The 114,629-nt window shown below is 66.1% G+C and carries 105 protein-coding genes and 2 tRNA genes (1 of these 107 only partly in view); 59 read left to right on the forward strand and 48 right to left on the reverse strand.

All coding sequences use genetic code 11. The annotated features are described in order from the left end of the window. The first annotated feature begins 12 nt into the window (after positions 1-12). From RH91_RS14140 to RH91_RS14235, 20 genes are all read left to right on the forward strand, one after another. Positions 13-825, forward strand: a complete 813-nt coding sequence (locus tag RH91_RS14140; protein WP_010216638.1) for an inositol monophosphatase family protein — start codon at positions 13-15, stop codon at positions 823-825. Positions 826-1,102: 277 nt separating this feature from the next. After that, positions 1,103-1,477, forward strand: coding sequence for an NADH-quinone oxidoreductase subunit A (gene ndhC, locus RH91_RS14145; RefSeq protein WP_010163508.1), 375 nt, complete (start codon positions 1,103-1,105; stop codon positions 1,475-1,477). Beyond that, positions 1,468-2,022 (forward strand): NuoB/complex I 20 kDa subunit family protein, encoded by a 555-nt coding sequence (locus RH91_RS14150; protein ID WP_010163510.1) that lies wholly within the window; start codon positions 1,468-1,470, stop codon positions 2,020-2,022. Before ndhC ends, RH91_RS14150 begins: the two co-directional genes overlap by 10 nt. Positions 2,023-2,032: 10 nt before the next feature. Beyond that, positions 2,033-2,857, forward strand: a complete 825-nt coding sequence (locus tag RH91_RS14155) for an NADH-quinone oxidoreductase subunit C (protein ID WP_029623881.1) — start codon at positions 2,033-2,035, stop codon at positions 2,855-2,857. Continuing rightward, entirely contained in the window at positions 2,854-4,089 is a 1,236-nt protein-coding gene (locus tag RH91_RS14160) for an NADH-quinone oxidoreductase subunit D (protein ID WP_010163515.1), read from the forward strand. The genes RH91_RS14155 and RH91_RS14160 overlap by 4 nt, the downstream gene beginning before the upstream one ends. Next, complete coding sequence (locus RH91_RS14165) at positions 4,089-4,757, forward strand: complex I 24 kDa subunit family protein (protein WP_010163516.1); 669 nt, start codon at positions 4,089-4,091, stop codon at positions 4,755-4,757. The genes RH91_RS14160 and RH91_RS14165 overlap by 1 nt, the downstream gene beginning before the upstream one ends. A gap of 40 nt (positions 4,758-4,797) precedes the next feature. Continuing rightward, entirely contained in the window at positions 4,798-5,025 is a 228-nt protein-coding gene (locus RH91_RS14170) for a hypothetical protein (protein WP_010163518.1), read from the forward strand. Then, positions 5,025-6,329, forward strand: coding sequence for an NADH-quinone oxidoreductase subunit NuoF (nuoF, locus tag RH91_RS14175; protein WP_010163520.1), 1,305 nt, complete (start codon positions 5,025-5,027; stop codon positions 6,327-6,329). Before RH91_RS14170 ends, nuoF begins: the two co-directional genes overlap by 1 nt. Further along, positions 6,329-8,329 carry an NADH-quinone oxidoreductase subunit NuoG gene (gene nuoG, locus RH91_RS14180; protein ID WP_010163521.1) on the forward strand — a complete coding sequence of 667 codons (2,001 nt, stop codon included), beginning with the start codon at positions 6,329-6,331 and terminating at the stop codon, positions 8,327-8,329. The genes nuoF and nuoG overlap by 1 nt, the downstream gene beginning before the upstream one ends. Beyond that, entirely contained in the window at positions 8,326-9,495 is a 1,170-nt protein-coding gene (gene nuoH, locus RH91_RS14185) for an NADH-quinone oxidoreductase subunit NuoH (protein ID WP_010163522.1), read from the forward strand. Before nuoG ends, nuoH begins: the two co-directional genes overlap by 4 nt. Next, positions 9,492-9,977: an NADH-quinone oxidoreductase subunit NuoI gene (gene nuoI / locus RH91_RS14190; RefSeq protein ID WP_010163523.1), complete on the forward strand. Its 486-nt coding sequence runs from the start codon at positions 9,492-9,494 to the stop codon at positions 9,975-9,977. Before nuoH ends, nuoI begins: the two co-directional genes overlap by 4 nt. Positions 9,978-10,011: 34 nt before the next feature. Further along, positions 10,012-10,623 (forward strand): NADH-quinone oxidoreductase subunit J, encoded by a 612-nt coding sequence (locus tag RH91_RS14195; protein ID WP_010163524.1) that lies wholly within the window; start codon positions 10,012-10,014, stop codon positions 10,621-10,623. Beyond that, positions 10,620-10,928, forward strand: a complete 309-nt coding sequence (gene nuoK / locus RH91_RS14200) for an NADH-quinone oxidoreductase subunit NuoK (protein ID WP_010163525.1) — start codon at positions 10,620-10,622, stop codon at positions 10,926-10,928. Before RH91_RS14195 ends, nuoK begins: the two co-directional genes overlap by 4 nt. Before the next feature lie 5 nt (positions 10,929-10,933). Continuing rightward, positions 10,934-13,117: an NADH-quinone oxidoreductase subunit L gene (gene nuoL / locus RH91_RS14205; RefSeq protein ID WP_010163526.1), complete on the forward strand. Its 2,184-nt coding sequence runs from the start codon at positions 10,934-10,936 to the stop codon at positions 13,115-13,117. Further along, positions 13,114-14,643: an NADH-quinone oxidoreductase subunit M gene (locus tag RH91_RS14210; RefSeq protein WP_029623882.1), complete on the forward strand. Its 1,530-nt coding sequence runs from the start codon at positions 13,114-13,116 to the stop codon at positions 14,641-14,643. Before nuoL ends, RH91_RS14210 begins: the two co-directional genes overlap by 4 nt. After that, positions 14,640-16,094, forward strand: coding sequence for an NADH-quinone oxidoreductase subunit NuoN (nuoN, locus tag RH91_RS14215; protein ID WP_010163530.1), 1,455 nt, complete (start codon positions 14,640-14,642; stop codon positions 16,092-16,094). The genes RH91_RS14210 and nuoN overlap by 4 nt, the downstream gene beginning before the upstream one ends. Positions 16,095-16,141: 47 nt before the next feature. Beyond that, the gene (locus RH91_RS23200; RefSeq protein ID WP_029623883.1) at positions 16,142-16,948 is read left to right on the forward strand and encodes a biotin--[acetyl-CoA-carboxylase] ligase; all 807 of its coding nucleotides are present in this window, start codon (positions 16,142-16,144) and stop codon (positions 16,946-16,948) included. An 18-nt stretch (positions 16,949-16,966) separates the two neighbouring features. Beyond that, the gene (locus RH91_RS14225) at positions 16,967-17,749 is read left to right on the forward strand and encodes a type III pantothenate kinase (protein WP_010163532.1); all 783 of its coding nucleotides are present in this window, start codon (positions 16,967-16,969) and stop codon (positions 17,747-17,749) included. A gap of 192 nt (positions 17,750-17,941) precedes the next feature. Next, on the forward strand, positions 17,942-19,519 hold the full coding sequence (locus tag RH91_RS14230) for a ribonuclease J (RefSeq protein ID WP_051007259.1): 1,578 nt from the start codon (positions 17,942-17,944) through the stop codon (positions 19,517-19,519). 31 nt (positions 19,520-19,550) lie between these two features. After that, entirely contained in the window at positions 19,551-19,829 is a 279-nt protein-coding gene (locus RH91_RS14235) for a DUF1467 family protein (RefSeq protein WP_010163534.1), read from the forward strand. A 496-nt stretch (positions 19,830-20,325) separates the two neighbouring features. Here RH91_RS14235 and purL read toward each other — a convergent pair whose 3' ends face one another. From purL to aroQ, 5 genes are all read right to left on the reverse strand, one after another. After that, a complete protein-coding gene (gene purL, locus RH91_RS14240; RefSeq protein WP_010163535.1) occupies positions 20,326-22,566 on the reverse strand; it encodes a phosphoribosylformylglycinamidine synthase subunit PurL in 2,241 nt (746 codons plus the stop codon). 159 nt (positions 22,567-22,725) lie between these two features. Then, positions 22,726-23,709 carry an alpha/beta fold hydrolase gene (locus RH91_RS14245; RefSeq protein ID WP_010163536.1) on the reverse strand — a complete coding sequence of 328 codons (984 nt, stop codon included), beginning with the start codon at positions 23,707-23,709 and terminating at the stop codon, positions 22,726-22,728. A gap of 367 nt (positions 23,710-24,076) precedes the next feature. Next, complete coding sequence (accC, locus tag RH91_RS14250) at positions 24,077-25,429, reverse strand: acetyl-CoA carboxylase biotin carboxylase subunit (RefSeq protein WP_010163537.1); 1,353 nt, start codon at positions 25,427-25,429, stop codon at positions 24,077-24,079. Positions 25,430-25,431: 2 nt separating this feature from the next. Next, positions 25,432-25,908, reverse strand: coding sequence for an acetyl-CoA carboxylase biotin carboxyl carrier protein (gene accB, locus RH91_RS14255; protein WP_010163539.1), 477 nt, complete (start codon positions 25,906-25,908; stop codon positions 25,432-25,434). Positions 25,909-25,947: 39 nt separating this feature from the next. Next, positions 25,948-26,394: a type II 3-dehydroquinate dehydratase gene (gene aroQ / locus RH91_RS14260; RefSeq protein WP_010163541.1), complete on the reverse strand. Its 447-nt coding sequence runs from the start codon at positions 26,392-26,394 to the stop codon at positions 25,948-25,950. A gap of 132 nt (positions 26,395-26,526) precedes the next feature. Here aroQ and thiS point away from each other — a divergent pair, with 132 nt between their 5' ends. Further along, complete coding sequence (thiS, locus tag RH91_RS14265; RefSeq protein WP_010163543.1) at positions 26,527-27,531, forward strand: sulfur carrier protein ThiS; 1,005 nt, start codon at positions 26,527-26,529, stop codon at positions 27,529-27,531. Between the two features lie 261 nt (positions 27,532-27,792). On the opposite strand, the gene truA is transcribed toward thiS, so the two are convergent. Beyond that, positions 27,793-28,533 (reverse strand): tRNA pseudouridine(38-40) synthase TruA, encoded by a 741-nt coding sequence (gene truA / locus RH91_RS14270; RefSeq protein ID WP_010163544.1) that lies wholly within the window; start codon positions 28,531-28,533, stop codon positions 27,793-27,795. Then, positions 28,530-29,465, reverse strand: a complete 936-nt coding sequence (gene fmt, locus RH91_RS14275) for a methionyl-tRNA formyltransferase (protein ID WP_010163545.1) — start codon at positions 29,463-29,465, stop codon at positions 28,530-28,532. Before fmt ends, truA begins: the two co-directional genes overlap by 4 nt. A gap of 117 nt (positions 29,466-29,582) precedes the next feature. Here fmt and recR point away from each other — a divergent pair, with 117 nt between their 5' ends. Together recR and def are read left to right on the forward strand one after the other, a co-directional pair. Further along, positions 29,583-30,179 carry a recombination mediator RecR gene (gene recR, locus RH91_RS14280; protein WP_010163546.1) on the forward strand — a complete coding sequence of 199 codons (597 nt, stop codon included), beginning with the start codon at positions 29,583-29,585 and terminating at the stop codon, positions 30,177-30,179. 144 nt (positions 30,180-30,323) lie between these two features. Further along, positions 30,324-30,854, forward strand: coding sequence for a peptide deformylase (def, locus tag RH91_RS14285; RefSeq protein ID WP_010163547.1), 531 nt, complete (start codon positions 30,324-30,326; stop codon positions 30,852-30,854). A gap of 113 nt (positions 30,855-30,967) precedes the next feature. Here the strand turns inward: def and RH91_RS14290 are convergent, their stop codons facing one another. Continuing rightward, a complete protein-coding gene (locus tag RH91_RS14290; protein ID WP_010163549.1) occupies positions 30,968-32,632 on the reverse strand; it encodes a formate--tetrahydrofolate ligase in 1,665 nt (554 codons plus the stop codon). A gap of 131 nt (positions 32,633-32,763) precedes the next feature. On the opposite strand from RH91_RS14290, the gene rmuC reads away from it, so the two are divergent. Together rmuC and RH91_RS14300 are read left to right on the forward strand one after the other, a co-directional pair. Further along, positions 32,764-34,248, forward strand: coding sequence for a DNA recombination protein RmuC (gene rmuC, locus RH91_RS14295; protein WP_010163550.1), 1,485 nt, complete (start codon positions 32,764-32,766; stop codon positions 34,246-34,248). A gap of 176 nt (positions 34,249-34,424) precedes the next feature. Continuing rightward, the gene (locus tag RH91_RS14300; protein WP_010163551.1) at positions 34,425-34,835 is read left to right on the forward strand and encodes a PilZ domain-containing protein; all 411 of its coding nucleotides are present in this window, start codon (positions 34,425-34,427) and stop codon (positions 34,833-34,835) included. 191 nt (positions 34,836-35,026) lie between these two features. Here the strand turns inward: RH91_RS14300 and RH91_RS14305 are convergent, their stop codons facing one another. The 7 genes from RH91_RS14305 to RH91_RS14335 are packed head-to-tail and all read right to left on the reverse strand — an operon-like array spanning position 35,027 to position 40,194. Beyond that, complete coding sequence (locus RH91_RS14305; RefSeq protein WP_010163552.1) at positions 35,027-35,830, reverse strand: TrmH family RNA methyltransferase; 804 nt, start codon at positions 35,828-35,830, stop codon at positions 35,027-35,029. An 8-nt stretch (positions 35,831-35,838) separates the two neighbouring features. Beyond that, a complete protein-coding gene (locus RH91_RS14310; protein WP_010163553.1) occupies positions 35,839-36,111 on the reverse strand; it encodes an HPr family phosphocarrier protein in 273 nt (90 codons plus the stop codon). Further along, a complete protein-coding gene (locus RH91_RS14315) occupies positions 36,111-36,518 on the reverse strand; it encodes a PTS sugar transporter subunit IIA (RefSeq protein WP_010163554.1) in 408 nt (135 codons plus the stop codon). Before RH91_RS14315 ends, RH91_RS14310 begins: the two co-directional genes overlap by 1 nt. Positions 36,519-36,565: 47 nt before the next feature. Next, positions 36,566-37,507, reverse strand: a complete 942-nt coding sequence (gene rapZ, locus RH91_RS14320) for an RNase adapter RapZ (protein ID WP_010163555.1) — start codon at positions 37,505-37,507, stop codon at positions 36,566-36,568. Then, positions 37,504-37,926: an HPr kinase/phosphorylase gene (locus RH91_RS14325; protein ID WP_010163557.1), complete on the reverse strand. Its 423-nt coding sequence runs from the start codon at positions 37,924-37,926 to the stop codon at positions 37,504-37,506. The genes rapZ and RH91_RS14325 overlap by 4 nt, the downstream gene beginning before the upstream one ends. Beyond that, positions 37,923-39,518: a sensor histidine kinase gene (locus RH91_RS14330; RefSeq protein ID WP_010163558.1), complete on the reverse strand. Its 1,596-nt coding sequence runs from the start codon at positions 39,516-39,518 to the stop codon at positions 37,923-37,925. Before RH91_RS14330 ends, RH91_RS14325 begins: the two co-directional genes overlap by 4 nt. After that, positions 39,487-40,194, reverse strand: a complete 708-nt coding sequence (locus RH91_RS14335) for a response regulator transcription factor (RefSeq protein ID WP_010163559.1) — start codon at positions 40,192-40,194, stop codon at positions 39,487-39,489. The genes RH91_RS14330 and RH91_RS14335 overlap by 32 nt, the downstream gene beginning before the upstream one ends. Before the next feature lie 222 nt (positions 40,195-40,416). Between RH91_RS14335 and RH91_RS14340 the strand changes: the two genes are divergently transcribed. The 5 genes from RH91_RS14340 to RH91_RS14360 all read left to right on the forward strand — a co-directional run bounded on the left by RH91_RS14340 (position 40,417) and on the right by RH91_RS14360 (position 45,974). Beyond that, positions 40,417-42,024 carry a phosphoenolpyruvate carboxykinase gene (locus tag RH91_RS14340; RefSeq protein WP_010163560.1) on the forward strand — a complete coding sequence of 536 codons (1,608 nt, stop codon included), beginning with the start codon at positions 40,417-40,419 and terminating at the stop codon, positions 42,022-42,024. 127 nt (positions 42,025-42,151) lie between these two features. Beyond that, complete coding sequence (locus RH91_RS14345; RefSeq protein WP_010163561.1) at positions 42,152-42,466, forward strand: hypothetical protein; 315 nt, start codon at positions 42,152-42,154, stop codon at positions 42,464-42,466. A gap of 95 nt (positions 42,467-42,561) precedes the next feature. Beyond that, positions 42,562-44,019, forward strand: a complete 1,458-nt coding sequence (gene guaB, locus RH91_RS14350) for an IMP dehydrogenase (RefSeq protein WP_010163562.1) — start codon at positions 42,562-42,564, stop codon at positions 44,017-44,019. A gap of 226 nt (positions 44,020-44,245) precedes the next feature. After that, positions 44,246-45,418: an RsmB/NOP family class I SAM-dependent RNA methyltransferase gene (locus RH91_RS14355; protein ID WP_010163564.1), complete on the forward strand. Its 1,173-nt coding sequence runs from the start codon at positions 44,246-44,248 to the stop codon at positions 45,416-45,418. A 34-nt stretch (positions 45,419-45,452) separates the two neighbouring features. Beyond that, positions 45,453-45,974: a tetratricopeptide repeat protein gene (locus RH91_RS14360; RefSeq protein WP_198283267.1), complete on the forward strand. Its 522-nt coding sequence runs from the start codon at positions 45,453-45,455 to the stop codon at positions 45,972-45,974. Between the two features lie 65 nt (positions 45,975-46,039). Here the strand turns inward: RH91_RS14360 and rsmA are convergent, their stop codons facing one another. From rsmA to RH91_RS14380, 4 genes are all read right to left on the reverse strand, one after another. Next, the gene (gene rsmA, locus RH91_RS14365) at positions 46,040-46,882 is read right to left on the reverse strand and encodes a 16S rRNA (adenine(1518)-N(6)/adenine(1519)-N(6))-dimethyltransferase RsmA (protein ID WP_010163567.1); all 843 of its coding nucleotides are present in this window, start codon (positions 46,880-46,882) and stop codon (positions 46,040-46,042) included. Then, positions 46,879-47,913, reverse strand: coding sequence for a 4-hydroxythreonine-4-phosphate dehydrogenase PdxA (gene pdxA / locus RH91_RS14370; protein WP_081469553.1), 1,035 nt, complete (start codon positions 47,911-47,913; stop codon positions 46,879-46,881). Before pdxA ends, rsmA begins: the two co-directional genes overlap by 4 nt. Then, complete coding sequence (locus tag RH91_RS14375; protein WP_010163569.1) at positions 47,891-49,309, reverse strand: peptidylprolyl isomerase; 1,419 nt, start codon at positions 49,307-49,309, stop codon at positions 47,891-47,893. Before RH91_RS14375 ends, pdxA begins: the two co-directional genes overlap by 23 nt. Before the next feature lie 98 nt (positions 49,310-49,407). Then, positions 49,408-51,645 carry an LPS-assembly protein LptD gene (locus RH91_RS14380; RefSeq protein WP_010163570.1) on the reverse strand — a complete coding sequence of 746 codons (2,238 nt, stop codon included), beginning with the start codon at positions 51,643-51,645 and terminating at the stop codon, positions 49,408-49,410. Positions 51,646-51,813: 168 nt separating this feature from the next. Between RH91_RS14380 and RH91_RS14385 the strand changes: the two genes are divergently transcribed. The 4 genes from RH91_RS14385 to RH91_RS14400 all read left to right on the forward strand — a co-directional run bounded on the left by RH91_RS14385 (position 51,814) and on the right by RH91_RS14400 (position 54,890). After that, positions 51,814-53,286: a leucyl aminopeptidase gene (locus RH91_RS14385; RefSeq protein ID WP_010163571.1), complete on the forward strand. Its 1,473-nt coding sequence runs from the start codon at positions 51,814-51,816 to the stop codon at positions 53,284-53,286. Positions 53,287-53,415: 129 nt separating this feature from the next. Next, positions 53,416-53,859, forward strand: a complete 444-nt coding sequence (locus RH91_RS14390; protein WP_010163572.1) for a DNA polymerase III subunit chi — start codon at positions 53,416-53,418, stop codon at positions 53,857-53,859. 85 nt (positions 53,860-53,944) lie between these two features. Further along, the gene (ndk, locus tag RH91_RS14395; protein WP_010163573.1) at positions 53,945-54,367 is read left to right on the forward strand and encodes a nucleoside-diphosphate kinase; all 423 of its coding nucleotides are present in this window, start codon (positions 53,945-53,947) and stop codon (positions 54,365-54,367) included. Then, positions 54,360-54,890 (forward strand): GNAT family N-acetyltransferase, encoded by a 531-nt coding sequence (locus RH91_RS14400; RefSeq protein WP_010163575.1) that lies wholly within the window; start codon positions 54,360-54,362, stop codon positions 54,888-54,890. Before ndk ends, RH91_RS14400 begins: the two co-directional genes overlap by 8 nt. Before the next feature lie 27 nt (positions 54,891-54,917). On the opposite strand, the gene RH91_RS14405 is transcribed toward RH91_RS14400, so the two are convergent. Further along, a complete protein-coding gene (locus RH91_RS14405; RefSeq protein WP_010163576.1) occupies positions 54,918-55,697 on the reverse strand; it encodes an NAD kinase in 780 nt (259 codons plus the stop codon). After that, positions 55,694-56,704 carry a GTP 3',8-cyclase MoaA gene (gene moaA / locus RH91_RS14410; RefSeq protein WP_029623885.1) on the reverse strand — a complete coding sequence of 337 codons (1,011 nt, stop codon included), beginning with the start codon at positions 56,702-56,704 and terminating at the stop codon, positions 55,694-55,696. Before moaA ends, RH91_RS14405 begins: the two co-directional genes overlap by 4 nt. A 148-nt stretch (positions 56,705-56,852) precedes the next feature. On the opposite strand from moaA, the gene RH91_RS14415 reads away from it, so the two are divergent. After that, positions 56,853-58,817, forward strand: coding sequence for a putative bifunctional diguanylate cyclase/phosphodiesterase (locus RH91_RS14415; RefSeq protein WP_010163578.1), 1,965 nt, complete (start codon positions 56,853-56,855; stop codon positions 58,815-58,817). A gap of 165 nt (positions 58,818-58,982) precedes the next feature. Here the strand turns inward: RH91_RS14415 and mfd are convergent, their stop codons facing one another. Both mfd and RH91_RS14425 read right to left on the reverse strand, forming a co-directional pair. Further along, positions 58,983-62,435, reverse strand: coding sequence for a transcription-repair coupling factor (gene mfd, locus RH91_RS14420; protein ID WP_010163579.1), 3,453 nt, complete (start codon positions 62,433-62,435; stop codon positions 58,983-58,985). 111 nt (positions 62,436-62,546) lie between these two features. Next, complete coding sequence (locus RH91_RS14425; RefSeq protein ID WP_010163580.1) at positions 62,547-62,813, reverse strand: FAD assembly factor SdhE; 267 nt, start codon at positions 62,811-62,813, stop codon at positions 62,547-62,549. An 85-nt stretch (positions 62,814-62,898) separates the two neighbouring features. Between RH91_RS14425 and recG the strand changes: the two genes are divergently transcribed. Next, on the forward strand, positions 62,899-64,956 hold the full coding sequence (recG, locus tag RH91_RS14430) for an ATP-dependent DNA helicase RecG (RefSeq protein ID WP_010163581.1): 2,058 nt from the start codon (positions 62,899-62,901) through the stop codon (positions 64,954-64,956). A gap of 31 nt (positions 64,957-64,987) precedes the next feature. Here recG and RH91_RS14435 read toward each other — a convergent pair whose 3' ends face one another. The 6 genes from RH91_RS14435 to RH91_RS14460 all read right to left on the reverse strand — a co-directional run bounded on the left by RH91_RS14435 (position 64,988) and on the right by RH91_RS14460 (position 70,927). Beyond that, a complete protein-coding gene (locus RH91_RS14435) occupies positions 64,988-65,299 on the reverse strand; it encodes a pilus assembly protein PilZ (protein ID WP_010163582.1) in 312 nt (103 codons plus the stop codon). A 137-nt stretch (positions 65,300-65,436) separates the two neighbouring features. After that, positions 65,437-66,663 (reverse strand): tyrosine--tRNA ligase, encoded by a 1,227-nt coding sequence (gene tyrS / locus RH91_RS14440; protein WP_010163584.1) that lies wholly within the window; start codon positions 66,661-66,663, stop codon positions 65,437-65,439. 54 nt (positions 66,664-66,717) lie between these two features. Further along, positions 66,718-67,872, reverse strand: coding sequence for a M23 family metallopeptidase (locus RH91_RS14445; protein ID WP_010163585.1), 1,155 nt, complete (start codon positions 67,870-67,872; stop codon positions 66,718-66,720). Positions 67,873-68,024: 152 nt separating this feature from the next. Continuing rightward, positions 68,025-68,795, reverse strand: a complete 771-nt coding sequence (gene surE / locus RH91_RS14450; RefSeq protein WP_010163586.1) for a 5'/3'-nucleotidase SurE — start codon at positions 68,793-68,795, stop codon at positions 68,025-68,027. Continuing rightward, positions 68,795-70,075: a serine--tRNA ligase gene (gene serS / locus RH91_RS14455; protein WP_010163587.1), complete on the reverse strand. Its 1,281-nt coding sequence runs from the start codon at positions 70,073-70,075 to the stop codon at positions 68,795-68,797. Before serS ends, surE begins: the two co-directional genes overlap by 1 nt. Positions 70,076-70,144: 69 nt before the next feature. Then, positions 70,145-70,927: a hypothetical protein gene (locus RH91_RS14460; RefSeq protein ID WP_232283516.1), complete on the reverse strand. Its 783-nt coding sequence runs from the start codon at positions 70,925-70,927 to the stop codon at positions 70,145-70,147. Positions 70,928-71,321: 394 nt separating this feature from the next. Here RH91_RS14460 and dksA point away from each other — a divergent pair, with 394 nt between their 5' ends. Both dksA and RH91_RS14470 read left to right on the forward strand, forming a co-directional pair. Then, a complete protein-coding gene (dksA, locus tag RH91_RS14465) occupies positions 71,322-71,783 on the forward strand; it encodes an RNA polymerase-binding protein DksA (protein ID WP_010163589.1) in 462 nt (153 codons plus the stop codon). Between the two features lie 61 nt (positions 71,784-71,844). Further along, positions 71,845-72,252 carry a PilZ domain-containing protein gene (locus RH91_RS14470; protein ID WP_010163590.1) on the forward strand — a complete coding sequence of 136 codons (408 nt, stop codon included), beginning with the start codon at positions 71,845-71,847 and terminating at the stop codon, positions 72,250-72,252. A 46-nt stretch (positions 72,253-72,298) separates the two neighbouring features. Here the strand turns inward: RH91_RS14470 and RH91_RS21735 are convergent, their stop codons facing one another. Beyond that, positions 72,299-72,457, reverse strand: coding sequence for a YdcH family protein (locus RH91_RS21735; protein WP_010163592.1), 159 nt, complete (start codon positions 72,455-72,457; stop codon positions 72,299-72,301). Positions 72,458-72,633: 176 nt separating this feature from the next. Between RH91_RS21735 and RH91_RS14475 the strand changes: the two genes are divergently transcribed. After that, positions 72,634-72,831 (forward strand): YdcH family protein, encoded by a 198-nt coding sequence (locus tag RH91_RS14475; protein ID WP_010163594.1) that lies wholly within the window; start codon positions 72,634-72,636, stop codon positions 72,829-72,831. A 91-nt stretch (positions 72,832-72,922) separates the two neighbouring features. Next, positions 72,923-73,396, forward strand: a complete 474-nt coding sequence (locus tag RH91_RS14480) for a DUF1465 family protein (protein WP_010163596.1) — start codon at positions 72,923-72,925, stop codon at positions 73,394-73,396. Positions 73,397-73,505: 109 nt separating this feature from the next. Here the strand turns inward: RH91_RS14480 and RH91_RS14485 are convergent, their stop codons facing one another. Next, complete coding sequence (locus RH91_RS14485; protein WP_010163598.1) at positions 73,506-74,465, reverse strand: NAD(P)H-dependent flavin oxidoreductase; 960 nt, start codon at positions 74,463-74,465, stop codon at positions 73,506-73,508. A 109-nt stretch (positions 74,466-74,574) separates the two neighbouring features. Between RH91_RS14485 and RH91_RS14490 the strand changes: the two genes are divergently transcribed. Next, entirely contained in the window at positions 74,575-77,166 is a 2,592-nt protein-coding gene (locus tag RH91_RS14490) for a M1 family metallopeptidase (protein ID WP_029623888.1), read from the forward strand. Positions 77,167-77,295: 129 nt separating this feature from the next. On the opposite strand, the gene RH91_RS14495 is transcribed toward RH91_RS14490, so the two are convergent. Next, positions 77,296-77,820: a gamma carbonic anhydrase family protein gene (locus tag RH91_RS14495; protein ID WP_010163600.1), complete on the reverse strand. Its 525-nt coding sequence runs from the start codon at positions 77,818-77,820 to the stop codon at positions 77,296-77,298. 80 nt (positions 77,821-77,900) lie between these two features. On the opposite strand from RH91_RS14495, the gene RH91_RS14500 reads away from it, so the two are divergent. The 6 genes from RH91_RS14500 (at position 77,901) to RH91_RS14525 (ending at position 84,273) form a co-directional block, all read left to right on the forward strand. Continuing rightward, positions 77,901-78,359 (forward strand): YaiI/YqxD family protein, encoded by a 459-nt coding sequence (locus RH91_RS14500; RefSeq protein ID WP_010163601.1) that lies wholly within the window; start codon positions 77,901-77,903, stop codon positions 78,357-78,359. Between the two features lie 334 nt (positions 78,360-78,693). Continuing rightward, on the forward strand, positions 78,694-79,485 hold the full coding sequence (locus tag RH91_RS14505) for a glycosyltransferase (protein ID WP_010163602.1): 792 nt from the start codon (positions 78,694-78,696) through the stop codon (positions 79,483-79,485). 69 nt (positions 79,486-79,554) lie between these two features. Next, positions 79,555-80,133: an RNA polymerase sigma factor gene (locus RH91_RS14510; protein ID WP_010163603.1), complete on the forward strand. Its 579-nt coding sequence runs from the start codon at positions 79,555-79,557 to the stop codon at positions 80,131-80,133. Continuing rightward, positions 80,123-81,076, forward strand: a complete 954-nt coding sequence (locus RH91_RS14515) for a FecR family protein (RefSeq protein ID WP_010163604.1) — start codon at positions 80,123-80,125, stop codon at positions 81,074-81,076. Before RH91_RS14510 ends, RH91_RS14515 begins: the two co-directional genes overlap by 11 nt. A 7-nt stretch (positions 81,077-81,083) precedes the next feature. After that, on the forward strand, positions 81,084-83,426 hold the full coding sequence (locus RH91_RS14520; protein WP_232283517.1) for a TonB-dependent receptor domain-containing protein: 2,343 nt from the start codon (positions 81,084-81,086) through the stop codon (positions 83,424-83,426). Positions 83,427-83,664: 238 nt separating this feature from the next. Next, complete coding sequence (locus RH91_RS14525; RefSeq protein WP_232283518.1) at positions 83,665-84,273, forward strand: class I SAM-dependent methyltransferase; 609 nt, start codon at positions 83,665-83,667, stop codon at positions 84,271-84,273. Positions 84,274-84,389: 116 nt separating this feature from the next. On the opposite strand, the gene RH91_RS14530 is transcribed toward RH91_RS14525, so the two are convergent. The 3 genes from RH91_RS14530 to RH91_RS14540 form a co-directional block, all read right to left on the reverse strand. Next, a complete protein-coding gene (locus RH91_RS14530) occupies positions 84,390-85,712 on the reverse strand; it encodes a cell wall hydrolase (protein WP_010163610.1) in 1,323 nt (440 codons plus the stop codon). Between the two features lie 179 nt (positions 85,713-85,891). Next, a complete protein-coding gene (cysK, locus tag RH91_RS14535) occupies positions 85,892-86,812 on the reverse strand; it encodes a cysteine synthase A (protein WP_010163611.1) in 921 nt (306 codons plus the stop codon). Beyond that, positions 86,809-88,089 carry an MFS transporter gene (locus tag RH91_RS14540; protein WP_010163612.1) on the reverse strand — a complete coding sequence of 427 codons (1,281 nt, stop codon included), beginning with the start codon at positions 88,087-88,089 and terminating at the stop codon, positions 86,809-86,811. The genes cysK and RH91_RS14540 overlap by 4 nt, the downstream gene beginning before the upstream one ends. 172 nt (positions 88,090-88,261) lie before the next feature. Between RH91_RS14540 and pdhA the strand changes: the two genes are divergently transcribed. Together pdhA and RH91_RS14550 are read left to right on the forward strand one after the other, a co-directional pair. Continuing rightward, positions 88,262-89,305 carry a pyruvate dehydrogenase (acetyl-transferring) E1 component subunit alpha gene (pdhA, locus tag RH91_RS14545; protein ID WP_010163613.1) on the forward strand — a complete coding sequence of 348 codons (1,044 nt, stop codon included), beginning with the start codon at positions 88,262-88,264 and terminating at the stop codon, positions 89,303-89,305. Next, positions 89,305-90,726, forward strand: coding sequence for a pyruvate dehydrogenase complex E1 component subunit beta (locus RH91_RS14550; protein ID WP_010163614.1), 1,422 nt, complete (start codon positions 89,305-89,307; stop codon positions 90,724-90,726). The genes pdhA and RH91_RS14550 overlap by 1 nt, the downstream gene beginning before the upstream one ends. 24 nt (positions 90,727-90,750) lie before the next feature. Here the strand turns inward: RH91_RS14550 and RH91_RS14555 are convergent, their stop codons facing one another. Genes RH91_RS14555 through RH91_RS14565 form a run of 3 tightly spaced genes read right to left on the reverse strand, consistent with a single transcriptional unit; the run spans position 90,751 to position 94,144 of the window. After that, positions 90,751-91,515, reverse strand: coding sequence for a TadE/TadG family type IV pilus assembly protein (locus RH91_RS14555; RefSeq protein WP_010163616.1), 765 nt, complete (start codon positions 91,513-91,515; stop codon positions 90,751-90,753). Further along, entirely contained in the window at positions 91,512-92,135 is a 624-nt protein-coding gene (locus tag RH91_RS14560) for a TadE/TadG family type IV pilus assembly protein (RefSeq protein WP_010163618.1), read from the reverse strand. Before RH91_RS14560 ends, RH91_RS14555 begins: the two co-directional genes overlap by 4 nt. Continuing rightward, positions 92,132-94,144 carry a TadE/TadG family type IV pilus assembly protein gene (locus RH91_RS14565; protein ID WP_010163620.1) on the reverse strand — a complete coding sequence of 671 codons (2,013 nt, stop codon included), beginning with the start codon at positions 94,142-94,144 and terminating at the stop codon, positions 92,132-92,134. The genes RH91_RS14560 and RH91_RS14565 overlap by 4 nt, the downstream gene beginning before the upstream one ends. 123 nt (positions 94,145-94,267) lie before the next feature. Between RH91_RS14565 and RH91_RS14570 the strand changes: the two genes are divergently transcribed. Continuing rightward, positions 94,268-94,939: a squalene/phytoene synthase family protein gene (locus tag RH91_RS14570; protein WP_010163621.1), complete on the forward strand. Its 672-nt coding sequence runs from the start codon at positions 94,268-94,270 to the stop codon at positions 94,937-94,939. 60 nt (positions 94,940-94,999) lie between these two features. After that, positions 95,000-95,473, forward strand: a complete 474-nt coding sequence (locus RH91_RS14575; protein WP_010163622.1) for an EF-hand domain-containing protein — start codon at positions 95,000-95,002, stop codon at positions 95,471-95,473. A gap of 99 nt (positions 95,474-95,572) precedes the next feature. On the opposite strand, the gene trmFO is transcribed toward RH91_RS14575, so the two are convergent. Next, positions 95,573-96,904, reverse strand: a complete 1,332-nt coding sequence (trmFO, locus tag RH91_RS14580) for a methylenetetrahydrofolate--tRNA-(uracil(54)-C(5))-methyltransferase (FADH(2)-oxidizing) TrmFO (RefSeq protein ID WP_029623891.1) — start codon at positions 96,902-96,904, stop codon at positions 95,573-95,575. A gap of 174 nt (positions 96,905-97,078) precedes the next feature. Here trmFO and RH91_RS14585 point away from each other — a divergent pair, with 174 nt between their 5' ends. From RH91_RS14585 to RH91_RS14595, 3 genes are all read left to right on the forward strand, one after another. Next, on the forward strand, positions 97,079-97,567 hold the full coding sequence (locus tag RH91_RS14585; protein ID WP_010163624.1) for a DUF4142 domain-containing protein: 489 nt from the start codon (positions 97,079-97,081) through the stop codon (positions 97,565-97,567). A gap of 52 nt (positions 97,568-97,619) precedes the next feature. Beyond that, on the forward strand, positions 97,620-98,051 hold the full coding sequence (locus tag RH91_RS14590; protein ID WP_026046578.1) for a DUF488 domain-containing protein: 432 nt from the start codon (positions 97,620-97,622) through the stop codon (positions 98,049-98,051). Positions 98,052-98,200: 149 nt separating this feature from the next. Next, positions 98,201-98,494, forward strand: a complete 294-nt coding sequence (locus tag RH91_RS14595) for a hypothetical protein (RefSeq protein WP_010163626.1) — start codon at positions 98,201-98,203, stop codon at positions 98,492-98,494. Between the two features lie 73 nt (positions 98,495-98,567). Here the strand turns inward: RH91_RS14595 and RH91_RS14600 are convergent, their stop codons facing one another. From RH91_RS14600 to yaaA, 5 genes are all read right to left on the reverse strand, one after another. Then, the gene (locus RH91_RS14600; RefSeq protein ID WP_010163627.1) at positions 98,568-98,924 is read right to left on the reverse strand and encodes a DUF952 domain-containing protein; all 357 of its coding nucleotides are present in this window, start codon (positions 98,922-98,924) and stop codon (positions 98,568-98,570) included. Continuing rightward, a complete protein-coding gene (gyrA, locus tag RH91_RS14605; RefSeq protein ID WP_010163628.1) occupies positions 98,921-101,692 on the reverse strand; it encodes a DNA gyrase subunit A in 2,772 nt (923 codons plus the stop codon). The genes RH91_RS14600 and gyrA overlap by 4 nt, the downstream gene beginning before the upstream one ends. Before the next feature lie 163 nt (positions 101,693-101,855). Beyond that, complete coding sequence (locus RH91_RS14610) at positions 101,856-102,362, reverse strand: PEPxxWA-CTERM sorting domain-containing protein (RefSeq protein WP_010163629.1); 507 nt, start codon at positions 102,360-102,362, stop codon at positions 101,856-101,858. Positions 102,363-102,544: 182 nt separating this feature from the next. Further along, on the reverse strand, positions 102,545-103,246 hold the full coding sequence (locus tag RH91_RS14615) for an SDR family NAD(P)-dependent oxidoreductase (protein WP_010163631.1): 702 nt from the start codon (positions 103,244-103,246) through the stop codon (positions 102,545-102,547). 18 nt (positions 103,247-103,264) lie between these two features. Next, positions 103,265-104,017 carry a peroxide stress protein YaaA gene (yaaA, locus tag RH91_RS14620; protein ID WP_029623894.1) on the reverse strand — a complete coding sequence of 251 codons (753 nt, stop codon included), beginning with the start codon at positions 104,015-104,017 and terminating at the stop codon, positions 103,265-103,267. 199 nt (positions 104,018-104,216) lie between these two features. On the opposite strand from yaaA, the gene RH91_RS14625 reads away from it, so the two are divergent. Beyond that, the gene (locus RH91_RS14625) at positions 104,217-105,497 is read left to right on the forward strand and encodes a hypothetical protein (protein WP_010163633.1); all 1,281 of its coding nucleotides are present in this window, start codon (positions 104,217-104,219) and stop codon (positions 105,495-105,497) included. Positions 105,498-105,559: 62 nt separating this feature from the next. On the opposite strand, the gene RH91_RS14630 is transcribed toward RH91_RS14625, so the two are convergent. Continuing rightward, positions 105,560-106,027, reverse strand: coding sequence for an Lrp/AsnC family transcriptional regulator (locus RH91_RS14630; protein WP_010163634.1), 468 nt, complete (start codon positions 106,025-106,027; stop codon positions 105,560-105,562). Between the two features lie 185 nt (positions 106,028-106,212). On the opposite strand from RH91_RS14630, the gene RH91_RS14635 reads away from it, so the two are divergent. From RH91_RS14635 to RH91_RS14650, 4 genes are all read left to right on the forward strand, one after another. Then, positions 106,213-107,955, forward strand: coding sequence for a histidine kinase dimerization/phospho-acceptor domain-containing protein (locus tag RH91_RS14635; RefSeq protein WP_029623895.1), 1,743 nt, complete (start codon positions 106,213-106,215; stop codon positions 107,953-107,955). Between the two features lie 28 nt (positions 107,956-107,983). Then, positions 107,984-109,012, forward strand: coding sequence for a polysaccharide deacetylase family protein (locus RH91_RS14640; RefSeq protein ID WP_010163636.1), 1,029 nt, complete (start codon positions 107,984-107,986; stop codon positions 109,010-109,012). A 13-nt stretch (positions 109,013-109,025) separates the two neighbouring features. After that, positions 109,026-109,102 (forward strand) — tRNA-Ile (locus RH91_RS14645). Positions 109,103-109,251: 149 nt separating this feature from the next. Continuing rightward, positions 109,252-109,328 (forward strand) — tRNA-Pro (locus tag RH91_RS14650). 20 nt (positions 109,329-109,348) lie between these two features. Here RH91_RS14650 and RH91_RS14655 read toward each other — a convergent pair. The 3 genes from RH91_RS14655 to RH91_RS14665 all read right to left on the reverse strand — a co-directional run. Continuing rightward, the gene (locus tag RH91_RS14655; RefSeq protein WP_157136948.1) at positions 109,349-111,853 is read right to left on the reverse strand and encodes a putative bifunctional diguanylate cyclase/phosphodiesterase; all 2,505 of its coding nucleotides are present in this window, start codon (positions 111,851-111,853) and stop codon (positions 109,349-109,351) included. A gap of 341 nt (positions 111,854-112,194) precedes the next feature. Then, complete coding sequence (locus tag RH91_RS14660) at positions 112,195-114,225, reverse strand: L-dopachrome tautomerase-related protein (protein WP_010163639.1); 2,031 nt, start codon at positions 114,223-114,225, stop codon at positions 112,195-112,197. A gap of 62 nt (positions 114,226-114,287) precedes the next feature. Then, positions 114,288-114,629: the 3' portion of an alpha/beta hydrolase gene (locus RH91_RS14665; RefSeq protein WP_232283520.1), read on the reverse strand. It continues 768 nt past the right edge of the window; only the last 342 of its 1,110 coding nucleotides appear in the window; its start codon lies off the right edge, out of view; it ends in the stop codon at positions 114,288-114,290.

The following is a 114,629-nucleotide window of genomic DNA, read 5'->3' on the forward strand; positions in this document are numbered from 1 at the left end:
AAAGAAAAAGATATGCCCTCCCATTCCGGTCTGATGACCGTCATCGATCGCGCCGCGCGCAAGGCCGGTCCGCGCCTGCGTCGTGACTTCAACGAGGTCCAGCAGCTCCAGGTCAGCCGCAAGGGCCCGGCCGACTTCGTGACGATCGCCGACCAGCGCGCCGAGCAGACGCTGTACGAGGAACTGTCGCGCGCACGCCCCGATTGGGGCTTCCTGATGGAAGAGCGCGGCGAGGTCCCGGGCGACCCCAGCAAGCCGCGCTTCATCGTCGATCCGCTCGATGGCACGACCAATTTCCTCCACGGCATCCCGCACTTCGCGATCTCGATCGCGGTCGAGGAGCCGATGCCCAACGGCAAGCGCGAGATTACCTCGGCGATGGTCTATCAGCCGATCACCGACGAAGCGTTCTGGGCCGAGAAGGGCCGGGGTGCGTGGGTGCAGGAGCAGCGGCTGCGCGTTTCGGCGCGGCGTGACCTGGCCGACTCGCTGATCGCGACGGGCATCCCGTTCCTGGGACACGGCAATTTCGCGGAATGGTCGCGCATCTTCGGTGCGATCGCACCCGAGGTCGCCGGGATCCGGCGGATGGGATCGGCGGCGCTCGATCTCGCCTGGGTCGCGGCGGGGCGGTACGACGGCTATTGGGAATCGGGTCTCAAGCCGTGGGACGTCGCCGCTGGCTTGCTTCTGGTGAAAGAAGCGGGCGGGTTCGTCACCGACTTCCGGGGCGGCGAGAAGATGATGGAACGCAGCGAGTTCCTCGCCGCGAACGACGGGTTGCAGTCGCGACTCCACAAATTGTTGGCAGGCGCGCTGCGTTAAGTAGGTGGGGGAGGGGCTGCGCTCCTCCCGACTCCGTCATCCTCGCGAAGGCGGGGATCCATACTGGCTGGCCTTGGTCGCCCTTGCTGCCGCTGCGCCAATGGATTCCCGCCTTCGCGGGAATTACGGACGGGGCGGGCGGTGAGCGCGCAGCACTCGCCTACTAGCAACGCCCTCCAACCCGCTGTTGCGATTCATTCTCACGCCCGCAACCCTTGCCCCTAAAAGCCTGTGGTCCTAAAGCCCTCAGCATCCCTTCGCACATGCGAGAACACCCTTGGTTGACCTGTCACAATATCTTCCGATCCTGCTGTTCCTCGGCGTCGCGCTCGTGCTGTCTAGCGTGTTCGTGTTCCTGCCGATGCTCGTCGCGCGCCTGACTGGTGCGCACAAGCCGACCGCGGAAAAACTCTCCGAATATGAGTGCGGCTTCCCCGCGTTCGAGGATCCGCGCAGCCAGTTCGACGTGCGCTTCTACCTCGTCGCGATCCTGTTCATCATCTTCGATCTCGAAGCAGCTTTCCTATATCCATGGGCGGTCAGCGTGTTCCAGCTCGGCTGGGTCGCGTGGGGATCGATGATGCTGTTTATCGCCGAACTCGCGCTCGGCCTTGTTTATGCGTGGAAGAAGGGAGCTCTCGAATGGGAGTAGAACTGACGCACCCGACCACTGGCCTGCCGGGCCAGGATGTGGTTCAACCCGACGCCGCGTTCTTCAACGATCTGAACGGCGAGCTTGGCGACAAGGGTTTCCTCGTCACCTCGACCGAAGACCTGTTTCACTGGGCGCGCACCGGCTCGCTGTGGTGGATGACCTTCGGGCTCGCGTGTTGCGCGGTCGAGATGATCCACGTTAACATGCCGCGCTACGATCTCGAGCGTTTCGGCGCCGCGCCGCGCGCGTCCCCGCGCCAGTCGGATGTGATGATCGTCGCGGGCACGCTGTGCAACAAGATGGCTCCGGCGCTCCGCAAGGTCTACGACCAGATGTCGGAGCCGAAGTACGTCATCTCGATGGGCTCGTGCGCCAATGGCGGCGGTTATTACCATTACAGCTACTCGGTCGTGCGCGGCTGTGACCGGATCGTGCCCGTGGACATCTATGTCCCCGGTTGCCCGCCGACCGCGGAAGCGTTGCTGTACGGGATCATGCAGCTCCAGCGGAAGATCCGTCGCGTCGGGACTATTGAGAGATGAGGGGCGAACGATGAGGGCACCAGCTCCAGCCTATGTCGCCAATGACGGCGTGATCGACGCGGCAACCGCTGCGCTCGGTGGTCGTCTGCTGCATTCGCTCGACGCGGTCGGCGAAGTTGCGCTGCATGTCGACCGTGCCTCGCTGGTCGAGACGATGGTCGCTTTGCGCGATACGCCGGGTCTCGAATATCAGCAGCTGATGGAAATCGCGGGCGTCGATTATCCGGATCGCGGGATCGACCGGTTCGAGGTCGTCTATTGCCTGTTGTCGCTGACCCGCAATCACCGTCTCCGCGTTCACGTGCAGACGGATGACGAGAAGCCGGTGCCGTCGGTGACGGGGATCTGGCCGGTTGCCGGCTGGCTCGAGCGCGAAGTGTACGATATGTACGGCGTGCTGTTCTCGGGCAATTCGGACCTGCGCCGTATCCTGACCGACTACGGTTTCCGTGGCCATCCGCAGCGCAAGGACTTCCCGCTGACGGGTTATGTCGAGCTGCGCTATTCGGAAGAAGCCAAGCGCGTGGTCTATGAGCCCGTCGCACTGGCGCAGGATTTCCGCACGTTCGATTTCATGAGCCCGTGGGAAGGCGCCGAATACGTCCTCCCGGGTGACGAGAAGGCGAAAGTTCCCGAAGCCAAGGGAGCGCCCACGCCGCTCAAGGCGGACGAGATCGTCAAGGCGGATGCCGCGAAGAGCCCTGTCTCGGGTGCGACCGAGCCCAAGACGACCGAGAACACCACCCAATCGGGTGCCGGCAAGCCAGGCCCCGGCGCGGGCGAGAAGCCGGCGAATCCCGATGTCGTTCCCTCCAACAAGGGGCAGAACCAGTGACCGCGTATCTCGAGCAGCTCGAGGATCGTTTCGACGGCGAAGACCAGACGGTCGGCGACGTCGAGATCCAGAATTACACGATCAACTTCGGCCCGCAGCATCCCGCCGCGCACGGGGTGTTGCGGCTGGTGATGGAGCTTGACGGCGAGATCGTCGAGCGGGTCGATCCGCACGTCGGGCTTCTGCATCGCGGCACCGAGAAGCTGATCGAATACAAGACCTACATGCAGGCGCTGCCGTATTTCGACCGGCTCGATTATTGCTCGCCGCTGTGCATGGAGCATACCTATGTGCTCGCGGTCGAGAAGCTGCTCGATCTGGAAGTGCCGCTCCGCGCGCAGTACCTCCGCGTGCTGTTCGCCGAACTGACGCGCATTTCGAACCACATGCTCAACCTCGGGTCGCACGTGATGGACGTCGGCGCGATGACGCCGAACCTGTGGCTGTTCGAGATCCGCGAAGATTGCATGAACTTCTTCGAGCGAGTCTCGGGTGCACGGATGCACAGCGCGTATTTCCGTCCGGGTGGCGTGCATCAGGATGCGCCGCTCAAGCTGCTCGCCGATCTGGCGGACTGGCTCGATACGCGGTTGCCGCGGCTGTTCGAAGATGCGATCTCGCTGGTCGCGGACAACCGCATCTTCAAGCAGCGCAACGTCGACATCGCGACGGTCAGCCGTGACGATGCGATCAAGTGGGGCTTTTCGGGTCCGATGATCCGCGGCTCGGGCATTGCGTGGGATCTGCGCAAGTCGCAGCCGTATGACGTGTACGACCGGATGGAATTCGACGTGCCGGTCGGTACGCGCGGCGATTGTTATGACCGGTTCATGGTGCGCGTCGAGGAAGTCCGCCAGTCCGCGAAGATCATGAAACAGTGCCTGCGCGACATGCCCGAGGGGCCGATCGCGTCGCTCGACCGCAAGGTCGTGCCGCCCAAGCGCGCCGAGATGAAGCGGTCGATGGAAGCACTCATCCATCACTTCAAGCTGTACACCGAGGGCTTCCACGTGCCCGCAGGCGACGTCTATGTCGCGACCGAAAGCCCTAAGGGCGAGTTCGGCGTGTACCTGGTCGCCGATGGCACGAACAAGCCGTACCGCTGCAAGATCCGCCCGACGGCGTTCTCGCATCTGCAGGCGATGGACTTCATGTCGAAGGGCCACATGCTTGCGGATACGACCGCGATCCTGGGCGCGATGGATATCGTTTTTGGTGAATGTGACCGATAATGGCTGAAGCCCCCAAGATCCCCGACGAAGCCGAGACCCGCGCCCGCTGGGGTGCGTTCGCGTGGAACGACGAAAACCAGAAGAAAGCGAACGAGATCCTCGGTCGCTATCCCAAGGGCCGCGAACAATCCGCGTCGATCCCGTTCCTCGATCTGGCGCAACGCCAGGTCGGCGCGGAAACGCAGACGCAGGGCTGGTTGCCGGTCCCGGTGATCGAGTTCGTCGCGCGCCAGATCGGCGTGCCGTACATGCGCGTCTATGAGGTCGCGACCTTCTACACGATGTTCAACATGGCGCCGGTCGGCCGCTTCCACGTCCAGGTCTGCGGCACGACGCCGTGCCTGCTTGGCGGCAGCGACGACGTTCTCGCCGCCTGCAAGAACAAGGGTCTGATCAAGGGCCGCACGACCCCGGACGGCATGTTCACGCTGACCGAGGTCGAATGCCTCGGGGCCTGCGCGAACGCGCCGATGGTCCAGATCAACGACGACAATTTCGAAGATCTGGACTATGACAAGACCAGCGCGCTGCTCGAGGCTCTGGCCAACGGCACGCCCGTCACGCCGGGATCGCAGACCGGGCGGCGTGACAGCTGCGCGGCAGGCGGTCCGACGAACCTCGTCGCGATGGTCGACGAAAACCACGACTATCGGGAGGAGTGGGCATGAACCGGCGCCTCCTCGGTGTCACCCGTGGCGGAGGAGTGGCATGACTGCCCAGACCGAAAACCTCATCCTTGAGATTCTCAAGCGGATGCAGGGGGATATGTCCGAGATGAAAGCCGACATTGGCGACCTTCGTTTGCGAATGACCGCGACCGAGGAACATCTCGCAACGCTGGTGATGTCGACCGCGGGAATCAATCATCGACTGGATCGCGTGAGCGATCGCGTCGAACGCATCGAGCGCCGCCTCGAATTAACGGATGCACGCTAATGCTCGCCGACAAGGACCGCATTTTCACCAACGTCTACGGCTTCCAGCCGTGGAACCTCGAGGCCGCGATCAAGCGTGGCGATTGGGACGACACCAAGGGCCTGATGGCACGCGGGCAGGATGCGCTGATCGACGCGGTCAAGGCGTCGGGCTTGCGCGGCCGTGGCGGTGCTGGTTTCCCGACCGGCACCAAATGGTCGTTCATGCCGAAGGAACCCAAGCCGGACCGGCCGAACTTCCTCGTCATCAACGCCGACGAATCCGAGCCGGGCTCGTGCAAGGATCGCGAGATCATCCGCCACGATCCGCACAAGCTGATCGAAGGCGCGCTGATCGCGGGCTATGCGATGCGCGCGCGCGCTGCGTACATCTACATCCGTGGCGAATATATCCGCGAGGCCGAAGTCCTCTTTGCCGCAGTCGCTGAGGCATATGACAAGGGCCTGATCGGCAAGAACGCCAGTGGCTCGGGCTATGACTTCGACGTCTTCGTCCACCGTGGCGCGGGCGCGTACATCTGCGGCGAAGAGACCGCGATGCTCGAGAGCCTCGAAGGCAAGAAGGGCCAGCCGCGCCTCAAGCCGCCGTTCCCGGCGGGGGCAGGGCTCTATGGCTGCCCGACGACGGTCAACAACGTTGAGTCGATCGCGGTCGTCCCGACGATCCTGCGGCGCTCGCCCGAGTGGTTCGCCAGCTTCGGTGCCGAGGGCAACCGAGGCACCAAGCTGTTCCAGATCAGCGGTCATGTGAACAAGCCGTGCGTGGTCGAGGAGGCGATGAGCATCACCTTCCGCGAACTGATCGAAACGCATTGCGGCGGGATCCGCGGCGGGTGGGACAATCTGCTCGCAGTCATCCCGGGCGGATCTTCGGTGCCGCTGGTGCCGGCTGCCGAGATCATGGACTGCCCGATGGACTTCGACGGCCTCAAGAAGGTCGGCTCGGGTCTGGGCACCGCCGCGATCATCGTCATGGACAAGTCGACCGACATCGTCCGTGCGATCAGCCGTCTCTCCTACTTCTACAAGCATGAGAGCTGCGGCCAGTGCACGCCGTGCCGCGAGGGCACCGGCTGGATGTGGCGCGTGATGGAGCGGATGCGCACCGGCGACGCGGACATTTCCGAGATCGATACGCTGTATCAGGTGACCAAGCAGGTCGAGGGTCACACGATCTGTGCGCTCGGAGATGCTGCGGCATGGCCGATCCAGGGCCTGATCAAGCACTTCCGCCCCGAGATGGAGCGGCGGATCACTGAAAAGCGTGGCGGCGGGCTGAACCCGATGATGGAAGCGGCTGAATAATGCCTATTGTCAAAGTCGACGGCGTCGAAGTCGAAGTGCCCGCTGGTGCCACCGTGCTCCAGGCGTGCGAGATCGCGGGCAAGGAAATCCCGCGCTTCTGCTATCACGAGCGCCTGAGCATTGCGGGCAATTGCCGCATGTGCCTGGTCGAGGTGAAGCCCGGACCGCCGAAGCCGCAGGCATCGTGCGCGTTGCCGGCTGCGGACAAGCAGGAAATCTTCACCAACTCGCCGATGGTCAAGAACGCGCGCGAAGGGGTGATGGAGTTCCTCCTGATCAACCATCCGCTCGATTGCCCGATCTGCGACCAGGGTGGTGAATGCGACCTGCAGGACCAGAGCCTCGCCTACGGGCGTGGCCAGTCGCGTTACGACGAGAACAAGCGCGCGGTCACCGAGAAGTACATGGGGCCGATCGTCAAGACCGTGATGACGCGGTGCATCCAGTGCACGCGCTGCATCCGCTTTGCCGAGGAAGTCGCCGGGATCGAGGAAATTGGCGCGATCGGTCGCGGCGAGGACATGCAGATCGTGTCCTATCTCGAACATGCCGTGACGAGCGAGCTGTCGGGCAACGTCGTCGATCTCTGCCCGGTCGGTGCGCTGACCTCCAAGCCTTACGCGTTCGAGGCGCGTCCGTGGGAACTCCGCAAGACGCTGACGATCGACGTGATGGACGCGGTCGGCACCAACATCCGGCTCGACAGCCGTGGTCGCCAGGTGCTGCGCGCCGTGCCGCGGATCAACGAGGACGTGAACGAGGAATGGGCGAGCGACAAGACGCGCCACGCGATTGACGGACTTGTCCGTCGCCGTCTCGACAAGCCGTATATCCGCAAGGGTGGGCGCCTGACCGAAGCCTCTTGGGATGCCGCATTCCTCGCGATCTCGCAGGTCGATGCCGGGTCGAGCATCGCTGCAGTCGCGGGCGATCTGGTCGATTGCGAGACGATGTATGCCGCCAAGGCGTTGCTCGGCAGCATGGGCTCGACCCTGCTCGAAGGCCGCCAGACGGGGATGGATTACGACACGACCAATCTGGCCGCGGTCAATTTCAACACGACGATCGCGGGCACCGAAAAGGCCGACGTGATCCTGATCGTGGGCAGCAACGTGCGCTGGGAAGCGCCGCTGGTGAACACGCGGATCCGCAAGGCGATCAAGCGCGGTGCGAAGGTCTTCGCGATCGGGCCGGAAACCGAGCTGACCTATAAGGTCGATTGGCTCGGCGAGGATCTCGGCGTGCTCGGCAATCTTCCGGAGGCCGTCACCGAAGCGTTCGCCAAGGCCGAGCGTCCGATGATGATCGTCGGCGGGGCAGCGCTCAAGTCGCTCGGCGCGGCGCTGGCGCTGGTGTCGCCTTTGGGTCTGGTCAAGGATGGCTGGAACGGTTTCAACGTGCTGCACATGGCCGCGAGCCGCATGGGTGGGTTGATGCTCGGTTATGCGCAGAAGGGCGGCATCGCGGATGTCGTCGCGGCCAAGCCGAAGCTCGCGTTCTTCCTGGGCGCGGACGAGGTCGACTTCGGTGCGTTCGAAGGCACGTTCAAGGTGTACATCGGGCATCATGGCGACAAGGGCGCGGCTTCTGCCGACGTCGTTTTGCCGGGTGCGAGCTATGCCGAGAAGTCTGGGACGTACGTCAACCTCGAGGGCCGCGTTCAGCGTGGCGAGCGTGCGGTGTTCCCGCCGGGCGACGCGCGCGAGGACTGGACGATCCTGCGCGCACTGTCGGGAATGATGGGCAAGACGCTGCCGTTCGACACGATCGAGGAATTGCGCGCGAACATGGCGACCGACACGCCAGCACTCGCAACCCTAGGGCTGGCGACGTTCGACTGGGCCCCGCCGGCGCTCAACGCAGCGGCTTCGGGCGAAATGACCGGCTATCCGATTCAAGATTTCTATCTGACCAACGCGATTTGCCGAGCCAGCCCGACGATGCAGCGGTGCTCGGCTGAACTTGTCCACGGCGAAGATTTCGCGGAGGCAGCGGAATGACGTCGTTCTTCACTTACCGTTTCGGCATGCCCTATGGCTGGGCGTGGTTCCTCGCCACGCTGATGGACATCCTGCTGATCGCGCTGCCGGTGATGCTGGCGGTCGCAATGCTCATTTACGCCGATCGCAAGATCTGGGCGTCGATGGCGCTGCGGCGTGGTCCCAACGTGGTCGGCCCGTTCGGGTTGCTCCAATCGTTCGCGGACGGCCTGAAGGTGTTCCTGCAGGAAACGATCATTCCCTCGGCGGCGAACAAGACGCTGTTCATCATCGCGCCGATCATCACCTTCACGGTCGCATTGATCGTCTGGGCGGTGGTCCCGTTCGATGCCCGCGCCGCGCTTGCCGACATCAACGTCGGGTTGCTCTACGTTCTCGCCGCCTCGTCGATCGGCGTGTACGGCGTGATCCTCGCGGGCTGGTCGTCCAACTCGAAGTACCCGTTCTTCTCCGCGATCCGCGCCGCGGCGCAGATGGTGTCGTATGAAGTCGCGATCGGCTTCGTGCTCATCTCGATCGTGTTGTGGAGCGGCAGCTTCAACCTGACCAACATCGTCGAGGCGCAGAAGAGCGTGATGGGGACGCCGGTCAACGGCTTCTTCCTCAATCCGCTGCTGTTCCCGATGGCGGTGGTGTTCTTCATCTCGTCGCTTGCGGAAACGCAGCGTGCGCCGTTCGATCTGGCCGAGGCGGAGAGCGAGCTCGTCGCCGGCTACCAGACCGAATATTCGTCCATGTCGTTCGCGCTCTACTGGCTCGGCGAATATGCCAACGTGATCCTGATGTGCGCGCTCAACGCGACGCTGTTCTGGGGCGGGTATCTGCCGCCGTTCGACTGGGCACCGCTGTATGCCGTGCCGGGAATCATCTGGCTGTTCATCAAGATCCTGATGTTCTTCTTCGTGTTCAGCTGGGTCAAGGCGACGGTGCCACGCTACCGCTATGACCAGCTGATGCGGCTGGGCTGGAAGATCTTCCTCCCGCTGTCGCTGTTCTGGGTGTTCCTCGTCTCGGGTGTCCTGATGGTCACGCGCGTCGGCACCGAGTGCGCCCCCGAGAACCGGGTCTATACCAAGCAATATCTCTACGACGACGGTCGTCCGCGCTATCCCACCGATGGCGTGTGCCAGGCTGCTCCCGTGAACCAGTTGGAGAAGCGCTCGTGAGCGTCGCCCAGATCATCAAGTCCTATACGCTTTGGGAATTCCTCAAGGCGCACGCGCTGACCCTGAAGTATTTCTTCAAGGCCAAGGCGACGATCAACTATCCGTTCGAGAAGAACCCGATCAGCCCGCGCTTCCGTGGCGAGCATGTGCTGCGGCGCTATCCCAACGGCGAGGAACGCTGCATCGCGTGCAAGCTGTGTGAAGCAGTATGCCCGGCGCAGGCGATCACGATCGAAGCCGAGCCGCGCGACGACGGCTCGCGCCGTACGACGCGCTACGACATCGACATGACCAAGTGCATCTTCTGTGGCCTGTGCCAGGAAGCCTGCCCGGTCGACGCGGTGGTCGAGGGTCCGAACTTTGAATATGCGACCGAGACGCGCGAAGAACTGATCTACGACAAGACCAAGCTGCTGGCGAATGGCGACCGTTGGGAAAGCGCGATCGCCGCGAACCTTGCCGCCGACGCGCCTTACCGTTAAGCGCCGCACCGACTCTGAGGGGCCCCAGAAAACCGTGATCCAGGCACTCGCCTTTTATCTTTTCGCAGCGATCGTGATTGCGTCAGCCGCGCTGACCATCACCTCGCGCAACCCGGTGCATGCCGTGTTGTGGCTGATTCTGGCCTTCTTCAACGCAGCGGGCCTGATGGTCCTCGTCGGTGCCGAGTTCATCGCGATGCTGCTCGTCATCGTGTACGTGGGCGCCGTCGCCGTGCTGTTCCTGTTCGTCGTGATGATGCTCAACATCGATTTCGCCGAACTGCGCGCCGGCTTCGCGCGCTACGCCGCGATCGGCGCGGTGTTCGCGGTCGGGCTCGCGGCCGAGATCATGCTCGCCTTCGGAGCCTGGAGCGCGGGCAAGATCGAGCTCGCCCGCCGGGCGGCACCGACGCCCGAGACGATCTCGAACATCCAGGCGCTCGGGATGGTGCTCTATACGCGCTATCTGTTCGTCTTCGAAGGCGCAGGGCTCGTGTTGCTCGTCGCGATGATCGGCGCGATCGTGCTGACACACCGCGAACGCTCGGGGTCGCGCAAGCAGAACATTTCGCGGCAGAACGCGCGCCGTCCGCAGGACGCGACGCGCAATACGCAGCCGACGGTCGGCGCAGGGGTGGAGCTATGACGATCGGTTTGGGCCATTATCTCGTCGTGGGCGCGATCCTGTTCGCGCTCGGCGTGCTCGGCATTATCGCCAACCGCAAGAACCTCATCGTCATGCTGATGGCGGTCGAGCTGATCCTGCTCGCGGTGAACCTCAACTTCGTCGCCTTCTCGGGCTATCTTCACGATCTCGTCGGACAGGTGTTCGCAATGTTCGTGCTGACGGTCGCGGCGGGTGAGGCGGCCATCGGGCTCGCCATCCTCGTCATCTATTTCCGTAGCCGCGGGACGATCTCGGTCGACGACGCCAACCGGATGCAGGGGTAAGTTACGTGCATTCGATTCTTCTCATCGTCTTCCTGCCGCTGCTCGCGTCACTGATCGCAGGGTTCGCGAACAAGGGCTTCGGCTCCGCGCTGCCCAAGATCGTGACGACCGGCGCGCTGTTCGCATCGTGCCTGCTCAGCTGGCCGATCTTCATTCATTACCTCGGTGGTGGCGAAGCGACGGTCGTGCCGGTGCTCGACTGGATCCATTCCGGCGACATGGTGATCGACTGGTCGCTGCGCGTCGACGCGCTGACCGCGGTCATGCTCGTCGTCATCACCAGCGTCTCGGCGCTCGTTCATCTGTATAGCTGGGGCTATATGGAGGAGGACCCCGACCAGCCGCGTTTCTTCGCGTATCTGTCGCTGTTCACCTTCGCGATGCTGATGCTGGTGACCGCGGACAACCTCGTCCAGATGTTCTTCGGCTGGGAAGGCGTGGGTCTCGCATCCTACCTCCTGATCGGTTTCTGGTTCCGCAAGCCCAGCGCCAATGCCGCGGCGATCAAGGCGTTCGTCGTCAACCGCGTCGGCGATCTCGGCTTCATGCTCGGCATTTTCGGCACCTATCTGGTGTTCCACACCGTCTCGATCCCCGAGATCCTGCGGCTCGCGCCGGGGATGATGGGCTCGACGATCGGCTTCTGGGGCTACCGCGTCGATACGATGACGCTGCTGTGCCTACTGCTGTTCGTCGGTGCGATGGGCAAGTCGGCGCAGCTCGGGCTCCACACCTGGTTGCCGGACGCGATGGAAGGTCCGACCCCGGTGTCGGCGCTAATCCACGCGGCGACGATGGTCACCGCGGGCGTGTTCATGGTGTGCCGCCTGTCGCCGATGTTCGAGACGTCGCCGTTCGCGCTGACGGTCGTGATGACGGTCGGGGCCGCGACGTGCCTGTTCGCGGCAACGGTCGGGCTGGTGCAGACCGATATCAAGCGCGTCATCGCTTATTCGACCTGCTCGCAGCTCGGTTATATGTTCTTCGCCGCCGGGTGCGGGGCGTATGGCGCCGCGATGTTCCATCTGTTCACGCACGCGTTCTTCAAGGCGCTGCTGTTCCTTGGTGCGGGCTCGGTGATCCATTCGATGCATCACGAGCAGGACATGCGCTATTATGGCGGCCTGCGGAAAAGCATCCCGATCACTTTCTGGGGGATGATGATGGGGACGCTGGCGATCACCGGCGTCGGGATCCCCGCCGTGTTCGGCAACCCGCTCGCGATCGGGTTCGCAGGGTTCCACTCGAAGGACGCAATCATCGAGGCGGCATGGGCTTCGGGCCAGCATGGCGCATCGATCGTCGGGATCATTGTCGCGCTGCTGACGAGCTTCTACTCGTGGCGGCTGATGTTCCTCACCTTCTGGGGCAAGCCGCGCTGGGAGCAGTCCGAGCATATCCAGCATGCGATCCACGACGCGCACGGCCACGGCCATGACGACCATGCGCACGCTGGCCATGACGATCACGGCACCACCGCGGCGCACGCGCATCATGGGGAAGCCGCCGAAGAAGGGCAGGGCAGCGAGCCGCACGGCGATCACGCCCATGGCGCGCACGGTCACGCCGTCCCGCTGCACCCGGTCTTCACGACCAAGGGCGACGGCACGGGTGGCTATCACCCGCACGAAAGCCCGTTCCCGATCCTGATCCCGCTGATCATCCTGTCGATCGGTGCGATTGCGGCCGGGTTCGTGTTCCACGGCTACTTCATCGAGCCGACCGCGGGCGAAGAGTATTGGCACGGCGCTATCGCGTTCCGCGAGCATCTGATGCACGCGATGCACGAGGTTCCGTTGCTGGTGAAGCTGTCGGCGACGATTGCGATGCTGACCGGTCTAGTCGGCGCGTACGTCTTCTACATCCGCGCGCCGGGTGTGTCGCAGAAGCTTTCCGAGACGTTTGCGCCGGTTTACGACTTCCTGCTCCACAAGTGGTATTTCGACGAATTGTACGATCTGCTGTTCGTGAAGCCGGCGTTCGCCATCGGCCGCTTCTTCTGGCACCGCGGGGACGAGAAGACGATCGATCGTTTCGGGCCGAACGGTTCGGCCTGGATCGTCGAGCGTAGCTCGCGCGTCGCCGGCCGGATCCAGTCGGGTTATGTCTACACTTACGCGTTCGTCATGCTGCTCGGTCTCACCGGAGCCGTGACCTGGGCGATCAACATCTGGGCGACGAGCAAGTGAGCGGCATTCCAATCCTTTCGATCATGCTCGCGATCCCTGCGATCGCGGCCGTGGCCTGCCTCTTTTCCAGCGCGCAGGGTGCACGCTGGATCGCGCTGATCGCGACGCTGGTCGATCTTGTGCTCGGGATCGGCCTGTGGACCAGCTATGATATCGGCGGAGCGCAGTGGCAGTTCGTCGAGGACGCCGGCAACCTTGGCATCTTCAGCTGGAAGCTCGGGCTCGACGGGTTCGCGCTGCTGCTGGTGATGCTCAGCGTGTTCCTGATGCCGGTGTGCATCGGGGCGAGCTGGGTCGCGGTGACCAATCGCGTTCAGGAATATATGGCGGCATTCCTCGTCACCGAAGTGCTGATGATCGGCACGTTCGCGGCGCAGGACCTGTTCCTGTTCTACATCTTCTTCGAAGCCGGCCTGATCCCGATGTATCTCATCATCGGCATCTGGGGTGGCGTGAACCGCATCTACGCCTCGTATAAATTCTTCCTCTACACGCTGCTCGGCTCGGTGCTGATGCTGGTGGCGATGCTGTGGATGGCGAATTTCGCAGGCACCAGCGACATCCCGACGCTGCTGCGGACCGACTTCCCGGTGCAGGCGCAGACCTTCCTGTGGCTGGCGTTCTTCGCGTCGTTCGCGGTCAAGATGCCGATGTGGCCGTTCCACACCTGGCTTCCCGACGCGCACGTCCAGGCGCCGACCGCTGGCTCGGTGATCCTCGCGGGCGTTCTGCTCAAGCTTGGCGGATACGGCTTCCTGCGCTTTTCGCTGCCGATGTTCCCCGAGGCGTCGGCGCAGCTGACGTGGCTGGTGCTCGGCCTGTCGGCGATCGCGGTGATCTATACCTCGCTGGTGGCCCTCGTGCAGTCGGACATGAAGAAGCTGATCGCGTATTCGTCGGTCGCGCATATGGCGATCGTGACGATCGGCCTGTTCGCGTTCAACCGGCAGGGGATCGAGGGCGCGATGATCGTCATGCTCAGCCATGGCCTCGTCTCGGCAGCGTTGTTCCTGTGTGTCGGCGTGATCTACGACCGGCTCCATACCCGCGAGATCTCGCGTTATGGGGGTCTCGCGATAAACATGCCGCGATACGCCGTGCTGTTCCTGTTCTTCACGATGGCATCGATCGGCCTGCCGGGCACGAGCGGGTTCGTCGGCGAGTTCCTCAGCCTGGCAGGGACGTACCGCGTCTCGACCGTCATCACGCTGTTGTGCACCACCGGGATCATCCTCGGGGCTGCCTATATGCTCTACCTCTACCGCCGTGTCGTATTCGGCGATCTGACCAAGGACGATGTGCGCGCAATGCCCGATCTTTCGCTGCGTGAAATTGCGCTGTTGGCCCCGATTGCAGCGGTAGCGCTGTGGATGGGCGTGTATCCCGAGAGCTTCCTTGCGCCGATGCGCAAGGACGTCGCGACGCTGCAGGCGCGGATCGCACGCGCTACTCCGGCGGGTGACTCGCTGCCGACCGCGGGCAAGGCCATGGCACTGCCCGTTACGCATGCGGAGGCACGGCCATGAACATGTCGCTTCTGATGGTTCTCCCCGAGGAAATCCTCGCGCTCGGGGCGATTGCGCTGATGCTGGTGTCGGCCTGGGGCGGCCAGGCGTCGACCCGGATGGTGTCCGTTGCCGCGGTTGCGGTGCTGGCCGGCGCGATGATCGCGCTGACCGGGCCTGCGTCTTATGGCGGTGCCGCGTTCGGCGGGCTGTTCCGTGCGGATGCGTTCGCGACCTTTGCCAAGGTCCTGATCTTCGGCGCGTCAGCGGTTGCGATCATCGTCGCGCCGCGCTTTTTCGCGGCGGGCCGTGGCGACGATCTGCGGCCCGAATATCCCGTGCTGATCCTGCTGTCCGCAGCGGGCATGAGCATGATGGTGTCCGCGGGTGACCTGCTGACGTTGTACGTCGGTCTCGAACTCCAGAGCCTCGCGGCCTACGTGCTGGCGAGCTTCATGCGCCGCGACACGCGGTCGGCGGAAGCTGGCCTCAAGTATTTCGTGCTGGGCGCGCTGGCGAGCGGGATCCTGCTGTACGGCATATCGCTGGTGTACGGCTTCAGCGGTACCACGCTGTTCTCGTCGATCGCGACCGCGTACGGCGCTGGCCGTTCGCTCGGGCTGACCTTTGGCCTCGTCTTCGTCTTCGCTGGCCTCGCGTTCAAGATGAGCGTCGTTCCGTTCCACATGTGGACCCCGGACGTATACGAGGGCGCGCCGACGCCGGTGACGACCTTCTTCGCTTCCGCCCCCAAGGTGGCAGCCGTCGCCTTGTCGGTCCGCGTCGCGGTCGAGGCGATGGGTCCGGCGACGGACCAGTGGCGTCAGATCGTGATCTTCGCGGCGCTCGCGTCGATCATCTTCGGTGCGGTCGCGGCGATCGGGCAAACCAACATCAAGCGGCTGCTCGCGTATTCGTCGATCAACAACGTCGGCTTCGTGCTGATCGGTCTTGCGGCCGGCACGCAGGCGGGTGTTGCGGCGGTGCTGTTCTACCTGACCGTCTATGTCGTGATGACGCTGGGCAGCTTCCTGATCGTCCTTCAGATGAAGGATGCCGCCGGGCAGCCGGTCGAGAGCATCACCGCGCTTGCCGGCCTGTCGCGGACGCGGCCGGGTCTGGCGCTGGCGATGGCGATCTTCATGTTCTCGCTCGCAGGCATCCCGCCGATGCTCGGCTTCAACGCCAAGGTCGCGGTGTTCCAAGCGGCGATCGTTGCCGGGCTGTACCCGCTCGCGGTGGTCGGCTTCGTCGCCTCGGTGATTGGTGCCTTCTATTACCTGCGCGTCGTCAAGGTGATGTACATCGATGCCCCCGCCGAGACGGTCGAGGGCGCGCCGCTCGCGGTGCGGACTGACCCGGTCGAGGGCGGGCTGATTGCGGTGATGGCGGCAGCGATCTCGCCGATTGGCTGGCTTGGGCTTGCGAGCCTCGGTGGCGCGACGATGGTTGCGGCGAAGGCGCTGTTCTGAGCGAGCGGGTTCGTACCGTCGCCGAGACGGGGTCTACGAATGCCGACATGCTCGAACTGGCGCGCAGCGGGATCTTCGAGGGAATCTGGCTGCGCGCCGAGCGGCAGACCGGGGGGCGCGGACGGCAGGGGCGGCTCTGGGTTTCGCCGGTCGGGAATTTCTATGGGTCCAGTGTGGTGCGGGTGCGGGGCGGGGATCCTGCGCCGGCCACCCTCGCATTGGTGGCTGCGGTTGCACTTGAAGAAGTGGTGCGGGCGTATCTCGGCTCACACCACCCCGGCGAAGGCCGGGGCCCAATAGCGCGGGTTGACGTTGTCGGGCGCAGCGTTGCAACACCTGCCGTTCCACTCTTGGGCCCCGGCCTTCGCCGGGGTGGTGCCAAGGATGGTGGTGCAATTGGTGGTGGTGGCGACCCAGCAGGCTTGGTCCTGAAATGGCCCAATGACCTCCTCATCGACGGCGCCAAGATCTCCGGCATCCTGCTCGAACGCACCGGCGACGCGATCGTCGTCGGGATCGGCGTCAACCTCGCGCATCACCCAAGCGACACGGACCGCCGCGCGACCAGCTTGACGGCACACGGCGCAACCCCAGACCCGGCCGACTTCGCCGAAACGCTCGCCGAAACCTTCGCCCGCTGGCTGAGCATCTGGCGCGGGCAGGGCCTCGCGCCAATACGCACCCGCTGGCTCGAGCGCGCGCACCCGATCGGCACCGCGCTCAGCGCGCGGCTCCCGGATGGCAGCGCGACCGACGGGCTGTTCAACGGGCTCGACAGCGACGGCGCGCTCATCCTCCGCTTGGCGGATGGCACTGCGCGTGTCATTCACGCGGGCGACGTGTTCCTCCTCTGACAAGGCCTTCTCCCCGCCATGCTGCTCGCGATCGACGCCGGGAATACCAACATCGTCTTCGCGCTGCTCGAAGGGCAGGCGATCAAGGCACGCTGGCGTATCGCAACCGACCCGCGGCGCACCGCGGACGAATATGCGGTATGGCTGAGCCAGTTGCTCAACCTCGAGGGCTATGATCGCAAGCAGGTGACGGGCGTCATCATCGCGACCGTCGTCCCGCGCGCGCTCCACAACCTCCAGACGCTTGCGCGCAAGTATTTCGACAGCGAGCCGCTGATCGCGGGGCAGGCTCCGGTCGAATGGGGCATGCAGCTCGACGTGCTCGAACCCAAGAGCGTCGGCGCGGACCGTGCCGTCACGATGATCGCGGCGCATGCCCGGCATCCGGGCGATCTCATCGTGATCGACTTCGGGACGGCAGCGACCTTCGACGTCGTCGACTACACCGGCGCGTACAAGGGCGGGATCATCGCGCCTGGTATCAACCTGTCGCTCGACGCGCTTGTCACCGCCGCCGCCAAGCTGCCGCGGATCGCGATCGAGGCGCCCGGCGACACCAGCGTCATCGGGCGCGACACCGTCACGCAGATGCATATCGGCATCTATTGGGGCTATGTCGCGATGATCGAAGGACTGGTTGCGCGGATGAAGGCGGAGGTCGGGCGGCCCTGTACGGTGGTCGCAACCGGAGGGCTCGCGGTGCTGTTCGAACAGCATACCGACGCTTTCGACGCGATCGAACCCGATCTTACCATTCAGGGGCTGGCGATTTTGTGGGATCGCGCCCATATGCAGGCCTAGAGTCCATGCGTGCGTGCGCTGACCCCGGTGCCCCGCTTCCCCGATCTCTACGAAATTCATCGCGCCTAACCCGCGCACCCTCCCTGCGCCGCTGGCTAAGCTGGCGGCGATAAGCTGAAAGACAAAGACTTAGTGACTACCCCAAAGAAAGAACTGCTGTTCCTGGCCCTCGGTGGGTCGGGCGAGATTGGCATGAACGTCAATCTGTACGGCTGCAACGGCAAGTGGTTGATGGTCGATTGCGGCATCACCTTCGCCGATCCGCAATATCCGGGCATCGACGTGATCCTGCCCGACCTGCAGTTCATCGAGGAACGCCTCGACGATCTCATCGGCATCGTGCTGACGCATGGTCATGAGGATCATATCGGCGCGCTCCCGTATCTCGCCGAGGATCTCGGCGTGCCGCTGTATGCCACCCCGTTCACCGCTGGCCTGATCCGCGGCAAGCTCGAGGAAGAGGGCAACGCCAGCCGCGTCAAGCTGCGCGTGATCCAGCCGGACGCGCCGTTCGACCTCGGGCCGTTCGGCATCACCTTCGTGCCGATGTCGCATTCGATCCCCGAAGCGAGCGCGTTGCTGATCGATACGCCCTACGGCCGTATCTTCCACACCGGCGACTGGAAGCTCGATGCGCGGCCGGTCATCGGCAGCCCTGCCACGCCGGACCAGCTCGCGGCGATCGGCAAGGACGGCATTCTCGCGCTCGTCTGCGATTCGACCAACGTCTTCAACAACGACGCGTCGGGTTCCGAGAGCGACGTGCTTTCCGGGCTGATGGACGTGATCGGCAAGGCCAAGGGCCGCGTGCTGGTGACGTCGTTTGCTTCCAACGCCGCGCGTCTCCACACGCTCGGCAAGGTCGCGATCGAGACCGGGCGGCAATTGTCGGTCCAGGGGCGGTCGCTCGACCGCATTCTCAAGGTCGCGCGCGCGACCGGCTATCTCAAGGACTTCCCCGAGACGATCGACGCCGAGGCGGCAATGCGACTGCCGCGCGACAAGGTGCTGGTCATCGCGACCGGCGGGCAGGGCGAGGACCGCGCGGCGCTCGCGCGGGTCGCGAACGGCCAGCATCCGATCTCGCTCGACCAGGGCGATACGGTCGTCTTCTCGTCGAAGCAGATCCCGGGCAATGAAGTTGCGATCGGGCGGATCCAGAACCAGCTCGCCGCCAAGGGCGTGATCATGATCACCGATCGCCAGGCGCACGTCCATGTGTCGGGCCATCCGGGTCGCCCCGAGCTGCTCCAGATGTACAAGTGGATGAAGCCCGAGATCCTGATGCCGGTGCATGGCGAAATGCGGCACCTGATGGAGCAGGCGCGCTTTGCCCTGTCCGAGGGCGTGCCGCGTGCGGTGGTGCAGACCAACGGCGACATCATCCGCCTCGCGCCGGGCAACCCGACCAAGATCGGCAATGCTGCCGTGGGTCGTCTCGTGCTCGACGGCGACGTGATCCTGCCGGGCGATGGCTCGACGATCAACGAGCGTCGCAAGCTCGGCCTGTTCGGGCAGATCTCGGTCGCGGTCGCGATCGGGCAGCGCGGGATGATCGGCCAGCCGCAGGTTCGCATCCAGGGGATCCCGGTCGAGGAAGACCGCGAGCCGTTCCTCGACGAGACGATCGGCGCGGTGATCGCGGCGGTCAAGCAGGGCGGGCGTGACCGCGACAAGATGCGCGAGCAGATCCGTCTTGCGACCCGCAAGGTTGCGACGCGCTGGACCGGCAAGAAGCCGATCGTCGATGTGTTGCTGATCGAAGCTTGAATTCAGGCTCTGGAACGGGAAGGAGAACGGCATGCGGTGGACTTCGGCGCTGGCGATCTACTTCCTGTTCTGGGCGTTTTCGGTGTTCTTCGTCCTGCCGTTCGGAGTGAAGACCGCCGACGAGGCAGGCGTCGAGCGCGTGCCGGGGCAGGCGGACAGCGCGCCGCACGAGTTTCGCGCGGGGCGGATTGCGCTGCGGGTGACGATCGTCGCGACGGTGCTGTGGGGGCTGTATATGCTCAACTTCAGCTATGGTTGGCTGACGCCCAAGATGCTCGACTTCTGGGGGGCATGGAAGGACGTGGAGTAGGGGGGGCTTTTGGGACACTCCCTCACGCACTTCTGCTACCTTCCACTTCCCCGGCGTAGGCCGGGGCCCAGTAGCGACGCAGGTGTTGCTGCCGGCTGCGCTTCGTTACTTCGACCTTAGCTACTGGGCCCCGGCCTTCGCCGGGGAAGAAGACGAGGTGAAGAGGGGCGGAAATAGCGCGCGACCTCTACCATCTTCCACTTCCCCGGCGAAGGGCGGGGCCCAGTAGTGAGGCAGGCGTTGCTGCCGCGAGCGCTTCGTTACCTCGACCCTCACTACTAGGCCCCGGCCTTCGCCGGGGAAGAAGATGGGGTGAACTGGGGCGGAAATAGCGCGCGACTTCTACCATCTTCCACTTTCCCGGCGTAGGCCGGGGCCCAGTAGCGACGCAGGTGTTGCTGCCGCGTGCGCTTCGTTACCTCGACCTTCGCTACTGGGCCCCGGCCTTCGCCGGGGAAGTAGGGGGGGTGAAGTGGGGGGTGAAGCCTCCGCCCCCTCAATTCTCGACCGGCGCGATATCTCCCATCAGCTTGGGGAAGAACCCCTCGTGCGCTGCCCGCAATGCGTCCAGCGTAACGACGTGATCGTCATCGGGCAGCTCGAAGATCAGCCGGTTGGCGATCGTCCGCCCGATCCGCTCGATCTCGACCCCGGCGGCATCGGCTGCGGTCAGCGTCTCGAGCAGCAGGTGATCCGCGACGGTCGCGACATACAACCCCTGGTCCTCGCCGAACAACGCGCAGGCGATTCCGCATGGCAGCGGCGCGTGCAGCATCGCGCCGACATTCCCGGCTAGCGCCATCTCGGCGATCGTCACTGCAATTCCGCCGTCGGACACGTCATGCACCGCGGTCAGCGCGCCGGTCGCGATATGCGCGCGGACGAACTCGCTGTTGCGACGCTCGGCTTCGAGATCGACCGGGGGCGGGGCGCCTTCCTCGCGGCCATGGACTTCGCGCAGCCACAGCGATTGGCCGAGATGCCCCGAGCGTTCGCCGATCAGCACGATCACGTCGCCAGTGCCCTTGAACGCGATCGTCGCGGACTTGGACCAGTCGGCGAGCAAGCCGATCGCGCCGATCGCCGGCGTCGGCAGGATCGCCGAACCGCCACCGGTCGCCTTGCTCTCGTTATAGAGCGAGACGTTGCCCGACACGATCGGGAAGTCGAGCGCGCGGCAGGCATCGCCCATGCCATCGAGGCAGCCCACGAACTGCGCCATGATCTCGGGTCGCTGGGGGTTGGCGAAGTTGAGGCAGTTGGTCACCGCAAGCGGGGTCGCGCCGACGGCCGACAGGTTGCGATAGCATTCCGCGATCGCCTGTTTGCCGCCTTCATAGGGGTCGGCATAGCAATAGCGCGGGGTGCAATCGGTGCTCATCGCGAGCCCCTTTTGCGTGCCGTGGACGCGGACGACCGCGGCATCGCCACCGGGGCGCTGGACCGTGTCCGCGCCGACCTGCGTGTCGTACTGCTCCCAGATCCAGCGGCGCGAGGCGACATCGGGGGAGGCCATCAGCGTGAGCAGATCGGCGGCGACGTTCGGCGTCTGCGGGATCTCGCCGAGCGGCGCGACCTTGGCCCAGGCCTGATAGTCTTCCTTCGTCGCAGCCGGACGGTCGTACAAAGGCGCTTCGTCGGCGAGCGGCGCGAGCGGGATGTCGCACACCGTTTCGCCGTGGAACTTGAGCACCATGTGGCCGGTGTCGGTCACCTGGCCGATCACCGCGAAATCGAGCTCCCATTTGTGGAAGATCGCCTCGGCGAAATCCTCGCGGCCGGGCTTGAGCACCATGAGCATACGTTCCTGGCTTTCGCTCAGCATCATCTCATAGGGGGTCATGCCGGTTTCGCGTTGCGGCACCGCATTCATGTTGAGCTCGATCCCGACCCCGCCCTTGGACGCCATCTCGACCGCGGAGGACGTGAGACCAGCCGCGCCCATGTCCTGGATCGCGACGATCGCGTCCGATGCCATCAGCTCGAGGCACGCCTCGATCAGCAACTTCTCGGTGAAGGGATCGCCGACCTGGACGGTCGGGCGCTTGGACTCCGAATCCTCGCCGAAATCAGCCGAGGCCATTGTCGCGCCGTGGATCCCGTCGCGGCCGGTCTTTGAGCCGACATAGACGATCGAATTGCCGATACCGGAGGCGGCGGAATAGAAGATCTTGTCGGTCTCGGCGACGCCGACCGTCATCGCGTTGACGAGGATGTTGCCGTCATAGGCCGGGTGGAAGTTCACTTCGCCGCCGACCGTCGGCACCCCGACGCAATTGCCATAGCCGCCGATCCCGTGGACGACGCCCGAGATTAGGTGGCGCATCTTTGGATGATCGGGCCGCCCAAAGCGGAGCGCGTTGAGGTTGGCGATCGGGCGCGCGCCCATCGTGAACACGTCACGCAGGATCCCGCCGACGCCGGTCGCGGCCCCCTGATAGGGTTCGATGTAGGAGGGGTGGTTGTGGCTCTCCATCTTGAAGATCGCCGCCTGACCGTCGCCGATGTCGACGACGCCCGCATTCTCGCCGGGGCCGCAGATGACCTGCGGGCCGGTGGTCGGGAGCTTCTTGAGATGGATGCGCGAGGATTTGTACGAGCAATGCTCGGACCACATCACCGAGAAGATGCCGAGCTCGGTCAGATTGGGCTCGCGGCCCAGCGCGTGGAGGACGCGGTCATATTCTTCGGTGGAAAGCCCGTGCTGGGCGACGATCTCGGGGGTGATGTCGGTCATGGCCTGAGCCTTTAACGCGGTGGTGCGGGTCCGTCACCTCATCGCGTGGCTGGGGGACGCGCCGGACGCATTTTTCGTAGACCCGTTCGGGCTGAGTGAAGTCGAAGCCCCGCTTTCACTTCAGTGGTTCGGCGATGTGCGAGGGCCCTTCGATTTCACTCAGGGCGAACGGTTGCTCCGGAGGATGCTCCCATCGCGCAACCCCTGCACGAACCGCTCCACGTCACGCGCGCTTTCGTCGGGGCGTTCCTCCATCGGCAGGTGGCCGGTGCCGGGATAGACGATCAGCTTGCTCCCCGGAATGCGCGCGTGGAGCCAGTCGCCTGAGGCGCGCGGGATGAGTTGGTCCTTCGCGCCCCACAGGATCAACACCGGCAGCCTGAGCGCCGCCAGTTGCGCCGTGGTGGCGCTGTCGGGCGCGAGTGCGAACCGGTCGAGCGTCGCCTTTCGGTTGCCCGGATAGCGCAGCAATTCCCAATAGCGATCGATCATCGCGGCATCCGCAAGCTTCGGATCGCCGAACACGCCGGGGAGGCTGTCCGCGATCAGGCTGCGCGGGGTGATCGCCGCGGCGATCTCGCGGAGGACTGGCAGGCGCGCGATGCGGAAGGCGAGCGGCGGCTTGGCGTTGCCCGGCTCGGGCTGTCCGACCGAGTCGATCAGGACCAGACCGCGAAGAAGCTCGGGGTGCGCGAGCGCATAATGCCACGCGACCCCGCCGCCCATCGAGTTACCCGCGAGCACGATATGGTCGACGCAGAGTTTCGTGCGGATGCGCTCGACCACGTCGACATAGGCGGCGGGGGTGTAGTCGCGCGTCGGGCTGGCGCCGGTAAGGCCGTGGCCGGGCAGGTCCATGCGGATGATGCGATAGCGCTGGGCGAGCCGCTCCGCCCATGGCTCCCACGTCTGGAGCGAGGCGTTCGATCCGTGGATCAGCATGAGCACGGGGGCGTCGCGCGGGCCGGTGTCGCGGAGGTGGACGGTCAGGCCGTTGCCGAGGTCGACGAACTGCGAGGGCGGCGCGCCGTATTTGGCGCGCATAGCGGCGGGGTCGGTATCGGGGGTGCGGTAATAGAGGAAGGCGATGATCAGGAGCGCGACCAATGCCGCCACGCCATACCCCACGATTGGCCACCGCATTGCTGTCCCCCCCACCGCCGTTCCGTTCTGGCGGAGCGATTATCCGGGGAACGTCGCGCGTTTGAGGCGCGCTGGCAAGTCGCCGCGCCGCGGGTCCGTAGAACTGTCTAGTTCACAACGAGGCGAGGGTCGCTCAAACCCGTCCGTCATCCTGAAATTGTTTCAGGATCCAGCCCTCCGCGAGTCCGGACTTTGCCTGTTGCACGGTGGATGCTGAAACGAGTTCAGCATGACGGCAGCTTTTGGGGCGAGGTGGAACGATCAAACCCTGGATCGCCTTAATGCGTGGCTCTCGGACAGTAAGGAGTCCAGGGTTACGGGAGCAAGCCCCCGTAACCCTCGGCTCCGGCCTTCGCCAGAAACCAAATCACGCAGGCTCGCGCACCAGCCATTCCTCGAGCCACTTGATCGTATAGTCGCCCGCCTGAAACTCGGGATCTTCGATCAGCGCCTGATGCAGCGGGATCGTCGTCGTCGGCCCGTCGATTACGAACTCTTCCAACGCCCGCCGCAACCGGCGGATCGCGCCCGCGCGCGTCGTGCCGTAGACGATCAGCTTGGCGATCATCGAGTCGTAATAAGGCGGCACGCGGTAGCCCGCATACAGACCGCTATCGACGCGGACGTTCATGCCCCCCGGCGCGTGGAACTGCTTGATCAGCCCCGGCGACGGCGCGAAGGTGCGCGGGTCTTCGGCGTTGATCCGGCATTCGATCGCGTGGCCGCGGAACTGCACGTCTTCCTGCCGCAGCGTCAAGCCGTGGCCCTCGGCAATGCGGATCTGTTCGCGCACCAGATCGAGCCCGGTGATCGCCTCGGTCACGGGATGTTCGACCTGCAGCCGCGTGTTCATTTCGATGAAATAGAACTCGCCGTTTTCCCACAGGAATTCGATCGTGCCCGCGCCGCGATAGCCCATGTCGGCCATCGCCTTGGCGCAGATCCCGCCCATCCGCGCGCGGTCCTCTTCGCCGAGCACGGGCGAGGGGGCTTCCTCAAGCACCTTCTGGTGACGGCGCTGGAGCGAGCAGTCGCGCTCGCCCAGATGGATCGCATTGCCCTCGCCGTCGCCGAACACCTGGAACTCGATGTGGCGCGGGTTTCCGAGGTACTTTTCGAGATAGACCGTCGCATCGCCGAACGCGGCCTTCGCCTCGCTGCCGGCCTGCTGCATCAGCGTCTCGAGCTGGTCCTCGGAGGTGCAGACCTTCATGCCGCGACCACCGCCGCCCGATGCCGCCTTGATGATGACGGGATAGCCCGCAGCCGCCGCGATCTCCTTGGCTTCCGCCAGATCGCTGATCGGCCCGGCCGACCCTGGCACCAGCGGCAGGCCGAGCGCGCCAGCGGTGCGCTTGGCCTCGATCTTGTCGCCCATCGTGCGGATGTGCTCGGGTTTCGGCCCGACGAAGATGATGTCGTGCGCCTCGACGATCTCGGCGAACTTGGCATTTTCCGAGAGGAAGCCGTAGCCCGGATGAATCGCGTCGGCGCCCGAGATTTCGGCCGCCGAGATGATGTTCGGGATGTTGAGATAGCTCTCGGTCGCCGACGGCGGGCCGATGCAGATCGCCTGGTCGGCGAGCCGCACGTGCATCGCGTCCGCATCCGCGGTCGAATGGACCGCGACCGTCTGGATGCCCATTTCGTGGCACGCGCGGTGGATGCGCAGCGCGATCTCGCCGCGGTTCGCAATCAACAGCTTCTTGATTTCGGCCATGATTATTCGACGACCACCAGGGGTTGGTCGAATTCGACCGGCTGCCCGCTCGTCACCAGCACCGCCGTCACGCGGCCTGCGCTCGGCGCGAGAATCGGGTTCATCACCTTCATCGCCTCGACGATCAGCAGCGTATCCCCCGCCGCAACCGTATCGCCGACGCTGACGAACGCCTTCGCTTCGGGGTTGGGCGACAGATAGGCGGTGCCGACCATCGGCGACTTGACCGCGTTGACCATCGACGGCGGGGCCGCGACGATTTCCGCCGCCGGTGCGCCATTGGGGACGACCGACATCGGGGGGGCTGCGTATTGCACCGGTGCGGGTGCAGCGGCAGCCGCCTTGCGCGCGATGCGAATCTTGCGCCCGCCGTCCTCGACCTCGATTTCGGTCAGCGACGTGTCGTCGAGCAATTGTGCGAGCTGACGCACCAGATCGACATCGATCCGCATGGCGTCGGCAGTGGTGTCCTCGGGCATAAATTCCCTATGCTCCCTGTTTTTCGAGGGTGCGTCCTGTCAGAGTCGCGCCGCCGCTTCAAGCGCCAGCAGATAGGATAACGCGCCGAACCCGCTGATCGTGCCTTTTACGGCAGGGGAGATACGGCTGACGTGGCGAAAGGCTTCGCGCGCGTGCGGGTTCGACAGATGGACTTCGATCACCGGGGTGCGCACCGCCTTGATCGCATCGAGGATCGCGACCGAGGTATGCGTGAAGGCGGCGGCGTTGAGAATCACCGCCTTGGCGGGAAGCGCCTGCGCCTCGTGGATCCAGTCGACCAGATGGCCTTCGTGGTTCGATTGCCGCAGGTCGATCGCAAGCCCAAGTTCCCGCGCACGGTCTTCCAGCTGCCCCGCAATGTCGTCGAGCGTGTCCGCACCATAGATCTCGGGCTCGCGCATGCCGAGCAGGTTGAGGTTGGGGCCGTTGAGGACGAAGATCGTTTCGGCTTTGCTGACGGGCATCTGGCGAGGCTTTCGGTTGCGGGCCGTGCGGCCCCGCGTATATCGCGCTATCACCCCTCCTTACCCGGTCGTGTCGCGCGAAGTCGAGACGCAGACGGGGCGAAGGCCTGGCGGAACGGAAGGTCAACGATCGTGCATACCGATGGAACTGTCAGCATTCAGGTCAATGGCGAGCATCGCCGGGTTCGCAGCGGGTTGAGCCTCGCCGATCTCGCCGCCGATCTCGGGCTGATGCCCGAAAAGGTCGCGGTCGAACGCAATCTGGCGGTGGTGCCGCGTTCCACGCTCGGCGAGGTGATGGTCGAGGACGGCGACGAGCTGGAGATCGTCCATTTCGTCGGCGGCGGGGATCATGCGCCAGCGGTCAAGGCGGATAGCTGGACCGTTGCGGGGCGGACGTTCCGCTCACGGCTGATCGTCGGCACGGGAAAGTACAAGGATTTCGCGCAGAATGCCGCCGCGCTCGAAGCCTCGGGCGCGGAGATCGTCACTGTCGCGGTGCGGCGGGTGAACGTCAGCGATCCGAACGCGCCGATGCTGACCGACTTCATCGATCCCAAGAAGGTCACCTATCTGCCCAATACCGCGGGCTGCTTCGATGCCGACTCGGCGATCCGCACGCTGCGGCTGGCGCGCGAGGCGGGTGGCTGGGACCTGGTCAAGCTCGAGGTGCTCGGAGAGGCGCGCACGCTGTATCCCGACATGGTCGAAACGCTCCGCGCGACCGAAGTGCTCGCGAACGAGGGGTTCCTGCCGATGGTCTATTGCGTCGATGATCCGATCGCGGCGAAGCGGCTCGAGAATGCAGGCGCAGTCGCGATCATGCCGCTCGGCGCGCCGATCGGATCGGGGCTGGGGATCCAGAACCGCGTGACGATCCGGCTGATCGTCGAGGGGGCGAGCGTGCCGGTGCTGGTCGATGCGGGCGTGGGTTCGGCGTCGGATGCCGCGGTCGCGATGGAGCTCGGGTGCGCCGGGGTGCTGATGAACACCGCGATCGCCGAAGCGAAGGACCCGATAATGATGGCGGCGGCGATGAAGGCCGGGGTCGAGGCGGGACGGCTGTCGTATCTCGCGGGGCGGATGGGCATGCGGCGCTACGCCGATCCGTCGAGCCCGCTGGCGGGGCTGATTTGAGCTGAGGGGGGGGCGGGGGCGTTGACCGAGTCGATTGCGCCGCCGCTGCCGACATCACGCCACCGTCCCACACAAAGCGGCGTCATGCTGAACTTGTTTCAGCATCCACCGTTCAACTATCGCGGACCGGACTCGCGGCGCGGTGGACCCTGAAACAAGTTCAGGGTGACGCTGGGGAGGTGATAAGGGCCGCTGAAAGCCCATCGGCGGGCGCGGAATGCCACGATAACGCGATTGAGGCGCCCATCGCGCGCCACAGCGTCAGCGATAATCCGCCCGCAAGAAATACAGCCCGTCAGGCGGCGCATTGAACCCGAGCGCAGTCCGGTCGCGCGCCTCGAGCGCGGTCGTCATGTCGGCGGGCGTCCATTTCCCCTCGCCGACCAGCGCAAGGCAGCCGACCATCGAGCGCACCTGATGATGCAGGAACGACCGCGCCGAGGCGAACACGCTGATCCGTTCCCCCTCCGCTACGACCTCGAGCCGGTCGAGCGTGCGCAAGGGGCTGTCCGCCTGGCAGTGCGCCGAGCGGAAGGTGGTGAAGTCGTGCCGCCCGACCAGCCGCGCCGCACCGTCCGCCATTGCGGCGACATCGAGCGCCGCGGGGATCCGCCACGCGAGGCCCCGTTCGAACGTCAGCGGCGCGCGGCGGGTGACGATACGGAACTCGTAATGCCGCCCGATGCAGGAGAAACGCGCGTGCCAGTCGTCCGGCACGATCTCGCACCCCGTGATCGCGACAGGATCGGGCCGCAGCTTGGCGTTGAGCGCCTCCTGCAGCCGGAAGGGGGCGATGTCGCGCGCGAGATCGATATGCGCGCGCATCGCGATCCCGTGGACCCCCGCGTCGGTCCGCCCGGCGGCGTGGACCGCGACCGTTTCGCCGGTGATCGCGTGTGCCGCGCGCTCGATCGAGGCCTGGACGGTCGGGCCGTGGTGTTGCCGCTGCCAACCCATGAACGGGCGGCCGTCATATTCGACCGTCAGCGCGAACCGCGTCAAAGTTGGGTTCCGACGGGGATCGCGAAGCCGCGGAGCAGTTCGGGCGCGGTCATGACGCCACGTCCCGCGCGCTGGAGCAAGGTTGGGCGGATCGCGCCGGTTGAGCAGGCGATGGTGAGGTCGGCGTCGAGCACGATTCCGCCAGCGCTGTCGGTTCCGTCCTGTGGCGCGGGCGTGGGCGCGCCGGGTGATCGGACGATCTCGGCCGCCAGAACGCGAACGCGCTCACCGCCGATTTCGAACCACGCCCCTGGAGGGTTGAACGCGCGGGTCTGGCGCTCGATCGCGGCCGCATCCTGCGCGAAGTCGAGCCGTGTCTCGGCCTTGTCGATCTTGGCGGCGTAGGTGACGCCGTCCTCGGGCTGCACGATCGGGGGATAAGCCGGCAGGTCAGCGAGCGTCGTGATCATCAGTCGCGCTCCCATCGCGCTGAGTTCGTCGGTCATCATCCCCGCGGTCTTTGCGGCAATCGGCGTTTCGTCGCGCAACAGCACCGGGCCGGTATCGAGTCCCGCTTCCATCTGCATGATGCACACGCCGGTCGCGGCATCCCCGGCCAGGATCGCGCGCTGGATCGGCGCCGCGCCACGCCAGCGCGGGAGCAGCGAGGCGTGGACGTTGAGGCACCCGTGCGCCGGCGCATCGAGGATCGCGCGCGGCAGGATGAGGCCATAAGCGGCGACCACCGCAAGATCGGCGGCGAACCCGGCGAATTCGGCCTGCGCCGCGGGGTCGCGCAGCGTGACGGGGGTGCGGACGGGGATCCCGAGTGCCTCCGCGCGCGCGTGGACCGGGGTGGGGGTCAACGTCTTGCCGCGTCCGGCGCGACGCGGCGGCTGGCTGTACGACGCGACGACGTTATGCCCCGCATCGACCAGCGCCTGCAGGATCGGGACCGAGAAGTCGGGCGTGCCCATGAAGATGATACGCATGTCACGGCTCTTGCGAGGGCGTGCGGGCAAACACAAGGCTTCGCATCCGCCCCGTGGCGTGGCGACCCCGACCGACGCCGGGGTGACGAACGCGTATCGCGGCCCTATCTGTTCTGGATGGCGTCTCCCGAAATCGAAGCCCTTACGCAGGCGCTCAGCAAGCTTCCCGGGCTCGGGCCGCGATCGGCAAGGCGGGCGGTGCTGCACCTTCTCAAGAAGCGCGAGGCGGCGCTGGGCCCGCTGCTCAATGCTCTCATGGCCGTCGATGAAAACCTCGCAACCTGTTCGATTTGCGGGAATGTCGACACGACCAACCCGTGCGGCGTGTGCAGCGATCAACGCCGCGACGCGCGCGCCTTATGTGTCGTCGAGGAGGTCGCCGACCTTTGGGCGCTCGATCGCTCGCGTCTGTTTCCGGGGCGCTTCCATGTGCTTGGCGGGCGGCTGTCCGCGCTCGAGGGCGTTCGCCCCGAAGATCTCGCGATCGATTCGCTGGTCCGGCGGATTGCGGAAGGCGGGATCGACGAGGTCGTGCTCGCGATGAACGCGACGCTCGAGGGGCAGACCACCGCGCATTACATCGCCGAGCGGATCGAACGCTTCCCGGTCCGGATCACCCAGCTTGCACACGGTTTGCCGGTCGGCGGCGAGCTCGATTATCTCGATGAAGGAACGCTGGCGCAGGCCCTGCGCGCGCGGCGGCCTGTCGCCTAGGGACCGAAACTTACTCTAACCTCCTCTTATCTTTGCGCCTTTGTGGCTTCGTGCGAAAAAGACTTTCTTGCACAAAGCCACAAACGCACGAAGAAGCGGGGCAGCAACCTTGACGCGCTGCGCGGGCTTTCCTAGCTCGCGGGCATGGCAATCCTCGAAATCCTAGAAGTTCCGCATCCCGGCCTCCGCGCCGTCGCGAAGCCCGTCGCAACCGTCGATGATTCGGTGCGCAAGATCGTCTCCGACATGTTCGACACGATGTACGATGCGCGGGGGATCGGCCTCGCCGCGACCCAGGTCGCGATCGAGCAGCGGATCGTCGTGATCGACCTGCAGGAAACCGAAGGCGAGGGCGAAGACGCCAAGCCGGTTAAGAACCCGCTGGTGTTCATCAACCCGGAGCTGCTCTCGGTCAGCGAGGAAACCTCTTTCTACGCCGAGGGATGCCTCTCGATCCCCGAGCAATATGCCGATGTCGAGCGCCCCGCGCGGTGCCGCGCGGCGTGGCTCGACGAGCAGGGCACGCGGCAAGAGGGCGACATGGACGGCCTGCTGGCGACCGCGCTCCAGCATGAGATCGACCACCTCAACGGCGTGCTGTTCATCGATCACATCTCGAAGCTCAAGCGCGACATGCTGATGAAAAAGCTGAACAAGATGCGGAAGGCCGGTTAAAACCAACGTCCTGTGGGCTCCTGCGAAGGCAGGAGCCCCGGGTTGCGACCGCAGTTCCTTGTAAGCCTAGACTCCTGCTTTCGCAGGAGAACGGTGGCTGATCCCCGGCTTTTTCAGAACAACCCCTCGATTTCGCCCTCAACCCCGAACCGGATTCCCTCCGCCGCCGGAATGCGCGGCAGGCCCGGCATCGTCATGATCTCCCCGCAGATCGCGACCACGAACCCCGCACCCGCGCTGAGCCGTACCTCGCGGACCGGCACGACATGCCCGGTCGGCGCGCCAAGCTTCGCGGGGTCGGTCGAAAAGCTGTACTGCGTCTTCGCCATGCACACCGGCAGATGCCCGAAGCCGGCTGCTTCCCAGCGCGCGAGCTGCGCCAGCACCGACGGATCGGCGACCGCTTCCTCGGCGCGGTAAATGCGGGTCGCGACGGCGTTGATCTTGTCGAACAGCGACAGGTCGTCTGCATAGAGCGGTGCAAACTGCCCCGCACCGTGATCGCACAGGGCGACCACCGCCTCCGCCAGAGCCTCCGCGCCTGCACCGCCGTCTGCCCAATGCGTGCACAGGATCGCCTCGCACCCCTGTGCCGCCGCGATGCCGCGGATCGCTTCGAATTCCTCGGGCGTGTCGCTGTCGAAGCGGTTGACCGCGACCACCACCGGAACCCCGAACGCGCGGACATTCTCGATATGCCGTGCGAGGTTGACGCCACCGCGCCTAACCGCCGCGACGTCGGGGGCGGACAGGTCCGCCTTGGCGACCCCGCCGTTCATTTTCAGCGCGCGGACGGTCGCGACGATCACGGTCGCGGCGGGTTTCAGCCCCGCCTGGCGGCATTTGATGTCGAAGAACTTCTCCGCGCCGAGGTCCGCGCCGAAGCCCGCCTCGGTCACGACGTAATCGGCCAGCCCGAGCGCGGTGCGCGTCGCGATCACCGAATTGCAGCCATGCGCGATATTGGCGAACGGCCCGCCGTGGATCAGCGCGGGCGTGCCCTCGAGCGTCTGGACGAGGTTGGGCTTGATCGCCTGCGCGAGCAGCACCGCCATCGCGCCGTCGGCCTTGAGGTCGCGCGCGGTCACTGGCTGGCGGTCGCGCGTATAGGCGACGACGATTCGCCCGAGCCGCGCCTCGAGATCGTGCAGGTCGGTGGCGAGACACAGGATCGCCATCACTTCGGAGGCGACGGTGATGTCGAACCCGCTCTCGCGCGGGAAGCCGTTGGCCGGGCCGCCCAGCGACTGCGCGATGTCGCGCAAAGCGCGGTCGTTCATGTCGAGCACGCGCCGCCACACGATCCGCCGCACGTCGATGTCGAGCGCATTGCCCCAGTGGACGTGGTTGTCGATCATCGCCGCGAGCAGATTGTGCGCCGAAGTGATCGCGTGGAAATCCCCGGTGAAATGAAGGTTGATGTCTTCCATCGGCACGACCTGCGCATAACCGCCCCCGGTCGCACCGCCCTTGGTGCCGAAGCACGGGCCGAGCGAAGGCTCGCGCAGCGCGAGCATCGTCTTGCGCCCGGTCCGCACCAGCGCATCCGCAAGCCCGACCGAAGTGGTCGACTTGCCTTCGCCCGCCGGCGTCGGGTTGATCGCGGTGACGAGGATCAGCTTGCCCGTCGCGGTCGCGGCGGGGAGCCGCGAAAGATCGAGCTTCGCCTTGTAATGCCCATAGGGCTCGACCGCTTCGGCCGGGATTCCGGCGGTGGCGGCGATCGTCCCGATCGGGAGCAGGGTGGCGGCGCGCGAGATCGCGATATCGGAGAGCATGCGACCGCCTTATCGCGTGTCTTGCCGAAGGGGGAGGGGGAACGTAACCCGCGCGGGATTTGCGACCGCCCGTGCTTGTCCGCCTACGCCCCCGCGGGTACAGTTGCCAAAATGTTCCAGAAAGACTTTGCATGACCGGCCTGACGATTTCCCTGCTCGCGATCGGTGCCTTGCTCGTCGGGCTCGCGTTCGGCTGGCTGCTCGGCAATCGCCCGCTCGCCGCCGCGCGCGCCGATGCCGCTGCGCGCGACGCCGATTTCCGCCGCGCGATCGTCGATCTCGCTAGCGCCGAACAGCGCGCGCGCGAGGCGGAGCAATTGAAAGTCGACCTGGCGGCGCTGCGCGACGAGCGCGACGTCGCGCGACTCGAGAGCACTGCGCTCAAGACGCACGCCTCGGCGTTCGAGAATCGGCTCGCCGAGATGCGCGATGCGGACGAGGCGCGGTTGAAGATGGTGCGTGAGACGCATGAGACGCGGATCGCCGAACTGCTCCACGCCAAGGACCTGCTCGCAACGCAATTCGCCGAGGTGTCGAACAAGCTGCTCAACGATGCGCAGGAAGTCTTCCTCAAGCGCGCCGACGAACGCTTCCGCCAGTCCGAGGAGACCGCGGGGCAGAACCTCAAGTCGATGCTCCAGCCGGTCAGCGATCGCCTGCTGCGCTACGAGGAGGCGGTGACCAAGGTCGAGGTCGACCGCGTCAGCGCGTTCGACCAGTTGAAGGGGCAGCTCGAGGGGCTTCGGGTTGGTCAGGAAAAGGTTTCGAGCGAAGCGGCGAAACTCGTCAATTCGCTCCGCAACGCGCCCAAGTCGCGCGGGCGGTGGGGCGAGCAGCAGCTCAAGAATGTGTTGGAAACCTGTGGCTTGTCGGAACATACCGATTTCCAGACCGAAGTTTCGGTCGCGGGTGGCGACGAGGGCGGTCGGCTGCGGCCGGATGCGATCGTGACCGTGCCGGGCGGGCGCAGCCTGGTGATCGACGCCAAGGTCTCGCTCAACGCCTATCAGGACGCGTTCGGCGCGGTCGACGAGGCGGAGCGGACGAAGGGGCTGGCAATGCACGCCGCGGCGATGCGTGCGCACGTCAACGGGCTGGGCAACAAGGCCTATTGGAGCCAGTTCGCCGATGCGCCGGATTACGTCATCATGTTCGTTCCGGGCGAGCATTTCCTCACGGCGGCGCTCGAGCAGGATCCGACCTTGTGGGACTTCGCGTTCGACAAGCGCGTGCTGCTCGCAACGCCGACCAACCTGATCGCAATCGCGCGGACGGTGGCGGCGGTGTGGCGACAGGAGCGACTCGCCAAGGAAGCCGCGGAGATCGGGCGTCTCGGCAAGGAATTGTACGAGCGGCTCGCCAAGGCGGCGGGGGACATGCGCAAGGTCGGCAGCGGGCTGACGAGCGCGGTCAACAATTACAACACGTTCGTCTCCAGCTTCGAAAGCCGCGTGCTGGTGACGGGGCGCAAGTTCCGCGACCTCAACATCGAGACGACCGCGCGCGAGATCGAGGACGTGCCTCCGGTCGAGGCGCTCGCGCGCTATGGCGAACCTGCTGCGCTTCCGACCCCCGAAGAGTCGGCCAAGGACGCAGAGGCGTTGACCGCTTCTTAACGTTCCGCGCGATAGCCTGACGCCGAAAGGACGGTGTATGTCGCGTATCAGTCAGGACGAGAGGCAGGAACGCCGGGACGGCGATCGCCGTGTCGCGGCGTCGCCATCCTATCGCGGGGAGGAGCGGCGCAGGCACGACCGCCGCGCGATGCCGGACCAAACGCCGTCCGCCTGACATGATCCGTCTGCACGCAGCGCCGCCCGAAAGCGCGTCCACAGAACCAACGACGCCCGCGCTAACCGGCGTCGTCCCCGAAGTCGCACCCGATGGAACCTCCGACGACGCCGACGCGGAACGCCGGCTCGGCGACCGGGTCGCGTTGACCGTCGGCATCACGCTGCGCGAGCGCAACTGGAAGGCGCAACCTGCCGGGCTGATCGACCTGTCGCGCACCGGGTGCCGCGTCAACAACCTGACGATCGCGGCGGGCACGGTCGTGTGGGTGAAGCTCCCCGGGCTCGAGCCGTTCGAGGCGAAGGTGAGCTGGTGTCAGGGGTGGCAGTGCGGGATCCGCTTCCAGCAACCGATGCACCCCGCGGTGTTCGACCATTTCATTGCGCGCAACGCCGGCGTGGTCGTGCGCTGACATTCGCCCTGCCTCGCACGGGCGGGGAGGGGGAGACACGCTTCCGTCTGTTTCAGAACGGAACTAACTCCAGACGCGCTTACCTGGCGAAACCCGGGGCTGAGTAGGGACGTGCGAGGTACGGGCGCGCTTCCCCCAGGTACCATCGCCCTCACGCCCGGGTCCCGGCGTTCGCCGCAGAAGCGATCAGGTCAGTTACGCTTGACCGCGTCCAGAACCTGATATGCCATTACCGCGGTCGCAACCGCCGCATTGAGGCTGTCGGCCTTCCCGAGCATCGGAATCTTGACCAGCGTGTCGCACGCGGCGGCATAGTCCGCGGGCATCCCCTGCGCCTCATTCCCCGTCAGCAGGAAGGTCGGCGCGGCATAGGTCGCCCCGCGGTAATCCGTCGTGGTATCGAGGCTCAGCCCGACGAGCTGCCCCGGCCCACCCCGCAACCACGGCAGGAACGCGTCCCACTCGCACTGGACGACCGGCACGGTGAACAGCGCGCCCATGCTCGCGCGGACCGCCTCGACCGAGAAGGGGTCGACACATTCGCCGATCAGGATCAGCCCGCCCGCGCCGACCGCATCGCCGGTGCGCAGGATCGTCCCGAGATTCCCCGGATCGCGCAACCGTTCCGCGACCAGCCAGATCGGCGAGGTGCTGCGGTCAAGCGCGTCGAGCGTCCGTGTGAATTCGGCGAAGACGCCGACCACCGCCTGCGGGTTATCCTTGCCCGACAGTTTCGACAGGATATCGGGCACGGTCTCGATCGCCTCGCCCCCCGCCGCCTCGACCGCCTCGACCAGCACCTGCACCAGCGGATGCGCGGCGCTGTCACGCGCGAAGAACAGATAGTGCGGGATCCGCCCCGCCTCGCGCGCCTCGGTCAGGATGCGCAAACCCTCGGCGAGAAACAGCCCTTCCTCGCGGCGGTGCCGCTTTTCGCGCAAGGACCGGACGCGCTTGATCAGCGGGTTCGAATAGGCCGTGATTTCGCGGGGCATTGAAGCGCTCAGTCCTCGCCGAACTTGGCCTCGACCAGGGCGCACAGCGCCCCGACCGCCGTCTCGGCATGCTCGCCCTCGGCGGAGATGACGATCGTGTCCCCCATCGCCGCGCCGAGCATCATCAGCCCCATGATCGAGGTGCCCGTCACCGATCCGGCGCCGTCCTTCTCGACATGGAGCTCGCACGGCTGGGTGGCGGCAAGCGTGACGAACTTGGCGCTGGCGCGCGCATGCAGCCCGCGCCGGTTGGTGATCTGGACGCTGCGGCTCGCCGACATCAGGCGGCAGCCTCGCCCAGGACTTCGGACGCGACCGAAATATACTTCCGCCCCGCTTCGCGCGCGGCGGCGACCGCATCGACGATCTTCATCGCCTTGCGTGCGGATTCGAGCCGGATCAGCATCGGCAGGTTGATCCCCGCGATCACCTCGATCCGCCCGCGTTCGAGCAGCGAGATCGCGAGATTGGACGGCGTTCCGCCGAACAGGTCGGTCAGCAGGATGACCCCGCGTCCGGCATCGACTCGCGCGATCGCGGCGGCGATGTCGTTGCGGCGTTCCTCCATATCGTCCTCGGGGCCGATACAGACCGTCTCGACCCGCTCCTGCTTGCCGACGACGTGTTCCATCGCGGTGACGAATTCCTCGGCCAGACGGCCGTGCGTAACGAGAACCAGCCCGATCATCGTACCGACCCAATCATGCCATCGCCCATTTCACGCCAAAGCCCATTTCACGCCGAATTCGTCCCGTCCTGATGTTGATCGTCGGGCACCCCTTCGAGCGAGTCTTGCGGGGCGGCGGCGAGATCGCGGTGCGCGACCGTGGGCGAAAATCCGGCGTCGCGCAACCGGCCCGCAACGCGTTCCGTCACGTGGACCGAGCGGTGCCTTCCGCCGGTACAGCCGAACGCGACCGTCAAATAGGATTTGCCTTCAGCACGATAGCGCGGAAGCAACAGGAGCAGCAGATCCTCGATCCGCCCGACCGCCTCGGCATAGGCAGGGTCCTCCGCGACATAGGCGGAGACGTCGGCATCGAGTCCCGTTCCGGGACGCAAGGCAGGCACCCAGTGCGGATTGCGCAGGAACCGCATGTCGAACACGAGATCGGCGTTGCGTGGCACGCCGCGCGCGAACCCGAACGACATCACCGATAGCGTCGGCCCGTCCTGATGATCGCGCGAGAAGGTGTCGCGAACCTGTTGCGCGAGCTGGTTGGCGGTCAGGTCGGTCGTGTCGATCAGCCGGTTCGCCCATTGCCGCAGCGGCGCGAGCAATTCGCGCTCACGCGCAATCCCGTCGGCGGCGGGCCGATCGAGCGCAATCGGGTGGCGGCGGCGGGTCTCGGAATAGCGGCGTTCCAGCTCGCCACCGGCGCAATCGAGGAACAGGGTGCCGATGTCATGGCCATAGGTCTGTCGAAGGTGCTTGATCCGGTCGACGATCCGATCCGAATCGAAGTCGCGCGTCCGCGTCCCGATCCCGAGCGCGAGCGGTCGCGCGGACCGATCGAATCCCTCGGGCAACGGCGCGCTGAGCAACCGGTCGAGCAGCAGCAGCGGCAGGTTGTCGACCACTTCCCAGCCAAGATCCTCGAGCGTGCGGAGCACGGTCGACTTGCCCGCGCCGGACATGCCGGTGACGAGCAGGATTTCCTTTGGATCGTGCGTCATGACGCCTCTCTAGCGTGCCGCAGCGCCAATTCCACCTTGATCGGCGCGGAAAGCTCGAACGGGTCGATCGCGACCTCGACGATCGATACGCCATTATAGAGACTACGCACTTCGGGCGGCATCCGTTCCATCGACTGGTCGAGCCGGACGACCAGTGCGACCGGGGCATCTCCGGCCGGTTCGACCGCGACGATCCCGAGCCCGCGAACCTCGATCTTGCCCGCGATCGTCGCCGGGGCGCTGGCCAGCAAACGCCCGTCCTGCACGGTCAGCAGCGTGTAATCATCGCTGACCAGAGTCGCGCCGCGGTCGATCAGCCGCAGCGCGAGATCGGACTTGCCCGAGCCCGACGGCCCGCGCAGCAGGACCGCGGCACCCTGGATCGCGACCGTCGTCGCATGGAGCAGCAGCGGGGTCATCGCGCTTCGCCGATCGGGAGCCGCACGACGAAGCGCGCGCCGCCAAGCCCTGCGTGCCGCGCCTCGGCGGTGATCTCGCCCTGATGCGCCTCGACGATCGTCCGCGCGATCGCGAGGCCAAGCCCCGAATGCTTGCCGAACGCCTCGCCCTCGGGACGCAGCGACTGGAACCGACGGAACACCTGCTCGCGCGCGTCGGCGGGTACACCCGGACCTTCGTCCTCGAAATCGAGCACCACCGCCTCGGGGTCGCGGTCGGCGGTGATCGCGATCAGGCCATTGTCGGGCGAGAAGGACACCGCATTGTCGATCAGATTGTCGAACACGCGTTCAAGCCGCGCACCCTCGCCGAGCACGACGAACCCCGCCAGCATCGGATCATGCAGATCGAGCCGCAGCCGGACCCCGCGCTCAACCCCGCGCGCTTCGCGGCCCGCGATCAGCGCGGCGAGCATCGCGTGCAAATCGACCTCCTCGAATTTCGCGCGGCTCAATTGCGCGTCGAGTCGCGACGCTTCGGCGATGTCGGTGATCAGCCGGTCGAGCCGGTGGACATCGTCGCGGACGATCCCGAGCAAGCGTTCCTGCAATTCCGGGTCCTTGACCAGCGCCATTCCCTCGACCGCCGAACGCAGCGACGCGAGCGGGTTCTTCATCTCATGCGTCACATCGGCGGCGAAGGCTTCGATCGCATCGATCCGCGCACGCAGCGCGAGACTCATGTCGGACAGGGCGCGCGCGAGCATGCCGATCTCGTCGCGCCGCTCGGGCAGGCGCGGCACGACGACCTCGCGCGCACGCCCCAGCCGCACGCGCACCGCCGCCCGTGCAAGCCGCCGCAGCGGCCGCACGATCGTTCGCGCCAGAAACAGCGACAACAGCACCGACACGACCGCGACGATCATCAGCACGACGCTGAGCCGGAAGCGTTCGACCCGCACCGTCTGCGTGATGTCCTGCGCGTTGTTGGTCGTCATCACCACGCCGCCGCGCGGCAGCGGGGCCGCAGCGGTAATCACCGGGGTCCGGTCGGGCGCGCGCCAGACCGTCGCGGCGACGGTGGGTGTGTCGCGCGCCGTCCGGACGTCGGGCCAATCGAGTCCGTTGCGATGCTCGCGGTAGAGCGGCGCGCGCGGCGTGCCGACCACGGTATCGATCACCGCGTCGAGGAACCGCGCGGACGCCTGGCTCCAGTCCTGCTTGTCGGGATCCTGCAACACGAAGTTGCGCAGCCCGAGCGCGCGCGTGTCGATCACCGGTCGCGCCGCGCTGTCGTAGATGCGGACTCGCGCGCCCATGTCGCGCGCGAGCTTGAGCGCGAGGTCGGCGCGTTGGTTCTCGGGGACTGCGACGATCGCTTCCGCTATCAGCCGGGCCTCGCGGATCGACTGGGTGACCCGCCCGTCGACGATCCGGCTGCGGTACGAATCGAGATAGAAGAACCCGCCCGCCAGCATCGCCAGCGCGAAGACGTTGACGAACAGGATTCGCGGCGTGAGCGAAACCCGCGCCGACCAGCGGAGCGACAGCGCGCGGACATCGTCCTCGCGCGCCGGCTCGTCATTCCTCGGAGAATCGATAACCCGCTCCATAGAGAGTCTCGATCGCGTCGAAGGTAGGGTCGGCCTGCCGGAACTTGCGGCGGACGCGCTTGATGTGGCTGTCGATCGTGCGATCGTCGACATAGATGTCGTCGTGATACGCCGCGTCCATCAGCTGGTTGCGCGTCTTGACGATCCCCGGGCGCTGCGCGAGCGTTTCGAGGATAAGGAATTCGGTGACCGTCAGCGTGATCGCCGCGCCGTCCCACGTCACACGGTGGCGGGCGGTATCCATCGCGAGCCGGCCCCGCACCAGATTGGTCTCGGCGGCGGGTTCTTCCGCGCCGGGGCCACCCTGCGACACTTCTGCGCGTCGCAGGATCGCGCGGATCCGCGCGATCAGCAGACGTTGCGAGAAGGGCTTGGCGATATAGTCGTCCGCGCCCATCGCAAGCCCGAGCGCCTCGTCGAGCTCGTCGTCCTTCGAGGTCAGGAAAATGACCGGGACCATGCTCTTCTCGCGCAGTCGGCGGAGCAGCTCGAGTCCGTCCATTCGCGGCATCTTGATGTCGAGGATCGCAATGTCGGGCGGGTTGTCGACGAGCGCCTTGAGCGCGGTTTCGCCATCCGAATAGAGCCGGGTTACGAACCCCTCGGCCTGCAGCGTGATCGACACCGACGTCAGGATGTTGCGGTCGTCATCGACCAGGGCAATCGTTGCCGTCATCGGCGGTGGGGCCTCATGTCGTTGATGCGCGGGGCGCCGGAAAGGGTTGGGCCTAATCCATTACGCCTCCGGCCTCAATGGAAGCTGAACGGACTGTCCCGGCATCGGTCGGTCGTTACGGACCTGCGGTTTGACCGGAACCGGTAGCGACGATATGCGCGGCATCACCCAAAACATACGTATGCAGGCCCTCGATGGTCGGCACAGTAGGAGAGTAATACCGTGAGCGATCGCATCCCGACTTCGGGGCTCGACACGCAGGGCATTGAGACCCGCGCGAGCCTTCACTGGAACCTCGTTACCGCGCGCCTGATCCAGGCCGCCATCTCGCGCGGCGAGGGCAAATTGTCCGCCGACGGTCCGCTCGTTGTGGAAACCGGCGCGCATACGGGCCGTTCGGCGCAGGACAAGTTCATCGTGCGCGATGCCGAAACCGAATCGACCGTCTGGTGGGGCAAGAGCAACAAGGCGATGAGCCCTGAGCATTTCGCCGCGCTCAAGACCGATTTCCTCGCTGCGCTGCGCCACAAGGAAGACCTGTTCGTCCAGGATCTTTTTGGCGGATCGCAGCCCGAGCACCGCGTGAAGGTGCGGGTCGTCAACGAGCTGGCGTGGCACAACAGCTTCATCCGCACGATGCTGGTTCGCCCGGCGGAATCGGAACTGCGCGACTTCGTGCCGGACTATACAATCATCGACTTGCCGAGCTTCCGCGCCGATCCAGCGCGCCACGGCTGCCGCAGCGAGACCGTGATCGCGGTCAACTTCACCGAGAAGCTGATCCTGATCGGCGGCACGCGCTATGCCGGCGAAATGAAGAAGTCGGTGTTCAGCCTGCTCAACTATCTCCTCCCGCCGACGGGCGTGATGCCGATGCATTGCTCGGCCAACATGGGGCCGGACGGCGACACCGCGGTGTTCTTCGGCCTGTCGGGGACCGGCAAGACAACGCTGAGCGCGGACGCGAGCCGGACGCTGATCGGCGATGACGAGCATGGCTGGTCGGACACCGCGGTCTTCAATTTCGAGGGCGGCTGCTACGCCAAGATGATCCGGCTTTCCGCCGATGCGGAGCCCGAGATCTTCGCGACGACCAAGCGGTTCGGGACGATCCTCGAGAACGTCGTGATGGACCCGGTGACGCGCCAGCTCGACCTCGACGACGCTAGCCTCGCCGAGAACAGCCGCGGGGCCTATCCGATCGACTTCATCCCCAATGCGTCCGAGAACAACATGGGCCCGGTCCCGCGCAACATCGTGATGCTGACCGCGGACGCCTACGGCATCCTGCCGCCGATCGCGAAGTTGACGCCGGAACAGGCGATGTACCACTTCCTCTCGGGCTATACCGCGCGTGTCGCCGGTACCGAGATCGGCGTGACCGAGCCGGACGCGACCTTCTCGACCTGTTTCGGAGCGCCGTTCATGGCGCGGCATCCGTCGGTTTACGGCAATCTGCTGAAGGAGCGGATCGCCAAGGGCGGGGTCGATTGCTGGCTGGTCAACACCGGCTGGACCGGCGGCAAATACGGCGTCGGCAACCGCATGCCGATCAAGGCGACGCGCGCGCTGCTCAATGCGGCGCTCGACGGGTCGCTGAACGACGCCGAGTTCCGCACCGATCCGAACTTCGGGTTCAAGGTTCCGGTCGCGGTGCCGGGGGTCGACAGCGCGATCCTCGATCCGCGCGCGACCTGGGCGGACAAGGAGGCGTATGACGCGACGGCGGCCCGGCTCGTCGATCTGTTCGTCGAAAACTTCGCGCAGTTCGCGGAGCATGTCGACGAAGGCGTTCGGCAGTCCGCACCGAAGGTCCACGCTCCGGCCTGAACCGCGATGGGTGACCGTGGGCTTGTCCCGGGGTCCCCCTTGCGCCACATTCGGTGGCGCAGGATGCGCGCCACCGTTGATGCCGGGACGACCCCGGCATGACGACTGTAGATGGAGGACCAACGGCATGGCAATGCTCGACGATTTGCTCGGCCAGGTTTCGCAGAACGTGGACGTCAAGAACCTCGCGGCGAAGGTCGGCCTCTCCCCGGAACAGGTCGAGCAGGCGATCCAGGCGCTGGGCCAGGCGCATGCCGCCCCGGGGGATACCGTCGGCACTGCCGCCGCCAGCACGGGGTTCTCGGCCGAGACGCGGCAGCAGATCATCGCGCAGATCGGCGGCGAGGGCGCGCTCGCCAAATTCGCCGGGCTGCTGGGGGAGCAGGGCGGGGTGCTCGGGCAACTCGGCACGCTCGCCTCGGGGTTCTTCGCCAAGCGCTGAAGGGGAATTCAGGCTGCGGTCTGGCGCTTTGCGGGGTCGGCGGTTACATGGACCGCCACGACTCGCTTTTCTCCCCCCGCGCAGGACCGGCACCCATGGACATTCGCCTCGGACTCACTTTCGACGATGTCCTCTTGGTGCCCGCTGAATCGGACATCGTCCCGAGCCAGACCAACACCGCGACCCGCGTGACGCGCGGCATCTCGCTCGACATTCCGATCCTCTCGTCCGCGATGGACACCGTGACCGAAGCCGACATGGCGATCGTGATGGCGCAGCTGGGCGGGATCGGCGTTCTTCACCGCAACATGGAAGTCGATGAACAGGTCGCCGCCGTCCGCGCGGTCAAGCGGTTCGAAAGCGGCATGGTCGTCAACCCGATCACGATCGAACCGCACGCGACGCTCGCCGACGCGCAGGCGTTGATGAAGCATCACCGGATCAGCGGCATCCCGGTGGTCCGCGCGGACGGCGTGCTCGTCGGCATCCTCACCAACCGTGACGTCCGCTTCGCCGAGAACCCGCGCCAGCCGGTCTCCGAGCTGATGACGCACGAAAATCTCGCGACCGTCTCGCCGGGCGTCACGCAGGAGGAGGCGCGTCGCCTGCTCCACCAGCGCCGCATCGAGAAACTGCTCGTCGTCGACGAAGCGTATCGCTGCATCGGCCTGATCACGGTCAAGGACATCGAAAAGGCGGTCACGTATCCGAACGCGACCAAGGACGCCGCCGGGCGGCTCCGCGTCGCGGCGGCGACGACGGTCGGTGACAAGGGGTTCGACCGGACCGCAGCGCTGGTCGATGCCGAGCTCGACCTCGTCGTGATCGACACCGCGCACGGCCATAACCGCGACGTCGCGCGCGCGGTCGAGCGGGTCAAGAAGCTCAGCAATTCGGTCCAGGTCATCGCGGGCAACGTCGCAACCGCAGAAGCCACGCGCGCTTTGATCGATGCGGGCGCGGACGGGATCAAGGTCGGGATCGGCCCGGGCTCGATCTGCACCACGCGCGTCGTCGCGGGCGTCGGCGTGCCGCAGCTGACCGCCGTGATGGATTGCGCCGAAGTCGGCCAGAAGGCGGGCGTGCCGGTCATTGCGGACGGTGGCCTGCGCACTTCGGGCGATCTCGCCAAGGCACTCGCGGCGGGCGCTTCGGCCTGCATGATCGGGTCGCTGCTCGCCGGCACCGAGGAAGCCCCCGGCGATACCTTCCTGTTCCAGGGTCGCGCGTACAAGTCGTATCGCGGCATGGGCTCGGTCGGCGCGATGGGCCGCGGCTCGGCGGATCGCTATTTCCAGGGCGATATCAAGGATCAGATGAAGCTCGTTCCCGAAGGGATCGAGGGCCAGGTCGCGTTCAAGGGTCCGGCGCGGGACGTCATCCATCAGCTCGTCGGCGGCATTCGCGCGGCGATGGGCTACACCGGCTCGTCGAGCATCACCGCGCTGCAGGAGCGCGCGCGTTTCGTGCAGATCACGGGTGCGGGCTTGAAGGAAAGCCATGTGCACGACGTGGATATTACGCGCGAGGCCCCCAACTACCCGACGCGGTAAGGGGCGCTTTCCGACCTTCTCACCTTCTAACTTTCCCCGGCGAAGGCCGGGGCCCAGTAGAGTAGCGGATGGTTACCGGGCGCCGCCTCAGCTTGGCAAAACCTGCGCTACTGGGCCCCGGCCTCCGCCGGGGAAGGGCGTGGAGGCGGAGGGTGCTTTAGGTGATTGAGTCCTAAACAGGCTATGGCCCCCCTTCGACACAAGACTGCCCCCGGAAAGATCGCCAATGACCCCCGCTGCAAGAACCCAGGCCGCCATCGAGCTGCTCGACGAGATCATCGTGGCGGCGCGCGATTCCGGCGCGGCGGCGGACACGATCGTCGCGCGCTATTTCGCGAACCGGCGGTATGCCGGAAGCAAGGACCGGCGCGCGGTACGCGAACTGGTTTATGCCGCGATCCGCACGCTTGGCGAACGGCCGCGCTCGGGCCGTGCCGCGATGCTCGCGCTGGCGGCCGAAAATCCGGCGCTCGCGGCGACCTTCGACGGCGTCGGCCACGGTCCAGCGAAGCTTGGGGACAGCGAAAGCAAGGCATGGCCCGGCGTCGCGCCCAACTGGCTGCTCGAGCGGCTGCGCGGCTCCGGCCTCGATGACGCGGAATTCCCCGCGCTGATCGAGCGTGCGCCGCTGGACGTTCGGATCAATCGCAGCAAGGCGGCGACCGTCGCGATCGAAGGCGCCGAGCCGATCGCCGGTCTGGCCGATGGCCTGCGCCTCCCCGGCGGCATGGATGTCGAGCGAATCGAGGGAATGCCCGACGGCGCACTTGAGGTGCAGGACGCCGGGAGCCAGATCGTCACGCTCGCCGCGAAGGCGAAGCCCGGGCAGCGGATCGTCGATCTGTGCGCGGGGGCGGGGGGCAAGACGCTCGCGCTCGCAGCGTCGATGGGGGACGAGGGCGCGATTCTCGCGACCGATACCGATCGCAATCGGCTGTCACGGCTCGCGCCGCGTGCCGAGCGCGCCGGAGTGACGACGGTCGAGACGCGGCTGCTCAACCCCGGGCGCGAGGCGGAGATGCTCGCTGACTGGGGCGGCAGCGCGGATTGCGTGCTGATCGACGCGCCCTGCTCGGGCACGGGGACGTGGCGCCGCAACCCCGAGGCGCGGTGGCGACTGAGCCCGGAGCGGCTCGACCGGCTGGTCGCGACGCAGCAGCATGTGCTCGCGATCGGTGCGGACCTGGTGCGGCCGGGCGGGGCGATGGTCTATATCGTCTGTTCGTTGCTCGACGAAGAAGGTGCGGGGCAGGTCGCGACGTTTCTCGCAGACCATGCGGGCTGGCATGCCGAGCGGATCGATCTGCCCGCCGGGCGCAGCCATGGGGCAGGGGTTCGCCTTACCCCGGCACATGACGCCACCGATGGATTTTTTGTCGCACGACTGACGCGGGGGTGATACCCCTGTGAGCGTGCCGAAGCTGGAGTATCTCATGCGCTATACCTCGTTCGCCGTCGCAGCTGCGCTGACGCTGGTGACGATTGGCACCGCCGTTCAGGGGCAGCGTGCCGAGGACGCGATCGACGCGCGGTCGCTCGCGCTGCTGGCGAAGGGGCGTGCGCTGCAGGCGGCGGGCAACCTGGATGCGGCGACCGACCTGCTCGAAAGCGCCGTCGCGATCGACCCCCGCAACCGGGATGCGTTCACGGCGCTGGGTCAGGTCGCGCAGTCGCGGGCACTCCCCGGCAAGGCAATCCGTCTCTATCGTGAGGCGCTGTCGCTCGATTCGAACGATATCGTCGCATTGCGCGGGCAGGGTGAGGCGCTGGTCGCCCGCGGCGCGGTCCTGCGCGCGAAGGAGAACCTCGCCAAGATCCGCACCGTCTGCGCGAAGCGTGCCTGCCCCGAGATCGCCGCGCTGACCGCGTCGATCGCCAAGGGGCCGCCAGTCGTAACGGCGTCGGCAGCGACGGTCGTGCCACCACCCGCCGGGATCCCGACGGCGAAAAACTGACGGTTTGTTGGGCGGCTCGTCCGCGATGCTGGTGTCGGCAGCGTGCTTATCGCCTGACGGACGCTCTATCCCAGCGCGCGGGCAACCGCGACGAACTCTGCGACGCTGACCGTCTCGGCACGGCGCGTCGGATCGATGCCGACTACGTCAAGCGCATCGAGCGCACCCGGCACGCCCTTCAGGCTCTGCCGCAGCATCTTGCGCCGCTGCCCGAACGCAGCGCCCGTGAGCCGTTCCAAAGTCGCGAAGCGCACGTCCTCGGGTGCCGCTTCGGGCACGATATGCACCACCGCCGACATTACCTTGGGCGGCGGGGTGAACGCCGAGCGGTGGACCGGCATCGCCAGCGTCGCCTTGCTCCGCCACTGCGCCAGCACCGCGAGTCGTCCATAGGCGTCATCGTCGGTCCGCGCGACGATCCGGTCCGCAACTTCGCGCTGGAACATCAGCGTCAGGCCCTGCCACCACGGTGCCCAGTCCGCCGACAGCCAGCGGACGAGCAACGCGGTCCCGATGTTATACGGGAGGTTCGAGGCGATATGCGGCTTGCCCGCGAACAGCGGCACCGCGTCGATCTCAAGCGCGTCGCCTTCGATGACGGTAAGCTTGCCGGGATAGGCCTCGCCCAGCTCGGCGAGCGCGGGGATGCACCGGTGGTCACGCTCGATCGCGGTGACGCGCGCCCCCGCCGCGAGCAGCGCGCGCGTCAGGCCGCCGGGACCGGGGCCGATCTCGAGCACTTCGGCGTCGGTGAGGTCACCCGGAATTCGCGCGATCCGCGCGAGCAATTGCGCGTCGAGGAGGAAATTCTGCCCCAGCGCCTTGCTCGCGGCGAGGCCATGACGCGCGATGACGTCGCGTAGCGGCGGCAGTTCGGGGCGCGCAGTCGGCGCTTTCGGAGTCGTCACGCGTCGGCGGCGGCGCGGCGTTCGGCGGCGTCACCCGCCATCCGGATCGCCGCGATCATTGCGCCCGGGTTGGCGATGTTCCGACCCGCGATGTCGAATGCAGTGCCATGATCGGGCGAAGTTCGCACGATCGGCAAGCCAAGCGTGATGTTGACGCCATCGTCGAAGTACAGCGTCTTGATCGGGATCAGCGCCTGATCGTGGTAACAGCACAGCACCGCATCATATTTCAGGCGTGCGCGCGCGTGGAACAGCGTATCGGCGGCAAACGGGCCGGTCGCGGCAATCCCTTCCTCGCACAGCAGGGCGACCGCGGGGGCGATGATGTCGATCTCCTCACGCCCGATCGCACCGCTCTCGCCCGCGTGCGGGTTGAACCCGGCAAAACAGATCCGCGGCGCGACGATCCCGAAATTGCGGGTCAGGCCACGTGCGGTGGCACGGCCCTTTGCGACGAGCAGCTCGATCGACAGCAACGCGCTGACCTCGGCCAGCGGGACGTGCGTCGTGATCGGCACGACCCGCAGATCGGGCGCGGCGAGCATCATCACCGCATTTTCGCCTGCGATCCCGCAGCGTTCGGCGACGAACTCGGTCTGGCCGGGGTAGGTGAAGCCGATGTTATAGAGCTGCGACTTGGAGACGGGCGCGGTCACCAGCGCGCGGGCTGCGCCCGAGCGGACCAGTCCCGCCGCGAGCTCTAGCGCGCGCAAGGCGCAGCGCGCGCCTTCCACGTCCGGTGTTCCGGGAACGATCTCGCCGCCATCCTCGACCGTCAGGATCGGCAAGGCGTGCTCGAACACGCCCCGCGCTGCATCGGGGTGCGTGATCGGCTGGACCGGGCCATCCCAGATCGCCGAAATGGCGCGGGCGTCGCCGGTGGCGAAGAACGGCGGCAAGCCCGCTTCGTCCCGACGCGCCCATGCCTTCGCCAGGATCTCGGGCCCGATCCCGGCGGGATCGCCCATCGAGATGACGATCGGGGCCAGCGGCGACGAGGCGACGGGATTAGCGATATTCGATGATCGCATCGCGGCGAAGATCGCGCAACAGCTGGTTCGCCCGCAGGTTGACCCGCGCGTTCTCCATCTGGCCGCGGACCTGTTCGACACCGGGAACCGTGCTGCCGCCGGCTTCGTCTCGACCGCACAGGACGAGCGAACGAATGCCGTCCTTGGGCGAGCCGAACGGCGGGGTCGATTCGCCGACGCTCAGCTTCGCCATGATGTCGCGAAGCGCAGGCGGGAGATCGCGGATCCGGACCGAATCATTGTCGACGACTTCCGCGCCGAGCGCCGAGGCGACCTTGGCGACCTCGCCGCACCCGCGGATCGTCTGCGACAGCTTCGCGAATTCGGTGACGCGTGCGTCCGCCTGCGCCTTGCTGATCCCGTCGGGGAAGCGCACGCTGAGCTGCTTGAGCGTCAGCTTCGCATCGAGCGGATCGGCGACGCCGACCTTGCGCGTATCGACCAGATAGATGATCGAGAAACCGCCCGGCACCTCGATCGGCCCGGCAAGATGCTCGGGCTGCATCGTCTTGATCGCTTCCACCAGCGCCGGGGGTAGCTGGGCAAGCTGGTTTTCGTTGAGCCAGCCGAGATCGCCGCCGGTCGACTTGGTCGAGGCTTCCGACATAGCGCCGGCGTAATAGCCGAAGCTGTCGTCGCCCTTCTCGCGCTTCTGGATCGACCCCATGATCTGCTGTTCCTGCGCGAACACTTCCTGCGCGCGGTCCCCGCCTGCGGAGAGATAGATCTCGCGGACGTGATATTCGGTCGTGCCCTGCTGTTTTTTCAGCTTGTCGATGATTGCCTGGACCTCTTCGTCGCCGACATTGATGTCGACCTTGCGGCGGAGGTAGCGGTTCCACGACAGCTCGGCCTCGACCTGGCGCTTGAACGACCGCTCAGACGAACCCACGCTGCGGAGATAGGTGCGCATCTCCTGCGCGGACTTGCCGAAATTGCTGCGGACGATCGAATCGTAGCTCTTGTTGACTTCCTCGAGCGAGATCTTGACGTCGGCGGTCTTGGCTTCCTGGATCTGCAGCGTCTCGTCGACCAGCTGGCGGATCACGAGCAGGCGGTATTGCCCCATTTCCTGCTCGGACAGCTTCATGTCGCGCGCGGCGAGCAGGAAGGCGAGGCGCTGATCGACGTCGGTACCGGTGATGACGGTGCCGTTGACGATCGCGGTGGGCTTGCGGACGTTGGGGTCGATCTTGCCAAAGATCTGCGGGTTGCTCGGCAGATCGAGGTTGCCGCCGCGATTGGCCGAGGCTTCGGGCGTGCCCCCGTCCTGTGGCGCATCGGGCGTGGTTTGCGCAATCGAGCCGCCCGCCATCGCCAGCGACGCCACCAGCATCGTGCCGAACCCGAAGCGGCGCAGTGTGCGCGCCGTCTTGCCATTAGTCGTCGTCACCAAATCCCAATCCCATCCCGCACGACCCAACTTCGGCCATGCCCCTAATGCAGCCATGTGGCTGAACCGTGGCTTAGCGGCCACAGTCTTCACGCCCAGCGTTAGCGCCCCAAATTCTTGAACGCCAGCGTCAACAGATAGCTGTTGCCGCTGCGCGCATCGCCGGTGTTCTGGTAATCGCGCTTCCACGTGACACCGAGGCGAAGGCAATCGTCCTCATATTGGACACCCAGCCGGTGCCGGATCGGGTCGAACCCGTCCGCCAGCGAAAGCGGGTCCTCGTTGCGGTCGGTCAGGTCGATCACGGTCGAGCCGAACGCCGACCAGAAGCGTGCGAACTGGACGCGTCCGCCAAGCCGGACTTCCTCGCGATCGCGCAGATCCTCGAGCGTCGGATCGATGTTGCGGTTGAGCCGCAGGTAGCCGACGAGGAGATAGGTGTTGCGCGAGCCGATCGTCGCGTCGAGCTCGTTGCGGCGGAAGGCGAGGCCATCCTTGTCGAGCCGGTAGCGATGGATCACAGAGACGAAATCGCGGAAGCGCAGTTCGGTCCGTCCGACGATGTCGGAAAGGCGACGCGACAATCCGGTGCCATCGGGGAACAGCGTCGGTCGACTGTTCAGGCGGTAGCTCTGGCCGACATTGGTGCTGAACGCGATGCCGGGCAAATCGACCTGCCAGTCGAGGCCATAGGTGAAGCGCGCTGAATCCTCGAACCGGTCGTAGCCGGGGAAACGGTTGAGCGCGAAGAGGTTCGAATCCTCCAGATCGACCGACCGCGCATCCTCGTTCGGGATCGCCATCGTTCCGGTCTGCGGCGACGCGACGATCTGGAAGCGCGGGATCAGGCGCTGCGTGCCGCTCAGGAACGTGCCGATCAGCGGATATTTCACGTCGACCGCGAAGGCGCCGATCAGCCGGCCGTGGAAGCCGTCCTCGCCACGGTATGACGCGATCGTCGTCGCGAGCGCATCGTTGGTGTTGTAGACGTCCCCCCGGCCGAAGGCGGTGAAGGTGATTTCCTGCCCCCACGGCGTCAGCTTGCGCAAATCCCAGCGGGCGCTGCCGAACGCGCGCTGCGTGTCCTGTCCGGCGGTGCGCGTGATCGCGAGGCTGTTGACCTGAAACTCGAACGTACCGCCCAGGAAGCTGTTGGGAATGCGCTTGCGATAGTCAATCTCGGGCAACGCGATCGGCTGAAGCCCCTGCTGGTCGGCAACACGCAGCGTCTGGACGTACCAGCCGGTGATCGCGAAATAGCTGTTCTGGTCGATCCGCTCGAGGCTCGCGGTGGTGCGCAGCCGGTCGTCGCGCGAAATGTCGTAGCGGCGCAGGAAGGTGCGGTCGCTCGCGAGCCGGACCGACCCGCTCACGCTCCAGTTGGGCGAAAGCTGGAACCGGCCCGACGCATCGAAATAGCCGCGGAAGGAATTGGGCGTGCCCGGCGGTGTCGGCTCGAGCAGGTTGTTGCTGCGCGGGCTCGCGGTCGCATAGCCGGTGATGCGATAGGCCCCGAGCGTGTTGAGCGCCTGATAGTCCGCCTGCAACATCGGCAGTACGTCGGTGAACACGCGGGGCGTGATCGTCAGGCCGCGGTTCGGCGAGAGCGCGAAGTGATAGGGTTGCGCGAATTCGAGACCGTTGACGCGGCCATAGCGGAAGTCGGGGCTGAGAAGCCCGCTGTCATTTCCGCCGCCGATCGGGTTGGAGAAAGCGGGGAGCGGGAGCGACGGCAGCCCGAACAGGTCGATCCGCGCGCCCTTGTAATAGATCCGCCCGCGTTCGGGCCGGTAGATCACACGGGTCGCGGTGATCTTCCAGGATGGTTCCTTGGGGCAGTTCGCCGAGGTCGTGACCGCGCACGGCGTATAGGCCGCTTCGTCGAGCGTGATTGTCTCGTCGAGCGCGCGCGTGCCTCTGCGCGCCGCCAGTCGCCCGCCTTTTTCCAGCACGAGCAGCATGTTGTCGACCATGCCGTCCTTGAGCGCGTCGGTCAGCTCGATCGAATCGCCATAGGCCGTGTCGCCGCCGGGATTGACGATCGCGATGTTGCCGGTCGCCATGACCTTGCCGGTCTTGCGATTCCACACGACCTTGTCGGCGCGCAGCCGGTCGCCGGTGCGATACATGCGGACATCGCCGGTCGCGGTGACGATCTCGTTGTTGATGTCATATTCGAGCGTCCCCGCGTTGAACTGCACCTGATCGTCATTGACGCTCGGCGTGGTCGGCGGGGGCGGGGGCGCGACGGTGCGGGTCTGCAGATCCTGCGCGAGGGCGGGATGAGCGAGCAGCGCGAGCGGCGCAGCGCAGGAGGCGAGGAGAACGGCACGCTTCACGTCGGAACAAACACCCAAATGCGATGAGGCCGGCGGCCGCTGGTCGATCATGCCCTATCGCATCGACATCGGCGCGCTGCAATCGGGCAAACGCGCGCTTTGCCACCGACGGTGCAACGGCCTAGAGACTGACGACTCATTGTGAATGATCGATCGAGGCCCGTTTCCATGCATATCGAGTTTTCCAGCGCTGCACCCGCATCCGATGCGACGCTTGCCTTCCCCGTCGAAAAGGACGCGCTCGGGCGGTTGACGACGACGCTGGTCGCACCGGCTGCGCTGGATCTGCTCAAGGCCGCCGCCAAGGCGAGCCGGTTCGAGGGCGAGTCCGGCGCAATCGTCGAGATCTTCGTCGACGAGAACGGGACCGCGCGCCGCGTCCTGCTGATCGGCACGGGTGCCGGCAGCGAGATGGACTATGAAAAGGCCGGCGGCGCGCTGACCGGGCGTCTGGCCACGTCGGGCGTCACGCAGGCGAGCGTCGATTTCGCGAGCGCGGGTGCCAGCCCCAAGGCGGTCGCGCGGTTCGCGGGCGCAGCGGCGCAGCGCGGCTGGCGGCATGACATCTACCGCACCAAGCTCCCGGAAAAATCGAAGCCGACGCTGACGAGCATCGTGCTCCACAACGCGCCCGAGGGCAGCGACGCCGCCTGGGCGCCGCAGAAGGCGCTGACCGAGGGGCTCGAACTGACCCGCACGCTCGTCGCCGAGCCGCCGAACGTCATCTATCCCGAGAGCTTCGTCGCCAAGGTGCTGGCCGAAGTCGAGGGCCTCGGGCTCGAAGTCACGGTGCTCGGCGAGGACGAGATGCACGCGCTCGGCATGGGCGCGCTGCTCGGCGTCAGCCAGGGCTCGGTCAAGAACGCGCAGCTGCTCGCGCTCAAGTGGAGCGGCAAGGACGCGGGCGATCCCGACCTGGCGCTGGTCGGCAAGGGCGTGACGTTCGACACCGGCGGCATCTCGCTCAAGCCTGGTGCCGGCATGGAAGACATGAAGTGGGACATGGGCGGCGCGGGTGCCGTGGTCGGTGCGATGAAGGCGATCGCCGGGCGCAAGGCCAAGGCGAACGTCATCGGCGTGTGCGGCCTCGTCGAGAACATGCCCGACGGCAACGCGATTCGCCCGGGCGACGTGCTGACCTCGATGTCGGGGCAGACGATCGAGGTGCTCAACACCGACGCCGAGGGGCGTCTCGTGTTGTGCGACGCGCTGACCTGGGTCCAGCGGACGCACCATCCCAAGACGATCGTCGATCTCGCGACGCTGACCGGCGCGATGATCATCGCCCTCGGCCATGAGCATGGCGGCTGCTTCGCGAACGACGATTCGCTGGCGGACCAGCTGCTCGCGGCGGGCAAGGCGTCGGGCGACCTGTTGTGGCGCTTCCCGCTGAGCGATTCGTACAACAAGCTGATCGATTCGCCGATCGCCGACATGAAGAACGTCGGGCCACGCGGTGCCGGGTCGATCACGGCGGCGCAGTTCCTCCAGCGCTACATCGATACCGGCGTGAAGTGGGCGCATCTCGACATTGCCGGCATGGTGTGGGCGGACAAGGCCGGGTCGAACTACGAAAAGGGCGCGACCGGTTATGGCGTGCGGCTGCTCGACCGGTTCGTGTCGGACAATTTCGAGGGCTGATTCGACGGTCCGCGTCACCCCGGGCTCGTCCCGGGGTCCACCGTGGTTCGGCTCCGACAATCGTCCGGTGTGCGGCACGGCGGACCCCGGCCCGAGGCCGGGGTGACTGATGGAGTAAGTGGTGTCTGAATGCAGGTCGATTTCTACCATCTGACGCTCCAGCCGCTCGACCGCGTGCTTCCGCGGATCGCGGAGCGCGTGGTCGGCGGCGGCGGGCGTCTGCTGGTCGTTGCCGAGAGCGGCGAACAGCGCACTGCGCTGGACCGGCTGCTGTGGACCTACGCGCCCGAAAGCTTCCTTCCGCACGCGCAGGCCGCTGGCGACGAGACCGATGCGGTGCAGCCGATCCTGATCTCCGCCGAACCGAACGCCGCCAATGCCGCGCGCAACGTCGCGATTGCCGATGGGGTGTGGCGGGACGATGCGCTCGGCTTCGATCGCGCGTTCCATTTCTTCGATGACGAACGAATCGTCGAGGCGCGCGCGGCGTGGCGGGCGCTCGGCGACCGCGACGGGGTCGACCGGCGCTACTGGAAGCAGAATGACGAAGGCCGCTGGGAGCAGGCGGCCTGAGCGCAAGCGGGCGGGTTGCATCGCCCCGATGCCCCGACTAGGGGACGCGCACATTCCTTTCTCATTACACAGGAGCTTCACGGTCATGGCCGCGAACCGCACGTTTTCGATCATCAAGCCCGACGCGACGCGTCGCAACCTGACGGGTGCCGTCACCAAGATGCTCGAGGAAGCCGGCCTGCGCGTCGTCGCTTCGAAGCGCATCCAGATGACCCGCGAGCAGGCAGAAGGCTTCTATGCCGTTCACAAGGAACGCCCCTTCTTCGGCGAGCTCGTCTCGTTCATGATCTCGGGCCCGGTCGTCGTTCAGGTTCTCGAGGGCGAGAACGCGATGCAGCGCAACCGCGACATCATGGGCGCGACCAACCCGGCAAACGCCGACGCCGGCACGATCCGCAAGGAACTCGCCGAGTCGATCGAAGCGAACACCGTGCATGGTTCGGACAGCGACGAGAATGCCGAGATCGAGATCGCCTATTTCTTCAAGCCCGAAGAAATCGTTGGCTGATCCCAACTGGCGCGTACGGGCGGCGGGGCCGGCGGATGCCGATGCCCTGTCGCTCGTCGCGTCCGCGACCTTCCTGGATACCTACGCCGGGTCGCTCGACGGGAGCGACATGGTCGCGCATTGCGCCGCGAAGAACCGCCCGGAAACCTTCGCCGCCTGGGCGAGCGACCCGCGCGACGCGGTGCTGCTCGGGGAGATCATCCCGGGTCATGCGCCGGTCGGCTATGCGGTTCTCACCAGCACGATCGATCTTCCGGTCCCGCTCGAGGCGGGCGATATCGAGCTTCGGCGGATCTACAGTCTCTCGCGCATGCACGGTTCCGGGCTTGGTCCGGCGCTGATGCAACAGGCGGTCGACTCCGCGATCCGATTCGGTTCGCGTCGCATCTTGCTCGGCGTTTGGGGCGAGAATCACCGCGCGCATCGGTTCTATGAACGCCAGGGGTTCACCGTCATCGGCACCCGACAGTTCCGCGTCGGCGCGGTCGTTCATGACGATCTGGTATACGCACGACCGGTTTGAGGTCGGGGCACCTACCGTAGCGCACGGTCAGGCCACGAACTGTTCCATCGTGATCCGGTCGTCGAGCGCATGTTCGGGGTCGAACAACAGCGTCAGTTCGCGGGTCCGATCGATCGCGATTTCGACCAGGGCGACATCGCGGATTTCGCGCTGATCGGCGACCGCGCTGACCGGGCGCTTGCCGGGTTCCAGCACGCGCAGCCCGATCCGCGCCTTGTCGGGCAGGATTGCGCCCCGCCAGCGCCGCGGGCGGAACGGGCTGATCGGGGTGAGCGCGAGCATGTTCGACCCGAGCGGCAAAATCGGCCCGTGCGCCGAGAGGTTGTAGGCGGTCGATCCCGCCGGGGTTGCCACCAGGATCCCGTCGCACGCGAGCTCGCTCAGCACGACGCGGTCGTTGACGGTCACTTCGAGCTTCGCGGTCTGCCGGGTCTCGCGCAACAGCGAGACCTCGTTGATCGCAGGCAATGCGAACACCTCGCCCGAAATCGTCGTCGCGGTCATTGCGAGCGGAACGACCTTGAACGCCTTCGTCCGTTCGAGCCGCCCTTCGAGCCCATGCGACCGCCACTCGTTCATCAGGAAGCCGACGGTCCCGAGGTTCATCCCGAACACCGGCACGATCGGCTTGCGACGCTCGAGCATCGCATGCAGCGTCTGCAGCATGAACCCGTCGCCGCCCAGTGCGACGATCAGCTCGGCTTCCTCGGGCGGCACCCACTCATGGGTCTCGGTCAATGCCTGAAAGGCGGCCTGCGCAGGCGGGGTCGGCGACGCGACGAGTGCCCGACGCTGCGGGATGGTCATCCGCCGGTGACGCTCATGTGCCGGGCGACCGCCGGAGCTGCCGCATCGATGTCGAAATCATGCCGCGCGGGCTTGGTCCGCATCGCGCCGTCCAGCGCCGCGTCGAGCCCCGCGACGCCCTGCTCGCGCAGGACCGCCTTGAGATCGACCTTATCGTCGTGGCCGAGGCAAGTGTAGAGCACGCCCTCCGTCGTCAGCCGCACGCGGTTGCAGGTTTCGCAGAAATTCCCGGTCAACGGCGAGATCAGGCCGAGCTTCGTCTGCGTCCCCTCGACCCGCCAGTAGCGCGCCGGCCCACCGCTGCGATGCGAATCACGCGCCAGCGGGAATTGCGCGGACAGACGATCGAACACGACCGGAAGCGGGACGAACCGGTCCGCGCGATCCTCGTCGATCTGGCCGAGCGGCATCGTCTCGATCAACGTCAGGTCGAGTCCCTCCGCCACGCACCACGCGAGCATCGGCGCGACATGGTCCTCGTTCAGACCCTTGAGGACGACCATGTTGATCTTGACCGCGATTCCCGCATCGCGCGCCCCCAGAATACCCCCCGTTACGCGATCGACGTCGCCGTGCCGGGTGATGTAGCGAAACGTTTCCGCGTCCAGGCTGTCGAGGCTGACGTTGATTCGCCGTATCCCGGCATCGACCATTGCCTCGGCATGTTGCGCAAGCGCATTGCCGTTGGTCGTCATCGTCAGCTCGTCGAGCCCTGTCCCGACATGTCGGCCAAGCCGCTTCACCAGCTCCCCGACATCGCGCCGGACCAGCGGCTCGCCACCGCTGAGCCGGATCTTGGTGACCCCGCGGGCGATGAACCGTTCCGCGATGATCGCGATTTCTTCGAGACTTAACAACGCACTGCGGGGGAGGAACGTCATCTTTTCGGACATGCAGTAGCGACACCGCAGGTCACAACGATCCGTCACGGATATCCGAAGATAACTGATCGTCCGCCCGTGGCTATCCTGCAACGGGCGGTTCGGGGAGGGGGCGACTGTGGTCATTGCTATGTGAGCTAAGCCTTCATTTGGCACGGAACAACCCCACCGCACACCCTAGGACATCTTGTTGTTATCTTCTAAACCCCGGACGGGCACATCTGCTCCCGCCGATCGAAGAAAGACGTCCGTCATCGCCCCGCAGACCGCTCCGTTGTTCGTATTGTCGTTCCGCCAGCGCGACGAACTCGCCTCCGTTGCCGCTGCCGCCGGGTGGCAGGTCGTCGCCGCGCGGCGTGCCGGCGGGGCCGAGCGCCGGTTCCTGTCGAGCGGTGCCGCGGTGGCCGTCATCGATGCGCGCGGCGCAACCGCGGACGGGATTGCAGCGACCGCGGCACTGGGCAGCGCGGTTGAGGCCAATGGCGGTGCCTTGCTTGCGCTGGTGTCGCGTGGCGAGAATGGGTCGATCACCGCGCTGTTTGATTCCGGCGCGACACATTTCCTCGCAAGTCCCTTTAGCGACGCCGAATTTCTCCAGGCATTGCGCTTCGCCTCACGCCATGCGGAACGGATGGCGCGCGAATGGCAAGCGGGTGCGGTTTTCGCCCCGCTCGGCTGGCGGTACGATCCGGTAACCCGCTCCTTGCTGCTGACGCCCGGTCTGGCGGCATTGCTCGACTGCGTCGAAGCACCACGCCTGCGGACACTGCTGCTGCACCTCGATCATGGCGACCGGCTTGCCGCGACCGCCGCGATCCGCCGCATGAGCGGGACGCGGCCTGCGACGGCATTCGCGCATGATCTCGATGGGATCGGGCGAATCGTCCAGCATCTGCAACTGGATACCGACACCGGGCGAATCGATGCGGTGGTCGAGCCGCTCGGCAGCAAGCCCGAACCCGCCGCCGAAGTGCGCGAGGCGCTTGCCGGCGCGCGCGACGCGGGTAGCGCACGGCGCTGGCTGACGCGGCATCTTGCCGGCGAGGCCGCCGGACCGCTCCACGTCCTGCTGATCGCGCTCAATCGCTTCGAAATGGTCAACACCGCCTACGGGCGCGCTGCCGGCGACGCGCTGCTGCGGTCGGCGCAGACGCGGGTCAAGGATGCGGTGCAGGAAATTCTCGGCCGCGATGCGCTGGTTGCCCGCATGGGGGGCTCGACCTTCCTGGTGGCGATGTGCGCGCCGCGGTTGCGGATCGATCTTGTCGCCGAACGGATTGCGTCCGCGCTCGCCCGGCCCTTTGTCAGCGGCGATTCGATTGCGGTGCTCGGGTGCAGGATCGGGCTGGCCGAGGCGTTCCCCGAGGACGATGCCGCGCGGTTGCTGCGCCGCGCGAGCGAAGCGCTGGCGGAAGCGCGCGAATCGGACAGCGCGACGTTGCGCGTCGCGGACGCCGACGGCGGCAGCGCGACGATCGACCGGCTTGCAGTCGAACTGCACCATGCAATCGAACGCGGCGACATCGGCATCCTGCTCCAGCCGCAGGTCGCGATTGCAACGGGGGAGATTATCGGCGTCGAGGCGCTGGCGCGGTGGCAACATCCGGCGTTGGGCACGATTGGCGCTGAAACGCTGTTCGCCGCGGCGCAACGGGCGGATCTCGAAATCGGCCTTTCCGATCATATCCAGAGCGTTGCACTGAAGCAGGCGGCGAGTTGGCCAGCGGTTTTGTCCAACTTGCGGCTTTCGCTCAACCTGACCGCGGCGGACATCGCCCGGCCGGGTTTCGCCGATCTGTTCCTCGACCGGGTCGATGCGAGCGGGTTCCCGCGCACGCGGCTGACGCTCGAAATTACGGAAAGCGGACTGATCGAGGATCTCGGCGTTGCGGCCGGACTGTTGTCGCTGCTGCGCGGGGCGGGGTGCCGGACCGCGATCGACGATTTCGGCACGGGCTATTCGAGCCTTGCCTATCTCAAGGCCCTGCCGCTCGATTATCTCAAGATCGACAAGAAACTCGCGCAGGACATTACCGGATCGCCGCGCGACCGGATCGTCGTACGCGGGGTCATCGACATGGCGCGTTCGCTTGGCCTGACCGTGATCGCCGAGGGGGTCGAGACTCCCGAGCAACTCGAGGGTCTCGCAGCGGAAGGGTGTCAGATTTATCAAGGCTTCCTGTGCGCCGAGCCGCTTTCCGTCACGGCATTGACCGCGTTGCTCGCGAAGGTTTGCTAGCGGGCGGACCGCTCGTCCGTCACCTAGGGTTTTTCCCGGGGTCGTCGAAGCGGGAGGCGAACCACGGGCATCCCTTCCGCCGTCACCCTCAGCTCGTTTCAGGGGCCACCGTGCGGCGATTCGGGTTCGTGCCAGGGGCGCGGTGACCGCGAAAACGATCCCGCGTTACCCGGCCGCCCGCGCAAGCCCCTTCGACAACTGCAACGCGCCATGCAGCCGCGCCTTGGGATCGCCCCAGCTGCGCGTCACCACCAGCTTCGAATCGGGGCGCAACCGCGCGACCCCATCGAGCTTCGCGACCCACGCAAGCAGCCCCGCGACATTCGGCGGCGCATCGTTGAAGAACGAGACCAGCGCGCCCTTCGGTCCGACGTCGATCTTCGAGACGCACGCCTTCTTGGCGTTGAGCTTGATTTCGATGAGGCGGATGAGGTTCTCGGTCGGTCCGGGCAGCGCGCCGAAACGATCGATCAGTTCGGCAGCGAATCCTTCCAGCGCATTCTGGTCCTCGACATCGTTGAGGCGACGATACAGCCCCATCCGCAGGTCGAGGTCGGGGACATAGGTCTCGGGGATGAGGATCGGCGCGTCGACCGTGATCTGTGGCGAGAAGTCCTTCGGGCGCAGCCGCTGGCCGCCGGCCTTGGCATCCATGATCGCCTCTTCCAGCATCGACTGGTAGAGTTCGTAGCCAACCTCCTTGATATGCCCCGATTGTTCGTCACCGAGCAGATTGCCCGCGCCGCGCTGGTCGAGGTCATGGCTGGCAAGCTGGAACCCGCCGCCGAGGCTGTCGAGATCGGACAGGATCTTGAGTCGCTTCTCCGCGGTCTCGGTCAGGATCCGGTCGGCGGGGGTGGTGAGATAGGCGTAGGCGCGCGTCTTCGCGCGGCCGACCCGACCACGAAGCTGGTAGAGTTGCGCCAGCCCGAAGCGATCGGCGCGATGGATGATCATCGTGTTCGCGCTCGGAATATCGAGCCCGCTTTCGACGATCGTGGTCGAGACGAGCACCTCGAACTTCTTGTCGTAGAAGGCAGACATGCGCTCCTCGACCTCGGTCGGCGACATCTGCCCGTGTGCCACGACGAAGCGCACTTCGGGGACGGATTCGCGAAGGAATTCCTCGATATCCGGGAGATCCTTGATCCGCGGTGTGACGAAGAAGCTCTGCCCGCCGCGATAATGTTCGCGCAGCAGCGCCTCCCGCAGCACGATCGGATCCCACGGCATGACATAGGTGCGGACCGCTAGGCGATCGACCGGCGGGGTCTGGATCACCGACAGTTCGCGCAGGCCCGACATCGCCATCTGGAGCGTGCGCGGGATCGGCGTGGCGGTGAGCGTCAGGACATGGACGTTGGCCTTGAGCGACTTCAACCGTTCCTTGTGCGTGACGCCGAACCGTTGTTCCTCATCGACGATGACAAGTCCCAACCGCTTGAAATCGATACCCTTCGCCAGGATCGCATGGGTGCCGACAACGACGTCGATCGTCCCGTCCGCGAGGCCTTCCTTGGTCGTCTTGGCCTCACCCGCCGGCACTAGCCGTGACAGCCGCCCGACGTTGAGCGGGAAGCCTTCGAGCCGTGCCTTGAAGTTGTTGAAATGCTGCCGCGCAAGCAATGTCGTTGGGCAGACCACCGCGACCTGCAGCCCCGCCATCGCGGCGGCAAATGCGGCACGCAGCGCGACCTCGGTCTTGCCGAAGCCGACGTCACCGACGACGAGCCGGTCCATCGGCGTGCCCTTTTCGAGATCGCCCATGACGTCCTCGATCGCGCGATCCTGATCCTCGGTCTCTTCGTAAGGGAAGCGGTCGACGAAGGCGGCATAGCCGCTGTCGCGCTCGATCGTATCCGCCGGTCGCAGCGCGCGTTCGGCGGCGGTCGCGATCAGTTCGCCCGCGATTTCGCGGATGCGCTCCTTCATCCGGCTCTTGCGGCGCTGCCATGCCTCGCCACCAAGCTTGTCGAGACTCGCGCCGTCGGCGTCGGAGCCGTAGCGCGTCAGAACCTCGAGGTTCTCGACCGGCACGAACAATTTGTCGCCGCCCGAGTAAGTCAGCGCGACGCAATCATGCGGGGCCTGGCCGACCGGGATCGATGTCAGGCCTTCATAGCGGCCGATGCCGTGGTCGGCGTGGACGACCAGATCGCCCGGCGTCAGCATCGCCAGTTCGGCGAGGAACGCGTCGGCGGACTTCTTGCGCTTGTTCCGCCGGACCAGCCGGTCGCCGAGCATGTCCTGCTCGGTCAGCAACGCGACCTCGGGCCCCGAGAAGCCGTGGTCGAGCGGCAGGACCAACAACGCCACCGACTTGGCACCGACGCCGAGCGCCTGCTGCCAGCTGTCGACCTTGACCGTATTGGTCAGTTCGTGGTCGGCGAGCAGCCCGGCGAGGCGGTCGCGCGAACCCGTGGAGTAGCTGGCGAGGATCGCTTTCTTGCGGTCTTTCCGTAGCTTGCCGAGATGTTCCACGACCGCTTCGTAGATATTGACGCCGCTCGCACGCTCCGCGCCGAAGTCGCGCGGGCCATCGACGCCGAAATCGAGCACGCTTGCGCTCTCGGGTTCATGGAACGCGGTAATGCGATGCGCCGGGGCGGCATCAAGCTGTTGCGCAAAGTCCTTGGCGGTGAGGTACAGGGCGTCTGGCGGAAGCGGCCGATAGCTGCCCGGATCGCTCGACTGCGCCTTGACGCGATTGCCGTGATAATCGGTGATCGCTTCGAACCGCGCCTCGGCCGCCGCGACCGCGCCCGCATCGCGGACCATGACCGCGTCATCGCCGAGATGGTCGAACAGCGTCGCCATCTTCTCCTCGAACAACGGGAGCCAATGCTCCATCCCCGCGAGCCGACGCCCGTCGCTGATCGCTTGGTACAGCGGGTCGCCCGTCGCGGTCGCGCCGAAGCGCTCGCGGTAGCGCGCGCGGAACCGCTTGATGCTGTCCTCGTCGAGCAACGTCTCCGAGGCGGGGAGCAGGACGAAGCCGTCGATCCGCCCGGTCGTGCGCTGGTCGGCCGGATCGAAGGTGCGGACGCTTTCGATCTCGTCGCCGAAGAAATCGAGCCGGAGTGCCTGCGATTCCCCCGACGGATACAGGTCGACCAGCCCGCCGCGCACGGCAAACTCGCCAGCATCTGCAACGGTTTCCACCCGGACATAACCGTTGGCTTGCAGCAGCGTGGCAAGCCGGTCGCGACCGATCCGCTCCTTCGGCGCGAGCCGTGCGATGAGCTGGCGGATGCGGAACGGGGTCAGCGTGCGCTGCGCGACCGCGTTGACCGTCGTTACCAGCAATTGCGGGCCGCTCGGCTCCTGCTGGAGCCGGTGGAGCGTCGCCATCCGCTCCGCCATGACACGCAACGTCGGGGAGGCGCGGTCGTAGGGCAGGCAGTCCCATGCCGGGAAGGTCAGCACCTCCAGTTCAGGCGCGAACGTCTGCGCGGTCGAGGCGATCGCCCGCATCGCGGCCTCGTCCGGCGCGACGAACACCGCGCGCGCCTTCGCGGCCCGCGACAGGTCGGCGAGCAGCCACGGTTCGAACCCGGTCGGCACGCCGGCGAGTGTCAGCGGGGTCTTGGCAGTGAGGATCGTCTGAAGGTTGGGCATGGTCTGGTCTTGGTATCCGTCACCCCGAACGCGTTTCGGGGTCCACCGGGCAGCGGAGAATGCCGCCCGAGTGGAGGAGTGGACCCTGAAACACGTTCAGGGTGACGCGATTTATTTCGCGATCGGCACGTAATTGAGCTGCTTCAGCGCCTCGACGATCGACCCGGCGTAGCGTTCCGGCGCGGGTTCCATCCCGATCGCCCAGGCCATGATGTCGACGTCCTGTTCCTCGATCAGATCCTCGAACAGCGCGATCTCGGCGTCGTCCCAGCGTTGGTGCGCGGAATCGAAGAACCCGCCGATCAGCAGGTCGGCTTCCTTCGTGCCACGATGATGGCTGCGAAAATGCAGGCGCTTGAGGCGGATATCTCGGTCCATAAGGATCCCAACGACAATTGCCCGACACCCGTCCGCGGGTGCTGGCGGCGGGGATCGGGGAGGGGTAAGAGCGCTTCAGATAGACATGCGACCCGACATCCTCAATCCATTGTTCGCCGAAGTTACGGCATTGAAGGGCATCGGCCCCGCGCTGGCCAAGCCGCTCGACCGTCTGGGGTTGGCGCGCGTGGTCGACGTGGCGTTCCATCTGCCGACCGGCTGGGTCGATCGCCTGCCGCGCGACGAGCTCGACATGGCGGATTCGGGGCGGATCATCGTCATCACGCTGACCGCGGTCTCCTACCGGTCGAGCAACGGGCGCGGGCCGACGCGCGTGCAGGCGACCGACGCCAAGGGGAATTACGTCAGCCTCGTCTATTTCGGCGGGCATCCGGGCTGGGCGAAGAAGCTTGCGCCGCTGGGCGAGCCGCGGCGTGTGTCGGGCAAGCTCGAGCATTACGGCCAGGATCTGCAGATGGTCCACCCGGACTATGTCCTGCCGCTCGACGAGGCCGGCGACATGGCCGAGCGCGAGGCGATCTACCCGCTGTCCGAAGGGATTTCCTCGCGGCGGATGAGCCAGCTTGCCGCGCAGTCGGTCGAGCGCGCGCCCGATCTGCCCGAATGGATCGAGCCGGGGCTGCTCGCGAAGAACGAATGGCCTGCCTGGCGGGAGGCGCTCGCGCGGATCCATGCCGACCCCGCCGACGCCAAGGCGCGCGAACGGCTCGCCTATGACGAGCTGTTCGCCAACCAGCTCGCGCTGATGCTGGTCCGGCAATCGTCGCGCGCGCGCAAGGGCCGCGCGCTGGCGGGCGATGGGCGGCTGCGCGATGCGTTGAAGTTGCCCTACGACCTGACCGGCGCGCAGGCGCGGACGATCCGCGAGATCGAGGGCGATCTGGCGCAGGCACAACCGATGTTGCGGCTGCTCCAGGGCGATGTCGGATCGGGCAAGACCCTGGTCGCGGCACTCGCGATGCTCGTCGCGGTCGAGGGTGGCGCGCAGGCCGCGTTGCTCGCGCCGACCGAAATTCTCGCGCGACAGCATTACGAATCGCTGCGGCGGCTGCTCGGTGGCCTGCCGATCGAGATCGCGGTGCTGACCGGGCGTGACAAGGGCCGCGTGCGCGAGGGCGTGCTGATGGGGCTTGCCGCGGGGCAGATCCATATCCTGATCGGCACGCATGCGATCTTCCAGGAGACCGTAGCGTACAAGGACCTCGGGCTGGTCGTGGTCGACGAGCAGCACCGCTTCGGAGTCGCGCAGCGGATGCTGCTGCAGGCCAAGGGCCGCAGCCCGCATCTGCTCGCGATGACCGCGACGCCGATCCCGCGGACGCTGACGCTCGCCAATTACGGCGAGATGGACGTCAGCCAGCTCGACGAGATGCCCCCGGGCCGGCAACCGATCGAAACGCGCGTGATCTCGGAGGATCGGCTCCCCGAAGTGGTCGAGGCGCTCGCGCGGCATCTGGCGGATGGTGGGCAGGCCTATTGGGTGTGCCCGCTGGTCGAGGAAAGCGAGAAGAGCGACATGGCGGCGGCGGAAGCGCGCGCCGAGACGCTGCGCGCGCGGTTCGGGGGTGCGGTCGGGCTTGTCCACGGCCGGATGAAGCCCGCCGACAAGGACGCGACGATGCAGGCCTTTTCGGAGGCGCGGCACGGCGTGCTGGTCGCCACCACGGTGATCGAGGTCGGGGTCGACGTGCCCAATGCCACGCTGATCGTGATCGAACATGCCGACCGCTTCGGCCTCGCGCAGCTTCACCAGTTGCGCGGGCGGGTCGGGCGCGGGGGCGGCAAGTCCAACTGCCTGCTGATCCGCGGCGGATCCTTGAGCGAGACATCGCGCGCGCGGCTCGCGTTGATGCGCGAGACGACCGACGGGTTCCGCATCGCGGAGGAGGACCTGCGGCTGCGCGGCGCGGGCGAACTGCTCGGGACGCGTCAGTCCGGGGAGGCGGGGTTCCGGCTGGCGACGCCCGAGATGCTCGGCGCCTTGCTTCCCGTGGCGACCGACGATGCGCGGTTGCTGATCGATCGCGATGGTGGCTTGGACGGCACGCGGGGGCAGGCGGCGCGGACGGCGCTGTATTTGTTCGAACGGGATGCCGGGGTGGCGCTGCTGCGGTCTGGGTGAGTTGGAACGGTAGCGAGCCGAGTCTCCCGCGTTACACCATGGCTTTCAGCACCGCGTCATAATCGGCCAGCGCGATCGGCGGGGGGAATTCGAACCCGATCCGCCCGCCGAGTGCCCAGCGGATTTCCGCTTCCACAGCGCCGACCACGGGGAGCGTGATCCGCACGCGATCGCCGACATCGCCCGCCATTTCGCCGCGTGCCATCATCCCCATTACGGTGATGTTGACGATCAGCAATGAGGCGGGTGCCCCCTTGGCATCGGTCGCGCGCGCGCGATAATGGACTTCGTCCCGTTGCAGGGCGCGTTGGTTGGATGCCTTGAGAGCCAGTGCCTTCGCCATCGCGCGTTCCTTTGTTCGGCTCTGGTAGCGCTAGTCCTTTCGGATGAAGCAGACCGTAACGAATACGGTGAACACGCGGTAAGCTCTCTTGGAATGTGCCCGATTTACTTGCGGTTGAGCGCAACGCGCGACGGACGTCAGCCGCGCACCAGAAGGCCGTGGTGCTTCTTTCCCGCCGCAATCCGGACCGGTTCGTCGCCGACCGTGACGACCAGCGCCTCATCGGTCACCTTGTCCGTGCCGACCCGCGCGCCACCGCCCTTGATCAGACGGCGCGCTTCGCCCTTCGATGCGGCAAGCCCGAGCCCGACGAGCGCATCGACGATCCCGATACTGCCCTCGACGACGAAAGTCGGGAGCGAGCCCCCGGCGCTCCCTTCCTCGAACGTCTTGCGCGCCGTCTCGGCGGCGTCGGCGGCGGCATCCGCGCCACGGCACAGCGCGGTCGCTGCGTCGGCGAGGATCTTCTTCGCCTCGTTGATCTCGGCCCCCTCGAGCGCCTCGAGCCGCGCGATCTCGTCAAGCGGCAGGTCGGTGAACAACCGGAGGAATCGCCCGACGTCGCGGTCGTCGGTGTTGCGCCAGAATTGCCAGTAATCGAAATGCGGTAGCTGGTCCTCGTGAAGCCACACCGCGCCCGCCATCGTCTTGCCCATCTTGCCGCCATCGGCGGTCGTGATCAGCGGGGTGGTGACGCCGAACACCTCGGTCCCGTCCATCCGGCGCGCAAGCTCGATTCCGTTGACGATATTGCCCCATTGGTCCGACCCGCCCAGCTGCAACCGGCACCCGGCGCGACGCGACAGTTCCAGGAAGTCATAGGCCTGGAGGATCATGTAGTTGAACTCGAGGAAGCTCAGCGACTGTTCGCGATCGAGCCGGAGCTTGACCGAATCGAAGCTCAGCATCCGGTTGATCGAGAAATGCTGGCCGACGTCGCGCAGGAACGGGATGTACTCGAGCGCGTCGAGCCACTGCGCGTTGTCGAGCATCACCGCATCGGTCGGCCCGTCGCCGAAGGTCAGGAAACGTTCGAAGATCCGCCGGATCGACGCGACGTTGGTGGCAAGCGTATCCTCGGTCAGCATCTTGCGCGCTTCATCCTTGAAGCTCGGGTCGCCGATCTTGCCGGTCCCGCCGCCCATCAGCACGATCGGTTTGTGGCCGCTCTGCTGGAGGCGGCGCAGCAGCATGATCTGGACCAGGCTGCCGACGTGGAGCGACGGCGCGGTCGGGTCGAACCCGATATACCCCGGGATGACCTGCCGGGCCGCAAGCGTATCGAGCGCGGTCGCGTCGGTCAGCTGGTGGATGTAGCCGCGCGTCGACAGCAGGCGGAGCAGATCGGAGGAATAGTCGGTCATGGCGACTGCTCTACAAAAGTCCGATCCGCGCGTCACCCTGCCACGCGCGGGGCGTCAGATCGCGGGCAGTTGCCGTTGCGGGTCGATCGGGGTGCGGCCCTTGCGCATCTCGAAATGCACCTCGGGGCGGCTGGCACCCCCGGTGTCGCCCGACATCGCGATCGTCTGTCCACGCCGCACCGCCTGGCCGCGCTGGACGAGCAGCTTGCTCGCGTGGCCGTAGACGGTTGCCCAGCCATCACCGTGGCGGACGATGACCACCCCGCCCAGTTGCGGAATCCCGCTGCCTGCATAGGCAACGACGCCATCCGCCGCCGCCAGCACCGGCGTGCCGAGCGGGACGGCGATCTTGACGCCATTGTAGCGTTCCCCGCGCGCGCCGGGGCCGAAGCGAGTCACGATGCGCCCGTGGACCGGCCAGTCGAACCCGCTGGTCAGCCGGGCGGGGGCCGCGATCGCCTGGGTCGGCGCGAGCCTGCGCTGCGGCGAGGCGGACGGGCGGGCAGGGCGCTGGTTGGCGGCGAGCGCGGGTTCGCTGCCGGTGACGATATCGTCGATGTCGAGCGTGAAGGCGGCCGCGCGCTCGGCGGCGGCGCTCCTCGTCGTAGTGTCGGGGATCAGCACGCGCATGCCGACGCGGAGCGTATACGGTTCGCGCAGGTCGTTCGCGGCGATAATCCGCGACCAGTCGATCCCATAGGCGCGCGAAATCGCGATCCCGGTCTGCCCCGCCGCGACGCGGTGATAGCGACCACCGGGAATCGTCAGCCGCTGCCCGGGCCGGACGACGAACGGCAGCGGGAGACGGTTGGCGCGCGCGATCGCGTCGGAGCCGGCACCCGTCCGGTCGCCGATCGCGCTGAGCGAATCACCCGGACGAACGACATAGACCGAGGGGGCAACCTGCCGCGCCGAGGGCGTGACGGGGCTCGCCTGCCACGCGGCAAGCGGCGCGGGGAGGGTAGCGATCCGCTCGGGCGGGTAGCCGCCTTGCGGCTCATACGGGCGCTGATCGTCGCGGGGTTCGTAGCGCCTGGGCTCGCGCCGCGCGCGGCGTGGTGGGGGGCTATCCTCGGGGTAGCGATCGTCGAACCTGGTATCCTCGCGGTCGCGACTGTCCGCCATCGGATAGCCACGTCGCGGATCATCGTCCTGCGGGATGCACGCCGTCATCGTCAGCGCGATCAGGGCGAGAGGAACGCCTGCCATTCCGTAAAGCCTTATTCCCATGCCGCTAAAACGAAACGACATTCCCCTTACACACCCGGACCGATCGTTTCGAGCGCTGTCGAGGAACCCGGCCCGGTGATCGTGGCTGTATTCCCCAAATACCCTCCCGACGAACCGAGGCGCTTGCCTCGTCACCTCGCGCCGTAAAGCTCCGCGAGCATCGAAAGCGACGGGCGATGTGTCAGGTCGAGATGCAGCGGCGTGACCGAAACATAGCCGTCCGCCACCGCTTCGAGGTCGGTCGCATGCGCGGGCGTCTCGACCGTCTGCCCGAGCGCGAACCAGTGATATTCATAGCCGCGCGGATCACGGTTGGTGACGATCTGGAGCCGTCCATAATCGCGCAGGCCCTGTTGCGCGATCCGGACGCCCTTGACTGCGTCCGCCGCGACGGCGGGGAAATTGACGTTGACCAGCGTCCGGGGTTCCAGCGGCGCGTCCAGCAGCGGGCGCAGCACGCGTTCGCCCCAGGCGGCGGCGGCTTCGAACGGCACGGTGTCGCCAGCACCTTCACGCTTGTAGGCCTGGCTCAAAGCGATCGATCGTACGCCCGCGAGCGCCCCTTCCATCGCCGCGGAGACGGTCCCCGAATAGGTCACGTCCTCCGCCAGGTTCGCACCGCGGTTGACCCCCGACAGGATCAGGTCGGGCTTGTGGTCCTGCAGGATCCGGGCAAGCCCCATCATCACCGCATCGGTCGGCGTGCCCGCCACCGCGAACCGCTTTTCGCCATGGCGTCGGACGCGGATCGGCCGGGTCAGCGTCAGCGAATGGCCGGCTCCCGATTGCTCGTCGGCGGGGGCGACGACCCAGACGTCGTCCGACAGGCGCGCCGCGATGTCCTCGAGGACCTTCAACCCCGGCGCATGATAGCCGTCGTCGTTGGTCAGCAGGATCCGCATCAGCGTGCGGGCTCGAGCAGCGTGGTGCCGCCAAGGTAGGGCACCAGCACATCGGGGACGGACACCGTGCCGTTCTCCTGCTGATAATTCTCCAGCACCGCGACCAGCGTGCGACCGACCGCGAGGCCCGAGCCGTTGAGCGTGTGGACGAACCGAGTCCCCTTTTCGCCCTCGGGGCGGTAGCGCGCGTTCATCCGGCGCGCCTGGAAGTCGGTGCAGGTCGAGCAGCTCGAAATTTCGCGATAGCGGTCCTGGCCCGGCAGCCACACCTCGAGATCATAGGTCCGCGCGGCGGTGAACCCCATGTCGCCGGTGCACAGCTTCATCCGGCGGAACGGCAGGTCAAGCGCGGTGAGGATCCCCTCGGCGCACCCGGTCATCCGCTCATGTTCCGCTTCGGAGGCGTCGGGCGGGACGATCGAGACCATCTCGACCTTTTCGAACTGGTGCTGGCGGATGAACCCACGGGTGTCGCGCCCGGCCGCGCCCGCCTCGGAGCGGAAGCAGGCGGTCAGCGCGGCGAATCGCAGCGGCAGTTCCGTTTCGCTGAGAATCTGGTTCGCGACGATGTTGGTCAAGCTCACTTCCGCGGTCGGGATCAGCCAGCGACCGTCGGTCGTGTGGAACAGGTCCTCGGCGAACTTGGGAAGTTGCCCGGTGCCGAACAACGCCTCGTCCCGCACGAGCAGCGGCGGGACGACCTGTTCATAGCCATGCTCGCCCGACAGCGTGTCGAGCATAAATTGCCCGAGCGCGCGGTGGAGTCGCGCTGCCGCGCCGCGCACCAGGGTGAAGCGCGCGCCCGACATTGCCGCGCCGGTTTCGAAATCGAGCCCGAGCGGCAAGCCGATCGCGTCATGCTCGGCCGGCTTGAACGCGAAGGTCGTTCGCGCGCCATGCTCAGCGACGATGACGTTCGCATCCTCGTCGGCACCTTCGGGGACATCCACGAGCGGGAGGTTGGGCAGGACGGCCAGCCGCTCCTGCAGCGCGTCGCCCAGCGTCTTGGCCTCGGCCTCGATCGCGGGGAGCCGCTGCTTGAGCGTGGCGACCTCTTCCATCAGCGCGGCGGAGGTAACCTCGTCCTTCGCGGCCTTTGCGGCACCGATTGCCTTCGAAGCTTCGTTCCGCCGCGCGAGCGCAAGCTGCGACTCGGTGGTCAACGCGCGGTGGCGCTCGTCGAGCGCGACCAGTTCGGCGGCAACGGGGGCTACGCCGCGACGGGCAAGCGCGGCATCGAACGCGGCGGGATTATCCCGGATCAGGCGAATATCATGCATCGCCCGGCTATGGCGTCGCCCGCGCGGCTAGGCAAGCGGGCGGCCACTCTGCCCGCGCGCACGAGCGGATCAGGCAGGTGCCGACGGGCGGCGGGCAAAGTGTTTCCGCGCGACGAGCGCCGCCGCCGCTGCGCCGAACAACACCACCATAGGCGGCGCGGGGACTGGGGCCGGCGGCCCGCCCGGCTTGCCGGTGCCCTCGGTCATCTTCTGATCGTAACTGGTTCCGGGGCTGATCCCGACCCCGGGGACCGGGCCTCCGGTCGAACCGCCGCTCGCCGATCCGCCCGAGCCGGGCGTGGGCGACGCGGCTGGACGACCGCCGGTCTCCCCGGCGGGATCGGTGACCGCCGTCGTCGGTGTGGTTGAACCTCCGTTCGGTCCCGAACCCGTACTGCCGCCGCTCGAGGGGCCGGTCGATGTCGCGGGGAGGGTGATACCGCCACCGCCGGCCCCGCCGCCGCCGGCAAAGCCAACTGGCAGGAACCCGCCGCCACCGAACCCGCTGTTCCCGCCGATGACCAGGGGAGCACCACCACCGCCGCTTCCACCGGTGGAGCCCGTCCCATCATAAGGCAGCGGGAAGGGGGCACCTTGCGGGGAGACGACCACGACCTGTGGTTGGGCGGCGGCAGGGCACGTCGTGGTAGCGCCGGGGCGCGCGCGCAGACCGGCGCGCGACCGGGCCACCGGCCCGGCGGGTTTGTTGCCATGCGCGACGCGCTTGACCAGCGGCCGCGCGACATGGCCGCGTGACTGCGCGCGGTCTACGACATGGACCGCACCGCCTCCGACGACCGCGCCGCCGCAGACGCATGCACACAGTTTCGCCAACGCCATACGGACCGACATACGCAACTCGCTACTCTCCGACGCAGGACGCGCGACGGACATATCCGAGCCAATTAAGCCGAGGAGCACTCAAGATTGCGTTAAGCGGCAAGACCGCGTGCCGGTTTTCGACGGGTTTGGCCCCGGTTCCACAAAGATCCCGGCCAAGGTCAGTGCAACTGTACCGGGACGATACAAATCGGTGCCACTTCGCGACCCGCCACGCCATTTCTCGGCCGTCCTGCGACAATTGCGGTTTGCGCGGCTGCAACATTCCGAAAAGAAACACGGAAGCTTCGGTACGAGGGATGCTTGTGGAGTAAATTTGGCATGCTATAGGCGCGCTCGACATGGAGTTGGCCCGGGGGGGTCCAGAGGTGCACAACGCACCCAGTGACCGAGCGGAGAGAGTGGGATGGCGACGGTCTTGAATCGATTGGACGAATCCGAACAGTTCGCGGTGCCGACGAGCGCCGACGACGGGTACCGCCCGAGCGCCGATGAGGCGTTCATGAACCCGCGGCAGCAGGCGTATTTCCGCGCCAAGTTGCAGGCGTGGAAAGACTCGATCCTGCGCGAGGCAGCGGGAACGCTGTCGCAATTGCAGGTCGATACGTTGCGCGAGGCGGACCTGACCGACCGCGCCTCCAGTGAGACCGACTGGTCGATCGAACTCCGCACGCGGGACCGGCAGCGCAAGCTGATCTCCAAGATCGAAGCGGCGATGCGCCGGATCGACGAGGGCGAATACGGATATTGCGAAGTCACCGGCGAACCGATCTCGCTCGCTCGTCTCGAAGCACGGCCGATCGCGACGATGACGGTCGAGGCGCAGGAGCGCCACGAGCGGCACGAAAAGGTTTCGCGTGAAGAATGACCTCGGCAAAAGGCTGGGTTAACCAGTTCTAAACCATTTTTAGCCTATGGCTTCGCTTTGATTGGAGACCGGTACGACCAACGTGATGGACCAGTATTCGCCGACAGACCCGCAGGAGCATGTGGACGATCCCGCCAGTAGCCGGCAGGACGCTCGGGACAGTCTGTTCCTGATGGCGATGTTGCGTCTCGCTGGCGAAACCGGGTCGATCCCCGTCCGCGTCCGCAATCTCTCCGCCGGTGGGTTGATGGCGGATTATCCCGAGGGGCTCGACCAGGCCGTACCGGTCCAGATCGAGATCCGCGGCATCGGCTGGGTTCCCGGACAAGTCGCATGGTGTACCGCAGGTCGGATCGGGATCGCCTTCGATCGACCGATTGATCCATTGCTAGCGCGCAAGCCGGTGGGGCAGGGGGGGCATACGCCCGTGTTCGTCAAGCCGATCCTGCCGCGGGGCAATCTTCGCTGACGGGTAACGCGCGGTCCGGACGCCGAGACGCCCGGACCTGACGAATCTACTGAATTTGCGTCAGTTCTTCCTTGATCAACAGCTTCTGCTTCTTCAGCGCGGCGATCGTCGTCGCGTCGGGCAGGGGGCGCTGCGTTTCCGCCGCGATCTGCCGGTCGAGGACTGCATGCTTGGCGGCGAGAGCCGAATGATGTGCGGTCTGCATAGTCTGCGTACCTCCTTCATGTGCTGCTTGGGGAACTCAATAAACCACGCGATCCCGTAATTGTCTCCACTGGAATCGTACGGATGGGATATGTCCCCCGATTTGCGCGACCGATCGCTTTTCCCCGGACCGGCATGTCGCGATTTGCTAGGGTCGGTTCAGCATATGGGGATCCGATGGACGACAACCTGATCGCAAAGCGCCTCGAAGTGTTGCGCGTCGAACATCGTGACCTCGACTCGGCAATCGCCGCGCTCGTCGATGGCGGCGGGGGAGACCAGTTGCAGTTGGCGCGGCTGAAGAAGCGGAAGCTGCGGCTGCGCGACGAGATCGCGTTGCTCGAGGATCAGCTCGTCCCGGATATCATTGCCTGAGTTGATCGCTCCGGCTGTCCCATTCTGTGACACTTGGCACTGGCTGGCCCAACCGCTCGAAACCGTACCGTGCGCCGCGCATTTGTGGGAAATGAATTGGATGAAGCGCCCCCTGTATGATTCGCGGATGCATCGCCGCGTGATCGATACGCTCTACCTCGACGCAATGATCCTGGCTGACGAGGCGCGGAGCTATTTCGATGAAGGTGGCCGCGCGGATCGTGACTCGCTCGATCCGATGGCGCGGGTCTCGTTCAGTTGCGAATCGCTCAAGGTCACGACGCGACTGATGCACGTGATCGCATGGTTGCTGACCCAGCGCGCGGTCGACTCCGGCGAAATGGAGCCACGCGAGGCGCTTGACCCGTCGCGACGGCTCGGGTCCGCGCCGGCGAGCCACCCGGCGGCGCTCGCTGCGATGCCGCTCGCCGCAGGGCGGCTGATCGCGGCGAGTTGCGATCTGCATGAGCGTGTCGCGCGGCTCGATGCGGCGCAGGCGGAGGCTCCGATGGTCCTGCCAAGCCCGGTGCATTTCCTGCAGGGGCGACTGGCAGGGGCGTTCTGATCGACTGCCGCAGGCAGTCTGCAGCGACCCCGTCCGGCTGCTGTCCCGTCGCTGCCGGTGATCGACAGGCAGGATCCGGAGATTTACGCCATACGCGCGTTTCGTGGGCCTAGAGCGCCAGCCGCGCGCGCGCCGCGCGATATTGCGCTTCGAACCGGTCGACCATCGCCGCCACGGGTTCGACCCGGTCGATCACGCCAATCCCCTGGCCCGACCCCCAGATATCCTTCCACGCTTTTGGCTTCGCGCCGTTGCCGGTCCCGAAATCCATCGTCTTGAGGTCACCCTCGGGCAAATTGTCCGGGTCCATCCCCGCGCGCTCGATCGAGCCGCGCAGGTAATTGCCGTGAACGCCGGTGAAGAGGTTCGAATAGATGATGTCCGAGGCCTTCCCCTCGACGATCCCCTGTTTGTAGTCCGCGTCCGCATTGGCTTCCGCGCTCGCGATGAACGGCGAGCCGATATAGCCGAAGTCCGCCCCCATCGCCTGCGCCGCGAGGACCGCGTCGCCGGTCGCGATCGAACCCGAAAGCGCGAGCGGCCCGTCGAACCATTGCCGGATTTCCTGAATGATCGCGAAGGGCGACAACCGCCCGGCGTGGCCGCCGGCACCCGCCGCCACCGCGATCAGCCCGTCCGCGCCCTTTTCGATCGCCTTGTGCGCGAAACGGTCATCGATCACGTCGTGGAGCGTAATCCCGCCCCAGCTGTGGACCGCGGTGTTGAGATCCTCGCGCGCGCCGAGTGAGGTGATGACGATCGGGACCTGCCACTTCGCACAGGTCGCAAGATCCGCCTCGAGCCGCTCGTTCGAGCGGTGGACGATCTGGTTGACCGCGAAGGGCGCTGCAGGACGCTCCGGATGATCGCGATTGTGCGCGGCCAGTTCCTCGGTGATCCGGTGGAGCCATTCGTCGAGCAAGGCCTGCGGTCGCGCGTTGAGCGCCGGGAAGGATCCGACGATCCCCGCCTTGCACTGCGCGATGACCAGCTCCGGCCCCGAGATGATGAACAGCGGCGACCCGATGATGGGAAGCCGGAGGCGATCGAACAGCGGAGGAATGCTCATATGCGTTTCATAGCGCAACCGAAACGCCTGTCCAGCAAGCCTATAGTTGCAGAGGTAACTGAAAGGGTTAAGGCACGGCTCGCAAATATGTCATTCCGGAGTCTCGCGCGTGAAGCTTTCTCTTGTCGCTGCCTTGTTGTCCGCCGTCGCGACTCCGGCGTTCGCCGTGGGGCAGTTGCCCGGCGGTGTCACACCGCTCAGCTACGACATCATGGTCCGCCCCGATGCGAAGGCGATGACCTTCTCGGGCGAGGAAACCGTCGCGATCGAAGTGGCCAAGACGAGCCGGACGATCGTACTCAACGCCGCCGACCTCAAGATCTCGCGCGCAACGCTCGACGGCAAGCCGGTGACCTTCCGACTCGACACCGCCAAGCAGCAGCTCGTGCTGACCTCGGGAACCGCGGTCTCGGCGGGCAAGCATGCGCTCGCTTTCGCCTGGACGGGGACGATCAACACCTCGGCCGCCGGGCTGTTCGCAATCGACTATACCAACAAGGACGGTTCCGCCGCGCGGATGCTCGTCACGCAGTTCGAGGCGCCCGACGCCCGCCGCTTCGCGCCGCTGTGGGACGAGCCGGCATACAAGGCGCGCTTCACGATCAGCACGGTTGCGCCCGGTGACCAGACCGCCTTCTCCAATATGCCCGCGACCAGCGTGACCAGGCAGGCGGACGGCAGCAAGCTGTACCGCTTCGCCGAGACGCCAAAGATGTCGAGCTATCTGATGTTCCTCGGCATGGGCGACGTCGAGCGCAAGACGGTGATGGCGGGCAAGACCGAGATTGGCATCATCACGCGGCGTGGCGTGGTCGACCAGGGCGACTACTCGTTGGCGCAGGCGAAGCGGCTGCTGACCTATTACAACGACTATTTTGGCCAGCCGTACCCGCTCCCCAAGCTCGACATGATCGCGGGGCCGGGCTCGAGCCAGTTCTTCGGCGCGATGGAGAATTGGGGCGCGATCTTCTATTTCGAGCCCGAGCTCCTCTACGACGCCAAGCGCGCTACGCAGAGCGGCAAGCAGCGGATCTTCACGGTCGTCGCGCATGAAATGGCGCACCAGTGGTTCGGCGATCTCGTGACGATGAACTGGTGGGACGACCTGTGGCTCAACGAGGGGTTCGCCTCGTGGATGGAGAACAAGTCGAGCATCGACCTCAACCCCGAATGGCACGCCGATGCGACCGCGGTCGCGCAGGACCGCGAGGGCGCGCTGCAGGTCGATTCGACCGTCGGCACGCATCCGATCATCCGTCATGTCGAGACGGTCGACCAGATTGGTCAGGCGTTCGACGGGATCACCTACATGAAGGGGCAGGCCGTGATCGGCATGCTCGAGTCGACGCTAGGGGCGGACACGTTCCGCGCCGGGATCCGTGGCTACATGGCCAAGTATAAGTACGGCAACACCGTCACAGACCAGCTGTGGAGCGAACTGTCGACCGCGGCGAACACTCCGGTCGCGCCGATCGCGCATGATTTCACGCTGCAGCCGGGCGTCCCGCTGGTGACGATGACGGACGTGCGGTGCGTTGGCGGCCAGACGCAGGTCAGCCTGACGCAGGGACGGTTCGCTTATGACACGTCCGCGAAGCAGACGCAGACGTGGCGGGTGCCGATGACGCTGGGCGTGATCGGGCAGGCCGATGTCCGCGCGACGGTGCGCGGCGTGGGGGTGCAACCGGTGACCGTGCCCGGCTGCGGAACCGTGGTGCTCAACCGCGGCAAGGGCAGCTACACGCGCACCGTCTACACGGCACCCGCGCATGCCGCGATCGTTCGCGATTTCGGGAGGCTCGCCTTGACCGACCAGCTCGGGACGCTCGGCGATGATTTCGCGCTGGCGAAGGGCGGCAACCAGCGGCTCGACCGGTATTTCGCGGATGTCGGCGCGCTCGGCACCGATGCGAACCCCTTGCTGTGGCAGACCGTCGCGGGGCAGCTCTCGGATCTTGGCGGGCGTGTTCCCAAGGGTGCGGCGCGCGATGCGGTCTCGGCGAAGATCATCCGGACGATCCAGCCCGCGATGGCGCGGGTCGGCTTCGCTGCTTCCCCTGGCGAAGGCGCGCTCACCGCAACGCTGCGCGAAACGTTGATCTCTGTCCTTGGCGATCTCGGGGATCCTGCAGTGCTCGAACGGTCGCGGACGCTGTTCGCGGCGTTGCAGAAAAACCCCGATGCGATCCCGGCACCGATCCGTGCCCCGATCCTCGGCGCGTTCGCGCAGAACGCGAGTGCCGCGGACTGGGATGCGCTCCTCGCCCTGACGCTCGCGGAAAAGAACCCGGTGACCAAGAACAGCTACGTCCGCCTGCTGGGCGTGGTGAAGGACGACGCGCTCGCACGGCGCGCGCTCGATCTGCTCACTACCGACCGCTTCACCGCGCCGCAGAAGGCAAGTTTGCTGCGCACGGTCGCGAACGAGCATCCCGACATGGCGTTCGATTATGCGGTCGCCCATCTCGCGCTGGTCAACACGCTGGTCGAGACGAGCACGCGCGCGGGCTTCGTGGCAGGTCTGGGCGCAGGGTCGGACGATCCGGCGATGCCGGGGAAGATCAAGGCCTTCGCAACCGCCAATCTGCCGGCCGAGGCCCGCGGCGCGGCGGACCGGACGGTCTCGACGATGGCGGCGCGGCGGATGGTCGACGCGCGAATCAGCGGTGACGTGGCCGCCTGGGGACGAAGCGGGAGCTGACCGCGGCATCCGGGACGCCGATGCGCGTCCCGGATGCCCGTTCGGCAAAACCGCGTTTCGAGCGACGGTGCGGGATTGCGCGAAGTCCCAGGAGCGAAGTCGTCGCGCGTTGCTATCTTGGAATGCGTTCTATCCGACCCGCTTCAACCCCGCCGCATATTTCCGCGCATTCGTGACATAATGCCGCGCCGACAACAGCAGTCCCGCCTTTGCCGCATCGTCCAATTCGCGCACCACGTGCGCTGGGCTGCCGACGATCAGGCTGCCGGGCGGGAAGACCTTGCCCTCGGTGACGAGAGCCCCCGCGCCGACCAGGGAATCCGCGCCGATCACCGCATGGTTGAGGATCGTCGCGCCCATGCCGACCAGCACCCGGTCGCCGATGGTGCAGCCGTGGAGGATCGCATGATGCCCGATCGTGCAATCCTCCCCGACGGTGAGCGGCGCGCCCGGGTCGCTGTGCCCCATCGCGCCCTCCTGGATGTTGCTGCGCGCACCGATCGTGATCGCGGTATTGTCCGCGCGGATCACCGCGCCGAACCAGACGCCCACGTCAGGCCCCAGCACCACCTCGCCGATCAGCTCGGCACTGGGCGCGACCCAGCTCGCCTCGCCGAGCTCCGGGGCCTTTCCGTCGATTTCGTACAGCGGCATCGCAGATCCTTTCCTGTCGCTACGCTCTTGTCGTGTCCGCGGCATGGCATGTCGGCGACGGTTTCGCTACGGATCCGCAAATGAGCCTGCCGCTGCACATCTATGTCGATGCCGATGCATGCCCGGTGAAGGATGAGATCTACAAGGTCGCGCTCCGCCGCGCGGTGGCGGTTACGATCGTCAGCAACAGCCCGATCCGGATCCCGATACATCCCTTGCTCGCACGGATCGTGGTGGGGGCGGGGTTCGACGAGGCGGATGACTGGATCGCCGAGCGCGCCGGCACCGTAAGCGTCGTCGTCACCGGGGATATCCTGCTCGCCGACCGGTGCCTCAAGGCCGGGGCCAGCGTGCTGGCGCCAAACGGCAAGCCGTTCACCACCGCCTCGATTGGCAATGCGATCGCCGTGCGCGCGATCATGGCGGATTTGCGGGCCGGCGGGGACGCGGTCGGGGGCCCGCCACCCTTCGCCAAGACCGATCGCTCGCGCTTCCTGTCGGCGCTGGACGAACTGCTGGGGCGGCTGGCGCGCCGCTGACCGTACAGGCACGGGCCCCGGCAAGGCGGCCGGTCCCTCGCGAACGACACGCTCGGCGTGCGAAATAGTTCCTGAATCGTAAAAATTCCTGTGCGGTTTTGCCCGGGCAGCATCGTCGTGTCTGCAAGGAGACTTGCCGCACCGATGCCGACCTAACGCCCCGTTTCGACCATCGCCGGATCAATGGCGCGATAGCTTCGGACCCGCGTCTTCTCCCAACCGTCGCACACCGCCTCCACGGAACCGCCACATGTATCTTGAATCGCCGGATTTTCGCTCCTGGGATCGTCCATGGGAGCCGCTTTCAACGACGGTCATTCCGTGCAGTTGGACCGTGCTTGTCCCGTTCTTCAACGAACGCGACATGATCGGCGCGACGATCGAGAGCATCGCCGCACAGGACATGCGGTTCGAATTGATCCTGATCGACAACGGATCGACCGACGGCAGCGGCGCAGTCGCTGCGGCCACCTGCGCACGACTGGGCCTCGCGCATACGCTGCTGGTCGAGTCGAAACCGGGGAAGGTCAACGCGCTGGCCGCCGGGGTCGACCTCGTTCGCACCTGCTATGTCGCCACCTGCGACGCGGATACGCTGTATCCGAGCGATTACCTGCGGCAGGCAGCCCGGCTGCTCGATCGGGGCGCGGTTGCCGCGGGTGCGTATTTCGTTGCGCCCGGGGCAGGCGCGGCGGATCATGCCAGGGCCGCGCGGCGCATGATGCGTTCGGCGGCGCTGCTGCCGGACCAGTGTCATACTGGCGGCGCTGGGCAGGTGTTCCGTACCACCGCGCTACGCCGCGCAGGCCAGTTCGATGCCCGTCGCTGGGGCTATGTGCTCGAAGATCACGAGATCCTGCACCGCGTCGGCAAGCATGGACCGATTGCGTATGGCGACGCCTTCTGGTGTGCGCCGTCGCCGCGTGAACGCGACCGGGAGTCGATCCGCTGGACGCTGGTCGAGCGGCTTGCCTATCACTTCACGCCGACCCCGGCACGTGACTGGTTCTTCTACGGCTTCCTGGCGCGACGGTTGCAGCAGCGCAAGCTGACCAGCGACCGGATCCGCGAACGGGAATTCCAGTCGGTCGGCATCATCCAGCCAGAGGCACGGCTGGCCGCCTGACCGGTCCGGTTGCCCAGCATCTCCCCCTTGCGATGGACCGGAAACGCGGCTTTAGCTGACGGCGATGCAGTGCGATTCGCCACGCTCGTGACCGAGACCGGGCTCAAGGCGGTGTTCCTTCAGGAACGCCCGATGTTGCTGCGCCTGCTGGTCGCCCGGTTGTCCAGTCGGGACGATGCCGAGGATGCGCTCCAGGACATCTGGCTGAAGCTCGACCAGCAAGAGGTGCGCACGCCGATCGCGCAACCGGCGGCCTATCTGTACCGGATGGCGTCGAACCTTGCGGCGGACCGACGGATTTCCGCGGCACGCTCGGGTGCGCGCGAAACCGCGTGGCACGATGTCCAGCCCGCTGCCGACGAACAGCCCGACGCCGAACGCGGGCTGCTCGCACGGGAACGGCTCCAGCAGATCGAAAAGGCGCTTGCGGGCATGCCGGATCGGATGCGCACCGCGCTCCGGCTGTACCGCGTCGAGGAACAGCCGCAGAAAGACATTGCGGTCCATCTGGGCATGACGGTGAGCGGCGTCGAAAAGCTGCTGCGCCGCGCGATGCAGCAAATTTCCGTCTATCGTGCGAACGACGAGGCGGATTCCAGCGAGCGGCATCGTCTGTCAGGCGAAGGGGATACGCACGGTGGCCGTTGACGCCTCGACCATTACCGAACAGGCGATCGCGTGGTCGTTGCGCCAGCATGATATGGACGATGCCGCATGGCGCGCGTTCGTGACGTGGCTGGAAGCGGACCCGGCGCATGCCAGGGCGTTCGACACGCTGACGCTCGACGCCAGCCTCATGGCCGATCATCCGGAAGTGTTTCCCGTGGATGCCGCGGAAAGCGTGCCGCCGGTCGAGCGCAATCGGGCGCGCAAAATGTTGCGCTGGGGTGTTGGCGCGGGCGCACTTGCGCTCGCGGCGAGCTTCTCGCTTTTGGTGCTGCCGTCGCTCCCCAATACGGCTGCCGCGCCGTATGTCGTCGCGACCAAGGCGGGCGAACGGCGCGCGATCGCCCTGGCGGACGGAACGCGGATCGAACTCAACGGGGCGACCCGGATCGAACTCGACCGGTCTGATCCGCGTACCGCGCGGCTGGCCGCGGGCGAGGCGACCTTCCACGTCCGGCACGATGCGGATCACCCGTTCGTGCTCCACTCGGGCGATCTTGCGGTCGAGGACATGGGGACCGTCTTCAACGCCGAACGGGAAGGCTACCGCCTCGACGTCCAGGTCGGCGAAGGCGCGGTGCTGTTCCAGCCCAAGCGCGACAAGCTGACGTTGCGCGCCGGCTCGGCGGTGACCGCCCGCGATGATACCGGGCATGTTGCGGTATCCAAAGTCGATCCCGCGCACGTCGGCGGCTGGCGAACCGGCAACATCGCTTTTGCGGGGGAACCGTTCGGGCGCATCGTCAATGCCTTGCGGCGGATCGACGCGGCCGAGGTGTCGATCGAACCGGTCTTGTCGCAGCAGGCGTTCACCGGCATGGTTCACCTGACGGGGAAGCCCGCCCAGGACGTGCCGCATCTGGCCGCCCTAGTCGGGGCGGATTGGCGGCACGATGGGAAGCGGTGGGCCATTTCGGCTCGTTGAAGGCAGCATGTTTCGGGGTTTGGCCACGCTGTGGCTACTGTCTGCCACGGCCGTTGCCGGCGCACCCAATACGATCAGCATACGCGCGGTCCCCCTCGACCGGGCATTAACTGCGCTCGCCGAGCAGACCGGGACCGATATCGTCAGCATCGAACCGGGGCTGCGCGCGGTCGCGGCACGCCCGCTACGCGGCCGGATGACGGCTGAAACGGCGCTTCGGCGGTTGCTCAAGGACACCGGCTATCGCGCGGTCCCGATTGGTTCGCACGGGTTCCGAATCGTCCGCGCCCCGCGTCGCGTCGTCGCTCCACCTCCAAAGGCAGTCGCCATCCCCGGCGATGGGGCGGACATCGTGGTGACCGCGAGCAAGCAACGGTCCTCGCTGCTGCGCTTCCCCGGCAGCGCGATCATGCTGAGTGGTTTTGCGCCCGCATCCCGCGCGACGCGGCCGATCGACATGGACACACTGGCCCGCGCGACCCCGGTGCTACAGAACACCGAGCTTGGCGTCGGCCGAAACAAGATCTTCATCCGCGGGATCGCGGACAGCAGCTTCAACGGCGCGACCCAATCGACCGCCAGCCAGTATTTCGACGAAGTTCCGCTGGGTTTCGCCGGCCCGGAACCGAGCCTCAACCTGTACGACATGCACAGCGTCGAAGTGCTCGAAGGGCCGCAGGGCACGCTGTACGGCGCAGGCGCGATCGGCGGGATCATCCGGCTGACGCCGAACCCGGTTTCGTTCCAGCGCACCAGTGCGGCGATGACCGGCGGGGTCACGCTGACGCAGGATGGCGCACCCGGTTTCGACATCGCGGGCATGGCCAATTTGCCCCTGGTTCGCGATCAGGCAGGTGCCCGGATAGTGGCGTATCGCCAGCAGGCGGGCGGCTATATCGATGACCCCGCGCGCAAGCTGACCGCGATCAACCGTACCGATACGGTCGGCGGCCGGGTGGCGGTGGCATTTGATCCCGGCGACGGCTGGAGCGTCGAACTCGGGGCGCTCGGGCAGCGCATCGATTCGGCGGATGCGCAATATACCGAACCCAGAAGCCCTGCGGACGCGCGGTCGCTCCAGCGCCAGTCGCTCTATGCGCAGCCGTATCACAGCACGATCAAGCTGGTGCGCAGCGTCGTTCGGAAAAGCTGGGACAGCGGGCTCGATCTGGTCTCTGCCACCGGCTTTGTCGATCGGCAGACCGACGACACGTTCGACGCCAGCCGTGCGCTCGGCAGCGTCGGGGCTGTGCTCTATCGCAACGCCCAGATCGACCGCCTGTTCGTCCAGGAAACGCGGCTGGTCCGTCCGGCGACGACCCGCGTCGGCTGGCTGCTCGGGGTCGCGTACCTCAACGACAATGACGTCCAGTCGCGGGCGCTCGGCCCGCCCGGGCAGACCGCGACGATCATCGGCGTGACCAACCGCACCGAAAGCGTCTCGGCGTTCGGCGAGGCGACGTGGCCGGTCACCCCGGCCTTTTCGCTGACGGCAGGCGCCCGCCTCACCGCAGCCCGCACAGACGGCGAGCCGTCCGTGCGACCGCGCAACAACAGTTTCATCAAGGGGCGGGCGACGCGGCGGATCGATCCGACGCTTGCCGCGTCGTGGCTGGTCGCGCCGCGCACCGCGCTTTTCGCCAAGGTCCAGTCGGGGTATCGGACCGGGGGGCTGGCGGTGGCAAGCGGCATCGGACGGGTTGCAGATTACCGTTCGGATTCGATCATCGTCGGCGAGGCCGGGGTCCGGCGGCAGCATCAGGGCGAAATCGGTCTCGAACTCTCCGGCGCGGTTTCCTATGCGCGCTGGCGCGATATCCAGGCGGACCTCTACAATCGACGCGGCCAGCCCTATACCGCCAATATCGGCAATGCCGACATCACCGCACTGGAGGCGCTCGGCGATTGGGTGCCGGTCCGCGGGCTGCACGCGACCTTCGCCTTCCTCTACACCTACAACCTCGTCGACGGTGCCCTCGCGCAACTGGCGAAGAGCAGCAACCGGCGGTTGCCCGAGACCCCGCCGTTCGCGGGCAACGCGGGCCTGTCCTATCAATGGCTGCATCGCGCCGGGTCGCGGTTCGACGTCGGCGTCCAGGCGCGCTATGTCGGGCGCTCGGTGTTGGGGACCGGCGATTATCTCGAGATCAGCCAGGGGCAATATGCAGTGCTTGCGGCGCATGCGGGATGGCACTGGCGCAACGTCGACTTCGTTGCATCCGGCGACAACCTCCTCAACGCACGCGCCAACCAGTTTGCGCTCGGCAATCCGTTGATCCTCTCGACCCGGGCGCAGGCCACGCCGCTTCGGCCGCGAAACCTGCGGATCGGCGCGTCGATCGCCTGGTGAACGCAAGCCTCGCGTCCCTAATCGCACGAGTTCGGCGCGCACCTGTGGGAACCCGCAGGTAGGATTTCCAGGCGCATGGTAACGCCCACAGTCCTGGCGTCATGACAAACTGACGCGCTCGAAGGGGTGGGCAATGCGGGATACGGACTCGGACTGGGAACGGATCGGTCAGGAGGAACCCTATTATGGCGTTCTGACGCATGATCGGTTCCTGCGGAAAAACATCGACGAGCAGGCGTTGCAGGATTTCTGGGATACCGGGGAGGCCGATTACGCGCACCTGACCACCACGATCCAGCATCATCTGGGGGATTTCAAACCGCATACGGCGCTGGACTTTGGCTGTGGTGTCGGTCGCCTGACGCGCGCGATGGCGAAACGATGTGGCAGTGTTTTCGGCGTCGACGTGGCTGAAGGCATGCTGATCGAAGCGCGCAAGGACCGTCTTCCCAACATCGAATACGTTCGGGAAATCCCCGTCGCCAAAGTCGACTGGGTTCATTCCTCGATGGTGTTGCAACATATCCCCCCGGTGCGCGGGTACGTCCTGATCGACGACCTCATGGCGCGGCTGAACCCGGGCGGTGTCTTCACGCTCCACTTCCCGATCTTCAAGGACCGCGAGTATCTCGAGCGTATCACGCCGTATTTTCGTCGCGGGAGATGGGACGGGGAAACCCTGACCCATATGTCGCTCGAAGCCGTCGCCGAAGGAACGATGCTGATGTACGACTATGACGTCAGCCGGATCCTCATGACTGCGATAGCGGCGGGGTGCGCCCACAATTACTTAAATCATTCGAACCACGGCGGGTGCCACACCATCACCCTTTACGGCCGGGTTTGAATCGAACGATCTTCGGGGATCGCCGGAGTACGGTGGCTTGGCGCACGTCGAAGAACGGGCGGGTGCGGTTTTCCGTCGGTGCCGGAAACGATCGGGTCCGCTGCCGGCTGGTAGCGTTAGCGCCTGTCGGCTGCCGGGGACGTCCTGAGCGCGGGAACCGCGAGCGGTGGCTTGGCACCCGCCGGGCCATCGATGACAGGTGCATCCCCCTTTCGCCGCACGCCCGTCAGTCCGTCGGAAAGCAGCGGGACATGCGGTGGTAGCGCGGCGGACGGGCTGGGCTCCTCGTCGATCTTCAGGCTCTCCGCCGCCAGTCGGGCGGTGGTGAGGAAGGTCTGGGCCTTCATGCACTGTGATGCCACCGGACGCCGGAACTCGCGGCAATTCCACAGCGCCTTGTCATAGCCGCGCGGTTTGTCGCGCAGATAGCTGAACGCCATTGCGGCGACCTGCGCGGGTTGCAGCGGGAGCGATGCCGGCGTCATCGCCGGATCGATCCAGCCCATTACCTTGCAATAGGAGCGGTCTGCGCAAATCCGCGCGGCGAATTGCGCGAAGCCGTCCGGCGACATGGTGTCGGGGTCGAGCGTGAGCAGGAAGCTGTTGCCATCCCCCGGCAGCGCGGGCGGAAGCGGGGATTCCGCGGCAGCGGTGTCGTACAGCGCGCCTTGCGCGATCGGGAACCCCTCCGCGCCGCGATGCGCCTCGGAATAGGGCGCGAGCGCGGCGATGACTGGTTCTGCGCTCGACACCTGGCGGTTGAAGGCGGCGGGCGTGCCCCACCAGCCGGTCCAGCGGAAAAACAGATGCGTGCCGACCGACGCGATCTTGTCGAGGCTGGATTGCCAGTACGGCACGACCCAGTCGGTGTGATAATGCGTGGCATAGCCGACCTTGCGCGCGACCGACCCGCTGAGCGCCGACGCCGCGACCGTCCGCGCGCGCCCCCATTGCGCTTCGCTCCAGCGATTGCGGGTGAGGGCACCGTCGCAGGTGAAGGTGAACTGGCACCCGGTGCTGCGTTCGGATCCCTGGAACACGACGCCGCAGATCGTCTTGGGGAAAGCCGGATGGCGGACGCGGTTGATCACGACCTGCGCGACGGCGCGCTGGCCGACCGGATCGTCGCCTGCTTCGTAGAGCACCGCCGCCGCCATACAGTCCGTCGCGCGCGCGCGCTCGTTCGCATCGCCCGCGAGCTTGAACGGGCGCGCAGCAGGGTTGGGGCCGTCGACGAAAGGAACGTCGGCATTATAGTCGCGCGCATCCTGCGGATCGAGGTCCTGGAACGCGACGGGTTCGACCGGCGGAAGCTCGGCCTGCGGAACGACGCGTTGCGGCACCGCGCGGACCTTGTTGTGGTGACGAACGGGCGGGGGCGCCGTGCGCACGAGCAACAGCGGAAGCAGGATCGCGAGCGCTGCAATGGCGACCAGCACGAGCCGGAGGGTCAGCGTCGGTTTCGGGGAAGGTGGCACGGCGATCAGCGACCGACGAAAGGGGACGGGGAAACAGGCACGCGGGGCTCCTGACCGGGATTGGCCGCGGCCCTTAGCGCATTTTTGCGAACAAGCGAAACGCCTGCCGGATACCGATCCGGCAGGCGTCTCGAAACGGATCAGCTCTCGGGCAGGAAGTCCGGGACCGACAGATACCGCTCGCCGGTATCGTAGTTGAACCCGAGCACGCGGACGTTGTCGGGCAGGTCAGGGAGCTTCTGCAGAATCGCCGCAAGCGTCGCGCCCGAGCTGATCCCGACGAGCATGCCTTCCTCGGCAGCCGAGCGGCGCGCCATGTCCTTGGCGACCGCTGCATCGACCTTGATCGCACCGTCGATCGACTGGGTGTGGAGGTTGGCCGGAACGAACCCGGCGCCGATCCCCTGGATCGGGTGCGGGCCCGGCGCGCCGCCCGAGATGACCGGCGAGGCTTCGGGTTCGACCGCATAGACCTTGAGGTTGGGCCATTCCTTCTTGAGCGCCTCGGCAACGCCGGTGATGTGGCCGCCGGTGCCGACCCCTGTGATGATCACGTCGATCGGCGAATCGCGGAAATCGTTAAGGATTTCCATCGCGGTGGTACGGACGTGGACGTCGATGTTGGCGGCGTTCTCGAACTGCTGCGGCATCCAGGAATTGGGCGTCTGCTCGACCAGTTCGAGCGCGCGTTCGATCGCGCCCTTCATGCCCTTTTCGCGCGGCGTCAGGTCGAAGGTTGCACCGTAGGCCAGCATCAGGCGGCGGCGTTCTAGCGACATGCTCTCGGGCATGACGAGCACGAGCTTGTAGCCCTTGACCGCCGCGACCATCGCAAGGCCGACGCCGGTGTTGCCGCTGGTCGGTTCGATGATGGTTCCGCCGGGCTGGAGATGCCCGTCGCGTTCCGCCGCCTCGATCATCGCGAGCGCGATGCGATCCTTGATCGACCCGCCGGGGTTGGAGCGTTCCGACTTAATCCAGACTTCGGCGCCGGGGAAGAGCTTCTGGATACGGACGTGCGGCGTATTGCCGATCGTATCCAGGATGGTGTTCGCCTTCATGATTGCGCAACTCCTGCTGGGGTCTTGGTTAAAGCTATGTCGGGCTGGTCGAAGGTCTTCGCAAGCCTGAGCTCGGGGAACAGCCGGACCCACAGGATCGTCACGACGATTGCGCCGATCCCGCCGAACATCACCGCGCCGACCGGGCCGAGCAGCGAAGCGAGCAGCCCGCTCTCGGCTTCGCCGAGCTCATTCGAGGCGGAAATCGTGAGCTGCGAGACCGCGCTGACGCGGCCGCGCATCGCGTCCGGGGTGTGGAGCTGGATCAGCGACTGGCGGACATAGACCGACACCATGTCGCCGCAGCCAGCGACCGCGAGCGCGGCGGCGCTGAGCCACAGGTTGCGCGACAGGCCGAAGACGAGGATCGCCGCGCCGAACACCATCACCGCGATCAGCATCTTGACCCCAACGTTGGTCTTCATCGGCCGGACCGAGAAGAACAGCGCGGTGACGGTCGCGCCAGCGCCCATGCTCGCGGCGAGGATGCCAAGCCCCTGCGGGCCGACATGCAGGATGTCGCGCGCGAACACCGGGAGCAAAGCGGTCGACCCCGCAAGCAGCACCGCGAAAAGGTCGAGCGTGATCGTCGCGAGCACCAACCGGTTGTGGCGGACATAGGCGAAGCCCTGCGCGATCCGGGTGAGCGGGTGCTGGTCGGGTTGCGATGGCGGCTGCGGGACCGGGCCGATCAGAAACATCGCAACCAGCGCGACCGACAACAGGCTGACGACGACGCCATAGGCAAAGTCCGGGTGGACCGCGAATAGCAGGCCGCCGAGACTGGGGCCGGCGATCGACCCGACCTGCCACGCGATCGAGCTCACCGCGATCGCAGTCGGCAGGCTTTCGCGCGGGACGAGGTTGGGCGCGAGCGCGGAATAGGCCGGGCCGGAGAAGGCACGGACGATGCCGAACACCACGGCTGCGGTGAACAGCGCGGGGAGGGTGAGCGTGTGCGTCGCGGTCAGCACGCCGAGCGTGCCGGCGGTTAGCAGCATCACCAGCGTCGTCACCCGCACGATCCAGCGCCGGTCGACCGAGTCGGCGACCAGCCCCACCACCGGGGTCAGCAGGAACAGCGGCACGAACTGCGCCGCGCCGATCATCCCGAGCAGGAACGCCGCCTCGCGAATCCCCATGGTCGCGCGCGCCAGACCGTAGACCTGCCAACCGACGATCAGTGCCATCGCGGTGATCGCGACCGTGCCCGACAGGCGCGACGCCCAATAGGCGCGGAAATTGGGGATGCGGAAGGGATGCGGTGCGTCTGCCATCGCATCATGCCTTAGGCCGAGCCGCGCGCGCGCCGCAATCACCGTCTTGCTTGGCCCGTGGAAACTTCTGTTCGTCCCGGCGACGCTAGGGATTTGACGCGGGACATTGATATGCGCGCAACAACGGGCCTATAGGCTCGCGACATTCCCCAGGATACGAGGTTGATCGTCCGTGGCCAAAGCCCCCGCCCTTCGTAAAGCTGAACCGCCGGTTCCCAACCGCGAACGTCCCGATGAACCGACGCCGTACTCGGCTTCGAAGGACGAGCTGATCGAATTCTACAAGCAGATGTTGCTGATCCGCCGCTTCGAGGAAAAGGCGGGCCAGCTCTATGGCCTCGGCCTGATCGGCGGCTTCTGCCATCTCTACATCGGCCAGGAAGCGGTCGCAGTCGGTCTGCAATCCGCGCTGACCCCGGTCGACAGCGTCATCACCGGCTATCGCGACCACGGCCACATGCTGCTTTGCGGCATCCCGCCGCAGGACGTGATGGCCGAGCTTACGGGGCGTGCCGCCGGCATCTCCAAGGGCAAGGGCGGCTCGATGCATATGTTCTCGGTGGAACATAAGTTCTACGGCGGGCATGGCATCGTCGGCGCGCAGGTTTCGCTCGGCACCGGGCTCGGCTTCAGCCACAAGTATAAGGGCGACGGCGGCGTTTGCCTCGCCTACTTCGGCGATGGCGCGGCCAACCAGGGCCAGGTGTACGAGAGCTTCAACATGGCCGAGCTGTGGAAGCTCCCGGTCATCTACGTCATCGAAAACAACCAATATGCGATGGGCACGAGCGTCAATCGCGCATCGGCCGAGGACCAGCTCTATCGCCGCGGCGAGAGCTTCCGCATCCCGGGCATTCAGGTCGATGGCATGGACGTGCTCGCGTGCCGTGGCGCAGCCGAAGAGGCGCTCGCCTGGGTTCGCGCCGGCAAGGGGCCGATCATCCTCGAGATGAAGACCTATCGCTATCGCGGCCACTCGATGTCCGATCCGGCGAAATATCGCAGCCGCGAGGAAGTCCAGGCGGTTCGCGACAAGTCCGATCCGATCGAGCACGTCAAGAAGCTGCTCGAGGAGCAAGGCGTCACCGAGAGCGATCTCAAGGGGGTCGAGCAGGAGATCCGCAAGATCGTCAACGAAGCTGCCGATTTCGCTGAACAGACGCCCGAGCCCGATGCGGCCGAGCTCTATACCGACGTTCTGGTGGAAAAATACTGATGCCGATTGAGATCAAGATGCCCGCGCTTTCCCCCACCATGGAGGAAGGCACGCTCGCCAAGTGGCTGGTCAAGGAAGGCGACGTCGTCAAGTCGGGCGACATCATGGCCGAGATCGAGACCGACAAGGCGACGATGGAATTCGAAGCGGTCGACGAAGGCACGATCGGCAAGATCCTCGTCGCCGAGGGAACCGATAACGTGAAGGTCGGCACCGTCATCGCGACGCTCGACGCCGAGGGCGAAGAGCCGTCGTCCGGCGAGCGTGCGGGCGATTCCGCCAACGCGCAGCCGAAGGAAGCGCAGCCCGCCGACAAGGCACCGCCGGCCCCCGAGAGCAACGTCCCGATGGCCGCCGAGAGCGGCACGCAGCAGCTTCACGCCGCCGCCGAGCAGAAGGCAAAGGTCAGCGACCCCGCGATCCCCGAGGGGACCGAGATGGTCAAGATCACGCTGCGCGAAGCGTTGCGCGACGCGATGGCCGAGGAAATGCGCGCGGACGAGCGCATCTTCGTGATGGGCGAGGAAGTCGCGCAGTATCAGGGCGCGTATAAGGTGACGCAGGGCCTGCTCGCCGAGTTCGGCGACAAGCGCGTGATCGATACGCCGATCACCGAATATGGCTTTGCCGGCATCGGTGCGGGCGCGGCGATGGGCGGGCTTCGTCCGATCGTCGAATTCATGACCTTCAACTTCGCGTTGCAGGCGATCGATCACATCATCAACTCGGCCGCGAAGACCAACTACATGTCGGGCGGCCAGATGCGCTGCCCGATCGTGTTCCGTGGCCCCAACGGCGCGGCATCGCGCGTCGGTGCGCAGCATTCGCACAACTTCGCGGCATGGTACGCCAGCGTGCCGGGCCTGATCGTGATCGCGCCCTATGATGCGGCGGACGCCAAGGGCCTGCTCAAGGCCGCGATCCGCACCGAGGATCCGGTCGTGTTCCTGGAGAACGAGCTGCTCTACGGCCGCACGTTCGAGGTTCCCAAGCTCGACGATTACGTCCTGCCGATCGGCAAGGCGCGGATCATGCGCGAGGGCAAGGACGTGACGATCGTCAGCTATTCGATCGGCGTCGGACTCGCGCTCGAAGCCGCCGAGAAGCTGGCGGAAGAGGGGATCGACGCCGAGGTGATCGATCTGCGCACGCTCCGCCCGCTCGATACCGAGACGGTGCTCGCCAGCCTCAAGAAGACCAATCGTCTGGTCATCGCGGAAGAGAATTGGGCAACCTGCTCGATTGCTTCGGAAATCCAGGCGGTCTGCATGGAGCAGGGCTTCGACGACCTTGACGCGCCGGTGCTGCGCGTCACCAACGAGGACGTGCCGATGCCGTATGCGGCGAACCTCGAGAAGCTGATGCTGGTGACGAGCGACAAGATCGTCGCTGCGGTCAAGAAGGTGACGTACCGGGGCTGAGGCCCCGGTACGCCCTTCGGGGCGTCACGCGGTGTAGAGGTCGCAAGTATTGCGTTTGGCGGTCGGCGCCGGGTTCGTCACCTGCGTGAAGTTGCGTTTGTCGCGAACAATGAAGGTCGCGATCGAGTGCAGCTTTTTTGCGCCGATCAGCCAGGTGCCGGTGACCGGCTGGTAATTGTAGTTGATCTCGACGAACATTACCCCGGAGTCGGTCGGCGCAGAAACCTTGCTGCCAACGTCGCCCATCCCGCCGGTGATCACGCTGCCGGGGTGGCTGGCGGAATTGTCTGGGCTGCCCGAGGAAGCGGTGTTGACGCCGGCGGTGGGATCATAGCTGGCAGCGGAATCGTCCGCGGTCGATGGCGCGTTATTCTTGATGGTGGTGCGCCCATAGGTCGAATCGAAGCCGGTGCCGGTCTTGAGACCGAGACAGCGCTGCCAGTGGATCCGCTGGACGCCGTTCGACTCCTCGAGGCTGGACAGCGTGATCCGGCCATTCGCGGTGAGTTTCAGATCGGTACCCTGCAGCTTTGCCGCCTGCAGCACGTCGTTGACGTCATACTCGCGCAGATCCTGCTGCGACAGGTTGTTAGCCACCCCGACGCGCGACGCGTTGTCCGCCAGCGCCAGCGCGATCTGGCTGAGTTTCAGGTTGGTCAGCGCAAGATTGGAAATCTCGACGCCATAAAGCCCGAGCGCGAGCACGATCGGCATCGATAGCGCGAATTCGAGCAGAGCGAGACCGCTGGTATCGCCGCGAAGCCTGGCGAAGGTCGATGCGCGGATCATGGCGTGCACAACACCGCGGGCGCGGTCGCAGGCGAGGACTGGGACTGGTAGGGCTGGTTTTTCAAGGTCGTGCTACCCGTAATTGTCTGGTTGGGTGACCATCCGAGCAACCCCGCCACGGGCAGGAGACGCGGATAGGTTACCCGCATGGTGTAGACCGTCACGTCGCTTGCACCGCCCTGGCCGCTGGCACCGGGATCGGGCGTGGCGTCCCATTTCGTGTTGCCGTTGATGTCGGAATAACATTCGGTCGGCTGGCGAATGCCGTCATTATTGTCGTCGGAGAATGGTTCGGGACCGGTTTGCGTAAAGCTCGAATAGCTCACTCGAGTCGCGCACCATGTGCCGGCCGCCGGATCGGTCGCGCAGGATTGCGTGGTCGCTCCGATCAGCCCGCCCATCACGGTCATCACCTTCTGATCGAGGTCGTTGACCGAGGCACCTTGCAGCGTGCTGTCGCGCGCCGCCTTCTGGACGGCACCGTTGAGGATCGCGCGCGCATAGGTGCCGTACAGCAGGTCGCAGAGCGCCATCATCAACACCACCATCACCGGGGCGACGAAGGTGAATTCGAGCAGGGTCCCGCCGCGGATGTCGCGGCGGAGCGAAGCCCGGCTCACTTCGTCACACGGAGCATCGCCACCTGCTTGGCGATCTTCTGGAAGGCGGTGTCGAGCGACTTGTTGTCGCTGGCGTAATAGGCCTGCCCGTCGGATGCGCAGGTGGTCAGTTCGTTGGTCAGCTGCTGCCCGAAGCCGACCACGAACACCTTGATGTTGCGGGCCTTTGCCGCCGCACATTCGGCGAGGAAGCGCTGGTTGTGATAGGCGGTATAGGTTGCCAAGGTCCCCTGGTTGCCGTTGGCTACGCGCTTGCGGTACGCCTCGATCCCGTAGAGTCCGTAGATGTTGGCGTTCGGCGACATGTCGCCATCGGTCATGAAGACGATATAGCGGTTGGGTGCGTTGCGGCCGGGCCAGGTCGACGTATCGTTCTTGAAGATCCCGTTGGGCGAGATCATCCGCGTGCCCCAGATCATTCCCGAATCATGGTACGTACCGCCCTGCGGAACGAAGTCGCTCGCGTTGACATAGGCGCTGACCTGCGCGCGGGTCAGCGTGTCGAGCCGCTGGACCGGCTTGCCGCACGAGACATAGCCGGACGAAATGTTCTGAACCGCGTTCAGGGGCGTCCATACGCTGACCTGCGCCGTGCTGGCGGTGTCGCCATAGGGGTTCGTGCTGTCCGACCCCGACCCCGACCAACCGTTACCGGAATTGGAATAGTCGCTCGAGACCAGCGACGTGTAGCTGCCGCGATAATAGATGACGTCGGGCCACATCGGGCGCCATTTGGTCGCGGTGGCACCGTTGGGGATCAGATCGGGGTCGAGATCGGGCGGCAATTTGGTCTGGTCGAAGCTCGTGGCCCCCGAGGTGGTGTCGCGTTCCTCGAGGCAACCCTGCCACTTGCTGGTTGCGGCAGTGACCTTGGAAGGGTCGTCGACGCTATTGCCCATCACGTAGTTGCCGACGTCGAGCTGCGAATAGTCATAGGTCCATGCGGGCTTGGCCGGCGTCGCGGTAAGCTTGCAGGTGCCGAGCGCCGTGCTTCCCGATCCGCTGGTTAGCGTCCAGGACGGGTTGGTATAGACGGTAGCGGTCGCGTTGGTCGTGTACCCGGTCACCGGATCGCGAACGAGCGCGCTGCACGCCGCGGAGGTCATGCCGGTCTTGGAAGTGCTGTACGCGTTTCCTGCCTGCATGTCGCCCTTCAGGCGGCGCGTGTCGTAGCTCCAGTTCCTCACCATATAGAGGGGATAGTTGGTGATGTCCGTGACGGTCGGATCGACCGGCGAAACCTGAGTCACCGCATAGCCGGCGTTGACCGTCGAGGTATAGGTCACGAAGCCGTAGCGGATGTGGGTCGTGTCATCCTTGCTCGCCGCGACGGTGTCGTAGAAGTTGAGCACCGCCGTGCGCACCCCCGACAGCTTCGAGCCGCTGACCTCCTGCGCGTAATACCCGGTCGTACCGTCGGGCCGCGTATAGCTCTTGATCGTCGGGCTGCAGCCTGCGGTCTGCGAGGCGAGGCACGCCATCGACCCGGTGGTATCGAGCACGAACATCACGTCGGTATCGGCGACGTCGAAACGCGCCTCGCAACTTACGGTGAGGGTGACGTCCTTGGTCCCGATGATCTTCGAGACGGTCATCGGTACGGTCGCGGTGGCGGTGGCGGCGACCTGATTGTCGGTGGTCTTGGTCGGCGTGAACGCAACCTTGGTGGTGCCCATATAACCGGTTACGGCCGGGGTCTTGGTCGGATCGTCCTTGTTGAAATTGTTCGCGAAGAACGCATTTGCCTGCGTCACGGCATTGTCGTCGAGCGCGGTGTTGTTGGTATAGGCCATCGTCTTGCGCCCGGCGAGCGCGCCCGCGTCGCAGGCTTGCTGGAGCCGGGTCTTGGCGACATAGATGCGCCCCATGTCGACCGTAGATCCGACCAGACCCGTCAGCGGGATCAGAAACATCGCCATCATGGCGAGCGTGTTGCCGCTCGCATCGTGCGCGAGCGTGACCATCAGGCCGCGTGCCGCTGCCTCCGTCCTGGGTTCCTGCCCCGTCATGCCGCCAATATCCCCTGCAAGAAAAACACGCGTCTCGGAGTGCGATATGCCGCAGAAGGGGATAATCACGCGTGAGCGAGCATGGTTAAGGAGCGATGACCACGCGCCGCGCGGCATCGCGCGATGAGCGGGCAGGAAGACCCCGAACGGAACCTCTCCTTGTCCTACGCGGCGCCCGCCGCGCAGCCCGGCTTTGCGGCGCTGCTCGCGCTCGACGAGACGCTTGGCCAGATCCTGCGGACGACGCGCGAACCGATGGTCGGGCAGATGCGGCTGACCTGGTGGCACGAGGCGTTATCCGCGCTCGATCACACCGCGCCGCCGGCGCAGCCGGTGTTGCAGGCGCTCGCGACCGAGGTCGTGTCCCGGGGCGTGTCGGGGGCGGCGCTTGCGGGCATGATCGACGGATGGGAAGTCCTGCTCGACCCCGATCCGCTGACTCGCGCGACGCTCGAAACCTACGCCGCGCACCGCGGCGGGACGCTGTTCGCCCAGGCCGGTGTTCTGCTCGGTGCAGGTCCGCGCGATCCGTTGCTGCAGGCAGGGACGGGGTGGGCGCTCGCCGATCTCGCGCGGCACTTGCGCGACGCGGAAGCTGCCGCGCTACCGCGGATGCTTTCGCAGCACGAACTGGACGCGGCGTTCGGGCTGCGCTGGAGCAGGCCGGCGCGCGCGCTTGGCGCGCTCGCGCTCATCGCGCGGATGGATTTGGCGATGCTGCAGGACGGCGGTCCGCCAGGCACGTCGCCGCGGCGCATCGCCCGGCTTGCGTGGCACCGGATCAGCGGACGCTAGGCTTTCCCGGTGCCGCCTAACCCGATATTCCGGGCGCGGGGACATGGGGGGAATCGGAATATGTGGCGCATCATCATTGGTGGGCTCGCCGCGCTTGCGTTGGTCGCGGCGGGCGTCGTGTTGTTCAATCGCAATGCCCGGTCGGTCGCGGCACTGCCGGGGGTGCCGTTGCCGCTCGCGCAGGCGGGGAGCAGTGAAAACCTGCCAGACGTCGCGCCTGCCGCGACCGAGGCGACGCGCGAGGCCAAACGGTTCGCGCGGTACGACAAGGACGAGAACGGTACGGTCGGGCGCGAGGAATATCTTGCGCCCCGGCGCAAGGCGTTCGCCAAGCTCGACACCAACCATGACGGTGCCTTGTCGTTCGACGAGTGGGCAGCAAAGACCGAAACGAAGTTCGCCGAGGCGGACAAGGACAAGTCGGGCGGGATGACCCCCGCCGAATTCGCCACCACCGCGCCGAAGCGCAAGCCACCGCACATCCGTCGCGATTGCCCGCCACCAGCCAACGCCGCCGCGGCGGAGGAGAATTGACCGGTCGGGCCTGACCGTCCGCGACATCCGAGGGCCGATCCGAGCCTCAGCCCTCCCGTTCGTTAACCGGCTTCGACCGAAACGAACGGACGGGCGGGTTCAAGCCACCGCCAACCACGCGCCGAGGGCCGAGCGTGCGCGGTCGGTGTACATCTTCTTGCGGTCGGCTTTCTTGGTCCGGCCCGGGATCGGGGGGAACAGCCCGAAATTGACGTTCATCGGCTGGTACGTATCCGCGACCGCAGCGCCGGTGATGTGATGGAGCAAAGCGCCCAGCGCGGTCGTGACCGGCGGCGGGGTCATCGCGCGCCCGCCCAGTTCGGCAACCGCAAACCGCCCCGCCATCAGCCCGACCGCTGCGCTCTCGACATAGCCTTCGCAGCCTGTGATCTGCCCGGCGAAGCGGACGTTTGGGCGGGATTTGAGCCGCAGCGTCGGGTCGAGCAATTCGGGCGAACGGATGAAGGTGTTTCGGTGCAACCCGCCAAGCCGCGCGAATTCGGCGTTCTCCAGCCCCGGGATCGTACGGAACAGGCGGACCTGCTCGGAATGCTTGAGCTTGGTCTGGAAACCGACGATGTTCCACAGCGTCCCGCTCGCATTGTCCTGCCGCAGCTGGACGACCGCATAGGGCCAGCGTCCGGTCCGCGGGTCATCGAGCCCGACCGGCTTCATCGGCCCGTAGCGCAGCGTATCGACCCCGCGCGATGCGGCGACCTCGATCGGCATGCAGCCCTCGAAATAGGGGGTGTTCTGCTCCCATTCCTTGAACTCGGTCTTCTCGCCCTCGATTAAGCCGGTGTGGAAGGCGATATACTGCTCCTGGTTGAGCGCGCAGTTGATGTAATCCTTGCCCTCTCCCTTGTTCCAGCGTGACTGGAACCACGCGGTGTCCATGTCGATGCTGTCGAAATGGACGATCGGCGCGATCGCATCGAAGAAGGCAAGCGAGTCCGCGCCGGTCGCGGCGCCGATGCTGGACGCGAGGCCCGCGGCGGTCAGCGGGCCGGTTGCGACGATGACAGGGGTGTCGGGGAGGGTGTCGACCCGTTCGCGCACCACCTGGATGTTGGGATGCGCCTCGAGTGCCGCGGTGACGCCGGCCGAAAACCCGTCGCGGTCGACCGCAAGCGCCGAACCTGCGGGGACCTTGTGGATGTCCGCTTCGCGCAGGATCAGAGATCCCAGCGTCCGCATCTCCTGGTGGATCAGCCCGACCGCGTTGCTGTCGGCATCGTCGGAGCGGAAGCTGTTCGAGCAGACCAGCTCGGCGAGACCGTCGCTCTGGTGCGCGGGGGTCATTTCGCCGCCACGCTCGGCGGGGGCGCCGCGCATTTCGGACAGGCGGACCGAAAAGCCCGCCTCGGCCAGCTGCCATGCCGCCTCGGACCCAGCGAGGCCGCCGCCGATGATGTGGATGTCGTGTGTCATGCGCCGTCCTTTGGGCATCCGCGCCGACTGGTCAACCGCCACGCGGCGATCGCGGTGGGGAAGGCCTGATGTCGATCAAGCAGATAAGATCGCCAACCCGCGAAGCGATTGCAAGGGCCGGACGTTCCGGCATCAGGACGAAGCATAGCCGCTCGTCTCAACAGGAGATCGAAGATGCGTACTGGCAAAATTCTAGCGGTACTGGCGCTCGGTACAATTCCGGCGCTTGCGATCGCAGCGCCCGCAATGACGTCGGCGACCTATGTCATGAAGGCAGGCGCTGGCGATCTTTACGAAAAGCAGGCGAGCACGCTCGTGATGACGTCGACCGTCAATCCCAAGCTCAAGACGTTCGCAAAGGACATGGTCACCGACCACGCCAACAGCACCGCCGCCGTCAAGGCCGCCGCGATGAAGGCTGGCATCCATCCCGCCGCGCCCAAGCTGACCACGAAGCAGTCGAGCGATCTCGCCGCGCTACGCGCCGCAACCGGTACCGCGCGCGACACGCTATATATCCAGCAGCAGAAGGCGGCGCATCAGGACGCGCTCGCGCTGCATCAGGATGAATCGTCGACCGGGACCGCCGCCCCGCTGAAGGCGGCCGCTACCAAGATCGTACCCGTCGTCCAGCATCACATCGCCATGCTTGCCGCGATGTAAGAGACTTCCAGCCCCGGCGGCGGTGCGCGCCGTCGGGGCGGAACGGGATATGATGAAGATTTTCACGATCGGCTACGAAGCCGCCACGATGTCCGACTTCCTCGCCGCGTTGACCCGGGCAGGGGTGACGCGCGTAATCGACGTTCGCGCGCTCCCGCTGTCTCGCCGCCCGGGATTTTCGAAGACGTCGTTGGCCGCGTCGCTGGCGGCGGCGGACATCGATTACGTTCACCTGAAAGCGCTCGGCACGCCGAAGGCGGGGCGCGACGCCGCCAAGAAAGGCGACGTCGCGACGCTCGAGTCGGTCTACGCGCACCAGCTCGAATTGCCTGAGGCGCAGGTGCAGGCGGCACGCATGCTGGCGCTCGCCGCCGAGCAGCCGAGCGCGCTGTTATGCTACGAGCGAGACCCGCGGCATTGCCACCGGACGTTGCTGCTCGAGGCGGAAGCGGAGGGGGTCGAGGTCGTCGATCTCTATTGCTGATCCGGTCATCGTTAATTCGTATCGGACCGTCGGTCCGGCCTTGAGGCGTGGCGAGTGGCGCGGTAGGAATACATCAAATGGACCAGATTTCGCCACGGCGATCCCGGCCATCAGCAATTTCCAGAGCCAACACCCTTTCGAGGAAGTCGATGCCGTATTCGCGCATGTCCGCCGCGTTGTCGATCGCCCGGGACCGACAGGTCGTGCCACGTCAGTTCGAGCTGAGCTGGGACGATTTCGAAGACTTCACGGCGAGTACGCACGGCATGCAATCGGTCTCGGGCTATCCGCAGACGTGGAAGTTCGCGGGCGTCCATGTCCGGCGGTCGCTCGACAAATATGCCTCATCCACGCTGATCGTCGATGGCGCTGAATCGCCGCTCGAGCTCCATCAGGCGTCGCGCACGGTCTACCGGCACGTCCCGGGGCACGTGCAGTCCTGAGCGACAGGTGCTGCGGGACGCGCGCCTCCCGGTCCGCGAATCCCGCAAGTACCCGTCGAAATAGTCTTCGGTCCTAGCCAGCCACCGGCAGCTTGACGCTGCCATCGGCATCCCGCTCGAGCGGGCCGTACGCGATGACCGTCTCCAGCAGCAGCGGACCGCCATAGAGATGCGGGAAAAGTTGCCCGCCGCGCGACTGCTCCCATTTCAACCCCGCCCCGAACGAGCCGAGATCGACCGCCGCGACATGCAGATCGCCTTGACCGGCGAAATGCTTGTCGACGGTTTCTGTCAACTGATCGGCGGTCGACAGGTGGACGTAACCGTCCGCCAGATCGACCGGCGCGCCCGCGAACGATCCGTCCGCTTCGAGCGCCGCCATCTGCTCAGCGGTCAGGACCTTGTACGCGGTGAGGGGCAGGTCGCTCATTCGCCATCCTCCGGACCGGCTGCGCTGTCGTCGCTCGTGTTCGCACCGTCGTCGGGGGCGAGCTCGACCTGGGTCAGGTCGCGGACGTCCGCCTCGGCATCGCCTTCGGCTTCCTCGATCCGTGCGGCGGAGACGACATGCTCGTTCTTGCCAACATCGAACAGCCGCACGCCTGCCGAGTTGCGCCCGATCACGCGCATCGAGCCGAGCGTGGTGCGGATCACCTTCGCCTGGTCGGTGACGAGCATCAGCTGATGCCCCTTGGTCGCGGCGAAGCTCGCGACGACCGGACCGTTGCGCGGGATGTTGTCGATGTTGGTGATGCCCTGGCCACCGCGCCCGGTGCGGCGATAGTCATAGGCGGAGGACAGCTTGCCGTAGCCGTTGGCGCAGACCGTCAGGATGAACTGCTCGCGCTCCATCAATTCCTGATAGCGCCCGGTGTCCATCGTCGGCTCGCCGTCGCGCTCCCCCTTCCAGGGTGCGAAGCGGAGATAATCCTCGCGCTCCTCCGGCGTAGCGCCGACGCGGTGGAGGATCGACAGCGAGATGACCTTGTCGTCGCCCTTGAGCAGCATGCCGCGCACGCCGGTCGAGTTGCGGCTCTGAAACTCGCGTACTTCGTCGGCGGCGAAGCGGATCGCCTTGCCTGCGCGCGTCGCGAGCAGCACGTCGTCATGCTCGCTGAGCAACGCGACGCCGATCAGCCGGTCGTCGGCGTCGATGCCTTCGAACTTCATCGCGATCTTGCCCGCGGTGGGCACGTTGGTGAACGCATCCATCGAATTGCGCCGCACACTGCCGCCCGCAGTCGCGAACATCACGTGGAGCTTGGCCCATTCGGTCTCGTCCTCGGGGAGCGCCAGAACGGTCGAGATCGTCTCGCCCTCGGCGAGCGGGAGCAAGTTGATCATCGGACGACCGCGCGTGGCGGCGCCACCTTCCGGCAGCTTCCAGACCTTCATCCGGTAGACCTTGCCGAGCGTCGAGAAGAACAGGACCGGGGTGTGGGTGCTCGTCACGAACAGGTTCGTGATCGCGTCCTCGTCCTTGGTCGCCATGCCCGCACGGCCCTTGCCGCCCCGCGCCTGCGCCCGGAACGTGTCGAGCGTGGTGCGCTTGATATAGCCCTGCATCGTCACGGTGACCACCATGTCCTCGCGCTCGATCAGATCCTCATCGTCGATGCCGTCTGCGGCAGCGGCGATCTCGGTCCGACGCGGCGTCGCGAATTCGGCGCGGACGGCGACGAGTTCCTCGCGCATGACGGCGTATAGCTTCGCACGGTTGCCGAGGATGTCGAGCAGCTCACCGATCGAGTCGGCCAGGCCCTGCAGCTCGTTGCCGATCTCGTCGCGACCCAGCGCGGTGAGGCGGTGGAGGCGGAGATCGAGGATCGCGCGGACCTGCGCTTCGGACAGGCGATAGGTGTCGCCGGTGACTTCGGCTTCGACCGCCTCGACCAGCTTGATATAGGGCGCGATCTCGGCGACCGGCCAATCGCGGTTGAGCAACGCTTCGCGCGCGGCTGCGGGGCTCGACGATCCACGGATGATCTTGACGACTTCGTCGAGGTTGGTGACCGCGATGACGAGGCCGAGCAACAGATGCGCGCGCTCGCGGGCCTTCGCCAGCTCGAACTTCGAGCGCCGGGTGATCACTTCCTCGCGGAAGGTGATGAACGACGTCAGGATGTCGCGCAGGTTGAGCAGCTCGGGCCGACCGCCGCGAATCGCGAGCATGTTGGCGGGGAAGCTCGATTGCGCGGGCGTGTGCCGCCACAATTGGTTGAGCACCACGTCCGGGGTCGCATCGCGTTTGAGGTCGATGACGATGCGGACGCCTTCGCGGTTCGATTCGTCGCGAATGTCGCTGACGCCCTCGATCCGCTTTTCCTTGGCGGCGTCGGCGATCTTTTCGACCAGGCCGTTCTTGCCGGTCTGGAACGGGATGGCGGTCAGGACGATCGAGCGACGGTCGCCGCGGCCTTCCTCGACCACGTAGCGCGAGCGAACGATCACCGAGCCGCGCCCGGTTTCATAGGCCGAGCGCGCACCGGCGCGGCCGAGGATGATCGCACCGGTCGGGAAATCGGGACCGGGGACGATCTCGATCAGTTCGTCGGTGGTCACTTCCTCGCGCGCACCGGTCGCGGCGTCGATCAACGCGAGCGTCGCGTCGACCACTTCGCCGAGATTGTGCGGCGGGATATTGGTGGCCATGCCGACCGCGATGCCGCCCGCGCCGTTGACGAGCAGGTTGGGGAAGCGTGCCGGAAGCACCGCAGGCTCGCGCTCCGAGCCGTCATAGTTGGGGACGAAGTCGACCGTGTCCTTGTCGATGTCCTCGAGCAGCGATCCGGCGACCTTGGCGAGACGCGCCTCGGTGTAGCGCATTGCCGCGGGCGGATCGGGATCCATCGAGCCGAAGTTGCCCTGACCGTCCATCAACGGCACGCGCATCGACCAGTCCTGCGTCATGCGCGCAAGGGCGTCATAAATCGAGCTATCGCCGTGGGGGTGGTATTTACCCATGGCATCACCGACGATGCGCGCGCATTTGCGATACGGTCGGTTGTAGACGAACCCGCTTTCGGACGCGGACCACAGGATGCGGCGGTGGACCGGCTTCAGCCCGTCCCGAACGTCAGGCAAGGCGCGCGCGACGATCACGCTCATCGCATAGTCGAGGTAGCTCGACTTCATCTCGTCGACGATCGAGATCGGAGCAATATCGGACGGGTCGGCGAGTACGGTCTCGTCGGTCAATTTTTGGCGCCTTCGGCTGTTTATGTCGGTTCGGTTACGACCTAGCCCAGCGCTCGACTTATGTCACGCGGCACGGTGCCGGAAGCGGGCGTTCACGGTGCGAAAACGCACAAAAAAGGGGCGTCGGCACGAATGCCGACGCCCCCTCGTCCAGCGTTGGCGTTCAGGCGGTTAGCGGGGTCGAACCCCGACGACGCACGGCGATGCCGATCATGCCGAAACCTGCCAGCAGCATCGCCCACGTCGTCGGTTCGGGCACCGCTGCCGCAACCGCCGAAACGCGGTAGCTGATGGTCGGGACTTCATAATCGTAAAATGCGGTCGGCCCGAACGCGAGCAAGGTCGGCTGCGCGAGCGTGCCGCTGTACAGCGCGGGACCCGCGATGTTCGCGAGCGTGAAGTTGAACGTGTTGAGCGTCATGCCGCCGCCGTCCGCTGCATCATACAGCGCCAGGCTGGCGGTCGACGATCCGTCCGAATAAACGCCGGCAACGTCGAAGATGAAGAATTCCGTTGGAAAGTTGACGTCGGGCATGGTGTGATCGTCGAGCGAGAAGTGTGCCGAGAAACCGTTCGAACCGGTGATCGCATAGAACAGCGTCGTCGCTGAAGCGGGGGTCGCCGAGACCAACGCGGTGGCGGCAGCCGCCAGCAGTGCAATGCGCTTCATGATACGAAATCCCCCGGTTAACGATGTGTTAACCGCAGAGCATCTTGATCGATGAACTACAAGACGTTTACGCTAGATATCATCCCGGTCCGGGAAATACTTACTGGTGAAGCGTCACGCGCTTGTCATCAATACATGCAGTGTCGAGCAAGGCGGCTCGAAACACTGCGCTACGCCTTTCCTTAGAAGGGCACTTCCTTGCCTTCGAAATCGAACAGCTTGCCGGTGTCCGGGGCCTTCAGTTCCTCGATGACGTCGAGCAGTTGCAACGCCGCGCGCTCGGCATCGAACAGCCGGCCCGGCTGGACGTTGCCCTGAAACGGTTTGGACAATGCGGTATCGACCGTGCCCGGGTGGAGCCCCACGACGATCGCCCGGTCGTTGCGCCGCTTTTCCTCGATGGCGAGCGTGCGGATCAACTGGTTGAGGGCGGCCTTTGCAGCCCGATAGCCATACCAGCCGCCGAGCTTGTTGTCCGAGATGCTTCCGACGCGCGCCGACAGGGCCGCGAAGACGCAACGGCCGGTCTTCGGCATCAACGGGAGGAAGTGCTTCGCGACGATCGCCGGCCCGATCGCGTTGATCGCGAATTGCCGCGCGAGCCAGTCGGGGTCGAGCTCGCGAAGCGCCTTCTCGGGTCCGCGTTCGCCATCGTGAAGCAGGCCGGTCGCGACGATCACCAGCGTGGGAGCAGGGCCCTTCGCAACCTGCACCGCCGCGGCAGCAATGGTCGACTCGTCGAGCAGGTCGATATGCCGGTCACCCTCGTAAGACCGCGCGAACCCAAGGACGGTGTCGAACGCGCCCTCTTCGGTCAGCGCGGCTTCGAGCGCCGCGCCGATGCCGCCCGATGCGCCGATGATGACGGCTGTCGTCATGCCCATGTCCTCATGCCCATGTCCTTATGTCCGCGTAAACCGCCACCGATCGTCGGTGCTCTCCGCCGGATCGAAGCGATAGCCGTCGCTGTCGAACCCCTTCATCGCCTCGATATCGGTGATGCGATGCTCGCACATCCAGCGCGCGACCATGCCGCGGGCCTTCTTGGCGTGGAAGCTGACGAAGCGCGGGCCGCCCGGCCCGGGCTCGCGGAAATCGACGTCGACTACGCGGACGCCGGCAAGCTTGCCGTCGACCGCACGGAAATATTCCTGGCTTGCCAGGTTGAGCACCACGCCCGACCCCTCGGACTCGACTTCGTCGCGGACCAAAGCGGCGATCCGATCGCCCCACCAGTCGTACAACGACGGTTTCCGCGGTGCCCAGCGCGTGCCCATTTCGAGGCGATAGGGCCGCATCCTGTCGAACGGGCGGAGCAGGCCGTACAGTCCCGACAGCATGCGCACGTGATCCTCCGCGAAATCGAGCGCGGGGGCATCGAGCGTCAGGGCCTCGAGCCCGGTATAGACGTCACCCGCGAAGGCGAACAGCGCCGGGCGTTCGGGCGCTTCGGCGAAGTCCGCGAAACGGTCCGCGTTAAGCTTGGCCAGTTTCGGTGAAATGCCCATCAGGTCGGACAGCTTCTTCTGCGTCAGGTGCGACGCCGCCTTCGCCAGCGTCGCGGCTTCCGCCGCGAAGTGCGGCTGCGTTGCGGTGACGGGCGGAAGCGCGCTGTCGTAATCGAGCGTCTTGGCGGGGGAGAGCAGGGCGATCATCGCCAAGGCGGGTAGCCGCGTGCTGACGACACGTCAAAGAGTCTCCCGGTGGTCGACGCGGGGGAACCGCGGCGAGTTCAAGCGTTGTTCAGCCCGGAGACGGCACCGGCGTCGCTTGACGGTGAAACCGGTGGCGTTAGAGCGGCTCAGGCATTTCCCCCGCAAGGTCGCCCGTTCGAGGCATGAGGAGAGTTCGGCAATGAAGATGGTTTCGAAAATCGCACTGACCGGGGCGCTCGTCGTCTCGATCAACGGTGCAGCTCTGGTTGCGCCCGCATTCGCGAAGAAGAAGGACGAGGCACCCGCCGCGCCGACGATCTCCAAGGAAGTTCGCGACAATTTCGTTGCCGCCAAGGCGGCGCTCGACGCCAACCCGAAGGATCTCGCCAAGGCCGAGGCAAGCGTGACCGCGCTCGATGCCGCTGCCAAGACGGATTACGAGAAGTATATCGGCAGCAGCCTGCGCCTGTCGGTGGTCAACGCGCAGAGCACCGGCCTGACCGACGCACAGCGCGCCGCCGCGCTTGCGCCGATGCTCGATGCGCTGATCGCCAACCCGACGACCCCGAAGACCGAAGTCGCGATTCGCACCAACGAGCGCGCTGGCCTGTATTTCACGCAGAAGCAGTACGCCCAGGCCGCAGCCGGCTGGCAGAAGGCCAAGGACCTCGGCTACACCGATGCGGACCTGCTGCTCAACATCGCACGCGCGAAGGTCGAGTCCGGTGACGTCGACGGCGGCGTCGCAGCGCTCGACCAGGCGGTCAAGGCCGAGGAAGCCGCTGGCCGCGTGCCGCCGGAAGCATGGTACAAGTATGCGTTCACGCGTCTTTACAAGGCTGGCAAGGACGAGGCGGGCGACGCCTGGACCGCAGGCTGGCTGTCGCATTACGGCACCAAGCAAAACTGGCGCGCCGCGATCTACACCTTCGGCTTCCAGGGGCCGAACGCTGCGAAGTACAGCAAGAACCGCGTCGACCTGTTCCGCCTGATGTGGGCGACCAAGAGCCAGGCCGGGCAGACCGAATATCTCCAGTATGCGGATGCGGCGATCAAGGTCGGCCTTCCCAACGAAGCCAAGGTCGTGCTCGACGAGGGCGCGGCATCGAACGTCGTTCCCGCGACCAACGTGCTCGGCAAGGAACTGATGGCGTCGGCCAAGACCGGCATCGCCGGCAGCACCTCGCCCGCGGGCAAGGAAAAGAACGCCCAGGCTGCGCCGAAGGGCGACATCGCAGGGCAGGCGGGCGACGCCTACTTTGGCGCGCGCAATTACGCCAAGGCGGTTGAAATGTATCGTCTCGCCGAGACCAAGGGCGCGACCGACGCGGATCGTAACAGCCTCCACCTCGGCATGGCGTTGGCAATGGCGGGCGACCGCGAGGCCGCCAAGGCAGCCCTCGCCAAGGTCGCAAGTGAGCCGAACAAGTCGATCGCCCGCTTGTGGCAGACCTATGTCGCGGCACCGCCTGCGGCATAAGGCTCACCCTCACGGTAAAAAAAAGGGCGGCCCGAACGGGTCGCCCTTTTTTGTTGCAGCGGTCAGGCGCTGCGAATCGGGATGCCGGGGAGCGACTTGGCGGTGCGGATCGTCAGCGACGTCTTGACGCTCGCGACGTTCGGCGCGGGTGTCAGCTGGGTCATCAGGATCTCCTGGAACCCCTTGAGATCGCTCGCGACGATCTTGAGGATAAAGTCGATCTCCCCGTTGAGCATATGGCATTCGCGGACCTCCGGGATGGTCGCGACATGCTGTTCGAATGCGGCAAGATCCTGTTCGGCCTGGCTGCGCAGGCTGACCATTGCGAACACCGTGATCGGATAGCCAAGCGTTGCCGGGTCGATCTCGGCATGGTAGCCGCGGATCGCACCGGCTTCCTCGAGCGCACGGACACGCCGCAGGCAGGGGGGAGCGGTCAGCCCGACGCGCTCGGCCAGATCGACATTGGTCATGCGCCCGTCGTCCTGAAGCAGTTCCAGGATGCGCCGGTCGATCGAATCAAAGGACATTACGTGAAGCTCCTGGAATCGGCGCGTTTGGCATCGCGCTGTGGAGCGGCCCTATAATATAATTGCCGGAGAACGCAATTGTCCCACATTGTTACGTGGCGAAATCTCCCGTTCCCTGTGGCCGTCCCGCTGAGTAAGGCGGGAGGCGAGGCCAAGAATGCCGCTGTTCCCGAAGGTTCTCCGATTTGCGTTACGACGATAGCCTCGAAACCGTCCTGTCCGCGGACATGTCTTCTCCGATGGGTGCGCAGCTTGCGTGGCGCCAACTGGTCGATCTGGTCGGGCGGGGCCGGGTCGCCGCCAGCGACGCGGTGATCTCGCGCCTCCGGGGATTGCGGGGGGCAGTGCCCCCGCCGGTCCGCACCTCGAGCGCGCGAGCGGTGGCCTTTGCGTCGCCCCCGCTCGCGCTGGTCCTGCTGTTTGCGGAGGATGAGATCGCGGTGGCGGCGCCTGTCCTGCGCAGCGTCCATCTGAGTGCGGCGGATTGGGCGGAACTCCTGCCGATCCTGTCGCCAACCGCACGCTCTGTCTTGCGTCACCGGCGCGATCTCGGCCCCGAAGTCGTCGCGATGCTGGAGAGCTTCGGCAGCGTCGATTTCGTGCTCGCCTCGCCGTCACAGGACGACGCCGCCCGGACCGAAGCGCCCGCGTTCCTCGAAGGCACGGCTGCACCGGAGGAGGACGCAACGTCCGAGCCGAGCCCGACCGCCGACGACGCCGGGTTGCATGCCCCTGCGGCGGCATCTGCCCCCGCTGCGGAACCCGCAACCGGTCCGTTCGAAATCGCCGAGCTGGTCGAACGGATCAACGCGTATCAACGCGACCGTGCCGTCGGGGGTACAGGCGCGAACGCGAGCATCATCGGACAGGCGGAGCGCTTCCGGTTCGAAACCGATTCGGCAGGCGTGATCCGCTGGGTCGAAGGGGTTTCCCGATCGCCGCTGATCGGGGTGACCCTTGCGCGGACGTCGGCGGCGCTCGGGTCCGACACGACCGACCCGTTGACGACCAGCGTCGACGGCGCGGTGGTCGGCGCGTTCCGGCAACGCGCCGGTTTTGCCGACCTGCGGCTGTGGGTCGAAGGCCAGTCCGATGCGGCGGGGGGATGGCGGATCAGCGCGGTCCCGGTGTTCGACCGGGCGTCGGGTCGATTCACCGGATATCGCGGCAGCGCGCGGCGCCCGCGGGTCGATGAAGCCGCGGAGCATGCCGCAGACGAGCGTGCCGGTGTCGCGGACGCGTTACGGCAACTCGTCCACGAATTGCGGACGCCGACCAATGCGATCGCGGGCTTCGCGGAAATGATCGAGACCGAGTTGTTCGGCCCGGTACCCGCGGTCTATCGCGAGCAGGCCGCCGCGATCCGCAGCCAGACGGCAGGGCTGCTCGGCGCGATCGAGGACATGGACATCGCCGCGCGGATCGAGACGAACGCGCTGCAGCTCTTCGTGGACGACGTCCCTGTCGCGCAATTGCTGGAATGGATCACGGCCGATCTCGCGCCGCTGGCGACCCTGCGCGGCGCTCGTTTTGCGCTGCGCGTCGATCACCCGTCGCTGAGTATTCGCGGCGACGGGCAGGCGGTGGAGCGCCTGATCGGCCGGTTGCTCGCCACGCTGGTCGCGGCGGGGACGGCGGGCGAGCAGATCGGGATCGTTGCCGCAGCGACCGCGACGAAGCAGATCAAAGTGACCTTTGACCGCCCGCGCGCGCTTGCCGATTATCCCGAAGATTTGCTGCTGACGATAGATGCGGACACCGATGCGGGCGAGCAGGGTGCGCCGTTGCTCGGCACCGGTTTCGCCCTTCGGCTCGCGCGCAATCTTGCGGCAGAGTTGGGGGGCGGGCTGGCGATCGGTCCGGACAGCTTGACATTGCACCTCCCGGCCACGATCCCTGCGGACGTGGAGCTGATCTCTCACCTTTGATCGTGGCACGACCGATGCCATCCCCGGCGTGACGCCGCGACCGGTCTATCGCCCCGCTGCGCCTGCTCCCGCCGACGCCGTCGTCTGGCCGGAACGTTTCGGAACGCGTTTCATCGTCTTCGTCGACACCGAGGAAGAGTTCGACTGGCGCGCACCGCTCCGGCGCGACGGGCATGGCGTGTCGGCGATCGCCGCGCTACCCGAAGCGCACCGCCGGTTTGCCGAGCATGGCGTGCCGCTGACGTTGATGGTCGATTATCCGGTCGCGACCGACCCGGGGGCGATCGGCAGTATCCAGGAGGTCCTTGCCGATGGTCGGTCTGCGGTCGGCACGCAACTCCATCCGTGGGTCAATCCGCCGTTCGACGAGGTCGTGAACCCTGCCAACAGCTATGCGGGCAATCTTCCAGAGTCGCTCGAGGCCGCGAAGCTGGACCGGCTGACCGACGCGATCTCGCGGGCCTTCGGCACGCAACCGCTGGCCTATCGCGCCGGCCGCTACGGGATCGGCCCCAATACGCTCCGGCTGCTCGCCACGCGCGGCTATCGAATCGATAGCTCGATGCGCGCGCGATACTGTTACGCTGCAGACGGCGGCCCCGATTTCGGCGCGATCGGCAATACGGCCTTCCGCACCGGACCCGATCACGCGCTGGTCGAAGTTCCGCTAACGACCGTCCATACCGGCCTGCTGCGTCGCGGTGGCGAGCCGCTGTACCGCGCGGCGGCGAGGATCCCGCGCGGGCGGGGGCTCTTGTCCCGCACCCGCCTGCTCGGCCGAATCGCGCTGACGCCCGAAGACATGACGCTGGACGCCGCGCTCGAAGCGATCGCGGTCGCCTTGGGGGAGGGGCTGCGGCTGCTGACCTTTGCGTTCCACTCGCCCTCGCTGGTCCCGGGGCACACGCCCTACGTTCGCGATGCCGCAGACCTTGCCGCGTTTTATCGCTGGTGGACGGTCGTCCTCGGCGATCTCGCACGGCGCGGCGTTGCGGCGGCGTCGCTCGACACGGTGATTGCGGCGGCGGGCTTGCCAGCGACCGGGACACGGCGCTAACGAGCCTTTCGGGGGGCCTGTAGCTCAACTGGTTAGAGCTGGCCGCTCATAACGGCTAGGTTGCGGGTTCAAGTCCTGCCGGGCCCACCATCGATCCTCGCTCACATGACGCGCAGAAAACCCGCTAATTCACTTGCCATCCCCGCCGCACCACGGCAAAGCCGCCCGACAGGCGGCGCTGCGGCGTTGCCGACCGGCCGATGGCGCAAGTGGCTTCGATTGCCTGCGCACGACGGGATCGGGGAGTGGCGCAGTCCGGTAGCGCGCCTGCTTTGGGAGCAGGATGTCGCAGGTTCGAATCCTGTCTCCCCGACCATCTTTCTCGTATCGCCGCAATCACCCCTGCACGACCGACCGGTGCCGTGTCGTTGCGGAGATCGCCCGCCACGGCACCGGGCGACCGAAGCGATAGCCCTGCACATACCGGCAGCCGAGCTGCAGCAGGATGTGCATCTGCGCCTCGTTCTCGACCCCTTCGGCCACCACGGCCTTGCCGAGCCCGTGCGCAAGGCCGATGATCGCGCGGACGATCTCTTCTGCGCTATCCGACTTGCGCTCGAGCGCCGCGATGAACGAGCGGTCGATCTTGATCGTGTCGACCGGCACCTGCCGCAAATGGCTGAGCGAGGCATAGCCCGTCCCGAAATCATCAAGCGCGATCCGTACCCCGGCATCGTGGAGCGCATGAAGCGTGTTGACGACGCCATCCGCCGCGCGCCCGAGCATGACCCCTTCGGTAACCTCGATACACAATGCGGTCGGCGGTACGCCGAAATGCGCGAGCCGGGTCAGCACGCGCTTGGCCGCGACTGGCCCCGACAATTGCGCGGAGGTGAAGTTGACCGCCAGATACGGAATCTCGGCACCATTGTCGCGCAGCAGCGTCAGCGCGATATCGAGCACATGCTCCTGCACGCGCGGGCCGATCCGTTCCTCGACCAGGATATCGGCGAACTGGCTTGGCATCAGCAGGCCGTGCTTGGGATGCTGCCAGCGCAACAAGCCTTCGTATCCGACAACGCTATCGTCCTGAAGATCGACGATCGGCTGGAGATACAAAAGAAATTCGTCGCGTTGCATCGCGACATCGGCATCGCTTGCAAAGGCGGTGCTGACTTCCAGCAGCGTCCGCAGCATCGCGTCGTAGCGGTGGTGCAGGCTCCGCCCGAGCCGCTTTGCCTGATAGAGCGCGAGATCGGCGTTGCGATACAGGAGATCGGGCTCGCGCCCGTCGCGCGGGCAACGCGCCGATCCGATGCTGAGCGAAAGCGCGCGGCGTTCCTCGGCGTGACGCCACATCGTGCCCTGGATCCGGGCGATGTCGGCCTCGATCCGCGCGCAATGGTCTTCGCCGTCGGCCGCGATGATCGCGAATTCGTCTCCACCCAGCCGAACCGCAACCCCGCCGCCGTTCGCCGCGACGGTCGCCAGCCGACGGGCGATGTGGCACAGCATTTCGTCCCCCGCCCCATGGCCGAGCCGGTCGTTGACGTCCTTCAGGTGATCGACGTCGATCAGGAACAGCGTGAAGGGGGCTTCGCGTCCGACCGCGATACTCGTCTGGAGCGCCTGCTGGAACGCGGCGCGGTTCCCCAGCCCCGTGAGCGGATCGGTAAGCGCCGCGCTCCGCAGCTTCTCGGCTTCGATCAGCCCCCATTCGCGGCTTTGCCGGGCGAGTTCCAGCTCGTTGCACAAGGCCCGAAAGCGGTCCGAGGTGGCAAGCGAGAGCACGATCGCCTCGAACGCCAGTGCCCCGAACATGGCGATGTCGAGCATGTCGCCCTGTGGAAATACGCCGAGGTTGCGCATCACCCGCAGCGCGAAGATCGTCAGAACCGGTGCCCAACCGATGACGTAGAACCACACCACCCGACTGCCGCGACGGATCGCATAGCCGATCCCGACGAACGCCATGATCGCACTCGTCATGACCACCATGTTGAGCAGGCGATCCAGCAGGAGCGGCGGGAACAGCACGTCGTTGGTGGCCGCCAGGACGCCGATCGCGACACCACCCCAGGCAAGGCCTCGCCCGGTGCGTTGCAACCAGCGCGGCAGGAGCTGGTCCTCTACCAGCGAGAGGAAGAACATCCCTCCCGCGCCGACAAGCAGACCGACGAGGATATAGTCGACCCCGACGACCCACGGCCCGACGAGTTGCGGGAAGACGATTCCGAAGCTGTTCGACCAGGCCATTCCGTAGACCAGCGCGATCGAGATCCAGGCGAGATACCAGCGCTGGAACGGGAAGCGACGGCCGCGGTCGATCAACACGTTATAGGCGAAGGCCGACAGGAGCGTTCCGGCGAACAGCCCCATCAGGATCAACCAGCGATCGCGCGATCGCGCCGCTTCGATATCGGTTGCCGCGGACATTCGACGGATCAGCGACAGATCGTCGACCCCGTCGAACCCGAGATAAATCGCGCGCACCTTGCTCCCGCGATCACCGATGCCGAAGTCCAGCACGCCGCCCGGCGCGCCGATGCCGTCTAGCGCGCCGGCGGTCCTGATCGACCGGCGCACCGATCCGTCTGTCAGCACCGTCATCAGCATCACGCGGCGGAAGCGGGTCTGGTCCACCAGCAGATGCCATTGCGGGGGCAGCTGCTCTAGTTGCGACCCGTCGATCCGCAGCCATGTCCAGCGCGTTCGATCCGGCGCGGGAACAGGGGGGCAACTGAAGCGCAACGCGAGGACGGCCCGAGGCGCGGGAATGGCCGCAGCCGCGCTATAGGCGGCGCACGCCGATTGCAGCAGCGGGACGGCGGCGGTTGCCGACGCGGTGGGTAACGATAGCCCGAGCAGGATTGCGAGGATGCGTAAAACGTTGCTGGCCACCTCACTCTCCATACGAACAGTTCAACGACCGCTGCCACGTTGTGATGTGCAATCGATTAACGGGGTCGCAGCTACGCCTAGTAAATTCCCTTTGTCGGACCCCCGCCCGGTGCTTTGCACGGCGGGACGATGGTCAAGTCTGCTTGGGAAGACAAGCGTTGTTCTTCAAGGAGATGCATGAACGAAGCGAACGCGGCTCCCGCTTTCGTCAAGAACGGTCCCGCGCCGCTGGCATGATTTTCCGCAACGGGATGCAAAAAACCCGCGGGATTGCGCAATCCCGCGGGTTTTTGGAAAATCTTTTCAGCTCAGGATTGATGGCATCGATCGCGTCGGCGATCTCATTTGGTCTTGGGCGAGAAAACGAAAAGTTCCGTGCGAATCGACGGCGGAGCGCTCGGGACGAACCAGTTGGTGTCCTGAATATGGCTTGCGGTCACGTAAAGGCGTCCGTCGGGGCCTTCGGAGAACGTGTCGGGCCAGCGCAACCGCTTGTCCGACACCACGGGCTCGACCCGGTTTCCGACCAGGCGCGTGATCGAATAGTCGGTCGGCGAGGTAAGGTAGAGCGTTCCGCTCCGCGCCATCCACAATCCGTCCGCGACGTGGGTCTGTGCAACGGTCTTGACCGCGCTCGCGCGATCGGTTTCGCTGACGTCCTTGCGCAGCTTTGCGGTGTCGATGCTGTACAGCGTCTTGCCGGTCAGTGCCTGGTAATACAGCGTCTTGCCGTCGTTCGACAAAGCGATCCCGTCGGCGGAGAAGGCGGGTTGCCGACCGTCGGGGCGAACCAGCGGCTTGCCGTCGAGCAGGACCTTGACGGTCTTGTCGACCTGCGTCGAGACATGACCGTCGAGCGTACGGTGGCTTTCGCCGCTTTCCAGATCGACGACGATGATCGCCCCGCGCGTTCCGGAATCGGTGATGTAGCCGGTCTTGCCATCGGGCGAGAAGCGGATGTCGTTGAGGTAGGTCCCCTGCAGCGCGACGTCGCCGGGAACCGGGATGACCTTGCTGACGCGATTGGTGGCGAGGTCGATCCGTACCAGCTTGGGCGCGCCTTCGAGGATCTTTTCATTCCCCGGTGCGCCCGGATCTAGGACCCAGAGGTGGCCGTGGCCGTCGGGGACGATCGACTGGACGCAGACGAAATGGTCCGCGACCGAAAGCTCGCTCGCGCGCGCGTTGCGCCAGCTGTTCCATTCGGCATCGGGGTAGGGGCGGGTCGTTCCGTCCTTCATCACTTCTGCGACCGAGACCGGCGCGTCGTCGGTCCAGCGCGGGAAGTTGACGAAGCGACGGCCGTCTTCGGTGACGGCGACGCCGGTCACCTGATGGTCGAACGTCGCGACCAGCGACAGCGGGCTGGCGGCGGTACGGGCCTGTGCGGCACCGAAAGCGGTCGCGGCGACCGCTCCGACTACGGCCAGCCCAGCAATCCAGGGTTTTACCTTGTTCATCGTCATCGTCCTCTCGGTATCGGCGGAAAGTGTAGTCGGATCGCCGGTGAACAGCCGGACGAGATGGGGTGCGACGCGGTTCGGGGCTTCCCGCTGCGGGAAGTGGCCGACGCCCGACAGAGATACGACCGCGAACGGGCCGGTGAACTTCGCGGGGACGGACTCGGCGGCGGACGGCGGATTGACGCCGTCGCGCTCGCCCTGGAAATACAAGGTCGGTAGTGACAGGCTCTTGGTCGCCTTCACTTTCTGCTCGAGCCACGCACTGCGCGGATCTGGCTCGGCCTCGCCCCAGCGCGCCCGGTAGCTGTGCAATGTGACGTCGACCCAGTCGGGGTTGGCGAACGACACCGCGACCCGCGCGAACGTTTCCTCGTCGAACCACCCGCGAGGCGCCCAATTGACCCAGTGGAGATGCGCGAAGCCGCGACGATCGTCGCGGACCGCCTGCGCACCGCGCCCCGTCGCCATGAACCAGTGATACCATTGCCGCTGCGCCTGTTCGAACGGCGGCGTCGGCATTCCGCCAAGCCGTGGCGGGGTCGCGAGCATTGCGATCCGCTCGACCCGATCGGGCCAGCCGACCGCGAGCGCTTCGGCGGTGTTAGACCCCCAATCGTGCCCTGCGACCATGAACCGCTCGATCCCGAGCCCGTCCATCAGCGCGATCGCATCCATCGCGAGGATCGCGCTGTTGCCGGTGCGGGGGGCGTCACCGCGGAATCGCGTCGCGCCGAACCCGCGTAACGTGGGGACGATCGTCCGCAGGCCAGCATCGTGGAGCGCGGGGCGAACAGCGTCCCAGGTCGAGGCATCGTCGGGCCAGCCATGGATCAGCAGCACCGGCTGGCCGTCACGCGGCCCGCCATCGGTATAGGCGATATCGAGATCTTCGGTGGTGAGCGTCGGCATGGCGGGGTTCCGGTCAGTCAAAAGGAAGGACGCGCCGCGGCAGCAGCGCGTCCTCGATGGCGTCAGCGCTTCGGCGGCATTGCGAAGGCAGCCTTGAGCTTGCCGATCGCGTACATGTTGGCGTCATGCGCGCCGCGCACGACCTGCCCCATGCCGAACATCTCGTGCGTGACGCCCGGAAAGGTGCGCTGCTCGACCTGATCGCCCGCCGCCCGCATCGCGGTGGCGAGCGTCTCGCCGTCCGACCGCAGCGGATCGATCTGCGCGTTGATGATCGTCGTCGGCGGCAGGCCGCGCAGGTTCGCCTTCACCAGGTTGATCCGCGGATCCATCTGATCGGCCTTGGTGGTCGAATAATAGTAGCCGAACCAGTTCAGCATCGCGGCATTGAGCGGCTTCGCGTT

This window comes from Sphingomonas sp. PAMC 26617, assembly GCF_000242835.1.
GTDB lineage: Bacteria > Pseudomonadota > Alphaproteobacteria > Sphingomonadales > Sphingomonadaceae > Sphingomonas.

What these genes read in the sequence shown, in the direction of transcription:
- RH91_RS14140 (WP_010216638.1), top strand. Translation starts at nt 13, where the DNA reads ATGCCCTCCCATTCCGGTCTGATGACCGTCATCGATCGCGCCGCGCGC.
- RH91_RS14150 (WP_010163510.1), top strand. Translation starts at nt 1,468, where the DNA reads ATGGGAGTAGAACTGACGCACCCGACCACTGGCCTGCCGGGCCAGGAT.
- RH91_RS14155 (WP_029623881.1), top strand. Translation starts at nt 2,033, where the DNA reads ATGAGGGCACCAGCTCCAGCCTATGTCGCCAATGACGGCGTGATCGAC.
- RH91_RS14165 (WP_010163516.1), top strand. Translation starts at nt 4,089, where the DNA reads ATGGCTGAAGCCCCCAAGATCCCCGACGAAGCCGAGACCCGCGCCCGC.
- RH91_RS14170 (WP_010163518.1), top strand. Translation starts at nt 4,798, where the DNA reads ATGACTGCCCAGACCGAAAACCTCATCCTTGAGATTCTCAAGCGGATG.
- nuoF (WP_010163520.1), top strand. Translation starts at nt 5,025, where the DNA reads ATGCTCGCCGACAAGGACCGCATTTTCACCAACGTCTACGGCTTCCAG.
- nuoG (WP_010163521.1), top strand. Translation starts at nt 6,329, where the DNA reads ATGCCTATTGTCAAAGTCGACGGCGTCGAAGTCGAAGTGCCCGCTGGT.
- nuoH (WP_010163522.1), top strand. Translation starts at nt 8,326, where the DNA reads ATGACGTCGTTCTTCACTTACCGTTTCGGCATGCCCTATGGCTGGGCG.
- nuoK (WP_010163525.1), top strand. Translation starts at nt 10,620, where the DNA reads ATGACGATCGGTTTGGGCCATTATCTCGTCGTGGGCGCGATCCTGTTC.
- nuoN (WP_010163530.1), top strand. Translation starts at nt 14,640, where the DNA reads ATGAACATGTCGCTTCTGATGGTTCTCCCCGAGGAAATCCTCGCGCTC.
- RH91_RS23200 (WP_029623883.1), top strand. Translation starts at nt 16,142, where the DNA reads ATGCTCGAACTGGCGCGCAGCGGGATCTTCGAGGGAATCTGGCTGCGC.
- RH91_RS14225 (WP_010163532.1), top strand. Translation starts at nt 16,967, where the DNA reads ATGCTGCTCGCGATCGACGCCGGGAATACCAACATCGTCTTCGCGCTG.
- RH91_RS14230 (WP_051007259.1), top strand. Translation starts at nt 17,942, where the DNA reads ATGAACGTCAATCTGTACGGCTGCAACGGCAAGTGGTTGATGGTCGAT.
- RH91_RS14235 (WP_010163534.1), top strand. Translation starts at nt 19,551, where the DNA reads ATGCGGTGGACTTCGGCGCTGGCGATCTACTTCCTGTTCTGGGCGTTT.
- purL (WP_010163535.1), bottom strand. Translation starts at nt 22,566, where the DNA reads ATGACCGACATCACCCCCGAGATCGTCGCCCAGCACGGGCTTTCCACC.
- RH91_RS14245 (WP_010163536.1), bottom strand. Translation starts at nt 23,709, where the DNA reads ATGCGGTGGCCAATCGTGGGGTATGGCGTGGCGGCATTGGTCGCGCTC.
- accC (WP_010163537.1), bottom strand. Translation starts at nt 25,429, where the DNA reads ATGGCCGAAATCAAGAAGCTGTTGATTGCGAACCGCGGCGAGATCGCG.
- accB (WP_010163539.1), bottom strand. Translation starts at nt 25,908, where the DNA reads ATGCCCGAGGACACCACTGCCGACGCCATGCGGATCGATGTCGATCTG.
- aroQ (WP_010163541.1), bottom strand. Translation starts at nt 26,394, where the DNA reads ATGCCCGTCAGCAAAGCCGAAACGATCTTCGTCCTCAACGGCCCCAAC.
- fmt (WP_010163545.1), bottom strand. Translation starts at nt 29,465, where the DNA reads ATGCGTATCATCTTCATGGGCACGCCCGACTTCTCGGTCCCGATCCTG.
- recR (WP_010163546.1), top strand. Translation starts at nt 29,583, where the DNA reads ATGGCGTCTCCCGAAATCGAAGCCCTTACGCAGGCGCTCAGCAAGCTT.
- def (WP_010163547.1), top strand. Translation starts at nt 30,324, where the DNA reads ATGGCAATCCTCGAAATCCTAGAAGTTCCGCATCCCGGCCTCCGCGCC.
- RH91_RS14290 (WP_010163549.1), bottom strand. Translation starts at nt 32,632, where the DNA reads ATGCTCTCCGATATCGCGATCTCGCGCGCCGCCACCCTGCTCCCGATC.
- rmuC (WP_010163550.1), top strand. Translation starts at nt 32,764, where the DNA reads ATGACCGGCCTGACGATTTCCCTGCTCGCGATCGGTGCCTTGCTCGTC.
- RH91_RS14300 (WP_010163551.1), top strand. Translation starts at nt 34,425, where the DNA reads ATGATCCGTCTGCACGCAGCGCCGCCCGAAAGCGCGTCCACAGAACCA.
- RH91_RS14305 (WP_010163552.1), bottom strand. Translation starts at nt 35,830, where the DNA reads ATGCCCCGCGAAATCACGGCCTATTCGAACCCGCTGATCAAGCGCGTC.
- RH91_RS14310 (WP_010163553.1), bottom strand. Translation starts at nt 36,111, where the DNA reads ATGTCGGCGAGCCGCAGCGTCCAGATCACCAACCGGCGCGGGCTGCAT.
- RH91_RS14315 (WP_010163554.1), bottom strand. Translation starts at nt 36,518, where the DNA reads ATGATCGGGCTGGTTCTCGTTACGCACGGCCGTCTGGCCGAGGAATTC.
- rapZ (WP_010163555.1), bottom strand. Translation starts at nt 37,507, where the DNA reads ATGACGCACGATCCAAAGGAAATCCTGCTCGTCACCGGCATGTCCGGC.
- RH91_RS14325 (WP_010163557.1), bottom strand. Translation starts at nt 37,926, where the DNA reads ATGACCCCGCTGCTGCTCCATGCGACGACGGTCGCGATCCAGGGTGCC.
- RH91_RS14330 (WP_010163558.1), bottom strand. Translation starts at nt 39,518, where the DNA reads ATGGAGCGGGTTATCGATTCTCCGAGGAATGACGAGCCGGCGCGCGAG.
- RH91_RS14335 (WP_010163559.1), bottom strand. Translation starts at nt 40,194, where the DNA reads ATGACGGCAACGATTGCCCTGGTCGATGACGACCGCAACATCCTGACG.
- RH91_RS14345 (WP_010163561.1), top strand. Translation starts at nt 42,152, where the DNA reads ATGGCAATGCTCGACGATTTGCTCGGCCAGGTTTCGCAGAACGTGGAC.
- guaB (WP_010163562.1), top strand. Translation starts at nt 42,562, where the DNA reads ATGGACATTCGCCTCGGACTCACTTTCGACGATGTCCTCTTGGTGCCC.
- RH91_RS14355 (WP_010163564.1), top strand. Translation starts at nt 44,246, where the DNA reads ATGACCCCCGCTGCAAGAACCCAGGCCGCCATCGAGCTGCTCGACGAG.
- RH91_RS14360 (WP_198283267.1), top strand. Translation starts at nt 45,453, where the DNA reads ATGCGCTATACCTCGTTCGCCGTCGCAGCTGCGCTGACGCTGGTGACG.
- pdxA (WP_081469553.1), bottom strand. Translation starts at nt 47,913, where the DNA reads ATGCGATCATCGAATATCGCTAATCCCGTCGCCTCGTCGCCGCTGGCC.
- RH91_RS14385 (WP_010163571.1), top strand. Translation starts at nt 51,814, where the DNA reads ATGCATATCGAGTTTTCCAGCGCTGCACCCGCATCCGATGCGACGCTT.
- RH91_RS14390 (WP_010163572.1), top strand. Translation starts at nt 53,416, where the DNA reads ATGCAGGTCGATTTCTACCATCTGACGCTCCAGCCGCTCGACCGCGTG.
- ndk (WP_010163573.1), top strand. Translation starts at nt 53,945, where the DNA reads ATGGCCGCGAACCGCACGTTTTCGATCATCAAGCCCGACGCGACGCGT.
- RH91_RS14405 (WP_010163576.1), bottom strand. Translation starts at nt 55,697, where the DNA reads ATGACCATCCCGCAGCGTCGGGCACTCGTCGCGTCGCCGACCCCGCCT.
- moaA (WP_029623885.1), bottom strand. Translation starts at nt 56,704, where the DNA reads ATGACCACAGTCGCCCCCTCCCCGAACCGCCCGTTGCAGGATAGCCAC.
- mfd (WP_010163579.1), bottom strand. Translation starts at nt 62,435, where the DNA reads ATGCCCAACCTTCAGACGATCCTCACTGCCAAGACCCCGCTGACACTC.
- RH91_RS14425 (WP_010163580.1), bottom strand. Translation starts at nt 62,813, where the DNA reads ATGGACCGAGATATCCGCCTCAAGCGCCTGCATTTTCGCAGCCATCAT.
- recG (WP_010163581.1), top strand. Translation starts at nt 62,899, where the DNA reads ATGCGACCCGACATCCTCAATCCATTGTTCGCCGAAGTTACGGCATTG.
- RH91_RS14435 (WP_010163582.1), bottom strand. Translation starts at nt 65,299, where the DNA reads ATGGCGAAGGCACTGGCTCTCAAGGCATCCAACCAACGCGCCCTGCAA.
- tyrS (WP_010163584.1), bottom strand. Translation starts at nt 66,663, where the DNA reads ATGACCGACTATTCCTCCGATCTGCTCCGCCTGCTGTCGACGCGCGGC.
- RH91_RS14445 (WP_010163585.1), bottom strand. Translation starts at nt 67,872, where the DNA reads ATGGCAGGCGTTCCTCTCGCCCTGATCGCGCTGACGATGACGGCGTGC.
- surE (WP_010163586.1), bottom strand. Translation starts at nt 68,795, where the DNA reads ATGCGGATCCTGCTGACCAACGACGACGGCTATCATGCGCCGGGGTTG.
- serS (WP_010163587.1), bottom strand. Translation starts at nt 70,075, where the DNA reads ATGCATGATATTCGCCTGATCCGGGATAATCCCGCCGCGTTCGATGCC.
- RH91_RS14460 (WP_232283516.1), bottom strand. Translation starts at nt 70,927, where the DNA reads ATGTCGGTCCGTATGGCGTTGGCGAAACTGTGTGCATGCGTCTGCGGC.
- dksA (WP_010163589.1), top strand. Translation starts at nt 71,322, where the DNA reads ATGGCGACGGTCTTGAATCGATTGGACGAATCCGAACAGTTCGCGGTG.
- RH91_RS21735 (WP_010163592.1), bottom strand. Translation starts at nt 72,457, where the DNA reads ATGCAGACCGCACATCATTCGGCTCTCGCCGCCAAGCATGCAGTCCTC.
- RH91_RS14475 (WP_010163594.1), top strand. Translation starts at nt 72,634, where the DNA reads ATGGACGACAACCTGATCGCAAAGCGCCTCGAAGTGTTGCGCGTCGAA.
- RH91_RS14480 (WP_010163596.1), top strand. Translation starts at nt 72,923, where the DNA reads ATGAATTGGATGAAGCGCCCCCTGTATGATTCGCGGATGCATCGCCGC.
- RH91_RS14485 (WP_010163598.1), bottom strand. Translation starts at nt 74,465, where the DNA reads ATGAGCATTCCTCCGCTGTTCGATCGCCTCCGGCTTCCCATCATCGGG.
- RH91_RS14495 (WP_010163600.1), bottom strand. Translation starts at nt 77,820, where the DNA reads ATGCCGCTGTACGAAATCGACGGAAAGGCCCCGGAGCTCGGCGAGGCG.
- RH91_RS14500 (WP_010163601.1), top strand. Translation starts at nt 77,901, where the DNA reads ATGAGCCTGCCGCTGCACATCTATGTCGATGCCGATGCATGCCCGGTG.
- RH91_RS14520 (WP_232283517.1), top strand. Translation starts at nt 81,084, where the DNA reads ATGTTTCGGGGTTTGGCCACGCTGTGGCTACTGTCTGCCACGGCCGTT.
- cysK (WP_010163611.1), bottom strand. Translation starts at nt 86,812, where the DNA reads ATGAAGGCGAACACCATCCTGGATACGATCGGCAATACGCCGCACGTC.
- RH91_RS14540 (WP_010163612.1), bottom strand. Translation starts at nt 88,089, where the DNA reads ATGGCAGACGCACCGCATCCCTTCCGCATCCCCAATTTCCGCGCCTAT.
- RH91_RS14550 (WP_010163614.1), top strand. Translation starts at nt 89,305, where the DNA reads ATGCCGATTGAGATCAAGATGCCCGCGCTTTCCCCCACCATGGAGGAA.
- RH91_RS14555 (WP_010163616.1), bottom strand. Translation starts at nt 91,515, where the DNA reads ATGATCCGCGCATCGACCTTCGCCAGGCTTCGCGGCGATACCAGCGGT.
- RH91_RS14565 (WP_010163620.1), bottom strand. Translation starts at nt 94,144, where the DNA reads ATGACGGGGCAGGAACCCAGGACGGAGGCAGCGGCACGCGGCCTGATG.
- RH91_RS14570 (WP_010163621.1), top strand. Translation starts at nt 94,268, where the DNA reads ATGAGCGGGCAGGAAGACCCCGAACGGAACCTCTCCTTGTCCTACGCG.
- RH91_RS14575 (WP_010163622.1), top strand. Translation starts at nt 95,000, where the DNA reads ATGTGGCGCATCATCATTGGTGGGCTCGCCGCGCTTGCGTTGGTCGCG.
- trmFO (WP_029623891.1), bottom strand. Translation starts at nt 96,904, where the DNA reads ATGACACACGACATCCACATCATCGGCGGCGGCCTCGCTGGGTCCGAG.
- RH91_RS14585 (WP_010163624.1), top strand. Translation starts at nt 97,079, where the DNA reads ATGCGTACTGGCAAAATTCTAGCGGTACTGGCGCTCGGTACAATTCCG.
- RH91_RS14590 (WP_026046578.1), top strand. Translation starts at nt 97,620, where the DNA reads ATGAAGATTTTCACGATCGGCTACGAAGCCGCCACGATGTCCGACTTC.
- RH91_RS14595 (WP_010163626.1), top strand. Translation starts at nt 98,201, where the DNA reads ATGCCGTATTCGCGCATGTCCGCCGCGTTGTCGATCGCCCGGGACCGA.
- RH91_RS14600 (WP_010163627.1), bottom strand. Translation starts at nt 98,924, where the DNA reads ATGAGCGACCTGCCCCTCACCGCGTACAAGGTCCTGACCGCTGAGCAG.
- RH91_RS14610 (WP_010163629.1), bottom strand. Translation starts at nt 102,362, where the DNA reads ATGAAGCGCATTGCACTGCTGGCGGCTGCCGCCACCGCGTTGGTCTCG.
- RH91_RS14615 (WP_010163631.1), bottom strand. Translation starts at nt 103,246, where the DNA reads ATGGGCATGACGACAGCCGTCATCATCGGCGCATCGGGCGGCATCGGC.
- yaaA (WP_029623894.1), bottom strand. Translation starts at nt 104,017, where the DNA reads ATGATCGCCCTGCTCTCCCCCGCCAAGACGCTCGATTACGACAGCGCG.
- RH91_RS14625 (WP_010163633.1), top strand. Translation starts at nt 104,217, where the DNA reads ATGAAGATGGTTTCGAAAATCGCACTGACCGGGGCGCTCGTCGTCTCG.
- RH91_RS14630 (WP_010163634.1), bottom strand. Translation starts at nt 106,027, where the DNA reads ATGTCCTTTGATTCGATCGACCGGCGCATCCTGGAACTGCTTCAGGAC.
- RH91_RS14660 (WP_010163639.1), bottom strand. Translation starts at nt 114,225, where the DNA reads ATGCCGACGCTCACCACCGAAGATCTCGATATCGCCTATACCGATGGC.